This is a genomic window from Pseudomonas sp. HN8-3 (genome assembly GCF_020790195.1).
Lineage (GTDB): Bacteria > Pseudomonadota > Gammaproteobacteria > Pseudomonadales > Pseudomonadaceae > Aquipseudomonas > Aquipseudomonas synxantha_A.
Genome location: NZ_CP086206.1, coordinates 1,484,742 through 1,598,487 on the forward strand (window position 1 = coordinate 1,484,742; position 113,746 = coordinate 1,598,487).

A 113,746-nucleotide genomic window follows, 5' to 3' on the forward strand; every position below is an offset into this window, starting at 1 on the left:
TCAACCAGATCGGCACCTTGACCGAAACCCTGGAAGCCATCCAGATGGCCAAGGCTGCGGGCTACACCGCCGTGATCTCCCACCGCTCCGGCGAAACCGAAGATTCCACCATTGCCGACCTGGCCGTGGGCACTTCGGCGGGCCAGATCAAGACCGGCTCCCTGTGCCGTTCCGATCGCGTTTCCAAGTACAACCAATTGCTGCGCATCGAAGAGCAATTGGCAGGTAAAGCCAAGTACAACGGTCGCGGCGAGTTTCGCGGCTAAGCAGTAAATGGTAAAAAGTCGGCGGGTTGCGTCAGAAATTTCACGAAAGTGTGAATTTCGGCGCTAATCTGCTGACTGACAAGCGCAAGCCTGGTTTTTCCAGGCTTTGTGCTATCAGTTGCTGCAAAAGGTTTGCATGACTGTCTTTTTTCACTGGATATCCGGATTTCGATGCGCAGTCCCAATTGGTTGTTCCTCGTCTTGCTCTTGTTGCTGGCTGGCCTGCAGTACCGCCTATGGGTCGGTAATGGCAGCTTTGCGCAGGTGGAAGAGCTGACCCAGCAAATTGCCGACCAGCGTGCCGAAAACGAACGCCTGCTGGAGCGCAACCGTGTCCTGGACGCCGAAGTGCTTGAGCTGAAAAAAGGTACGGAGACCGTTGAAGAGCGGGCTCGTCATGAGTTGGGCATGGTCAAGGAGGGCGAGACCCTCTACCAGTTGGCCCAATGAATAACGATCTACCGGCCTTCTGGGCCGTGATTCCTGCCGCGGGCGTCGGTGCCCGTATGGCCGCGGACCGTCCCAAGCAATACCTGCAATTGGGCGGGCGCACTATTCTCGAACACAGCCTCGGCTGTTTTCTCGACCACCCCTCGCTCAAGGGCCTGGTGGTCAGTCTTGCTGTTGATGATCCTTATTGGCCCACCCTGGCGTGCGCCACAGACCCGCGCATCCAGCGTGCGGACGGTGGCTCGGAACGCTCGGGCTCGGTGCTTAATGCACTGCTGCACCTTAATGCCCTGGGTGCCAGTGATGATGACTGGGTGCTGGTGCATGACGCGGCGCGGCCTAACTTGAGCCGTGATGACCTCGACAAACTCTTGGCTGAACTGGCGGATGACCCGGTGGGCGGTCTGCTGGCGGTGCCGGCTCGCGACACGCTCAAGCGCGTCGACAAGCATGGCCGCGTGGTGGAAACCGTTGACCGCAGCCTGATCTGGCAGGCTTATACGCCGCAGATGTTCCGCCTGGGGGCCTTGCACCGCGCCTTGGCCGACAGCCTGGTGGCGGACGCCGTGATCACCGACGAAGCGTCGGCCATGGAATGGTCCGGCCAGGCGCCGCGGCTGGTCGAAGGGCGTGCGGACAATATCAAGGTCACCCGCCCCGAAGACCTTGAATGGCTGCGTCAGCGCCGGGCTTATCAGGCGTCCTGACCCTCAGCCGTAGACTTGCTCCAACCCGGGCAGGGTTTTCAGCTCGCTCACCAATGCCTCAATGCTGTCGAATGGCTTCTCATCAATAGGCCAGCCGACCACGTTGATGGAGTTCCGGCCTTCCTGGCTGTTGATCCTGAAACTGCGCAGGTCCCCGCGTCGGGACCGATAGTCAATGTGGGTGGCCTCGGTGAGCATGAATTGGCCTGGCCGTGTCAGCAGTGCCTGGGCCGACTTCACCACTCGACTGTGCGAAGGGCCGGGCTGTGATTCCATTGAGTGCTGCAACGCGGCAGGATCAACGCGCAAGACCAGGTTGGCTTTGACCGTGCCTTCCCCTTTGTTCAGGCCCAGGCTGGCGGTGCGCCCCGGATCGACTTCGATGCCCAACGGGTGGGTGCCCATCCTATCTTCTATCCGCAGGCCGATGCTGCCGGTGAGTTCGGCCAGCCCAGGGATGTCCTTGAACGTATTGGTATGGGTATCGCCCACCAGTGCGACCCATTTACCGGGTTGGCGCTTGGAGGTCTGGATCCACTGAATCACCTCGGTAGCGTAATAGTTCATCATCCGCTGGCGCAGGGTTCCCGCACTGTCGCGCATATCGCGAAGTATGTAGCTCACGGTGCAGTCGATCGGCTGGATCTTGATTCCGGCCTCTCGGGCTTTGGTCACGACGTTTGTGAATGAGTAATAGTGGTTTCGGGGCAATGGGTAGATCCCGTTCAGGAAGTTTGTCAGCGCCTCGGCCATAGGGGCGTTCTTCGACCGGTAAAAAGCCTTCAGCATCGGAATATGCACATCCGTCAGCAGATGTTCGAAGTAGATGCGTTTGACACCTTGGCTGGCGAGTATCTGCATGTTGTCGATCAGAAAGGCTTTGCTCGATTCGGCGCTGTGGCTTTCGCCGATCACGAGGCCGTCACTGGCACGTAGCAGTTTCTCGATAATGCTTTGCTGTGATTCGTTCAAGCTCAAGCGGGGGAGGACCGGCTGCAGGGGCGAGTAGGGCAGGTGGTGAAAGAAGATCGCCGAATCCTGGTTTAATTGGCTCCTTTTCTCAAAGAACAGTCTCCGGGCGTTGCTGATCGACTGTGCATCCATTCCGAAGGGTTCGAAATCTTCCGAAAATGAGCTGGTGTCGGTGAGCATCTGCACGACGGTCTCGCGCACGGGCGCTGGCATCTGGTAGGCGCTGAAGAAACTCAACTGCTGGGTGCTATCGAACAGTTTGTAAACCCGTTGCCAGGCATTGCGAAATGCCCCCCCTCCGGTCAATCCGGCACGTCGCCATTGCAGGTCGGAGCTCTGAATAGCGTAGAGACCCGTGGCTTGAGTCTTCTCGGGGGCTTCTGGATTATTCACGAACAGCTCAAAAGAACCCCAGTCATTCGGGCTTTTGTAGGTCAGGAAGGTCTCGCCCTGAATCTTGACGGTCTGCAAGCCGCTGGGAGATGTTGCAGCGACCAGGGGGCGAGTCTCGGTTTGGGCGGAGGCCTGAGTGATCACCTTGACGTTGATCTGGCCCTCCTCTGCCCGCGTAGCCGGGCCAAGCACGGGGCGTAACGCCTCGAGACTGCTCGCGCCTTTGCTGATGCCGTGGATAACCACCGGGAGCGCGTTCAGGGCGCCGAACACCATGCGCTCAACGGCGTGGGGTTTGTCCTTGAGCACGTCATCGGCGCCGATCGCCATGCCAGTCAAACCTGAGGTAATGAAACAAAACTCCGCCAGCAACGCGGTGCCCATGGTCAGCGCCACGGGGATCGCCAGCAGGCAGGCTTTATCCAAGGCGTCGAGGGTGTCGGCTTTGAATGTGTCCAAGGGCGAGACAACGGTTTTGGCTGCCAATTTTGCAATCCGACTGCGGATCTGTCGTGCGATAAACGCAAATGGGTTGCTTCTGAGCGCCGGATACATTGGGTTATTAATGTATTGCTCGGGGTCCCAATAACCGTTGCGCAACAAGCTATTGAAAAAACCGGCGGGGCTGGAAGATTCCGGGTACATCGCCATACCGATCAATGCTTCCTCGACACCACAGTAGATCAGGCCGGAGTCAATCGAGTCGGGTTCAAAGTGGTTGGTCAGCGCTTTGCGCTGGGTCGGGTCCTTGGCCACTTTTACCAGCGCATTGCGCATGTCCGTTGGGCTGTTGAAACCATGGATGGGGGAGGAGTTGCCGGGGACGTACAGCAGGGTGATCTGGCTCTGGGTGTCGGTAATCGTAAGAATGTCGGTGGCGTCGAACTGATGAATGCGCAGCACGCGCACGGATAAGTTTTTATCCGGTGAGTAGGGCGCCTGAAAATCTTCAAGGGTCAGGTTGCTGGCGTCCCTGTCGACGCCGATACCTGCCGCTCGTGCGGCCAGTTGCCGTTCTGCTTCGGTGAGCGTGAATTCTTCGTACTGATTGAGGTAAGCCTTGGCGAAGGCAATGCGCATCAGGGTGGTGTAATTGTCCCGATGCTCACCCCAGAATTGGGTGATGGCCTTGTCATAGGTTTGTTCAAAGTTGCTTGAGTCAATCACCTTTCTGAGAACGGCTGGCGCGATCTCCAGTTGGGTGGTCGGGTCGTAGGCCTGAGGTTCGCTTTGCCGGTAAAGCGCCTCATACCGTCTGGGCGGGATCCAGCCGGAAGTGATGAACTCTTCGTTGAACATTTGCGGTATGCGGTTATCCATCAGGCGCGGCAGTTCATCGACGATATTGAAGTACGGCGCGATAGTGGAAAAGCCCGTGTTGTTGATCATGCCGCCAGGGGCATGGGGCGCATTGCAGATCATGGCCTCGGTCAGGCTCATGGATTGGACGATCACTGCAGTGTAGGGTGCATTGGGATTGTCGAGGTTGTATTCCAGAGTGGTCAGGAACGTAGTATCCGGGTCCAGTTGTTCCTGAGTGAATGGTTGTAGATGCTCGCAAAGCAATTGGGCTGCGATTGCGCTGGGCACCGGAAAGTCGGCCAGAACCTTTCGGACAAAATGATTGATATGCTGGAGTTGCCGAGTGTTGGACGTCATGGGCTTGCCTGGTTTTCTAATGAAAGCGGTTATTAACCGGTGTCCAGGCAATGCACGAACGGTAGCTGTTTATGTTCGATAGACCGAATTGTCACCCAAGCCTTCTTTGAGAAAGTCCACCAGCTTCCTGACCTTCGGCGACAAATGCCGCTGCTGCGGGTACAGCGCCCACACCGCCGTATTCGGTGGCTGATGCGCCTCCAGCAATGACACCAGCGCACCACTGTGCAAATGCTCCAGCACGTAATAATCCGGCAGCTGACACAGCCCTACACCTTGCAGCGCCGCATCCAGCACCGCCTGCCCACTGTTACAGCGCCAGTTTCCCTGAACCCTTTGGGAAAATTCCCGCCCGTCCTGGGCCAGTTGCCAGATATCCGAGCTGCCGATCAGGCAGTTATGCCGACTCAGTTCCGACAAGCTATGTGGCCGACCATAGCGTTCCAGGTAGGAAGGGGAGGCGCACAGGTACATGCGCCGCGGTGCCAGGCGGCTGGCGACCATGCGCGAGTCTTGCAGGCGACCCAGGCGGATGGCCAAATCCAGGCCCTCGTGCACCAGATCCAATTGACGGTTGCTCAGTTCGATATCCACCCGCAGTTGCGGATAGAGCGCCATGAACCGGGTCACCAGTGGCACGATAAAGCGCTCGCCATAGGCGACTGCGCAGGTCATGCGCAACATGCCCTTGGGCTCGCTGGTGAGGTCGCCTACCGCCCGCAGGGCTTCTTCGCGACCATCCTGCAAACGCTGGCAATGCTGCAGAAACGTCTGACCCGCTTCGGTCAGCGTCACCTTGCGCGTACTGCGATACAACAGGCGCGTTTGCAAGCGCTCTTCCAGGCGGGCCACCTGGCGGCTTATATGGGACGACGATACTCCCAGGCGCTCGGCCGCCGCCGTGAATTGGCTGCACTCGGCCACTGCGACGAATTCATCAATGCCTTCCCAGCGGTTTTCCAGCATGATCATTATCCCTGTACAGCAATAAAGTTTTGCTTTTGCCTGGATTATTAATCAGGCAGCCATGTTTTACACTGCTGCAATCAATTTTTAACCCCCTGGAGAAACCCGGATGATCAAGTCCCGCGCCGCCGTAGCCTTCGAAGCCAAGAAGCCCCTTGAGATCGTGGAAGTGGACGTCGCCATGCCCAAGGCTGGCGAGGTGCTGTTGCGGGTGGTTGCCTCTGGCGTGTGCCACACCGATGCCTATACGTTGTCGGGTGCGGACCCGGAAGGCATTTTTCCGTCGATCCTGGGTCACGAAGGCGGCGCAGTGGTCGAAGCCATCGGCGAGGGCGTAACTTCAGTCGCTGTCGGCGATCATGTGATCCCGCTGTACACCCCGGAATGTGGCAAGTGCAAATTCTGCCTGTCGGGCAAGACCAACCTGTGCCAGGCCATCCGTTCTACCCAAGGCAAAGGCCTGATGCCGGATGGCACTACGCGCTTTTCCTACAAGGGCCAGCCGATTTTCCACTACATGGGCACGTCGACGTTCTCCGAGTACACCGTGTTGCCGGAAATCTCCGTGGCCAAGATTCCTAAGGAAGCTCCGCTGGAAAAAGTCTGCCTGCTTGGTTGCGGCGTCACCACAGGCATCGGCGCGGTGCTCAACACCGCCAAGGTCAAACCGGGCGACACCGTGGCTATCTTCGGGCTGGGCGGTATCGGCCTGTCGGCCGTGATCGGCGCGGTCAAGGCCAAGGCCGGTCGCATCATTGCCATCGACATCAACCCGGCCAAGTTCGAAATCGCCAAGCAACTGGGGGCTACCGACTGCATTAACCCGAAAGATTACGACCGCCCAATCCAGGACGTGATTGTCGATTTGACCGACGGCGGCGTGGACTTTTCCTTCGAGTGCATCGGCAATGTGCAACTGATGCGTGCGGCGCTTGAGTGCTGCCATAAAGGCTGGGGCGAGTCGGTGATCATCGGCGTGGCCGGTGCCGGCCAGGAAATCGCTACGCGTCCGTTCCAACTGGTCACCGGGCGCGTCTGGCGCGGTTCGGCATTCGGTGGCGTGCGTGGGCGCACAGAGCTGCCAAGCTACGTGGAAATGGCCCAGACCGGTGAGATCCCGCTGGACACCTTCATCACCCACACCATGGGCCTTGAAGATATCAACAAAGCGTTTGACCTGATGCATGAAGGCAAGAGCATTCGTACCGTCATTCACTTCTGAGGTCGGCCATGAGTCTGGAAAACCTGTCATGCCAGAAGAGCTTCGGCGGCTGGCATAAACGCTACAAGCATCATTCCGATGTGCTCGGTTGCGACATGACCTTCGCCGTCTATCTGCCGCCGCAAGCAGAGCAGGGCGGTAAGTTGCCGGTACTGTACTGGCTGTCCGGCTTGACCTGCACCGATGAGAACTTCATGCAGAAGGCTGGCGCCCAGCGCATGGCCGCCGAGCTGGGTTTGATTATCGTCGCACCGGACACCAGCCCCCGCGGCCCCGGTGTGCCGGACGATCCGGACAACGCCTGGGACTTCGGCCTCGGCGCTGGTTTCTATCTGAACGCCACGCAGGAGCCCTGGGCCCAGCACTATCGGATGCATGACTACGTAGTGCAGGAGTTGCCGGCCTTGGTGGAGGCGCATTTCCCGGCGTCGGCTAAACGCGGCATCAGCGGTCACTCCATGGGCGGACATGGCGCATTGGTATGCGCGCTGCGTAACCCGGGACGCTACCAATCGGTGTCGGCGTTTTCGCCAATCAACAATCCGATGGACTGCCCCTGGGGCCAGAAAGCTTTTTCCCGTTACCTGGGCGAAGAGCGTTCCAAGTGGCGTGAATGGGATGCCTGCGTGCTGATCAGCGAAGCCTCGGAAAAACTGCCGCTACTGGTGGACCAGGGCGATCGTGACGATTTCCTTGCGGTTCAGCTCAAGCCCGAGGCCCTGCAGCAAGCGGCCAAGGCGGCCAACCATCCGTTGGAACTGCGCCTGCAACCTGGCTACGACCACAGCTACTTTTTCATCGCCAGCTTCATCGAAGACCATTTGCGCCATCATGGTCGTGCTTTGCTCGGTTAATGTGAGGCAAAAGTAGGTAGAATCACGCCCTGAATTAAATCGGGGCGTTTTTTTATGCGTATTGGCCACGGCTACGATGTGCACCGTTTCGCTGAGGGCGATTTCATCACCTTGGGCGGCGTGCGCATCGCACACCACCATGGGTTGCTGGCTCATTCCGACGGCGACGTTGTCTTGCATGCCTTGAGCGATGCCTTGCTCGGCGCGGCGGCATTGGGCGATATCGGCAAGCACTTTCCGGACACCGATCCGACCTTCAAAGGTGCGGACAGTCGTGTGTTGCTGCGCCATGTGGTCGGGTTGATCCATGCCAAGGGCTGGAAGGTCGGCAACGTCGACAACACCATCGTGGCCCAGGCGCCCAAGATGGCCCCCCATATCGAAGCGATGCGTGCGCTGATTGCCGCAGACCTGCAAATTGAATTGGATCAAGTCAACGTGAAAGCCACCACCACCGAAAAGCTCGGATTTACCGGTCGTGAAGAGGGCATCGCCGTGCACTCCGTTGCCTTGTTGCTGCGCGCATGAACGATTTGCAACTGCTGGGCCCGCGGGCCTACGGCGAGGCCTTGGGCAGCGCGGTGCTGAAGGCGACGGCAGAAGACTTCCAGGTTGATGAGGTGCTGGACATTCCGTTGACTGGTGACGGTGAGCACCTGTGGCTGTGGGTGGAAAAGCGCGGCTTGAATACTGAAGAGGCCGCACGGCGTATCGCCAAGGCCGCCGGTGTGCCGCTGCGCACCGTCAGCTATGCCGGGCTCAAGGACCGTCAGGCCCTGACCCGCCAATGGTTCAGCGTACAGTTGCCCGGCAAGGCCGACCCGGACCTGAGCGGTGCGGAAAACGACACCCTCAAGATCCTGAAAACCACCCGCCACAAGCGCAAGTTGCAACGTGGTGCGCATTCGGCCAACGGCTTTACCTTGCGTCTGACCCAACTGGCCGGCGATACCGCCGCCATCGACGCGCGTTTGCAGTTGATTGCCCGGCATGGCATTCCCAATTATTTCGGCGCCCAGCGCTTTGGCCACAACGGTGGCAACGTGGTGGATGCCCGTGAATGGGCTGCTCGCAAGGCCCTGCCGGAGCAACGCAACGTGCGTTCGCGGTTGCTGTCCACCGCTCGTAGCTACTTGTTCAACAAAGTGCTGGCAGCGCGTGTCGCCGACGGTTCCTGGCAGCGCGCCCAGGTGGGTGACCTGCTGGCCTTTACCGACAGTCGCAGCTTTTTCCCTGCCGGGGAGGCTGAATGCAGCGACCCGCGCCTGGCGATCCTGGACTTGCACCCGACTGGCCCACAATGGGGCGAAGGCGACTCGCCGGCGAAAGGTCTTACGCATGATCTGGAACAATCTGTCGCTGCCAGCGAATCCGACCTACGTGATTGGCTGGTGAATGCAGGAATGAGCCAGGAACGTCGCATTCTGCGACTGCCCATTGGCGGGTTGACGTGGCATTATCCCGGGCCTGACATTCTGCAATTGGAATTCGTCCTGCCGGCCGGATGCTTCGCCACTGTCTTGGTGCGCGAGCTTGTTGATCTGGTGCCGGTGGGGCAGACGGACAGCCCATGCGTATTCTGATATCAAACGATGACGGTGCCACCGCACCCGGTCTTGCCGCGCTCTATGCTGCGCTGCAGGATTACGCCGAGTGCGTGGTGGTTGCCCCCGACCAGGACAAGAGCGGCGCCAGCAGTTCGCTGACGCTCGACCGTCCGCTGCACCCGCAGGTTCTGGCCAATGGCTTTATCAGCGTAAACGGCACCCCCACCGACTGCGTGCACCTGGCAATCAACAGTTTGCTGGAGCATGAGCCGGACCTGGTGGTGTCGGGAATCAACCTGGGCGCCAACCTGGGTGATGACGTGCTGTATTCCGGCACCGTGGCGGCGGCCCTTGAAGGGCGCTTCCTGGGGCGCACCGCGTTCGCCTTTTCCTTTGCTTCGCGGCAACTGGATAACCTGGCGACCGCGGCGTATTTCGCGCGCAAGCTGGTGCAGGCCCATGAGTCTCTGGACCTGCCGCCGCGTACGGTACTCAACGTGAATATTCCCAATCTGCCCCTCGACCGTATCCGCGGTATCCAGCTGACGCGCCTGGGCCATCGCGCGCGCGCGGCGGCGCCCCTGAAGGTGGTCGACCCGCGCGGCAAGGAAGGCTATTGGATCGCCGCGGCCGGTGATGCCGAGGATGGCGGGGAAGGCACGGATTTTCATGCGGTGATGCAAGGCTATGTGTCAATTACCCCGTTGCAATTGGATCGCACCTTCAGTGATGCCTTCAGTGGCCTCGATGGCTGGCTGGAGGGACTGCGTTGATGGCTCGTGAACAAGACGACTTGTTGCGCCGTGGCATCGGGATGACTTCCCAGCGCACCCGGGAGCGGTTGATCCAGCGTCTGTACGAAGAAGGCTTGTCCAACGCCCAGGTGCTGGAAGTGATTCGGCGTACGCCGCGGCACCTGTTTGTCGATGAGGCCCTGGCGCACCGCGCCTATGAAGACACGGCGTTGCCTATCGGCCACAACCAGACCATCTCCCAGCCCTACATGGTTGCGCGCATGAGCGAGCTGTTGCTGGCGGCCGGGCCCCTGGACAAGGTGCTGGAGATCGGCACCGGCTCCGGTTACCAGACAGCTGTGCTGTCACAGTTGGTAGAGCGAGTGTTTTCGGTAGAGCGCATCAAGGTGCTGCAGGACCGTGCCAAGGAGCGCCTGGTAGAACTGAACCTGCGCAACGTGGTGTTTCGCTGGGGAGATGGCTGGGAAGGCTGGCCGGCGCTGGCGCCGTACAACGGCATTATTGTCACCGCCGTGGCCACCGATGTGCCTCAAGCTCTGTTGGATCAGTTGGCGCCGGGCGGGCGGCTGGTCATCCCGGTGGGCTCCGGCGAAGTGCAACAGTTGATGCTTATTATCCGCGAGGAAGAAGGTTTTTCCCGGCACGTGCTGGGCGCGGTGCGCTTCGTGCCGCTGTTGAATGGCCCCTTGGCCTGAGCATTTATTCCCTGGCAGTGAATTCTGCTGGCGAGGATGTGTCTTACGCCGGGGTCTATTGAATCAACAGGCTTGGCAGCCGCAATTGAACAAGATGAATTTTTCGTTTCAGTCGGGTGCCAGTAAAAAGCCAATGCCCAGTTATACTTGCGTCATATTTCAAGCCTGATCCAGGCGTTAACGTTCAGCCACCACAAAGGGAGCGGCGGGTGAGTCTCACAGGTCCTGCGCAGCGAATGAGTAAAACAAGCTTTCAGCGACTGGTGCTTGGCCTTGTCTTGAGTTCCTTATTGGCCGCCTGCTCGAGCACTCCATCGGGCGGTGCGCGTGTCGTTGACCGCACCAACGCAGCACCGCAGCGGCCCACGGTGACCACGGGCCAGTATGTGGTGCGCAAAGGCGACACACTGTTCTCCATTGCCTTCCGTTATGGCTGGGACTACAAGGCGCTGGCCGCTCGTAACAACATTCCCGTGCCCTACACCATTCATCCAGGGCAGACCATTCGTTTCGATGGCCGCACAGGTTCGGCGGCTACGGCAGTTGTGACAAAGTCGGGATCTTCGCCATCGTCTTCGAGCAAAACCACCGTCATCACCCGGCCTGCAGGCAGTGCTTCGCCTAGCGTTGCAAGCAAGCCCGCACCCGCGCCGTTGCCACCTGCAGGGCCGGCGCCGACCGGCTGGGGATGGCCTTCAAATGGCGTACTGATTGGAAAATTCTCTTCAAACGGTAGTTTGAATAAAGGCATTGATATCGCCGGGGATTTGGGACAGCCTGTTTTAGCTGCGTCTGATGGGACGGTGGTGTACGCCGGGAGTGGTCTACGGGGCTACGGCGAGCTGGTCATCATCAAACACAGCGATACCTACGTCAGTGCCTACGGTCATAACCGCAGGCTGTTGGTTCGGGAGGGGCAGCAGGTCAAAGTCGGACAGACAATTGCCGAAATGGGTTCAACGGGCACAGACCGGGTGAAACTGCACTTTGAGATTCGCCGCCAAGGGAAGCCTGTAGATCCGCTGCAATTCCTGCCCCGTCGTTGATGTGTTGCACAGCCTGTTCCCTCACGTAGAAGGAACAGGCTCCAGCGTTGCCAAGGATAAAGGCGTCGCTTGAGCTTGAGGTCGAACTCACCAAAGGACTATAACAATGGCTCTCAGTAAAGAAGCGCCGGAGTTTGACATCGACGATGAGGTTCTCCTTATGGAGGCCGGCATCGATACGGATCCGATGTCAGATAATGAAGGAGCGGCACCACCTTCAGTTCGTACCAAATCCAGGAACGCCTCCGCGTTAAAGCAACACAAGTACATTGACTACACCCGGGCGCTCGATGCGACTCAGTTGTACCTCAATGAAATCGGCTTTTCCCCTCTGCTCACTCCCGAAGAAGAAGTCCATTTTGCGCGCTTGTCGCAGAAGGGCGATCCGGCTGGGCGCAAACGCATGATTGAAAGCAACCTGCGCCTGGTGGTGAAAATCGCCCGACGCTACGTCAATCGTGGGCTGTCGCTGCTGGACTTGATCGAAGAGGGCAACCTGGGCTTGATTCGGGCGGTGGAGAAGTTCGACCCCGAGCGGGGCTTCCGCTTCTCGACGTATGCCACCTGGTGGATTCGCCAGACCATCGAACGGGCGATCATGAATCAGACCCGCACGATCCGGCTGCCGATCCATGTGGTCAAGGAGCTCAACGTCTACCTGCGGGCGGCGCGTGAGCTGACGCAAAAACTCGATCATGAACCTTCGCCTGAAGAGATCGCCAACCTGCTGGAAAAACCGGTAGGGGAGGTCAAGCGCATGCTGGGCCTTAACGAGCGTGTATCGTCGGTCGATGTCTCGCTGGGGCCGGATTCGGATAAAACCCTGCTGGACACCCTGACGGATGATCGCCCGACCGATCCCTGCGAGCTGTTGCAGGACGATGATCTTTCCCAAAGTATTGACCAGTGGCTGTCAGAGCTTACGGACAAGCAGCGTGAGGTGGTGATTCGCCGCTTCGGCCTGCGTGGTCACGAGAGCAGCACTCTGGAAGATGTAGGCCTGGAGATTGGCCTGACCCGTGAGCGGGTGCGGCAGATCCAGGTGGAGGGCCTCAAGCGCTTGCGTGAGATCCTTGAGAAGAATGGCTTGTCGAGTGAGTCGTTGTTCCAGTAAGCGACGCAGCTTGAAAGCTTGGATGTGGGAGGGGGCACGCCCCCTCCCACATTTTTTATGCCCGGCTTTTGTTCAGGCCTCTCTCAAAATCCAGGCATAAAAAAACCCCGCTTTTAAGAGCGGGGTTTTTTCGACTGAGTCAGTACAAGTTAGATAACTTGAACTTCTTCAGCTTGCATACCTTTCTGACCGCGGGTAGCGATGAAAGAAACCTGTTGGCCTTCTTTCAGGCTTTTGAAGCCGTCGGATTGGATAGCTTTGAAGTGAACGAACAGGTCGTCACCGGATTGTGGAGTGATGAAGCCGAAGCCTTTTTCATCGTTGAACCACTTAACGGTACCAGTTTGGCGATTAGACATGGTGTAACTCCTTGGACAAAGTTAACTGCGACTCAGGAAAAGCCCTGGCCGAGACTGAGTGCAAAGAGCAGGAAAAATTCTTGGAGATGGTTGGATCGAAATTCAACATATCGTGTAGAGATTCTCAGTGACACAAGCAGCACAGTGGCGCCACCTTAACCCTTTTTCCGGAACGTGCCAATGGTATTTCCGAAGGTTTCTCTATTTTCGTGACTGGCGGTGGTATTTACAGCCATCCCTGACGGCAATCCCGGCCCCGGCCGCGTTGGCTGAGGCTTATAGCGGGCAGGGCTTTGATCAAGAAAACCCTTGCGGCCTTTGAACCCCAAGGCTGGCCCCGGTAAGATGGCCCACAGATTTTTCCACCTCGCTATTCAGGACACCGCCATGAGCATCAAATCGGACAAGTGGATTCGCCGCATGGCGCAGGAACACGGCATGATCGAGCCGTTCGTCGAGCGCCAGATTCGTGGCGAAGGTGACGAGCGGGTGATTTCGTACGGGGTCTCCAGCTATGGCTATGACGTGCGTTGCGCCGATGAATTCAAGGTGTTCACCAACATCAATTCGGCGATTGTCGATCCGAAGAACTTCGATGAAAAAAGCTTCGTCGACGTCAAGAGCGACGTGTGCATCATCCCGCCCAACTCCTTCGCCCTGGCGCGTACCGTGGAATTCTTCCGCATTCCCCGCGACGTATTGACCATCTGCCTGGGTAAAAGCACTTACGCTCGTTGCGGCATTATCGTCAACGTCACCCCGCTTGAGCCGGAGTGGGAAGGTCATGTGACCCTGGAGTTCTCCAACACCACCACCTTGCCGGCAAAGATCTATGCCAATGAGGGCGTGGCACAGATGCTGTTCCTGCAGTCCGACGAGGCTTGTGAAGTGTCCTACAAAGACCGCGCCGGCAAGTACCAGGGCCAACGTGGCGTCACTCTCCCACGCGCTTGATCGAAAGCTCCTACGGTTAAAGGGAATTAGTCTGCACAAAGTGACTCTATTCAGGTGTACTGCCTCGGCGCGTGCAAAACGCGTCGGGCCACGCTTGAGGAGTACCTTATGAAGATCGACCCGCGAATCAGCGCAGAACTCGCCCGGCTTGAACCCAACCAGATTGGTGTTCTGGCCTGGTCCCTGATGGCTAACCCCGCTCACGCGGGCGGCATTCCCCCCGGCCAACCAGAGCCCGATTACCCACAGCCCACCGAACCAGGTGAGCCTACCCTGCCTGACGAGCCACCACCGGCCCCCGTCGCCTGATATTCGGACGGCCGGTCAGCACTTCACTGAATCGGCCAAACGGTTTGATCGCCGATCACAAAGATTCGGCGGTCATCACCCTGCTCCACGGCATAACCTCCCGTAAATGCGCCAAACGCCGGCAGCAGGCTGACCCGCTCACCGATCTGGAAGCACGGCAGGCGCAAGCGCTGACGGCCTTTGCCGCGCAAGCGATACACCGGATGCACGTGCCCCGCCAATACGTGGTGGCTGGGGTGAACGTCGGGTTCGTGTTGCAAGGCGAAAGGGCCCATCAATAGCGGCTCCGGGACCACCTCAATTCTCAAGTCGTCCGGGGGATCGCCGGCGCGTTTATCGTGATTGCCGCGAATCAAGGTCAAGGCCAGTTCGCCATTGCGTGCACGCCAGGCCCGGATCGCGCTGAGGGTGCCGCTGGCGTGAGAACCTGGGCCATGCAGGAAGTCACCGAGAAAGATCAACTGCGCGCACGGCAGTGCCGACAACAGCCTGTCCAGGCGTTCCAGATTCGTCGTGGTGGTGCCCTGGGGCACAGGTTGTCCCAGGCTGCGATAGGCCGATGCTTTGCCAAAGTGCGCATCGGCAATAAGCAGGCACTGACGAGCGGGCCAGTACACGGCCTTGTCCGCCAATAACCACAGTTCTTCGCCTGCAAGCGTCAGTGCACAATGCATCAAGCTTTTCCTTTGTCGGCGACTTTTTCCAGGTCCTTGACCATCCGTGCGATGCGCTCCGACAACTTCTCCGAACTCATGCTTTCGCGCATCCGTTCCACCAACAGCGGGAAGGCCAGGGGCGTGGGCCGCTGAATCGTATGCACGTCCAGTTTCAGTGCCGATAGATGACTTAATGTCTCTTCCAACCGACGAATATCCAACTCATCGCGCAAGACTTCTTCCCCTGCCTGGGCCAGCAGCAGGTTCTGCGGGTCATATTGCTTGAACACTTCAAAGAATAATCCGCTGGAAGCCTGCACCTGCCGCGTGCTTTTCGGCGCACCGGGATACCCGGCGAACACCAGCCCGGCGATCCGCGCGATTTCGCGAAAGCGGCGCAGGGCCAGTTCTCCTGCGTTAAGGCTGGCGGCCACATCCTCCAGCAAGCGCTGTGGGCTCAGCAACGCCGTATTCAACAACAACGACCAGTTCACTGGCGTGGCGCTCAACAGTTCCAGGCCATAATCATTCACGGCTATGGAGAAAGTCACCGGCTGCTGCTGACTGACCCGCCACGCCAATAAGCTCGCCAAGCCCAGGTGTACCTGACGGCCGGCGAAGGGGTACAGAAACAGGTGCCAGCCTTCTCGTGATTGCAGGGTTTCGGCGAGCAGGTTGTCGCGCGTCGGCAGGCCAGACCAGCGCAGTTGGGTGTGCAACAACGGTTGTACCGCCTGCATCTCCGGGCCGTCGAAGTGCCCATGCGCCGCCGCATCAAAACGTTCGACCACCGCCTGGGCCAGTTCATTGGAAAGCGGCATACGCCCGCCATTCCAGCGTGGCACCGCGGCTTTTTTCGCGCTGCTGCGGCGCACGTAGGCGGTCATGTTTTCCACGCGCACCAATTCCAGCAAACGCCCGGCGAACAGAAACCCATCCCCCGGCTTGAGCCGCGCAATAAAGCCCTCTTCGACACTGCCCAGGTTCTTGCCGCCGCCACCCTTGCTCCAGAATTTCAACTGGATACTGGCATCACTGACGATGGTACCGACGCTCATGCGGTGACGGCGTGCCAGGCGGGCATCCGGGACACGCCAGATGCCATGCTCATCGGGCTCCACACGGCGGTAATCCGGATAGGCGGTAAGTGACAGGCCACCATGGCGTACAAACCCCAGGGCCCAGGCCCAATCCGCTTCGGTGAGATCGCGATAGGCCCAGGCGCCGCGCACTTCCGCCAGCAGCGCATCCGGGGTAAACCCACCCCCCAGGGCCATGCTGACCAAGTGTTGCACGAGCACATCCAGCGGCTTGTGTGGCGATTCCCGCGCTTCGATGCGCCGCTGCGCAATTGCATCCTGGGCGGCAGCCGCCTCCACCAGCTCCAGGCTATGGGTCGGCACCAGCGTCACCCGTGACGGCCGACCCGGTGCATGGCCGGAGCGCCCGGCGCGTTGCATCAGCCGCGCCACACCTTTCGCGGAGCCGATCTGCAACACTCGCTCCACCGGCAGGAAGTCCACACCCAAGTCGAGGCTGGAGGTGCACACCACCGCCTTGAGCTGCCCATCTTTCAATGCTCGCTCCACCCAATCCCGGGTCTCCCGCGATAACGAGCCGTGGTGCAGGGCAATCAATCCGGCCCAGTCCGGGCGGGCATCGAGAATCGCCTGATACCAGATCTCCGATTGCGCCCGGGTGTTGGTAAAGACCAGGCAACTGCTGCTGGCCTCTACCTCTGCGACCACTTGCGGCAACATCTTCAAGCCGATATGCCCGGCCCAGGGAAAGCGCTCGGTGACGGGCGGCAGCAAGGTGTCGACCTGCAGTGCCTTGGCCGTCTGCCCCTGTACATTGATCCCACCGCCCTGTGGGACCAGAACCTCCAAAGCGTGGGCCTGATTACCCAGCGTCGCGGAAATGCCCCACACCATCAACTCAGGATGCCAGCGCCGCAAGCGCGCCAGCGCCAGTTGCAACTGCACGCCGCGCTTATTGCCGATCAGCTCGTGCCATTCATCCACGATCACCATGCGCAGGTGCGCCAGGCTCGTCTCACTGTCGGCCCGTGCGAGCATCAGCGTCAGGCTTTCCGGGGTGGTGACCAGAGCGGTGGGTTGGCGGCGGGTCTGGCGTGCGCGCTCGCTGCTGCTGGTGTCGCCGGTACGCAGGCCCACGCTCCAGGGAATTTGCAGGGCGTCCAAGGGTGCCTGCAGGGCACGTGCGGAATCGGCAGCCAAGGCACGCATCGGCGTGATCCACAGCACCGTCAATGGTTCAGCGGGTGGCTTGCGCTTGCCGGTAGCGGGCGGGCGGGTGATGGCGAAATGGTTGAGGGCGGCGAACCACAAGGCATAGGTTTTACCTGCACCGGTACTGGCATGCAGCAGCCCTGACTGGCCAGCCTTGACCGCTGCCCATACATGTTTCTGAAAGGCGAACGGTTTCCAACCTTTGGCGGCAAACCATTGTTTGGCGAAATCGGGGTTTTTTGCCATGCGGCAGCGGACGCTCTGGAGGCTCTATTGCAGAGACCCTCCAGGCGTCACAAAGGTTTACTTCAAATTGCCACTTAGAAACTGCTGCAGGCGCTCGCTTTTCGGATTGCCCAGCACATCCTCGGGGGTGCCTTGCTCTTCCACCAGGCCCTTGTGCAGGAACAGCACCTGGCTTGAGACCTTGCGCGCAAAGCTCATCTCGTGAGTCACCATGATCATGGTGCGGCCTTCCTCGGCCAGGCCCTGGATCACCTTCAACACTTCACCCACCAGTTCCGGGTCGAGGGCCGAGGTGGGTTCATCGAACAGCATCACCTCAGGCTCCATCGCCAGGGCGCGGGCGATGGCTACCCGCTGTTGCTGGCCGCCAGACAGGAACGCCGGGTACTGATCGGCTACACGTGCCGGCAGCCCGACCTTGTCCAGATAGCGGCGGGCGCGGTCTTCGGCGTCTTTCTTGCTGCACCCCAGCACGCGGCGCGGGGCCATGGTGATGTTTTCCAGCACGCTCATATGGCTCCACAGGTTGAAGTGCTGGAACACCATCGCCAGCCGTGTGCGCAAGCGTTGCAGCTCGGCGTCGTCGGCCACGCGCATACCGTGGCGGTCGCTGACCATGCGGATCGCCTGGCCGTCCAGGGTCATGGCGCCATCGTTGGGGGTTTCCAGGAAGTTGATACAGCGCAGGAACGTGCTCTTGCCGGAGCCGCTGGCGCCGATCAGGCTGATCACGTCACCGGTCCTGGCCTTGAGCGAAACACCTTTGAGCACTTCATTGTCGCCATAGCTTTTATGCAGGCCTTCAACGGTCAGTTTGTACATGGGGCGTGCATCCTCAAGGCGAAAGTAGATAGCCGCTGCGGTAGGCCTGCGTGCCGGCGATATGGCCGATGACCATCCCGGCAGTGGCCATGCGTCGCAGCGAACGGGCGTACAGCAGGCCGGCGTGCTCGCAGCGCACCGGCGTTACGCGGTCGGTAATGGGATCGATGATTTCGGCGAGCAGTTGCCCGGCCTCCAGGTATTGACCCGGCAAGGCACTGAACACCAGCAAGCCGCCGACCGGGCTGGTGACGGGCTCCACACCCGCCAATGGCGTGGCCGGGTAAGCCAGGGCGGGCAGGGGCGTCACATCGCCGGTAATGGCGCCGAAGTGGATCAGGTAATCGATGATGGCCTGGCAGTCCAGCGCGGCAAGACCATGGTTTACATCGCCCTGGCCGCGCAGTTCGACGGTCACCGAAAAACTGCCCATGGGAATCGGGAAGCGCTCGCCGAAACGTTGCTGCAACTGCCACCACACCAGGGTGAAACACTCATCAAAGGACTGTCCGCCGGAGTCGGTGGCCAGCAGGTTGGCCTCGGAGCCGAGGTACCGCGCCAATGGCTCTACCTGTGGCCAGGCTTCAGGTGTGGTGTACAGGTGCGCCACGGCTTCGAAGTCGCAATGCAGGTCGAGCACCATGTCGGCATCACAGGCCAGGCGTTGCAGTACCAGGCGTTGGGATTGCAGTTGGGTCTGGGCGGTGTGCGCGGCCAGGGCGCTGGACAATGCGCTGCGGATCAAGCGGGCATTGTGCTGGGGATCATCGCCCAGCAGCTCTTCGACCTGGTTGCCGACCTCTTCGCCAAGGTCGACGAACAGGCGATTGAAGTTCTGCCCGCTTTCCAGTTCATAGCGGCCCAAGGGGATGTCCATCAACACTTGTTCGAGGCCCACCGGGTTGGCGACCGGCACCAGCACGATTTCGCTACGCAAGCGCCCGGCCGCGGCCAACTCGGCCAGGCGTACTTTCAAATGCCAGGCCACCAACATGCCCGGCAATTCATCGGCGTGCAGCGACGACTGGATGTAGACCTTGCCTGCGGCCTGCTGCGGGCCGAAGTGAAAACTGTGGATCTGCCGCGCCGTGCCGGGCACCGGCGCGATCAGGTCATGTCGCTGATGGCGCATGAAGGCTCCTTAGTGGCTCGGCCCGAGAAAGGCCAGCCAGCGGCGCTCCGCCAGGCGGAACAGGCCGACCAGGGCAAAGGTCACCGCCAGGTAGATCAACGCGGCGATGCCAAATGATTGAAAGGTCATGAAGGTGGCGGAGTTGGCGTCCCGTGCCACTTTGAGGATGTCCGGGATCGTTGCGGTAAACGCCACCGTGGTCGAGTGCAGCATCAGGATCACTTCGTTGCTGTAGTAGGGCAACGCACGGCGCAGCGCTGACGGCATGATCACGTAGGCGTACAACTTCCAGCCGCTGAGGCCGTAAGCCTTGGCTGCCTCGACTTCGCCATGCGCCATGCTGCGGATCGCCCCGGCGAAAATCTCCGTGGTGTAGGCGCAAGTGTTGAGCGCGAAGGCCAGGATGGTGCAGTTCATCGCGTCGCGAAAAAACGCATCCAGCAGCGGTTGTTCGCGTACGGCGGCAATGCTGTAGATACCGGTGTAGCAGATCAGCAACTGGATATAGAGCGGCGTACCGCGAAACAGGTAGGTGTAGAACTGCACCGGCCAACGTACCAGGCGCTTGCGCGAGACGCGGGCGATGGACAGCGGGATCGACACCAGAAAGCCGATGACCAGTGCAGCCGTCAGCAACCACATCGTCATGGCAAGGCCGGTGATGTGCTGGCCGTCGCTATAAAGGAAGGGGCGCCAGTATTCCTGCAATAGCTCGATCATCGCACTGCCTCCCGGGCGCCGGCGGAGTAGCGACGTTCCAGACGGCGCAAGACAAAGTTGGAGGCGCTGGTGATCAACAGGTAGATCAGCGCGGCGAGTACCAGGAAGTAGAACAGTTGATAGGTACTTTTGCCCGCATCCTGGGCGGCTTTCACCAGGTCTGCCAGGCCGATGATGGATACCAGCGCGGTGGCCTTGAGCATCACCATCCAGTTATTGCCTATGCCCGGCAGGGCGAAGCGCATCATCTGCGGGAAGGTCACGTAGCGAAACCGCTGCCCGCGCTTGAGCCCGTAAGCAGTGGCGGCTTCCAGTTGGCCGCGGGGCACGGCGAGGATAGCGCCGCGAAACGTTTCGGTGAAATAGGCGCCGTAGATAAAGCCCAGGGTGATCACCCCGGCGCTGAACGGGTCGATCTCGATGTATTCCCATTCCATGAAGTCGGTAAAGCTGCTGAGCCAGGTTTGCAGGCTGTAGAAAATCAGCAGCATCAGCACCAGGTCGGGCACCCCGCGAATCAGCGTGGTGTAGAGCTGGGCGGGAATGCGCAGGAACGGCAGGCTGGACAGTTTGGCGCTGGCGCCGAGCAGGCCCAGCAGTACGCTGACGGCCAGGGACAGCACCGACAACTTGATGGTCATCCAGGTGCCTTGCAGCAACAGCGGGCCGAAACCCTTCAAGCTGAGCGCGCTCAACCCGAGGGTTTGCAACAGTTCTTCGAACATAAATCAGGACCTATGGCGATAGAAAAGCGCCCCTGCAGGGAGGGGCGCTCCAGGCATTATTTGCCGCTGTACAGGTTCAAATCGCCAAAGTGTTTCTTCTGGATGGTGGCGTAGGTGCCATCATCGTGTAACGCTTTGATACCTTTATCCAAAAGCGCCTTCAGTTCAGTGTTACCTTTTTTGATACCGACAGCGGTTTTCGACGGCAGCAACGGGTCGTCGATGGCGGCGCTGACTTCATAACCGGCGCCAGCCGGCGACTTGAGAAAGCCCAGTTCGGCTTGCAGCATGTCCTGCACCGACGCGTCGAGGCGGCCGGAGGTCAGGTCGGCATACACCTGATCCTGGTTGGCGTAGGCCTTGGTGGTTACCCCGGCTTTGTCCAGCACGGCCTTGGCGTAGGCTTCCTGGATGGTGCCTTGCTCGTAGCCCACAGACTTGCCCTTGAGGGACTCAGGTGTCGAGTAGCCAGCCCCTTTCTTGAACACCAGCGACGTGGGGCCGGAGAACAGCTCGGTGGAGAAGTCGATTGCCTTTTCGCGCACCGGCGTTACGGTCATGGACGAAATCACGCCATCGAACTTGTTGGCCTTGAGGCCTGGGATCATGCCGTCGAAGTCACTTTCAACCCACTTGCACTTGACCTTCAGCTCCGCGCAGATCGCATTGCCCAGGTCGATATCGAAGCCCACCAGGCTGCCGTCGGCGGCTTTGGATTCGAACGGTGCGTAGGACGGGTCGACACCAAAACGCAATTCCTTGTATTCCTTGGCGGTAGCGACACCAGCGGCCATGCACAGAGCCAGTGCAGAAAGGGTCAGCAATGCTTTTTTCATTATGTATTCCCTGGAAACCAAGATAAGCGCTTGTGGCGCGTTTAGGACTGTTACTGAACGGTGTCAGACGCAGCACAAGTAGCAATTTCTGCACCATAGTTCCGGACGGGCTTTTTAAAAGGTGGGATAAGGCAAGGCTGAGTGTAGGAGATGCCCGAAAATGGGCATCTGAAAGTGAGTGCACCATTGCAGGTCTGTGGGGATCCCAATGTGGGAGGGAGCAAGCCCCTCCCACAGGGATTTATGTCAAGTCAGTAGGTCTTGCAGTGTGGCGAGGTTGTCAGCCTCTTCCACCGTCTTGTCCTGACGCCAGCGCAACATGCGCGGAAACCGCACCGCAATCCCGCTCTTATGCCGCTTGGACAGGGCGATACCCTCAAACCCCAATTCAAACACCATGCTTGGCGTCACGCTGCTGACCGGGCCGAACTTCTCCACGGTGGTTTTGCGCACAATCGCATCGACCTTGCGCATTTCCTCGTCGGTCAGCCCGGAATAGGCCTTGGCGAACGGCACCAACGTGCGCTCGCTGCCCGGCGGGCCGTCCCATACCGCGAAGGTGTAGTCGCTGTACAGGCTGGCGCGCCGGCCATGGCCGCGCTGGGCGTAGATCAACACGGCGTCGACGCTGAAGGGGTCGACCTTCCATTTGAACCACAGGCCCATGTCCTTGGTGCGGCCCACACCGTACAGGCCCTTGCGATCCTTGAGCATCATGCCTTCAACACCAAGGCTGCGAGAGGCTTCGCGTTGGGTCGCCAGCGCTGCCCAGGTTGGCCCCTCGATCAGCGGCGAAGGCAACAGCACCGGTTGGTTGCACACAGCGATCACCTGTTCCAATTGCGTGCGGCGCTCGGCCTGGATGTGGTTGCGCCAGTCGTCGCCCTGATACTCCAGCAGGTCGTAAGCGAGCACGGCGACGGGCGCATCCTCAAGCACCTTTTTACTCAGGGTTTTGCGACCGATCCGCTGTTGCAGCAGCGCAAAGGGTTGCACCGCGTCTTTCCACACCACGATTTCGCCATCGATCACCGTGCCGTCGGGCAGGCCACTGACCAGGCTGTGAAGCTCGGGGAAACGCTCGGTCACCAACTCTTCGCCTCGTGACCAGATCCACAGGCGCCCCTCGCGCTTGACCAACTGCGCACGGATGCCATCGAACTTCCATTCCACCTGCCAGTCGGCGGGGGGGCCGAGCAGGCTGTCGAATTGCTCGACGGGTTGCGCCAGCCCGTGGGCGAGAAAAAACGGATACGGCTGCCCGCCACGTTGTGCATGTTCGTCGGATGATTCGGCAGCGATCAGCTTGAGATAACCCTCGGCTGTAGGACGGTTGGACAGGTCGGTATAGCCCACCAACCGCTGCGCCACGCGCTTGCTATCCAGATTGGCCATGGCGGCAAGGGCGCGGGTAACCAGCAGCTTGGAGACGCCGACGCGAAAGCTGCCGGTGATCAACTTGATGCATACCATCAGGCTCGGTTGATCCAGTTGCGCCCATAGCGCCGGCAGGCGCGCGGCAAGGTCCATGGGCGATAGACCGCGCAGCGGCAGCAGTTTTTCTTCCAGCCACACGGCAAGCCCGTCTTCAGAGCTGTAGGTCGATTCGGGGAGCAGCAGGGAGATGGTTTCGGCCAGGTCGCCTACGGACTGGTAGCTCTCTTCGAACAGCCACGGCTCGATGCTCGCCGCCTCAGTCGCCATATCCCTGAGCAAGCGTGTGGGCACCAGTTGCCGTGGTCGCCCGCCGGAGAGGAAGTACACCGCCCATGCCGCATCTTCCGGCGGCGCTTGCAGGAAGTAGGCTTGCAGGGCTGCGAGCTTGGCATTGCTGGAGGTGGTGGCGTCGAGGTTGGCGTACAGCTCGGCGAAGGCTTTCATGCCGTGGCCTCTTCTTCGTCATCACCGTATTCGGTGATGAAGCCCTGGGCGTCCAGGCCCTTTTCTCGCAGGTGGCGTACCAGCACGCCGACCGAACCGTGGGTAACCATCACCCGTTCGGCGCCGGTTTGTTCGATGGCCCACAACAGCCCGGGCCAATCGGCATGGTCTGACAGTACAAAGCCGCGATCCACCCCACGCCGGCGCCGTGTACCGCGCAGGCGCATCCAGCCGCTGGCGAAGGCGTCGCTGTAGTCGCCAAAACGGCGCATCCAGGTGCTGCCGCCGGCGGAGGGCGGGGCGATGATCAAAGCTTGGCGCAGCAACGGGTCGGTCTTCTTGAAATCCCCGGCATACAGGGTTTCGGGAATGTAGATGCCGGCCTCGCGGTAGACCCGGTTCAACGGCTCGACGGCGCCATGGCTGAGGATCGGACCGATGCTGGCGTCGAGGCCATGCAGAATGCGCTGGGCCTTGCCGAAGGAATAGCAGAACAGCACGCTGGCCTTGCCCGTGGCGATATTGGCCTGCCACCAGTCATTGATCCCGGCAAAGATCTGCGCTTGGGGCTGCCATCGGTAGATCGGCAGGCCAAAAGTGGATTCGGTGATAAAGGTGTGGCAACGCACCGGCTCGAAAGGCGCGCAGGTGCCATCGGGTTCGACCTTATAGTCGCCGGACGCGACCCAGACTTCACCCTGATATTCCAGGCGCACCTGAGCCGAACCGAGCACGTGCCCGGCCGGATGGAAACTCAAGGTAACACCGTGATGCACCAACTGCTCGCCATAGGCCAGGGTTTGCAGGTTGATGTCCTGGCCCAGGCGCCAGCGCAGGATATCTTCGCCGGGGGCGGCGGCCAGGTAGTGTTGGTTGCCGGTGCGGGCGTGGTCGCCGTGGGCGTGGGTGATGACCGCACGTTCCACTGGGCGCCAGGGGTCGATATAGAAATCACCCGCAGGGCAATAGAGGCCTTCGGGGCGGGCGATGACGAGGTCCATGGGGTGACCGGGGAGATGGGCTTGTTAGTTATGAGGCGGGGCTGGGTGTAGAAGTTCTATCTGAATGCATGGGATCCAAATGTGGGAGGGGGCTTGCTCCCGATAGCAGAGTTCAGTCAACGAATGTGTTGACTGTCACACCGCTATCGGGAGCAAGCCCCCTCCCACATTTGGATTCGGTTTCTGCTGGGAAACCGGGTTACTTGCCGGGCGTCAGGGTCAACCTGGCCTTGCCGTACACCTTTTCAAAGTTCTGCGGCTGCATCGGGAAGCTCAGGTATTGCGCCTTGAGCGCCGGGTCGATGCCGTTGGCATAGTTCGAACTGGCCGGGTTGCCGGACTGGCCGATACCGCCCTGGCCCAGCATGGGTTCGGCCAGGCCGAAGTCGATGATCATGCGCAGCGCCGATACCTGGGTGGTGTTGAAATCCTCACCCCAGTTATACGGCGCCGGGTTCAAGGTGTTGTGGTCGCCACCACTGGCGAAGGGACCGCGAATCACCTGGCCACTGGTGTTTTTCCAGGTGGTGCTGTGCAGCTTGCCCCACTGCCAGGCTTTGTGATCGGCACCCAGTTGGCTGTCACCGGCAGTGATAGCGGCGGCAAGCGTGCGGGCCAGGATCGCCGGTTTGTCTTCTTTTTGCGCGGTCCGCGTGTCATCCCAGAACGGGCTGTCTTCGCGGCCCAGCAGGTGGTCGGCGATGGCTGAGTAGGACAGGCTGGCGTTGCTGACAAAGGCTTTCCAGCTGGCGCTGCCTTGCGGGCCGAGTTTGTCGAGGAAAATCTGCCTGGCGCTTTCCTGCAGGAACAGCTCGTAGATCGCCGCGTCAGCCGAGGTTGGCGCAAGGCGACCATCGAATGCCAACAGGCGCTCCAGTGCTTCGCGAGCCTTGGCGCGCTCCGCTGGCGGCAGGGCGTCGATTGCCTGTTTGAGCGGCTGGGCCATGCCCGGGGCCTGGAACATGCTCTTGAGCTTGGCGGCGAAGGTCGTGGTCTGGTCGTATTGCATGGCAATCAGGCTGCGGCTGTCATGCTTGCCGGCACCGGCCAATTGCGCCAGACGTTCGCTGCGCTCCGGTGCGTCCCAGGAGTTGGACAACTGCATCCCGTAGCCACGCGGTGCGGTGCGCTGGTTGGCCGTGCCGATCCAGCCCTGGGCCGGGTCCTGGTCGTAGGGGTGCAGCATCGCATCGGCATAACCGTCCCAGTCAAAGCGCGTGTCCCAACCCGGCGATGGCAACAGGCCCTCGCCCTCGCGGCGGTTGGGGAAGCGACCGGTGACTTGCCAGCCGATATTGCTGGCGTCGGCAAAGATCATGTTCAACGCGATGGCGCGAATCTCGCGAGTGGCGTCCGAGGCCTTGCCGGCGTTTTGCGCACGGGACAGGTCGAAGAACGCGTCCAGGCTCTTGTCTTCCTTGAAGTCGGCAGTCTGCAGGGCCAGGCCAAGACCGCTGGTGAGGGCCTGGCTGCTATTGAGCAGCGCGCCGTGACGGGTTTCGTACACCGTTTCGCGAATCGAGCGCTGGCCCTTGATAAAGAAGGTTTCGTTGCGCACGCCAGCCGGCAGCCATTTGCCGTTGTTCTCGTAGTACAACGCGTTGCCCTGGCGCTTGACCTTCTCCAGGAACAGGTCCTGGGTGTCGCCCTTGACCGCGCTCATGCTCCACGCCACCTTGCCGTTGAAACCGGATAGCAGGGTCGGCAGGCCAGCGATCGAAGCACCCACGGCCTGATATTTAGGCGCGCGAATCTGCACGTAGCTCCATGGCGACGGGGCTTGTGGCGTAGCGGCGATATCGCTGGCCAGCAGGCTTTTGCCGCTGCGGCTGCGTTGCGGGGCGATGGCCCAGTTGCTTGAGGTGGTGACCCCGAGCGTGTTGAGGCCGCTCAACTGCTGGCTTACCGTGTCCAGGGCGGCGAGGCCGCTGATCTGCCCCAGGTTCACGCCCTTGAGCTTGTCGGCTTCGGCCAGCGGCACGGCTTCGTCCGGCGCGCTTGGGATGAGCCAGGCGAGTTTGTCGACGCCGACCTTTTGCGCCAGCACCAAGGACGAAATCTCTTCCTGCAGGTTGCTCGACTCGCTGAAATTGAGCAGGCAGAACAGCAGCGCCGAGTCTTCCGGCTTCCAGTATTCGGGTGTGTAACCGCTTTGGGCCAGGTCCGCCGGCAGCTTGTCGCGATAGCGGAACAGGTAGGCATTGACGCCCCGGGCATACACTTCAAAGAAGCGCTTGAGGCGCGGCGACGAGGCGTTGTACAGCTCGCCCGCGCTTTTCTTGAGGTTGACCGCACGCATGAAACGGTCGACATCCAGCACTTGCGGCCCGGACATTTCCGCCAGGCGGCCCTGTGCCAGCAGGCGCAAGGTGACCATCTGGGTAATGCGGTCGCTGGCGTGCACATAACCAAGGCTGAACAGCGCGTCGTGGAAGGTGTTGCTTTCGATCAGCGGCATGCCTTGGGCATTGCGGCGTATCGATACATTCTGTGCCAGGCCCTTGATTGGCTGTACGCCAGCCACGGGTGGCAGGGTGTCCTGGGTGTTCTGGAGCTGGCAACCCGCCAGGCCCAAGGCACTGGCCACTGCCGCGGCAACGCCGAACCGGGGAAGAAAGTGTAAGAGGGCTGGCGAGGCCATGGCAAAGCTCCTGCGGGGGGTAGCGTCAGTAAAGGCGCTACGTTAGTGAGCGCGGCGAAACGACGCAAGCGGGAGTTGTGTAATTGCGTGAGTGCTCAAGCTATGTGCAAATCAATGTAGGAGGGAGAAAGCCCCCTCCCACATTTTGATCATCAGTGCGGCTTATGCGCCATGGCACTTCTTGAATTTCTTCTCGCTGCCGCACGGGCAAGGATCGTTGCGGCCAACATCCTTCAAGGCGTTGCGCACCGGTTCCTGGTGAGCGTGGCCGCAGTTCGGCCCGTGGACATGGCCGTGGTCGTGATCATGGTGATCGTGATCGTGGTTGCAGTCAGGACCATGGACATGGGGTTGCTGAGTCATCGATGTTGCTCCGGAATAAAATCGCCGGGGATTATCTCGCCATTGTGAGCCACCTGCACGTCATTACCGATGAATAATCCGGTTTTCAGCTCGCCCTCCAGACGATAGGGCACGGGGCGCTCGGGATTTTTCAGCATCTGCACCACATCGCGTACGCGCGGCCAGAGGTTGGTGCGTACCGAGACCCGGAAGACTTTATGACCGCGCGGCGGCACGGTCAGCCATTCATTGGATTCGCCTTCGGTCAACACCAGATCGCCAAGGGTGACCTTGTAGATCAGGCCGCGCACGGTCAGGTCGGCATCGTCGCGGTTGTCCACGCGAAAGTAGAGTTTGAATTTCTGCTCCAGCAGCTTGGCGCGCACGACTTCGACCTTCACCAGCGATACGTGAGGTGGCGGCGAGTCATCTTCGAACCACGAGGCGCAGCCGGTCAGGCCCAGGATTAACGCCAGCATCAAGCTATAAATCCGAAGCATGGCGTTATCCCTGTGAGTGAATTAAAGGTAGCTGGAACAGCACTTCTTGAACTTCTGCCCACTGCCGCACAGGCACGGGTCATTACGCCCGGCCTTCAGTTCCACCGTAGGGTCGATGAAGTACCAGCGCCCCTCATTCTGTACGAAAGAAGACTGCTCGCGGTGGCTATGTTCGCCGGTGCTGTCATGCCAGCGCGCAGTAAAGGTGACGAACGCGTGTTCCGGCTGGCCGCCGAAGACCTCGGAGCTTTCCACCTCAAGGCCCAGCCAGGTGCTCTGCGCACTCCAGGCGGCGATGGCGTTGCGGTCCAGACCGGCCTGTTGCGCGGGCAGGGTGGTGGTCACCAGGTAATCGACCAGGCCCAGCACATAGGCGCTGTAGCGTGAGCGCATCAACGCACTGGCACAGGGCGCCGGGTGGCCGGCGTGATAATGGCCGCAGCAGGCATCCAGCAGATTGCCGCTGCCGCACGGGCAAATGGATGTACTCATCGGGTTACCACCAATACTTTCCAAAATTCTCCGGGTTGGCCCAGAAGCGTGCGTTGAGCCAGTCGGGCACTTGTTTATAGTCAAGCAGATCATAGGTAAACAGCGTCAGAACTTGCTCATCGCGCTGGAATCGCTCGCCGGCTTGCAGGGCCAGGGAAAAGAAGTCGGTGTCCTTCCATTCGCAGGCGCGCAGGTCGACCAGCACCGCGATCCGGCTGGCATTGAGGTTTCGAATGCCGCCCAGAAGCGTCAGACCTTGAGGCTTGGGCAAGTGTTCAAGGCAATCGACTACCAGCGCCAAATCAAAACGCTGCGCTGCCAGTTCGGCAGGCAGTGGCCCAGGTGCGGCGACACAGACGTTCACATCCGGGTGCGCGGTTTTAAACGCCTCCAGCGCCGGAAACTGGCTGGCGCCCAATAACAGCAGGCGTTTGGGCTGGTGCAACTCAAGCAGGGCAGCCAGGGCTTGCTGGGGTGTACGGGAAGAAATTCCAGCGGTCATTGCAGATCCTCACATCAGGACGGTAGAGACTAGCGCGGCTGGGCGTGCGAGCCTAGGACATTGCGGTCAGGGCCACGGCGGCTTGTACCGTACCTGCGGAAGTTTTTTGATCCTTCACTGGCAAATCGCCGGTAGAAGTCGTTACTGTGCGCTCAAAGAAAAATTTGAAAGTACTCAGGAGCCCCATGATGCGTAAGGTTTTTCTGTTGGCCCTGTTGGTCAGCCCCATTGCCCTGGCCCAGAGCGTCAGTGTCGAAACCAACTCGTTGATGCGCCTGCCCAGCAGTACCAGCGTGTTGCAGCTTGAGCGCCTGGACGTGGCGGACTATGGCACTTTGCTGATTCCGGCCACTATCAGTCAGGTCACTGTGGATGAGTTGCACCTGGGGCGTGACGCACGCATCACCATTGTTCCCGGCGCTAGCGCGCTGCAAATGCAAGTGCGCCAGGCGCAACTGGAGCAGGGTAGCCAGATCACGTCCCGCGGCGCCCCCGGCACCCATGAAAAACCTGCCAAGGCTGGGCGTGACCTGACCTTGCGGATCAATTCCCTCACTGCTGAAGCGTTGTCGGTAGACGCCCGCGGCGGTGCCGGTGCCCAAGGGTACGCGGGCCTGGATGGCGCCAACGGCGTGGACCCAGGCTGCACCTGGGGTTCGGCCGGGCGCGGGTTTAACGGTGACAACGGCGGTGACGGCCTGCCGGGTGCGGCGGGCGCACAGGTACGCCTGGAATTGCCGCAGGACTTCCCGATTGAGCAAATCAAGGTCTGGGTGGACGGCGGTGCCGGTGGGTTGCCTGGCGTGGCGGGTAAACCTGGCAAGGGTGGGCAGTCCAAGGGCTGCCTGGTGTACCGCGCCGATGGTGGCGACAAGGGCAGGCCTGGGCTTGAAGGGCAGCCGGGGCCGGCTGGGCCTGCGGGGGCGGTGACTATTCAGCGGCTCTGAGTCGACTGTTTTGGTGCTCCCGATGGCGGCCTTAGGGCCGACCAGGATGCTGGATCAGACCGAGTACATATCCGTTATTTGGGTAACGGCTGCTATTGGTTCCGCCCTTACGGCGTGTCACTTTCGAAAAGCCGGAATGCCGGCCCAGGCGAAAGTAACCAAAGCGCTCTTGCCCCACCACTCGGCACCTCGCTCAGGCTCGGTGTGCCCGTAATCCGCCAGGTATTTGGGGGGCCGCCGCCACGCGCCATCCATGGCGCGGGGCGGCTAAACCGGCATCCCTGCCGGTTTACCCCCCCAAATCCCTGTCGAATTCCGGCCAGCGTGGTTTGACGGGGCGCTTAAGATCAAAAGCAGATCAAGATCAAGAGCGGCTCGCTTCGCATCGTGGTTACCGTTGGGTGCTGCGAACTGCAGTTGTGTAGATATCCACACCCCGATGGCGATGCAAGCCTCGCCTCAGAACATCGGCCGGGCCGAAGCAATCGCCACCACCACCAACCCTACGATCAGATTAATCCCCACCAATTTGCGAATCTGCCCCAGCGCAGCCGCGCCCGCCGGCCAGTCCTCAGCCGCCACCGCCTTGCGCAGTTCCGGGAACTTCAACGCCTGGATACGAATAAACAGCGCGGTCATCACCAGATACAACCCCATCATCACCTGCACATAGCGCGGTGCAGTTTCAAAACCGTTGAAGCGCAGTTGCAGCAAACCAACGCCGCTGATCGGCAAAATCACGACCGCGGCCCACACCCACACAAAAAAACGTTGAAACACATTTGCCCACAACTTGAGCCGGGCAGGGCCCTCAAGGGCCGCCATGGCGGCGGGTCGCAGGATCATCCAGGCGAAAAACATACCGCCGACCCAAATCAGGGCGGCCAGTACATGCAGGGTGTAAGCGAGGCTAAACGCGGTCATTGTGGTACTCCGTTCTGCGCGGGATTAATTAGCGGGGTATGATAGCGGCCGATCCGAACCACTGAAAATTTATCCAGCGTTTTTTGCGCCCGACTATCCATGATCAGCACTGAACTCAAAACCACGATCCAGGGCGCCTATTCGCGTTTTCTCGAAGCCAAGAGCTTGAAACCGCGCTACGGCCAACGCCTGATGATCGCCGAAGTGGCGAAAGTCCTCGGGGATATCGACACCGATGACGAAGGTCGCCGCGAGGGCGAACCTGCGGTCGTGGCCGTCGAGGCCGGCACCGGTACTGGCAAGACTGTGGCCTACAGCCTGGCCGCGATCCCCACCGCCAAGGCCGCCGGCAAGCGCCTGGTAATCGCCACCGCCACCGTCGCCCTGCAAGAGCAGATTGTCTACAAAGACTTGCCCGACCTGATGCGCAACAGCGGCTTGAGCTTTACCTTCGCCCTGGCCAAGGGCCGTGGCCGCTACATGTGCCTGTCCAAGCTCGACGTGTTGCTGCAGGAAGGCCATGCGCAAACCGCCACCGCGTCGCTGTTCGAAGAAGAAGGCTTCAAGATCGAGGTCGACGAGGCCAGCCAGAAGCTGTTTACCAGCATGATCGAGAAACTGGCCGGCAACAAATGGGACGGCGACCGCGACAGTTGGCCCACCGCCCTGGAAGACTCCGACTGGGCGCGCCTGACCACCGACCACAGCCAGTGCACCAATCGCCATTGCCCCAATTTCGGCCAGTGCGCCTTCTACAAGGCCCGCGAAGGCATGGGCAAGGTGGATGTCATCGTCACCAACCACGACATGGTGCTGGCCGACCTGGCACTGGGCGGCGGCGCGGTGCTGCCCGACCCACGCGACACGCTTTATGTGTTCGACGAAGGTCACCACCTGCCGGACAAAGCCATCGGCCACTTCGCCCATTACACGCGCCTGCGTTCCACTGCCGACTGGCTGGAAACCACTGCCAAGAACCTCACCAAGTTGCTGGCCCAGCATCCGCTGCCCGGCGACCTGGGCAAGCTGATCGAACAGGTGCCGGAACTGGCGCGGGAGATCAAGACCCAACAGCAATTCATGTTCAGCGCCTGCGAACAGGTTGCGGACTTCAAGCCTGGTGAAGACGTCGAGGGCCGTGAGCGCCCGCGCCACCGTTTTGTCGGCGGCATGATCCCCGAGCACATGCGCGAAATGGGCATCGAGCTGAAGAAAGGCTTTTCACGCCTGACCGACTTGTTCACCCGCCTTACGGATTTGCTCAAGGAAGGCATGGATGGCGAGGTTAATATCGGTATCGCCAGCAACCAGGCCGAGGAGTGGTACCCGCTGTTCGGCAGCCTGTTGTCCCGCTCCCAGGGCAACTGGGAGCTGTGGACCGCGTTCACCGTGGAAGATCCGGAAGACAACCCGCCCATGGCCCGTTGGCTTACCCTGTCGGAAAGCGGTGCGCTGTTTGATATCGAGGTCAACGCCAGCCCGATCCTGGCCGCTGAAATGCTGCGCCGCAACCTGTGGAACGTGGCCTACGGCTGCCTGGTAACGTCGGCCACGCTGACCGCCCTGGGCACCTTTGATCGCTTCCGTATGCGCGCCGGCCTGCCGAAAAAGGCCGTTACCGCTGTGGTACCGAGCCCGTTTCATCATGCCGATGCCGGTGTGCTGCGCGTACCGGACCTCAAGGCTGACCCTCGGGATGCGGCGGCCCACACGGCGGCGATCATTCGCGATCTGCCGTCACTGGTGGAAGGTTCGCGCGGCACCCTGGTGCTGTTCTCGTCGCGCAAACAGATGCAGGACGTGTTCGATGGCCTCGATCGCGACTGGCGCAAACAGGTGTTTATCCAGGGCAACCTGTCCAAGCAGGAAACCCTGAACAAGCACAAGGCGCGGGTCGACGGCGGTGATTCCAGCGTATTGTTCGGCCTGGCAAGTTTTGCCGAGGGCGTGGACTTGCCTGGCGCTTATTGCGAACACGTGGTGATCGCCAAGATCCCGTTCTCGGTGCCCGATGATCCGGTCGAGGCCGCACTGGCCGAATGGATCGAAGCCCGTGGCGGCAACCCGTTCATGGAAATCTCGGTGCCGGATGCCTCATTGAAGCTGGTGCAGGCCTGCGGGCGCTTGCTGCGCACCGAGCAAGACCGCGGCACCATCACCTTGCTTGACCGCCGCCTGGTCACCCAACGCTATGGCAAAGCTATCCTCAATGCGTTGCCGCCGTTCAGGCGCGAAATTTCTTAAACCCCCGTGGGCGAATTCGCCCACTTTGTGGTCTATCTCATCACTATCACCAGGCCATTCACCGGCCGTTTGGGAGAACCTTGTTCGTATGATTCGCACGCTGCCCGCTCTTTTTGCCTTGCTGTTCGCTGCGCCGTTGATGGCCGCGCCTGCCGGGCAACAAACGCTGTTCAACTTCGTCCGGCCTGCCGATGTGGTCAAGGTGGCGACTCAGGACGCCAGCCTGCCCCAATACAACGCCGAACAAACTCCCGAAGGCGAGGTGCTGCGCCGTATCACCTTCAACCCGGCGGCCGAGCCAAGCCTGGTGCTCAGCCCGCAATCCGGTGTGTGGGACTGGTCGCAATCGAGCGCCATGAGCCTGCGTATCCAGAGCGCGATGAACTGGGCACTGACCCTCTACGTCAAGGTGCAGAGCGCCGACGGCAAGACCTTGGTCAGCCGCATCGACTTGCCGGCCGGGCCTGCGCAGACCCTGCTGGTACCATTACAAGCCAACTCGCCACTGAGCCAGGGCATGAAGGCTGGTCCGCCGATGCCGATGACCGTGGATGGCCAGCGCGTATTGCTGGCCGGCAGTGCCGGCGAAATCGACCGCAGCCAGGTGGTGTCGGTGACCCTGTCGATGATCAAGCCCAATGCCGCCCAAAGCATCCTGCTGGAGCGCTTTGGCGTGCAGGACAGCGAGCCGGTAACGAAGGCCGCCTACAGCGAATTGGTCGATGCTTTTGGCCAGTCCACCCGGGCGCGCTGGCCGGAAAAGGTCAGCAGCGACGAGCAGCTCAAGGCGTCGGCTGCCAAAGAGCAGCAGCAGCTCAAAACCTGGTTGGCTGAGCGAGACAAATCCTCCCTGGACCAATACGGCGGCTGGAACAAAGGCCCGGCGTTCGATTCCAGCGGCTTTTTCCGCACAGAGAAGCGCGACGGCCGCTGGTATCTGGTGACGCCTGAAGGTCATCCGTTCTATTCACTGGGGGTCAACACCGTGGCTGCGGATAACAGCCAGACCTACGTGGCAGGGCGTGAGTGGATGTTCGCGGCGTTGCCCAAGGCCGGCGAACCCTTCGACAAGTATTACGGCAGCAGCGATAACCGCACCGGCAACGGTGCCGGCGAAGGTCGCGGCTTTGGTTCGGGGCGTTGGTATGACTTTTATGGCGCCAACCTGCAGCGCACTTACGGCGGCGAGGGTTTGGACCAGAAGCGCTGGGTGACGCACACCCTGGACCGTCTGCAAGCCTGGGGTTTCAATACCGTGGGCAACTGGAGCGACGAGGACCTGGCCACTGCCGACCGCGTGCCTTATACCCTGCCGCTGTCGATTGTGGGTGACTACGCGAGCATCAGCACCGGCACCGACTGGTGGGGCGGTATGCCCGATCCGTTCGATCCACGTTTCGCGATGGCCACCGAACGCGCCGTGGCCATCGCCGCTCGTGATCACCGCGACGATCCGTGGTTGATCGGCTTTTTTGCCGACAACGAACTGGCCTGGGCCGGTCCTGGCGACGATGCAAAATCCCGCTACGCCTTGGCTTACGGCACCCTGCGCATGACCACCGATGTTCCGGCCAAGCGCGCTTTCCTCAAGCAGCTGCGTGACAAATATCGCAACGAAGAAGGTCTGTCCAAAGCCTGGGGCATTCAACTGGCGGGTTGGGAACTGATGGAAGACCCAGGCTTCGAACCACCGATGCCCAGCCCTGAACACCCGGAAATCGAAGCTGACTTCAAGTACTTCCAGAAGACCTTCGCCGACGCTTACTTCAAGACCATTTCCGACTCGCTGAAGTGGCACGCGCCGAATCAACTGTTGCTGGGCGGCCGTTTTGCCGTGAGCACCCCGGAAGCAGTGGCGTCGTGCGCGCAGTATTGCGATGTGTTGAGCTTCAACATGTACACCCTAAAACCCCAGGACGGTTATGACTTCGCCGCCCTGCGTGCGTTGGACAAACCGGTGTTGATCACCGAATTCAACTTCGGCTCGGCCGACCGTGGCCCGTTCTGGGGCGGCGTGACGCAATTGGCCCGCGAAGAAGATCGCGGTACGGCGTACGCCACGTTCCTCAAGCAGGCCATGGCCGAGCCGTCGATTGTTGGCGTGCACTGGTTCCAGTACCTGGACCAGCCGGTCACCGGGCGTCTGCTGGATGGCGAAAATGGCCATTTCGGCCTTGTCGGCATCACCGATGTACCTTTCCAGGGCTTCGTTGACAGTGTGCGCAAGAGCAACCTTGCGGCGGTCGACCAGTTGGGCCGTGAGGCGCAAAAAGCCAAGGCGACCCGCACGGCGCGTGAAAGTGAAGGCGCCAGGCAGGGGCAGGGCGGCAAAGGCGCAGGGCAGGGCGCTGGACATGCCGGTGGGCACTCCGGCAACGGTCATTGATTCGTCGTTGACGGGTTCACAAAACCCACAATGGCTGAAAGAATGGCGGCCACTTTTCATGGTGCTTTGCGAGGGGAATCAGGTGCAGATTCAGGGTCATTACGAGCTGCAGTTCGAAGCGGTACGCGAAGCCTTTGCCGCATTGTTCGATGATCCCCAGGAGCGTGGTGCCGGGCTGTGCATCCAGATAGGCGGGCAAACCGTCGTCGATCTGTGGGCCGGTACTGCCGACAAGGACGGAGCCGAAGCCTGGCACAGTGATACCATCGTCAACCTGTTCTCCTGCACCAAGACCTTCACGGCTGTCACTGCCTTGCAACTGGTGGCCGAGGGCAAGCTCAAGCTTGATGCACCGGTGGCTGACTACTGGCCGGAATTCGCGGCGGCGGGCAAGGAGGCGATCACATTGCGCCAGTTGCTCTGCCACCAGGCCGGGCTGCCGGCCATCCGCGAAATGCTGCCTACCGAAGCCCTGTATGACTGGCAACTGATGGTCGACACCCTGGCGGCCGAGGCGCCGTGGTGGACACCAGGCGAGGGTCATGGCTACGAGGCGATTACCTACGGCTGGCTGGTCGGCGAACTGTTGCGCCGCGCCGATGGGCGCGGGCCGGGTGAGTCGATCGTGGCACGGGTCGCACGGCCGCTGGGGCTGGACTTCCACGTTGGCCTGGCGGATGCAGAGTTTTATCGGGTGGCCCATATAGCGCGCAGCAAGGGCAATATGGGGGATGAGGCCGCGCAACGGTTACTTCAAGTAATGATGCGCGAACCGGCGGCGATGACCACACGGGCATTTGCCAATCCACCGTCTATTCTGACCAGTACTAATAAGCCCGAATGGCGACGCATGCAGCAGCCCGCGGCAAATGGTCACGGTAATGCGCGCAGCCTGGCCGGGTTTTATAGCGGTTTGTTGGACGGTAGTTTGCTGGAAAGCGACATGCTCGAACAATTGACCCGTGAACACAGTATTGGGCCGGATAAAACCTTATTGACCCAAACCCGTTTCGGCCTGGGCTGCATGTTGGATCAACCGCAGCTGCCCAATGCCACGTTCGGCCTCGGGCCACGTGCTTTCGGGCATCCCGGCGCAGGGGGCTCAGTGGGTTTTGCCGACCCTGAACATGATGTAGCGTTCGGTTTTGTGACTAATACCCTGGGCCCTTACGTACTTATGGACCCGCGTGCGCAGAAGTTGGTCGGAATATTGGCCGGTTGTCTATAAACCCCTTGCTGTTTCACAATTTTTTGTTACAAAGGCAAGTATAAAAAGATGCTGAACGACATGTTGTAACTTGAATGTTCTTTAAGCGTCTGTTTAACGGGTCATCAGGCCCCCTGGTTTTTTCTCATTTTGTGGATATCTCATGTTATCGAACAAGTCCTTGGCACTGGCGCTATGCCTCACTATTACAGGTTGCGCACAAACTCCACAAAATGATGCCGAAGGTGGGCATTGGTGGTCATTTGGATCGGACAAGCCTGCGACCAAGGACGCAGTGACCCAAACCGACGCCAAGCCGGATGCCAAACCAGCTGCTGGCGCCAAGCCTGTTGAACCTGTCGCCGCTGCTGCTGCACCTGCTTCGCCCGCCAAGGCTGATACCGGCTACAGCTGGTGGCCGTTCTCCACCAAGAGTGCCGAAGAAAAAGCCGCCGATGCCAAGGCCGACCTGAAAGCCGACCTGAAGGCCGCAACCCCGACTTCCGACGCGGCACCTGTCGTCGCCAAGACCGACGCCGAACCCCGCTGGTGGTGGCCGTTCGAAAGCAAGCCAAAGCCGTTGGCCAAGGTCGACGTGACCAATGTGCCAATGCCTGACCCGAAAATCACCCAAGCCTGGCTGGACGACTACGAGCCACGCCTGCGCGAGGCCATCAAGGGCAGTTCGCTGCAACTGGAGCGTCGCGACAACGTGCTGGTCGTGATTGCCCCGGTAGACGGTTCCTACAACCCGAAGCGTCCGGCGATGCTGCTGCCGGTGACTTTGGGCCCGTTCACTCGTGTGGCCAAGGCCGTTGAGGCTGATCCCAAGACCGCCGTACTGGTTCTGGGCCACGTCGATGCCACCGGCAGCGCTCCTGCGAGCCAGGCGTTGAGCAAGGAGCGTGCGCAGTCGATTGCTTCGATCTTCAGCCTCAGTGGTTTGAAGCAGGACCGCTTGATGCTGCGTGGCATGGGCGACCTTATGCCGCGTGCCGCCAACGACAGCAACCAGGGGCGTGCGCTGAATCGTCGCATGGAAATCATGTTCACTCAGCGTACAACGATGCTTGCACTGCTGAGCCAGTACAATTCGGGCAAGACGCCACCGGTTGCTGAAATGGTTGCCGTGCAGAATGCTCCAGCCCCGGCACCAGCGGCAAAAGCACCAGCCAAGAAGGCTCCGGCCAAGAAAGCGGCCGCCAAGCCAGCGGCTAAAAAGGCCGCGGCCAAACCTGCTGCGAAGAAGCCGGCTGCAACCAAAGCCAAGGCTGCTGCACCCGCTTCGAACGACCAGGCGAAAAACTGAGCCGTTGAACCATAAGGATAAAGCCGCATGACCCAGGCACTGGCTGATATGCGCCGTGACTACACACGGGACGGTTTGAGCGAGGCCCAGGCCCCCGGCGAGCCGTTTGCGTTGTTCCACCAATGGTTTGGCGACGCGGTGAAAACCGAACAGCCGCCGGTGGAGGCCAATGCCATGACCCTGGCGACGGTCGACCAGGACGGTCGCCCGCACTGTCGCATCCTGTTGCTCAAGGGCCTGGATGCACAGGGCTTTACCTTCTTCACCAACTACCAGAGCGCCAAGGGTGAGCAACTTGCGGCGCGGCCGTTTGCGGCCATGACGTTCTTCTGGCCGACCCTGGAACGCCAGGTGCGTATTGAAGGGCGCGTGGTCAAGGTCACCCCTGAAGAGTCGGATGCCTATTACCAGATGCGCCCGTTGGGCAGCCGCCTCGGCGCCTGGGCATCCCCGCAGAGCAGGGTCATTCGTGACCGTGAAGAGCTGCACGATCTGCTCAAGGCCACCGAACAGCGTTTCAGCGATACCCAGCCCGATTGCCCCGAGCATTGGGGTGGGTACCGTTTGCTGCCCGAGCGCATCGAGTTCTGGCAGGGCCGCGCCAGCCGCCTGCATGATCGTCTCAACTATCGTGTACAAGACGCTCAATGGATCCGCGAGCGTCTGGCGCCCTGAGCGTCACCTTTCGTCATTGCGCCTGAATCATGCCCATTGCGCCGACGTCTCTATTCAGGAGACTTCGGCGCTTTTGATTGTGCGGCTACAATGATCAAGCAGCGGATGGCACCGTTGCGTCCCCCCAGCCAGGCTACCGTTCGTCGTGTTTTCTGGTGCTGGCAGTCTGTACTCAGGCTGAATGAAAGCAATTTTCTGCCCGGCTTGCCGTGACAGGCGCCAAGCCACAGCGTTTAATGAATACCTGTCCTTTGGAGTTGATGCTATGCGTAAGTCCGTTTTACTAGTTGCCTGCTTTACCACCCTGTCATTGCTGTTGGGTGGCTGCGCCTCGAGTCTGACCGGCGACTCGTACTCCCGTGATGAGGCGCGTCGCGTTCAGACCGTGCGCATGGGTACCATCGAATCCCTGCGTCCGGTGAAAATCGAAGGCACCAAGACCCCAATCGGCGGCGCTGCTGGCGCAGTCATCGGTGGTGTTGGCGGCAGCGCCATCGGTGGCGGCCGTGGCAGCATCGTCACCGCTGTAATCGGCGCGGTCGCGGGCGGCCTGCTGGGCTCGGCCACCGAAGAAGGCCTGACCCGCACCCAGGGCGTGGAAATCACCGTGCGCGAAGACGACGGCAGCATGCGCGCCTACGTACAAGCCGTGCAGGAAAATGAAATCTTCCGCATCGGTGACCGCGTACGCATCATGACCGTTGACGGTACCAGCCGCGTTACTCGCTAAGCGGTAAGTAATCGGGCAAAGAAAACCCCAACCGGGTGACCGGTTGGGGTTTTTTTATGCTGCTTTCCCAGGGGCTCAGGCTTTTTTGCGACTCGCCATCGCCGTCACCGCATACCCGATAAAGGCTGCCAGGATCGATCCGGTCAGAATCCCCATGCGGTCTTCACCGGCAAACTCGCTGGCACCCGGCACAAACGCCAGGGAGCCGACAAACAGGCTCATGGTGAAGCCGATACCGCACAGAACAGCCACGCCAAGAACCTGACCCCAGTTGGCGCCGCTGGGCAGGGACGCGATACCCGTCTTGATCGCCAGCCAAGTGAGGCCGAACACACCGATGGTCTTGCCGATCAACAGGCCGGCGGCGATGCCCATGGGCACGGAATGGGTGAAGCTCTCCAGGCTCACGCCGGTGAGGGAAACCCCGGCATTGGCGAACGCGAACAACGGCAGGATGGCGTAGGCCACCCACGGGTGCAGGGCGTGCTCCAGGGTCAGCAGCGGTGAGGTTTCGGCATTCCGGGTGCGCAGTGGAATGCAGAATGCCAGGGTCACACCGGCCAGTGTGGCATGCACACCGCTCTTGAGTACGCACACCCACAGGATCAGGCCGATGATCAGGTAAGGCCCAAGCTTGATCACGCCCAGGCGATTCATCGCAATCAAGGCAATCAAGCAAGCCCCCGCGCCCGCCAGGGACGCGCCGGACAAGTCAGCGGAATAGAACAGCGCGATGACGATGATGGCGCCGAGGTCATCAATGATTGCCAGGGTCATCAGGAACAACTTCAGCGACACCGGTACGCGCTTGCCCAGCAGTGCCAGCACGCCCAGAGCGAACGCGATATCCGTGGCCATCGGGATCGCCCAGCCGGCGAGGGCGGCCGGGTTGTCCTTGTTCAGCGCCCAGTAGATCAGCGCAGGCACCACCATGCCGCCGATGGCCGCTGCGCCGGGCAGCACAACCTGGGAAGGCTTGGAGAGGTGACCATCGAGCAGTTCGCGTTTGACCTCCAGGCCGATCAGCAGGAAAAACAGAGCCATCAGGCCGTCGTTTATCCACAGCAGTGCCGGCTTGGCGATTTTCAACGCGCCGACCTGGGCAACCACAGGTGTATCGAGAAACGCGTTGTACAGGTGCGACAACGGTGAGTTGTTGATGATCAGCGCCAAAGCGGCAGCGGCGATCAACAACAGACCACTGGCGGCTTCCAGCTGGAAGAAACGAGTAAAAGTGCTACGCAGAGGCAAGGGATGCTCTCCATTTGAGGTTCAATAGGTGGGTACCCTAACCCGTACAGTTAGTTGTTAAAACAAAAGTTATATTCTTATTTGTTATAAGAGATGAGTCGGGTTGTAGATGCGTAAAAGACTAGCAGTTGTGTGTCAAATTGAGTCGGTACTGTATCTGTGTGAGGTGTACGAAACATCTTAAGATTCAGGCTGAAAACCTTAGAGAGTCCACCATGAGCGACCACCGTACCTGGGCCCGCGAAGCCATTCGCATCATTGAAGCGGACTTCCAGCGGAGCGCCGACACCCACCTGATCCCGTTGCCGTTACCTGGGTTGCCCGGCATCGAGTTGTACTTCAAGGACGAATCCAGCCACCCCACAGGCAGCCTGAAACACCGGCTGGCTCGCTCGCTGTTTTTGTACGCGCTGTGCAATGGATGGCTCAAGCCGGGCGCCCCGGTGATCGAAGCGTCCAGCGGTTCCACAGCCATCTCTGAAGCCTACTTCGCTCGCCTGTTGGGGTTGCCGTTCATTGCCGTCATGCCGGCCACCACCTCCCAGGAAAAGATCGCCCAGATCGCCTTTTACGGTGGCAAGAGCCATCTGGTTCAGGACCCGACGCAGATCTACGCCGAATCCGAACGCCTGGCCCAGGAAAGTGGTGGTCACTTCATGGACCAGTTCACCTACGCCGAGCGTGCTACCGACTGGCGCGCAAACAACAACATTGCCGAATCGATCTTCCAGCAGATGCGCTTCGAGCAGCACCCGGAGCCCAGTTGGTTGATTTCCAGCCCCGGCACTGGCGGCACCACCGCGACACTGGGCCGCTACGTACGTTATCGCCAGCATTGCACCCGCGTGCTGTGTGCCGATGCCGAGCGCTCGGTGTTTTTCGACTTCTACCAGAGCGGCGACGCCAGCCTGCGCCTGGAGTGTGGTTCGCGAATCGAAGGGATTGGTCGCCCGCGTGTCGAGGCGTCGTTTCTGCCGGCGGTGATTGATGCGATGGTCAAGGTGCCAGACGCCTTGTCATTGGCGGCCATGCATTACCTGGCTGGGCGTTTGGGACGACGGGTCGGCGGTTCCAGCGGGACCAACCTGATCGGCGCGTTGGTAGCAGCGCACCAGATGAAAGCGGCGGGAGAATCGGGCTCGATCGTAGCGATCTTGTGTGATGGCGGCGAGCGTTATGCCACGACCTATTACGATCAGGCGTGGTTGGCGGGGCAGGGGTATGAGTTGGAGAGCTTGATCGCGGCGGTGGCTGCGAGTGTCGAGCAGGGCGAGTCGCTGCCCGAAACGATCCTGCGCGCCAATATCTGACCCGGCGCAAATCAAAATGTGGGAGGGGGCTTGCTCCCGATTGCGGTGTGTCAGTCAAAAATACTGTGACTGAACCACTGCTATCGGGAGCAAGCCCCTCCCACATTTTTCACTACAGTGTTCTCAGGCTTCGATGCCCAACATATCCCGCGCCAACGCCTCGGCAATCCGAATCCCGTCGACACCTGCCGACAGAATCCCACCGGCGTAACCCGCGCCTTCCCCGGCCGGGAACAGGCCTTTGACGTTTAGGCTCTGCATCGACTCATCGCGGGTAATGCGCAAGGGTGACGAAGTGCGAGTCTCGATGCCGGTCAACACTGCATCGTGCAGCGAATAGCCTTTGATCTGCTTTTCGAACGCCGGCAACGCTTCGCGGATGGCTTCGATGGCGAAGTCCGGCAAGGCCAGGGCCAGGTCGCCCAGGGACACGCCGGGCTTGTAGGACGGCTCCACACTGCCGATGGCAGTGGACGGTTTGCCGGCGATAAAGTCCCCCACCAGTTGCGCCGGTGCCTCGTAGTTGCTGCCGCCGAGGATATAGGCGTGGGACTCCAGGCGCTCCTGCAACTCGATACCGGCCAGCGGGCCGCCCGGGTAATCCACCTCGGGGGTGATGCCGACCACGATGCCGGAGTTGGCGTTGCGTTCATTACGCGAATACTGACTCATGCCGTTTGTCACGACGCGGTTCGGTTCTGAGGTCGCAGCCACCACGGTACCGCCAGGGCACATGCAGAAACTGTAGACCGAGCGACCATTCTTGGCGTGGTGCACCAGCTTGTAGTCCGCTGCGCCCAGTTTCGGATGGCCTGCGTATTTGCCCAGGCGTGCGGCGTCGATCAGCGACTGTGGGTGTTCGATACGGAAGCCCACCGAGAACGGCTTGGCCTCCATGTACACGCCGCGATCATGGAGCATACGGAAGGTGTCACGGGCGCTGTGGCCCAGGGCAAGAATCACGTGCCTGGAAAGGATCTGCTCGCCGCCGTCGATGACCACGCCGTTCAACTGTCCGTCTTCGATCAACACATCCGTGACCCGTTGTTCAAAGCGCACTTCACCGCCCAGGGCGATGATTTGCTCGCGCATGTTCTCTACCACGCCGGTCAGGCGGAAAGTGCCGATATGCGGCTTGCTGACATAGAGGATCTCTTCCGGTGCACCGGCCTTGACGAACTCGTGCAGCACTTTGCGGCCGTGGAATTTCGGGTCCTTGATCTGGCTGTACAGCTTGCCGTCGGAGAAGGTCCCGGCACCGCCTTCACCGAACTGCACGTTGGACTCGGGGTTGAGCACGCTTTTACGCCACAGGCCCCAGGTGTCCTTGGTGCGTTGGCGCACTTCCTTGCCGCGTTCGAGGATGATCGGCTTGAAGCCCATCTGCGCCAGCAGAAGCCCGGCGAAGATCCCGCAGGGGCCAAAACCCACCACGATCGGCCGTTCAACCAAGCCTGCCGGCGCCTGGCCCACGACCTTGTAGCTGACATCCGGCGCGGGATTGACGTTGCGGTCATCGGCAAACTTGAGCAGCAGGGCGGCTTCGCCCTTGACGTTCAGGTCGACGGTGTAGATGAAGCACAGCTCCGACGACTTTTTACGGGCGTCGTAGCTGCGTTTGAACAGGGTGAAATCGAGCAGGTCATCACTGGCGATGCCCAGGCGCTGCACGATGGCAGGCCGCAGGTCTTCTTCGGGATGGTCGATGGGCAGCTTGAGTTCGGTGATTCGTAACATGACAGGATCCGGTAGGCGGCGGGCAAGGAGGCCGGCTGTTTTGCAAACCGGCGATTATAAGCCCCAAAGGTGGTTTTCCGTCAGGTTAAAACAGCCCAAGGCACAATCAGTCGTCCCGGGAGCCGCCAAACGCCGCGCAGCCACGCTGCACCTGGCCGTTCACCCGCAACTCGGCGCTCATGTGTTGCAGGCTGCCGCTCACGCTGTCGACGCAGCGCTGGGGCGCCACCCACAGTTCGATGTGCTGGTTATTGGCTTCGGTCATCAGGTTGAAGCGCCCATCGCCCAGTTGTTCTTCGACGTAGGGCACCGCCAGCGGTGGCTGGCCTTCGCGTTCCAGCACCATGCCCTTGGCTGTGACATTCATTGCCCAGGCCGGCTTATGGCCGTTGGCGCGCAGGATCATGCGCTTGAAGTCCGGATCGTCGCAGGCTGAGGTCGAGCGCTCTACGCGATAGAGTTGTTGCAGGTCGAGCGAACCCTGGGTGCCGCTGGCAACCCCGGAAAACTTGCCGCGCAGGTCGGCAAACAACGCGCCTTGCTGGCCGGCCAGGGACGCGGCTTCCTGCAGGATGCTGGTGCCGCCGGTGTCGTTGACCACATAGTTGCGTTTGTCGCCGCACGGTTGGAACAACAATTTGCCCTCCACAGCGGTCAACTCACCCTGCATACGGGTCAGCCCGGCAGTAGACGGTTTGGCCGGCTCGCTCTCGAACATCTGGCAAGCGGTGAACAGGGGCAGCAGGGCAAACAGTGCAAGAGTACGGGCGGCGCGCATTGATCGGGTCTCCAAAACAAGTGCCGCCACGTTACGCAGCCTCGCGTCGCACCACAAGTCTGTAAACAGCTCGAAACCAATACCTGCGGCATACGTCAGCCTTTAAGCCTTTACTGATGCAAGGACGGGGGCGGTATGCAAGGGTTGATGACTTTGCCTGGGAGCGTTGCGATGACAAATAAATGGAGCGCATATGGACTGCTGTTTGCCAGCGTTTCGGTGTTTGCTGAGGACGCCGCGAGGTTGGAGTATTCGTCGGCTAATGACTTCACCGAGATCTCGCTTGAACTCAAGAGTATCCACAATCTGAATGCGGATACCGTATCGGCCAGCATTACGTTAAGCGAAGAGGCCAAGGCGCGTACCACAGCCATTACCACGCTGACCTTCGGAAAGCAGATGACGCTTTATATCGATGGTCGCCGTTTATACACCAGCCACGTTCAAGGGATTATGGGGGGCAGCTTAAGAGTAGCCGTGCCCAAAGACTTGGCTGCGGAATGGGCAACTCGGTACCTGCACTAAAGGTGGCAGGTACCGAGAACCTTCTTTGGCAGGTCAGCCCACGATAAAGGTCTGCCCTGTCTGCAAGCCCTCGACACTCTTCGAGTAGGCCAACGCCACATCTGCACCAGGCACCGGTTTGTACCCACGAAAGTATGGAGCGTAGCTGCCCATGGCTTCCAGCAGCACTGTCGGGCTCACCGAATTGACACGCAAGCCCCGTGGCAACTCGATCGCCGCGGCTTTGACAAAGGCATCCAGCGCGCCGTTGACCAGCGCGGCCGAGGCACCGGTACGGATCGGGTCGCGGTTGAGAATGCCGCTGGTGAACGTAAACGAGGCACCGTCATTGGCGTATTCGCGTCCGATCAGCAGCAGGTTGACCTGGCCCATCAGCTTGTCACGCAGGCCCAGTTCGAAATCGCTGTCGCTCATCTCTCCCAGTGCCACGAAGTTCACACTGCCTGCGGCGCAGATCAGAGCGTCGAACTTGCCGGTCTGCTCGAACAGCCTGCGTATCGAGGCGCTATCGCTGATGTCCACCTGGAAGTCGCCACTGGTACGGCCGATGCTGATCACTTCGTGGCGTTGCGCCAACTCTGCCTTGACCGCTGAACCTATGGTGCCGCTGGCACCAATCAATAGGATTTTCATCGTGCTGTTCCTCCAGGGGGTTAACTGAAGGTCCAGTCTAGTGTGGCTTTTCAGGCGAATAAACGCGCTAATAGGCAACCTTTGGTTTTCAAATGGAAACAATCCATGAGCGAAATGGATGATCTGGCAGCCTTTGCTGTGCTGATCGAAGCGGGCAGTTTCACCGTGGCGGCCGAACAGCTGGGCTGCAGCAAAGGGCAGTTGTCCAAGCGCATCAGCCAGTTGGAAGCGCAGTTTGCCGTGGTGCTGTTGCACCGCACCACCCGCAAGCTCAGCCTCACCGCGGCCGGCGCGGCGTTGCTGCCCCAGGCACAAGCGCTGGTGGTACAGGTAGAACGCGCGCGGCAGGCGTTGGCGCGGCTCAAGGATGATTTGGCCGGCCCTGTGCGTATGACCGTGCCGGTGTCGCTGGGCGAAACCTTCTTCGATGGCTTGTTGCTGGAGTTTTCCCGGCAATATCCGCAGGTGCAGATCGAGCTGGAGCTTAACAACAGCTACCGAGACTTGGCGCGCGATGGCTTTGACTTGGGCGTGCGCGCGGCTGCCATCGAAAATGAACGCCTGGTCGCCAAGCCTTTACTGGCCTGGCACGAGGTGACCTGCGCCAGCCCGGCGTATCTGGAGCAGCATGGCGAACCGCTGACCCCGGCGGACCTGTCGACGCACAGCTGCTTGCTCAACAGTCACTACAGCGGTCGTGAGGAGTGGTTGTATCACCAGCAGCATGAATTACTGCGAGTGCGGGTGAGCGGCACGTTTGCCTCCAACCATTACAACCTGCTGAAAAAAGCCGCCCTGGTGGGCGCCGGTATCGCCCGCCTGCCGTCCTACGTGTTGCCGACGGAGTTGGCCGATGGGCGATTGCGCTGGATCCTGCGCGACTATCAGACACGCCGAATGCCGATGTACCTGGTTCATCCCTACCAGGGGGGCCTGCCGAGACGCACCCAGGTGCTGGTCGATTACCTGGTGGATTGGTTCCGGCGCAGCGGCGAGGCGCTGGATCGGCTTTAACGCAAGCGACGGGCCATTAGGTGGTCGATGGACAAGCGGCCTGGCCCCTTGGCGAGCAACAGCAACAACAGCGCGAGCCAGGTGCCGTGCGTGGGGTAGGCGTCAGGGTAGACGAACAACTGAATGGTCAAGGTCATGCCGATCAGGGCCAGGGCCGAGAAGCGTGTGGCAAACCCCAGCAGGATCAATACCGGGAAAAAGTGCTCGGCAAAGGTTGCCAGGTACGCGGCCACCTCCGGCGGCACCAGGGGCAACTGATATTCGCTGCGAAACAACCAGAGTGTCGAGGCGGCGAGCTTGGGTTCACCGACTTGGAATGTGCCGCTGATCACGTCAATGGCAAAGCCTTCGACCTTGGTCTGCCCGGATTTCCAGAACACTGCGGCAATGGAGAAGCGCGCAATAAACGCGATCAGGCTGTAGGGGATTTTTTCAAACAGTGCGACGGTTCGTTTTACCAGGCACGGAGCGGGAGTGTTCATGGCGATACCTTGGGTGGCAGATGCAAATGAGTAATGGCGTCGTGGCTGATCAGCAGCGTGAGACATTGGTGCAAGTCGAATTCGGCTGAGGCTTCAAGGGCGTCAGCGATGGCCAACTCCAGCCCGGCGCCTTGGTTGAGGCGGTTGATAAACGTCACCGAGCCGCTGTCGATGGCGAACACCTTGACCGCCAACCCGTGGCGCAGGACCAGCGCGCCTTGGGCGTACCATGGGTTCAAGGTGGCGATAACCCCGTCGGTCTGGTGCGCAGCCCAAACCGACACGATCGCGTAGGGAGATTCCAATGTTTCGAGGGATGGATGCAGTCGCACCCGCAATTGCCCCAGCTGCGCGCAGCCTTGCAGTTGTTGGAGCACGCTGTGCTGATCCAGTGCCTGGCGATCCGCCGCGTGATAAGCCCGAACCCGCAGGTGCTCCAGCCGAGCGATATCTGCTAGGTATGGCACGCTTGAGGCCGGTTCGAAGCGCTGGATAAACGCTGCCAACGTGCTGCCGTATTCGCTGATCAAAGGGCTGGTGGGCGGGTGAGCCTGGACATACAGGCTGGCCATGGCGTGGAAAAACTCATCGCCAACCAGTTGCCGCGTCACCGGATAGGCGGCGACGAGCGCATTTATCAACGCGCTGTGGACATTATTGCGATACACCGCGAAGCGACTCGCCGGGTCGGCCCCGTTGCTGCTGAACACCTCCTCGGGGCAGGTTGCGTCCGGCGTCAGCAGCGCGTGGGCGAATGCCTGTTGAAGGCTCATCGGGCCACCTGCGACAAATAGCTTTCAGCCTGCCGGGCTTCGGCCTGCAATACGCTGAAGGGCGGCACCTGGTTATCCCGCTCGATCAACGTAGCTACCGGACCGGTCCGCGCCAGCACGTGCTCGTACAGTTGCCACACGGCGTTATCGATAGGCGCGCCGTGGTCATCGATCAGCAGGCGGTCGCCCAGGCTGTCTGTGTCTTCGGCAAAGCCGGCCAGATGAATCTCCCCCACTGCGTGCAAGGGCAGGGCGTCGATGTAGGCCGATGGATCGCGCTGGTGATTGATGCAGGATACGTAGACATTGTTGACGTCGAGCAGCAGGCCGCAACCGGTACGGCGGATTACCTCGCTGATGAAGTCGGTTTCATCCAGGGTAGAGCGCTGGAACTGCAGGTAGGTCGAGGGATTCTCCAGCAGCATCGGCCGCTTGAGTGTGCTCTGCACCTGGTCAACATGTGCGCACACCCGGCTCAGAGTGGTGGCGTCGTAAGCCAGCGGCAGCAAGTCGTTGAGAAACACCGGGCCGTGACTGGACCAGGCCAGGTGTTCGGAAAAAGACTGGGGTTGATAGCGCTCGATCAACGTCGCCAAGCGTGCCAGGTGTTCGCGATCCAGGGCAGCTTCGCCGCCGATGGACAGGCCCACGCCGTGCAACGACAGCGGGTACTGCTCACGGATCAATCCCAGGTAGTGATGAAACGGGCCACCGGCCACCATGTAGTTTTCGGCGTGTACTTCAAAAAAACCGATATCAGGGCCGGTCTCAAGCACTTGGGTAAAGTGCTCGGTCTTCAACCCCAGCCCGGCCCGCAAGGGCAGGCCGGGCACCTGAGTCGGTGAGACCGTGTAAGGGGATGTAGGCGTCATCATCAGTACTCAGGCTGCACAAGGTTTCAGGATTTGGCAGTGAATTCGGTTTCCTGGCCGAAGCCGGTCGGCGAGGTGGTGCTTGGGGTCTTGGTGCAGGTACCGGCGGGGACCAGCTTCCAGGCATTGGCCTGGTCCTTGGTTTTGGAGGTGCCGGCGCAAGAGGTGCCGGCGCCTGCGGCGCAATCGTTCTTGCCGGCTTCAGCCACGCCGAAGCATTTCTGCATGTCATCGGCTGCGTGGGCAGTGGTGCTCAGGGCAGACAGGCTCAGGGCCGAACCCAGGGCGAGGACGAGGGTGGCGGCGGACAGTTTGGTGGTCATGGTGTGTCTCCAGCAGTGGTCGAATGCGCAGGCTTGATTGCCTGCTTGCACCACTAGAGAGAGGGGGATTGAGTTCGTTACAAAACCAGTCGAATTTTTTTCAAGTTACGCAAAACAAAATGTGGGAGGGGGCTTGCTCCCGATGACAGTGTGTCAGGCACAGGACATGTGACTGATATACCGTTATCGGGGGGCAAGCCCCCTCCCACATTTAGATCCAGTTTACTCAGTAACCGGGTTTTAACCTCCCAGATATGCCTCTCGCACCTTCGGGTCCGTCAGCAGTTGCTCGCCAGTGCCCTGCATCACCACCCGGCCGTTTTCCAGCACATAGGCCCGGTCAGCGATTTTCAATGCCTGGTTGGCGTTTTGCTCCACCAAAAACACCGTCACCCCGTCCTTGCGCAGCTGTTCGATGATATCGAAGATCTGCTGGATGATGATCGGTGCCAGGCCCAGGGAGGGCTCGTCCAGCAGCAACAGCTTGGGCTTGCTCATCAGCGCCCGGCCGATGGCGAGCATTTGCTGCTCGCCGCCCGACATGGTGCCGCCGCGCTGGCTGAAGCGTTCCTTGAGGCGGGGGAACAGGTGCAGCACCTTGTCCATCTGTTCCTGGTAGTCGCCCTTGTCGGTAAAGAACCCGCCCATGACCAGGTTCTCTTCCACGGTCAGGCGCGAGAACACGCGGCGGCCTTCCGGTACCACGGCAATGCTCTTGCGCATGATTTCGGCGCAGTGCCTGCCCACCAGCTCTTCACCCATGTAGCGGATGCTGCCGCTGTAGGCTTGCGGCGAACCGCACAGGGTCATCAGCAAGGTGGATTTGCCGGCACCGTTGGCGCCGATCAGGGTGACGATCTCACCCTGGCGCACTTCGACATTGACGTCGTGCAGGGCCTGGATCTTGCCGTAGAACGTGGAAACGTTTTCGAACTGCAACATTTTACGCTTCCCCCAGATAGGCTTTGATCACTTCAGGATTGTCGCGGATCTGCTCCGGCGTGCCGTCGGCCAGCGGCGTGCCCTGGTTGATCACCACAATATGGTCGGAAATGCTCATGACCAGTTTCATGTCGTGTTCGATCAACAGCACCGTGGCGTTGTTTTCCTCACGCAGCACGCTGATCAGCGCCTTGAGGTCTTCGGTTTCCTTGGGGTTCAGGCCCGCGGCAGGTTCGTCGAGCATGAGGATCCGCGGGCGGGTCATCATGCAACGGGCGATTTCCAGGCGACGCTGCTGGCCGTAGGCGAGGGTGCCTGCCGGGCGGTTGGCAAACTCGGTCAGGTTGACCTTGTCCAGCCAGTACGCCGCGTATTCCATGGCCTCGCGCTCGCTCTTGCGGAACGCTGGGGTCTTGAACAGGCCCGCGAAGAAGTTGGTGTTCAAGTGACGATGCTGAGCGATCAACAGATTCTCGACTGCGGTCATGTCCTTGAACAACCGCACGTTCTGGAAGGTACGCACCACGCCCTTGCGAGCGATCTCGTGACCCGCCAGGCCCTGGATCGGTTGGCCGTCCAGCAGGATGCTGCCGCCGCTCGGCTTGTAGAAGCCGGTGAGGCAGTTGAACACCGTGGTCTTGCCGGCACCGTTGGGGCCGATCAGCGCCACGACCTGTTTCTCTTTCACGGTCAGGGCCACGCCATTGACCGCCAGCAAGCCGCCGAAGCGCATGCTCAAGTTTTCAACTTTCAGGATCTCGCGGCTCATTTGCGCAGCTCCATGTGTGGACGTTGCATGGGCAGCAGGCCTTGAGGGCGCCAGATCATCATCAGCACCATCATGGCGCCGAACATCAACATGCGGTATTCGCTGAACTCACGCATCATTTCCGGCAGCAGGATCATCACGATCGCCGCCAGGATCACGCCCAGTTGCGAGCCCATGCCACCCAATACCACGATCGCGAGAATGATCGCCGACTCGATAAAGGTGAACGACTCCGGGGTAACCAGGCCCTGGCGCGCAGCGAAGAAGCTGCCGGCGAAACCGGCGAACGCGGCGCCCAGGGTGAACGCGGAAAGCTTGATGATGGTCGGGTTCAGGCCCAGGGCACGGCAGGCGATTTCATCTTCGCGCAACGCTTCCCACGCACGGCCGATGGGCATGCGCAGCAAACGGTTGATCACGAACAGTGCCGCCAACGCCAATAGCAGCGCCACCAGGTACAGGAACACCACTTTGCTGACCGGGTTGTAGGCGATCCCGAAGTACTCGTGGAAGGTCTGCATACCTTCAGCGGCGGTGCGGTCGAACGACAGCCCGAAGAACGTTGGCTTGGGAATGCTGCTGATACCGTTGGGCCCACCGGTGATATCGGTTAGGTTACGCAGGAACAGGCGGATGATCTCACCGAAGCCCAGGGTCACGATGGCCAGGTAGTCACCGCGCAGGCGCAGCACCGGGAAGCCCAGCAGGAAGCCGAACGTAGCGGCCGCCATGCCGGCCAGCGGCAGGCAGATCCAGAAGCTCCAACCCAGGTAGTGCGAGAGCAGCGCGTAGGTGTAGGCACCCACGGCGTAAAAGCCCACGTAACCAAGGTCGAGCAGGCCGGCCAGGCCCACCACGATGTTCAGGCCCAGGCCCAGCAACACGTAGATCAGGATCAGCGTCGCAATGTCGACCGCACCGCGTGAGCCGAAGAACGGCCAGATCAGCGCGGCGATAATCAGGCCGATGATGATGTAGCGCTGGGTGCGCGGCAGGGTCAGGAATTGGCTGACCTTGGGCGACACCAACGGAGCACGGTTGCCCTTGAACAAGGCACCGACCTGCTGGGTGAACAGCACGCGCAGAAACATCAGCACCGAACACAAGGCGATGACGGTCAGGGTCACGGGCCCGGTGCCATGCACTTCCAGGTTGATGCCAACAATGCTCAGCTTGAGGCCGAGTACCGGGAAGGCCACGGCCCATACCAGCAAGGCGCTGAAAAACGCCGATTTAAGATATCTGCTCATACTTTCTCAACCTCCGGACGGCCCAGGATGCCGGTCGGACGGAACAACAGCACCAGAACCAACAGGCCGAACGCTACGACGTCCTTGTACTGGTCGCCGAAGATATCGGCGCCAAAGGCTTCGGCCACACCCAGCACCAGCCCGCCGAGCATGGCGCCCGGAATGCTGCCGATGCCGCCCAATACCGCTGCGGTAAAGGCCTTGAGGCCCACCAGGAAACCGGCGTTGGGGTTGATCACGCCGTATTGCATGCTCAGCAACACGGCCGCCACGGCCGCCAGCGCAGCACCAATGACGAAGGTCAGGGCGATGATGTTGTTGGTGTTGATGCCCAGCAGGTTGGCCATCTTGATGTCTTCGGCGCAGGCCCGGCAGGCGCGCCCCAGACGGGAGCGGGAAATGAACAGGGTCAGGCCCAGCATGGCCACCAGGGTGACCACGAAAACCAGAATCTGCATGTACGAAATCAGCACTTCTTGTGCACCACCTGGGCCGAAGGAGATGCTCCCCGGGATCAGGTTGGGAATGGACTTGTCCTTGGAGTCCTGGGACAGCAATACGGTGTTCTGCAGGAAAATCGACATGCCGATGGCGGAAATCAGCGGGATCAAACGGTTGCTGCCACGCAAGGGACGGTAGGCAACCCGCTCGATACTGTAGCCATAGGCACTGGTCACGATGATCGATGCCAGGAACGCAGCGGTCATCAACAGCGGCAGGGAGTGGATCCCCATCATGGCCAGCCCGGCAAGGGCGATGAAGGCCACATAGGAACCAATCATGTATACCTCGCCATGGGCGAAGTTGATCATTCCAATGATGCCGTAAACCATTGTGTAGCCAATGGCTATCAAGGCATAGGTGCTGCCAATGGTCAGGCCATTAACCAGCTGTTGGAAAAAATGATAGATCTCAGGCATTACAGCGCTCCTAAAAACCCGATACGCATTTCACTGGTGGAGTCATTTCCGGCTCGGTGCCCTGTTCTGTGACCAGGTTGCACGAAGCGTTTGCCAGCGAACCGCTGGTGACGGTTTTAAGATTTTCAGGTGAGCCAGCGCCCGGATCGCGGGTGACATGGCCCATAAACCTCGTAAAACAAAGCCCACTGCTTGCACAGTGGGCTTGTTGACCAGTAACGCCTGGCTTACTGAGGGGAAACTTCGGTTTTTGGTTTACCGAAGTGCCATTCGTAGACCACGAACTTGAAGTCCTTCAGGTCGCCCTTGGCGTCGAAGCTCAGGTCGCCGGTAGGGGTCTTGAAGGTGCCGGCGTGGATGGCTTCAGCCACTTTGGCGGTGTCTTCGCTCTTCGCGGCAGCGATACCGCCGGCGATGACTTCAACCGCGGAGTACGCCGGGAACACGAACGGACCGGTTGGGTCCTGCTTGTTCTTGGTGAACTCTTCAACGATGGCTTTGTTGGCAGGGTCGGTGTCGAAGGATTTCGGCAGGGTCACCAGCAGGCCTTCGGAAGCGCCTTGGGCGATTTGCGAGATGGAGTCGTTGCCGACACCTTCTGGGCCCATGAACTTGGCGTTCAGGCCTTTTTCCTTGGCCTGGCGCAGGATCAGGCCCAGCTCAGGGTGGTAGCCGCCGTAGTAGACGAAGTCGACGTTGGCTTGCTTGAGTTTCTGGATGATCGAGGAGAAGTCCTTGTCGCCGGCGTTCAAGCCTTCGAAGACGGCAACCTTGGTGCCTTTTTCTTCGAGGGTCTTTTTCACGGCGGTAGCGATGCCTTCACCGTACTGCTGTTTGTCGTGCAGTACCGCAACGATTTTCGGTTTCACGTGGTCGGCGATGTAGTTGCCGGCTGCCGGGCCTTGTGCGCTGTCCAGACCAATGGTGCGGAAAATCAGCTTGTAGCCACGGGAAGTGATTTCAGGGCTGGTGGCAGCCGGGGTAATCATGATGACGCCTTCGTCTTCATAAATATCCGACGCTGGCTGAGTGGAGCTGGAGCAGAGGTGGCCGACTACGAACTTGACACCGTCATTGACCACTTTGTTGGCTACGGCGACCGCTTGTTTTGGATCGCAAGCGTCGTCGTATTCCTTGGCTTCAAGCATTTTGCCATCCACGCCGCCCTTGGCGTTGATGTCCTTGATGGCTTGCTTGGCACCCATGAATTGCATGTCGCCGTATTGCGTTACCGGACCGGTCTTGGGACCGGCGATGCCGATCTTGATGGTGTCGGCTGCGAACGAATGGCCGGCAACCCCAGCCAGGACCATAGCGGCAAACAGTTTGGAAATCTGCTTAGTAGCCTTATTCATAGTGCTCCACTCTTACTGTTGTATTTTTTATAGTTCTAGCGGCCTTGTGAGCTGCAGAACCGGATCAGATATCGCGGATATCCCCCCGGTATTGCCCTGGCAACTGTACCGGTACAGTGTAGAGCGCCGGTTGATCAATTGAAAAGCTGGCAACGGGGGGCAAAACCTGAGCGTGTCGCTTAAATGAAAGAAAAAGACAGAATTGCGGCGGGCTTACACCCGTTTTCAAGGTGTTCCCTGTCTTTCCCGGCCCTTTCAATCGCTACCTCATTTGCTACTGGGTTTTTCTGCCTGAGTCAGAAGGCTATGATTGCGCCGATTTTTTACTCAGGTGAACTCCCATGACGCAAGAACCTAGCACCCTCTATGCCAAGCTGCTCGGTGAAACCGCTGAAATTTCCTGGAAGGAGCTAGAGCCGTTCTTTGCCAAGGGTGCCCTATTGTGGGTCGATGCCGGACTGGATTTGATCGAAGCAGCCGAGGGAATGGCTGAAGACAACCGTGATAAAGTCGCCGCCTGGCTGGCTTCAGGGAGCCTTGGCGAAGTGTCTGCAACGCGGGCATTGGACTTGGTGGAGCGTGATCCAAGCCTGTGGGCGGTGGTGGTCTCGCCTTGGATTCTGATCCAGGAAAGGGCGGCGTAAGAATGGAGTGCGCGAAAAAGGTGCGCCTTTTCTGTCCCCATAAGTGTGTAGCGGAGTAACCGCGTTGCCAGTGATGGCACCTTGCCGTAGAGAAAGGTCACAGCCTAGGGTGACGTAAACGTCACGGGAACAGTTCAGGCCGCCGGGAAACCGCTGAAGAATTGTTTCCATGTGTGCCATGGCACTGGCGATTGCAGTCGTCGCACCACCAGCATTCTGATTTGGGCTTCAGCGAATTGGCCTGACAATAGACGGCGGGCCGATTCGCACTGGCGCAGGGTCTTTGGTGGGCGTGCTGTCTTTATTGCCTTCCACGCTGAAGGGGTAGAGCGGATTGCGCATCGCAATGCCTTGCATCACACCGATGATGTCGTTGAACGGCACCGCCGGGCTGAGCAGGTAACCCTGGATGAAGTCACAGTCGTGCTTGAGCAATAGCTCAAACTGCGCCTGGGTTTCCACGCCTTCGGTCACCACCTGCAAGTGCAGGGTGTGGGCCATGCCGATAATCGCCTGGACGATTTCGCTGTCTGCGGTGGATTTGGGGATGTCCTGGATAAACGAGCGATCAATCTTCAAGGTGTTAAGCGGCAGGCGCTTGAGATAGGCCAGGGATGAGTAGCCGGTGCCGAAATCATCGATCGCCAGGGAGACCCCCAGGGCGCGGATTTGCCGCAACAGCGCCAGGGTGCTGCTGATATTGCCCATCAGCGCATTTTCGGTGACTTCCAGCTCCAGGCGGTTGGCCGCCACGCCGGCAAAGCGCAGGGCGTCTTCGATTTCATCGGCCAGTTCGTCCCGCGCCAGGTTCAGGGCCGAGCAGTTCACGGCCATGGTCAGCTCGGTGTAGCCCCGGTCAGACAACAGGCTCAGGTCGTGACAGGCCTGGCGCAATACCCAGTGGTCCAACTCGGCGATCAGCCCATTGTTCTCGGCGATCCCGATAAACCGGTCCGGGGCCAGCAACCCATGCTGGGGATGTTCCCAGCGCACCAGTGCCTCAAGACGCGTGACCTTGCCCAGTTTCATGTCGAAGATCGGTTGATAGAACAACACCAGTTCGGTGCGTGCGCGCAATGCGGCACGAAGCTCCTCTTCCAGTTGCAGTTCCAGGGAGGCGCGGGTTTTCAGGTTGGAACTGAAGAAGTTCAGGCTGTTGCGCCCGGTGTCCTTGGATTGGTACAGCGCCAGGTCGGCGGTCTTCAGCAGTTCTTCGCAGGTGTGGCCATCGTCGGGGAACAGGCTGATACCAATGCTGGTAGTCATCACCATGCGGCGGCCGGCCAGTTCGATGGGTTCTTTCATTTTCTGCATGATGCGCTGGGCCATGTGCCGCGCTTCGTCACGGTGATGGATATTGATCAGGATGCAGAACTCATCGCCGCCAAACCGTGCGACCACATCCTCACGGCTACGTATCGAGCCCTTGATATGCCCGGCCAGCACCGTGAGCAACTGGTCGCCAGCGTCATGGCCGAGGCTGTCATTGATGCGCTTGAAGTGGTCAATGTCGAGGAAAATCACCGCCATCATGCCTTGGCTTCGGGTTTTTTCTGCAACTTTCTCCGCGAAGATCTGATTGAAACCACGGCGGTTGAGCAAGTTGGTCAGTGCGTCAAAATGGGCCACTTGTTGCAGTGAGGCGCGGGCCTGGTCGAGTTCGCTGAGCAGCGCATTGACCCGGCGCAGGTCACGTTCCTTGTGCTGCAGTTTTTTGTCTGCCAGAGCTGCGCTGACACCGCTGCCGATCACCAAGAGGGTAATCACCGCCACCGACAGGCCCAGTTGAACCGGATTGTTGTCCACCGGCAATGACAGGTCCGCGCCGCTGGGTACCAACATTTGCATGGCCGCCATGCCGGTGAAGTGCATGCTCAGGATCCCCGCGCCAAGAACCAGGCTGGCGGCGTACTTGAGCAGTTGGTGAAACACCCCGGCACCGTTGCGCAGGTAACTGGACAGCAGCAACGCCGCCAGGCTGGCAACGATGGCAATCGCCACCGAGGCCATGAACAACCGCGATTCAAAGTACACCTGCGCCTGGGAGCGCATCGCCGCCATGCCCACGTAATGCATCAGCGCGATGCCCAGCCCTATCCATACCGAAGCCAGCAGGTATTGGTGCAAACGCAGATGGGCATGACTGAGGGTTTTCATGGCGAACAGCGAGGCGATCAGGGCGATCAACAGCGAGGCAAACGTCGTGAGCAATTCGTAATGAATGGCGATTGGGGCCTGGAAGGCCAGCATACTGATGAAATGGGTCGACCAGATCCCGCCCGCCAGGCAGCCCGCTCCCAGCCAGCGCCAGTGGCGGCGGGCGGTGGGGTCTTCTACATGGCCGACGCGTTCGGCCATGTCCAGGGTGCCGAACCCCGCTGCGCAGGCAACCAGGTACGCCAGTAGCACCAGAAAGGGGTTATGACTGCAATTGAGCAATAAATGCCCGCTGTCTGGAAGGTCGGTGAAAAAATACTGGCCCAGCCATTCCATAGCGTATCCCGTCATAGAGCCACGTCACTGCCAGAGGCGATGACCTACCATGTCGAGTATAGAAGCCTCATGGGATTTGCCATGGGTAATGGCATTTTGATCTCAATTAATTTGTCATGCTGTGCATAGCGTTTGGTGCTAAGCGCTGATGGGCAGGTCCAGTTCAAACGGCGGAGCTTGCAAAGGGGCCAGACCGAAGGCAGCACGGGCAGCATCGCAATCAACGTTCTGCACACCCTGGCTCCAGGAAGCATCGAACTCGCGACACGGGCTCGAACGTTGTGCATAGATCGAGCAACTGGTGCTTTTGCCCACTTCGCCCTCAAGGCTGCAACAGCGCGCAGGTTTTTGATCGGTGCCGATCATTGCCACCCGGGTCGGGTTGATCTGCACCACCAGATCATCGGGCACCGTGCCCCCGGATGAGGCGCACTCACCCCAAAAGAAAGACACGCGAAAGTGTGAACAGCAGGCACCGCAATTCAGACACGGACTGGCTTCGGACATGGGCGTCATCAATAAGAAAGTAGGTTGGGGGTGTTACAGGAAGGCTCGCCATTCTATCCGTGCCATGGCCGTTGGGAAGGGGGGCGCGCACTTATATTTTTGTGGGACAAATCCCCGTGTTACCGGGTGAAATCATGCCCTATCAGCTTTACGAATCATTACAGACAACCCCGCCTCAGCTGACTATGTTGCAGGTACCGGGCAGGATGCATCGGGCATCGTAGCGCTCATAACAATAAAAGAGACGGACCCATGCAGAACTCGACCCAAGCGGCGAATGCCTGGCGCATTCTGTTCCTGCTGTTCCTGGCCAATCTGTTCAACTTCTTCGATCGCACCATCCCCGCGATCATCATCGAGCCGATCCGCATGGAATGGCACCTGAGCGACTTTCAGCTCGGTATCATCGGCACCGCCTTTACCATCGTCTACGCCCTTGCCGGGCTGCCGCTCGGGCGACTGGCCGACATCGGCTCGCGCAGCAAATTGATGGGCTGGGGCCTGTTTGCCTGGAGCGGGCTGACGGCGGTCAATGGCATGGTCGGGAGTTTCTGGACCTTCCTGCTGGTGCGCATGGGCATCGGCATCGGGGAAGCCAGCTATGCGCCGGCCGCCAATTCACTGATCGGCGACCTGTTCCCCGCCCACCGCCGCGCGCGGGCCATGGGGATTTTCATGCTTGGTTTGCCGTTGGGGCTGCTGCTGGCGTTTTTCACCATTGGCGCGATGGTCAAGGCGTTTGATAGCTGGCGTGCCCCATTCTTTATCGCCGCCGTGCCCGGAATGATCCTGGCGGTGTTCATGTTCTATATCAAAGAGCCTAAACGCGGCGCGGCGGAAACCGTGCAAGTGTCCCAGGAGCGTGTCGACCGCCCGATCCGCCGCGTACTGGCGGTGCCGACCTTCCTGTGGCTGGTGCTGGCCGGGTTGTGCTTTAACTTTGCCACGTATGCGTGCAACTCGTTCCTGGTGCCGATGCTGCAACGCTATTTCCTCCTGCCATTGCAGGACGCGGCCGTCGCCACCGGTGTGATCGTCGGCTTGACCGGTCTGGTGGGCTTGACCCTGGGTGGCTGGATTGCCGACAAGATCCATCAGCGGGTCGCCAACGGCCGTCTGCTGTTTGCCGCGTGCAGCTTGATCATCTCCACGGTGACTACCGCCTGGGCCTTGCATGCCGGGCGTATCGAGATTGGCGTGTTTGTCGCGCTGTTCAGCGTGGGCTGGCTGTTTGCCTACAATTTCTATACCTGCGTGTATACCGCGATCCAGGACGTGGTCGAACCGCGCCTGCGCGCTACGGCCATGGCGCTATTCTTTGCAGGCCTGTATTTGCTCGGCGGTGGCATGGGGCCGGTGGTGGTCGGGGCGCTGTCCGATCACTTTGCCCATTCGGCAATGTATGCGGCCGGGGCAGAGCAAATGACTGAGGCGTATAAAGCCGTGGGGTTGCATGACGCCATGTACCTGATTCCGGTGGCGCTGTTCTTGACCATGCTGTTTCTGTTCCAGGCGTCACGTAGTTTTGTGCGCGATGCCAAGCGCATGAAGGATGGGCTGAGTGGGGTTCAAGTGCCGGCTTCTGCGGTAACGGCATGAGACCGAGGTGACCCTATCGGGGGCAAGCCCCCTCCCACATTTGACCGAGTTGTCTGAACTCTACTCGGTCAGTGTGGGAGGGGGCTTGCCCCCGATGAGGCCCTCAAGACCAATAAAAAGGCCCGCACTAAGCGGGCCTCCTAATTGGCAGCGAATGATCAGCCCGCCACCAACACGCGAATCGCTTCCAGTCGCAGCGCCGCCTTGTCGAGCATGGCCAGGCCTTGCTCGCGTTGATTGCGCAAGGCAACCAGCTCGCTGTCACGCACGGTGGGGTTGACCGCTTGCAGCGCGGTCAGGCGCGCCAGTTCTTCGTCGGTGTCTGCGGCCAGGCGGCGCTTGGCTTCGGCCACACGCTCGGCGTGACGCGGGGCGATTTTCTCTTCACCGGCATTGATGCGCGGCGTGAGCTGATCGCGCTGGGCCTGCACGAACTTGTTGGCACTGGCCCGTGGCACGCTTTCGAGCTGGTCATTCAAGGTCACGAACGACACCCGACCGGACAGGTCATTGCCATTGGCGTCCAGCAGGCAACGCAAAGCCGCTGGTGGCAGGTAACGGCCCAGTTGCAGCGAGCGCGGGGCAACCACTTCGCTGACATAGAGCAGTTCCAGCAGCACGGTGCCCGGCTTGAGCGCCTTGTTCTTGATCAGCGCCACGGCGGTGTTGCCCATGGAACCGGACAGCACCAGGTCCATGCCGCCTTGCACCATCGGGTGTTCCCAGGTGATGAACTGCATGTCTTCACGCGACAGCGCCTGGTTACGGTCGTAGGTGATGGTTACACCTTCGTCGTCACCCAGGGGGAAGCTGGCGTCGAGCATTTTTTCGCTGGGTTTCAAGATCAGCGCGTTTTCCGAATGGTCTTCGCTGTCGATACCGAAGGCGTCGAACAGGGTTTCCATATAGATCGGCAGGGCGAACTGGTCGTCTTGCTCAAGGATGTCCTCGACCAGCGCATCGCCTTCACCGGCGCCGCCGGAGTTGAGTTCCAGCAAGCGGTCACGACCGGTGTGCAGCTCCTGCTCCAGGCGTTCGCGCTCGGCACGGGCTTCGTCGATCAAGGCTTGCCACTCGCCGTCGTCGGCGGCTTCGAGCAATGGCAGCAGGCGCGGGCCGAACTGATGCTGCAAGGCGTTGCCGGTCGGGCAGGTGTTGAGGAAGGCGTTGAGCGCTTCGTGGTACCACTGGAACAGGCGCTGTTGCGGGCTGGTTTCCAGGTACGGTACGTGCAGTTCGATCACGTGTTTCTGGCCGATCCGGTCCAGACGACCGATACGCTGTTCCAGCAGGTCGGGGTGGGACGGCAGGTCGAACAGCACCAGGTGGTGGGAGAATTGGAAGTTGCGGCCTTCACTGCCGATTTCCGAACAGATCAGCACTTGGGCGCCGAACTCTTCATCGGCAAAGTAGGCGGCGGCGCGGTCACGCTCGAGGATGTTCATGCCCTCGTGGAACACCGTGGCCGGGATGCCGGAGCGCACGCGCAAGGCGTCTTCCAGGTCCATGGCGGTTTCGGCGTGGGCGCAGATCACCAGGACCTTGGTGCGCTTGAGCATTTTCAGCTGATCGATCAGCCACTCGACACGCGGGTCGAAACGCCACCAGCGGTTTTCTTCCTCGATATCCGGCTGCGCCTGGAAACTGACTTCCGGGTACAGCTCGGCGTGTTCGCCCAACGGCAGTTCGAGGTACTCATCCGGGTTCGGCAGCGGGTAGGCGTGCAGCTTGCGCTCGGGGAAGCCTTGCACGGCAGCGCGGGTGTTGCGGAACAGCACGCGACCGGTGCCGTGGCGGTCGAGCAGTTCACGCACCAGGCGCGCACTGACTTCGCTGTCGCCATCGTTGACGGCGCTGAGCAGGGCTTCGCCTTCGTTACCGAGGAAACCCTGGATGGTCTTGTGCGCGGCCGGAGACAGGCGGCCCTTGTCGAGCAGCTCCTGCACGGCTTCGGCCACCGGGCGATAGTTTTCGCTCTCGGCGCGGAAGGCTTGCAGGTCGTGGAAACGGTTCGGGTCCAGCAGGCGCAGGCGCGCAAAGTGGCTGTCCTGGCCCAGTTGTTCCGGGGTGGCGGTGAGCAGCAGCACGCCTGGGATCACTTCAGCCAGTTGTTCGACCAGCGAGTATTCGGCGCTGGCCTTGTCTTCATGCCACACCAGGTGGTGCGCTTCGTCGACCACCAGCAAATCCCAGCCAGCGGCGAACAACGCGTCCTGGGCTTTCTCGTCGTCCACCAGCCATTCCAGCGCAACGAGTGCAAGCTGGGTGTCTTCGAACGGGTTGGTGGCATCGCTTTCGATAAAGCGTTCTTCGTCGAACAGCGCGACCTGCAGGTTGAAGCGGCGGCGCATTTCCACCAGCCACTGGTGCTGCAGGTTTTCCGGGACCAGGATCAGCACACGGCTGGCGCGGCCCGAGAGCAGTTGGCGATGGATCACAAGGCCCGCTTCGATGGTCTTGCCCAGGCCCACTTCGTCAGCCAGCAAGACCCGCGGCGCGATACGGTCAGCGACTTCACGGGCGATGTGCAGTTGGTGCGCAATAGGTTGTGCACGCACGCCACCCAGGCCCCACAACGAGGACTGCAACTGGCGGCTGGTGTGTTCCAGCGTGTGGTAGCGCAGCGAGAACCACGCCAGCGGGTCGATCTGCCCGGCGAACAGACGGTCGCTGGCCAGGCGGAACTGGATGAAGTTGGACAGTTGGGTTTCCGGCAGGGTGACCTGCTCGTTCTGCCCATTGAGGCCGTGGTAGACCAGCAGGCCGTCGACGTCGTCGACTTCCTGTACGGTCATTTTCCAGCCTTCGAAATGGGTGATGGTGTCACCCGGCGAAAACCTCACGCGAGTGAGGGGCGCATTCCGTAGCGCATACTGGCGGGTGTCGCCAGTGGCCGGATAGAGCACGGTCAACAAGCGCCCGTCCTGTGCCAGAACGGTGCCTAACCCCAGCTCTGCTTCGCTGTCACTAATCCAGCGTTGCCCCGGTTGATACTGCTGCGCCATGCTGCCTGACTCCCGCCGTGAAAAAGCCGACTATCTTAACGGAACAAGCCCTTGCGCCCAAGGACTCTGACAAAAACTACTCCGTTTGGCCGGCGGGCAGAGTGCTGAATCGACGGGTGGCGGGCACTTGCGAGTGTCGACTGAGTCACAGCTTGGCGAGCCTGCGCTCAAGTCGCCCTGCAACCCGCCGACAGCCTGTTGATCAGGAGAATAACTATCATGCTGCCACCCATGCTGCCCGTCAGTGTTGTGCCGGTCACGTCGCAACTCGATCCGGCACGCCAGAAGCCGGATATTCCGCCGGTGGTGCCCGTTCAACCGGGCTCCAGCGAGAGCACGATCGACCTGAAAAAAGGCGATGCCGAGCAATCGACCTTTCTGTTGCGCGAAGAGCAGCGTCGTCAGCAGGAGCAGCACAAGCGTCGGCGCGAAGCCGACGATGACGCCGAGCAGCATTTGCCTATCCCCGGTGACTTGCTCAATGCTGACAACACGGTGCCCGTGGCGCCGCTGATCGAAGACGCGCCGCGCCAGGGCTTGTGGGTGGACATCGAGGTTTAAGCGTTCAATTCATGCAGGGCCTTGATCAACAGTTCGATATCGTCATCGGTGTTGAGTGGGTTGACGGAGAGGCGCGCAATACTGCGCAACCCACGTGCTTGCATATCCAGCGGCGTATAGGCCACGCCGTTGGCACCGATGTTGATGCGCTTTAAGCCCAAGCGCCGCTTGAGTTCAAAACTCTCCCAGCCGGCCAGGTTGAAAGCGATCAAGCCCGAATGTTTACTGCCCAGGTCATGCAGGCTAATCCCAGGTATCTGATGCAGCGCTTCGCGGATTCGGGCGCTGGTCTGCGAGATCCTTTCCCACACCCGCTCGATCCCCAGTCGATTGATCTCTTGCAATGCATTGCCCAAGCCCGCCAGCAGGGCGACGGACACTTCGCTGGTTTCGAAGCGCCGGGCGTCGTTGCGCAGGTCGAAGCCGTCGGTGGTCCAGGGCGCCGAAAACACGTCGCGTTGGGCCGGGTTCAGTTGCCCAAGAAAATCCGGCCTGACATACAGCAGTGCAGTACCGCGCGGGCCGCGCAGGTGTTTGCGGCCGGCGGATTTGAGCACGTCACACTGCAACGCTTGCACATCCACCGGTAATTGGCCGACGGCTTGGCCTGCGTCGATAAAGTAGGGGATGGCGTGACGACGAGCCACTTCGCCGATGGCCTGGGCCGGGTTGATCAGGCCGCCGTTGGCCGGCAGCCAGGCAAGGTCGATCAGCTTCACGTGGGCGTCGAGCATCGCTTCCAGTGCTACCGGGCAAACCGCGCCGGTGGCATCACAGGGGATAACTTCCACGCGCGCGCCCGCTTGCACGGCCAACTCCATGCTCGCCAGGTTGCCGCCCCATTCATGGCGCCCCACCAGGATGCGGTCGCCCGGCCGCCAAGGCCCCAGGGCCTGGAACGCCATGCTCCAGGCCGTTGAGCCACTGCTGGCGAAGGCAATCGAGGAGGGCGGTGCATTGAGCAGTTGCCCGGCGGCGCGGCGGGCGTTTTCCACCAGCACGGCGCCCTGTTCGCCGGCTTCCATCGGGCCGTTGCGGGCTTCGTGTTGCAACTGTTCGATGATGGCGTCCAGCGTCGCCTGGCTGGGCAAGGACGCCCCGGCATGGTTGAAGTGCACAAGGCCCGACTGGCAACCGGGCGTGGCCTCCCGCAGTTGTTGGACGTCCAGCGGGCTCATGGCTGCAGCTCGAAAATGGCATCCACCTCCACGGCGACGCCAGCCGGCAAGCTGCTGACGCCTACGGCGGTGCGTACGTGCCGGCCTTTGTCGCCGAGGGCGTTGACCAGCAGGTTCGAGGCGCCATTGGCGACCACGCTCTGGCGCTGGAAATCAGCGCTGCTGGCGATGAAGACGCCCAGACGCAGGGTGCGCACCACGCGCGACAGGTCATCGCCCAGCGCATCGCTCAATTGCCCCAGCAGGCCCAGCGCCGCCAGTTCCGCCGCCTGGGCGCCTTCTTCATCGCTGAGGGAATCGCCCAGCCGGCCTATGTAGGCAGGTTTGCCATCGAACATGGGAATTTGCCCGGAAATGAACAGCTGGTGTTGGCTGACGAGATGGTTGATGTAATTGGCAGCCGGTTGACTGGGTGTGGGCAGTGTCAGGCCGAGTGTGTGTACGCGTTGGCGAATGGAATCGGTCATGCTGAAAACCTCTGGGTTCAGGAGGTTTGAGCATGTTGGCTGTTGCGATGGACGACAAACGGATAGATCTCAATCGACGTATCGAAAAAACTCACCCATCCGCACACAGGTGCTTCAACCACTGGCTGAAGCATTCGGCTGGTTCGCCGAGTGGGCCCTGGGGAGCGATCAGCCAATAGCCGATTTCGCTGTGATAGGGCGGCCAGTCAAAGGCCTCCACCAGGCTGCCGTCCTGGAGCCTGCGTTCGATCAGGCGATGGCGGCCCATGGCGATACCTTGGCCGGCCACGGTAGCCTCGACCACGATGTTGTAGTCATGCAGCATCACCCTGGGGTGGTGATCGAGGTTGACCTGGTAATGGGCGGCCCAATCCGTCCACTCGAAAGGACGGTGCGAGGTCGCCATCAGTAGGGGGCCTTTGGTTACCTGGCTGGCCTTGAACGCGGGGCTGCACACGGGTGACAAGGTTTCGGCCATCAGGCGCGTGGCCTGCACGTCGGGCCAATCGCCCTTGCCGTAACGGATGGCCAGGTCAACTTCGGCCGTGGCGACATTGGCCAGTTGAATCGCGGGCAGCAACTCCACCTGGATATGCGGGTAGCGCTGCAGAAACTCGGCCAGACGCGGTGCCAGCCATAGCGTGGCGAAAGACGCCAGTACGCCGATGCGCAACACGCTGGTGCTGGGTACACCCCGTTGGCTGCGTGTCGCAGTAGCGATGGCGTCCAGGGCTGGGCGGATTTGGTCGTAGTAATGTTGCCCGGCCAAGGTCAGATCAATCGCACGGGTACGCCGGATAAACAGCGGCTTGCCCAAATGCTGTTCAAGCTTATGCACCTGGTGGCTCAGCGCACTTTGGGTCACCGACAATTCGCCCGCTGCCTTGATAAAGCTCAAGTGCCGTGCCACGGCCTCGAAGGCGCGCAGGGCCAACAGCGGTGGAAGGTCGTTGTGCAAGGCCACCGGATGGCGCCTCCTGGGTAAGGGGGAAAGTGCCGATTTTGGTCGATGACCTGCATTTTGTCGCCCGCTGATTTGCCGTCGGGCGGGGCAGGCCGCATTATTGGGCCATTCCCGCCACGACGTAAGCCAAGCCATGAGTGATGACGACAAGCTGATCGACCTGAATGCTGAACGCGCCAAGCGCGTGCACGACCTCAATGACAAACGCTTGAATGAAGTGCGTCAAGCCTTTGAACAAGCCATGCCCTTGGGCAAACCCAAGAAAAAGTCGAAGAACAAACCGAAAAAGCGTTGAAACAGCCTGCATCTGTTGATGCAGGTCAGTTATTACCCTTCTTTACGCCCCGTTACGGGCGACATTGATCCCGGTCAATTTCCCGCTGCGTCTTCTCCATTAACTTAGCCCTATCGCAACAGGGCACGTGCAGGAGGCCGGTCATGTTTTTCGATAATGTGGTTTTTGCCGGAGTGCTGACTGTCAGCCTCATGGTGCTGTTTTTTGTAGGGTTTGGATTTTTTATCTGGAAGGACGCGAACAAGCGTAAAAAACCTTAAGTCTTTCCGGGTTACATGGGCACGCAAGGCATTTTGGGCGACTTCGGTCGCCCTTTTTTTTGGCCGATTATTTTGATTGGCAGTGCAAAACCCAGCTATAAAAAAAGGTGCGACCCTCGCGGATCGCACCTTTTCTATTGCCGGCTGGCTATCAGTTACCCAATGCCTTGGACGCCAACCAGAACAAACCGGCCGACAGGCCGACGGTTGCCGGCAAGGTCAATACCCAGGCCATCAGGATGGTCTTGACGGTACCGCCTTGCAGGCCGCTCTTGTTGGCAACCATGGTACCCGCCACACCGGAAGACAGCACGTGAGTGGTGGACACCGGCAGGGCGAAGATGTTGGCAAAGCCGATCATGGTTGCGGTGGTGATCTGCGCCGACATGCCCTGGGCATAGGTCATGCCCTGCTTGCCGATCTTCTCGCCAATGGTCAGTACCACGCGCTTCCAACCCACCATGGTGCCCAGGCCCAGGGCCAGTGCAACCGCGAGGATCACCCAGAACGGGGCGTACTCGGTGGTGGCTGTCAGGTCTTTGCGCAGCTTGTCGAGGTCGGATTTCTCACGGGAATCCAGCCCAGGCAGTTTGCCGACTTTCTTCGCGGTGTCGTCCAGGCAGAGCAGGTAGCGACGCACTTCGATGCGATGATCTGCGGTCAGCGAGTGGTAGTCCGAGACGCCCTTGAGGGTGCCCAGCAGCGCGTTGATCGTCGGCTCGGTCTGCTGCGGGTTGCAGCGGAATTTGCCCGGCAGATCATCCTTCACGCTTTTGCCCAGGGCCAGGAACTCGCCGAGGGTCTCGTGGTTGCGCTGGTAGAACTGGTTCAGGTGCAGGGTTGCGTCACGGGTACGCTCGATCTGGTAGGTGGTGCTGCCCAGGTCCAATACGAACTGCGCCGGCACGATACCGATCAGCACCAGCATGATCAGGCCGATGCCTTTCTGGCCATCGTTGGAGCCGTGCACGAAGCTCACGGCCATGGCCGAGATCACCAAGACCAGGCGGTTCCAGAACGGCGGGTGCTTCTTGTCGTCGAGCTTGCGGCGCTGATCCGGGGTCTTGTGCATCTTCGACAGCGGGCGCCACCACTTCAGGCCGATCAGCACCAGGGCTGCGACCAGGAAGCCGGCCATCGGCGAGAACACCAGGGACGCACCGATATCCACGGCCTTCTGCCAGTTCACACCGTCAGCCAGGGGGATGTCGTTGATCAGGGCGTTAGCCAGGCCGACACCGAGGATCGAGCCGATCAGGGTGTGGGAGCTGGAGGCGGGAATACCGAAGTACCAGGTGCCCAGGTTCCAGGTGATCGCCGCCGCCAATAACGAGAAGACCATCGCCAGGCCATGGCCGGTGTTCACATTGATCAGCAACTCCACCGGCAGCAAATGCACGATGGCGTAGGCGACACCGACACCACCGAGCAACACGCCGAGGAAATTGAAGACCCCGGAGAAGAACACGGCCAGGTGTGGCGGCATGGCTTTGGTATAGATGACTGTGGCCACCGCGTTAGCGGTGTCATGAAAGCCATTGATGAACTCGAAGGCGAGGACAAAGGCCAGGGCGAGCAGCAGGCTCACTAGAACCCAAGCATCCAGTCCGCTGAATAAATCGATCATGAAGGTTTTCTGACCCGGTCGTAAGGGGGCGCGATTATGCCAGAAAACATCGGTAATCGATGCATTGACTGCTCATCGGTAACAATCTTCGTCGCACAAGCCCGGGCAAAACGGACGCATCCCAGGGTTTTCGGGGCTTTGGCAAGTCTTTGATTTATAAAGCGCAGGCCGCAAAAGGCCGGCATTTGTCATGAAAACGTCATGCCTGAAACATTTGTATGAAATTTCGTGCGCAGCTGTAGGTGACTGACCAACGGGCGCTGACGCAAGGGGCTCCCTGCCGGTGGTGGACCGGCAGAGACAGCAGGGCCCTGCCTACTCGCACCGAAGCGCTTATGGCTCTTCGGTTTTGAGTTCCTGTTCGATCTTCTGGATTTCCTGGGCAAATGCCTGATCCAGCAGGCTGGCGCGTTTGCGCCATGGCTTGCGTTCCGGCTCAGGTTGCGCGGCGTAGGTGGTGACTTCCCCGCCGTAGACGTCCTTGTAACGTTGCTCCTGGCGCTCAAGTTCGGCGCGCAGTTCATCTTTCGTCACAGTATTACCTAATTGTGTGAAGTTTATTGATTGCGCAGTGTCGCGCTTCAACAGTCGTCCTCGGGCGATTCCAAATAAAACAGTAGAAAACCGTTCAACTTGAAAAGCAGGCCTGAGGGCAGTTCTTTTAAGCGGCTACTTGTGGCCGGCGCGGCTTACGTCCTCCAGCGCCTGGCGAGCTCCCATCCCGATAGTGATACCGGGCCGACCTCTGCACAGGTTGCATTATAGCGGCGCATTTGAATAACACTATCATCATAAAGTTAAAAAGCGTCAACGGTGCAGGGGAGGGTGTTATGGATGGGCATCACTATTTGTGAACAGCGTCATCATATTGTCGCCACCTGTTCTAAATAAAAGCGTAAATCTGCGCACTTCTCAGGTCATCAGGCAAATCTGAAACTTGGCCGCGGCGGCGGCTGCCCTAGCCTGACAAATTGCGATAATCGCATGATCGTCCGATAATCGCCCAATGTTGCTGGCGCTGGCTTGTGCATCGCGATCGGCACGGCTTGTAATAGCGGCCAACCCTCCCGTGGTAAGAACAAGAGACAGGACCCTGGAAATGAACGATCAATTGCGCAACTCCTTCGCATCAGTGGCGCCGCCGATCGTGGCTTCACCGGCCAAGCGCATCCAGGCGTTCACCGGTGATCCGGACTTCATGACGTCCCTGGCCCGTGGCCTGGCCGTGGTGCAAGCGTTCCAGGAGCGCAAGCGTCACCTGACCATCGCCCAGATCAGCCACCGCACGGAAATCCCCCGCGCCGCTGTGCGCCGTTGCCTGCATACCTTGATCAAACTCGGCTACGCCACCACGGATGGGCGTACCTACTCGCTATTGCCTAAAGTGCTGACGCTCGGTCATGCCTATTTGTCGTCGACACCGTTGGCCGTCTCGGCCCAACCTTATCTGGACCGCATGAGCGAGCAGCTCCATGAAGCCTGCAACATGGCCACCCTTGAAGGCGACGATATTCTCTACATCGCACGTTCGGCCACGACTCAGCGCCTGATTTCCGTGGACCTTTCCGTCGGCGGTCGGCTGCCGGCCTATTGCACGTCCATGGGGCGCATCCTCCTGGCGGCCCTGGATGATGCCTCGCTGCAGGATTACCTCGACCACGCAGACCTGCAAACCAAGACCAGCCGCACGCTCACGACTCCCCAAGCCTTGTTCGAATGCTTGCAACAGGTACGTCAGCAAGGCTGGTGCATCGTCGATCAGGAATTGGAGCAGGGCCTGCGTTCCATCGCGGTGCCGGTGTATGACGCATCCGGCCAGGTGTTGGCCGCACTGAACGTCAGCACCCATGCCGGGCGCGTCAGCCGCAGCGAGCTGGAACAGCGTTTTCTGCCGAGTATGCTCACCGCCAGCCGTGAGTTGAGCGCGCAACTGTTTGCCTAAGCTGTTCGGTGACCGCACAGATCCCGGTCGGCTCGATTGACGGTGTTTCCCCTGGCTTATTAATGTGCGGCAGCGCTTCAAAGCGCCGCCTAACAATAATGATGACCTGAGGTCATCGGCCCGCCATCGGTGTGGAATAAAAATAATGAATCAGCCTTCTGTCGGTACCACCCTGGACGTGCAGTCCTTCATCAACACCCAGCCATTGTCACGCTACCAGTGGCGCGTGGTGATCCTGTGTTTCCTGATTGTCTTTCTTGACGGCCTCGATACGGCGGCGATGGGTTTTATTGCGCCGGCCCTGTCCCAGGACTGGGGCATCGACCGCGCCAGCCTTGGCCCGGTGATGAGCGCCGCGTTGATCGGCATGGTGTTCGGCGCACTCGGGTCCGGCCCGCTGGCCGACCGCTTTGGCCGCAAAGTCGTGTTGGTCGGCGCGGTACTGGTATTTGGCGCGTTCAGCCTGGCCTCGGCCTACAGCACCAATGTCGACCAGTTGCTGGTGCTGCGCTTTCTGACCGGGCTGGGTCTGGGCGCGGGTATGCCCAATGCCACGACCTTGCTCTCCGAATACACCCCCGAGCGTCATAAGTCGTTGTTGGTCACCAGCATGTTTTGCGGTTTCAACCTGGGCATGGCCGGTGGTGGGTTTATCTCGGCCAAGTTGATCCCGGCGTTTGGCTGGCACAGCTTGCTGCTGATCGGCGGCATCCTGCCATTGATCCTCGCGGGGGTGCTGTTGGTGTGGCTGCCGGAGTCGGCGCGTTACCTGGTAGTGCGTAATCGCGGTACCGACAAGGTACGCAAGGCCCTGGCACCCATTGAGCCCCGTATCGTGGCCCAGGCCGGCAGCTTCAGCGTGCCGGAGCAAGCAACCGTCAAGGCTCGCAACGTGTTCGCGGTGATTTTCTCGGGCACCTACAGTGCCGGCACCTTGCTGCTGTGGCTCACTTACTTCATGGGCCTGGTGATTGTTTACCTGCTGACCAGTTGGCTGCCCACCTTGATGCGCGACAGTGGCGCCAGCATGGAGCAGGCGGCATTTATCGGCGCGTTGTTCCAGTTCGGCGGGGTGTTGAGCGCAGTGGGCGTGGGCTGGGCAATGGATCGGTTCAACCCGCACAAAGTGATCGGGACTTTCTACCTGCTGGCCGGGGTGTTTGCCTACGCGGTAGGGCAAAGCCTTGGCAATATCACTTTATTGGCAACGTTAGTGCTGATCGCCGGGATGTGCGTCAACGGTGCGCAGTCAGCGATGCCGTCCCTGGCCGCACGTTTCTACCCCACCCAGGGGCGTGCCACCGGTGTGTCGTGGATGCTTGGCATTGGCCGCTTCGGCGCGATCCTGGGTGCGTGGATGGGGGCCACCTTGCTGGGCCTGGGCTGGAATTTCGAGCAGGTGCTCACGGCACTGGTGATTCCGGCGGCACTCGCCACTGCAGCCGTGTTGATCAAGGGCATGGTCAGCCATGCCGACGCCACTTAAGCCTTGATGGGACTCAAATGTGGGAGGGGGCTTGCTCCCGATTGCGGGGTGTCAGTCAAAAAATTTGTTGGCTGATCCACCGCTATCGGGAGCAAGCCCCCTCCCACATTTGAATTGCGTTCGCTTAGACGATTAGCTAGACAACAATCTGTTCGATAATCGAACGCTGAGTCGATTATCGGATTGTTCGGCCCATTTCCCCGGCTTAATCTTCAAGCACTTCGGCGCCACCTCAGCGCCTTTTTCGATCAACACCGGGAGCCCAACCCCATGGCTGAAATCCTCACCCTGCGTGATGCGGTCAAGCGCTTTGTGAACGACGGCGATACCGTCGCTCTCGAAGGTTTTACCCACCTGATCCCAACGGCCGCAGGTCATGAAATCATTCGTCAGGGTAAGAAAGACCTGACGCTGGTGCGTATGACGCCCGACCTGATCTACGACCAATTGATCGGTGCTGGCTGCGCGCGCAAGTTGATTTTTTCCTGGGGCGGCAACCCGGGCGTGGGCTCCCTGCATCGTTTGCGCGACGCGGTGGAGAAGCAATGGCCGCAACCGCTGGAGATCGAAGAACACAGCCACGCCGACTTGGCCAATGCCTACGTCGCCGGTGCCTCGGGCCTGCCGTTCGCGGTGCTGCGTGCCTACGCTGGTTCCGACTTGCCCAAGGTCAACCCGCTGATCAAGACCGTCACGTGCCCATTCACCGGCGAAGTGCTGGCGGCGGTGCCGTCGGTACGTCCGGATGTCACCGTGATTCACGCGCAGAAAGCCGATCGCAAGGGCAACGTGTTGCTCTGGGGCATTCTCGGGGTACAGAAGGAAGCGGCCCTGGCGGCTCAGCGTTGCATTGTCACCGTGGAAGAAATCGTCGATGACCTCAATGCGCCGATGAACAGTTGCGTGTTGCCGACCTGGGCACTGACCGCGGTGTGCCATGTGCCGGGTGGCGCACATCCTTCCTACGCTCATGGCTACAACGAGCGGGATAACCGCTTCTACCAGGCGTGGGATCCGATTGCTCGCGACCGTGGGACCTTTACCGCCTGGATTGATGAATTCATCCACGGCACTGCTGATTTCAGCGAGTTCCAGGCCAAGCTGGCCACCGCGCAGGAGGCCAAGTAATGACCTACTCCACCAATGAAATGATGACCGTAGCCGCTGCACGCCGCTTGAAGAACGGTTCAGTGTGCTTCGTCGGTATCGGCCTGCCGTCCAAGGCCGCCAACCTGGCGCGGCTGACGTCCTCACCCGATGTGGTGCTGATCTACGAGTCCGGCCCGATTGGCGCCAAGCCCAGCGTGTTGCCGCTGTCAATCGGCGATGGCGAGTTGGCCGAGACCGCCGACACTGTGGTGCCCACCGGTGAGATCTTTCGCTATTGGCTGCAGGGCGGGCGCATTGACGTGGGCTTTCTCGGTGCGGCCCAGGTCGACCGTTTCGGCAATATCAACACCACCGTGGTCGGTGATTATCACCAGCCCAAAGTGCGTTTGCCGGGTGCCGGTGGGGCGCCGGAGATCGCCGGTTCCGCCAAGAGCGTGCTGATCATCCTTAAACAGTCGTCCCGTTCGTTTGTCGACAAACTGGACTTCATCACCTCCGTCGGTCACGGCGAAGGTGGCGACTCACGCAAGCGTCTTGGCCTGCCCGGTGCCGGCCCCGTCGGCATCATTACTGACCTGTGCATCATGGAACCGGAGGAGGGCAGCCATGAGTTCGTGGTCACCGCGCTGCACCCCGGCGTGACCCGCGAGCAAGTGGTCGCTGCCACCGGTTGGGCGGTTCGCTTTGCCGAGCAGGTCAGCACCACGGCAGAACCGACCGAGACAGAACTGACCGCGCTGCGCGAGCTTGAAGCCCGCACCGCCGCCGCCCATGGCCAAGCACCGGGAGAAGCCTGATGCGCGAGGTATTTATCTGTGATGCCATTCGCACACCTATCGGTCGTTTCGGCGGTGGGCTGTCCACGGTGCGTGCCGATGATCTGGCGGCGCTGCCGATCAAGGCCCTGATCGAGCGCAACCCGTCGGTGGACTGGGACGCGGTGGACGAAGTCTTTTTGGGCTGTGCCAACCAGGCCGGCGAAGACAATCGTAACGTGGCGCGCATGGCACTGTTGCTGGCGGGGCTGCCGGACAGCATTCCGGGCGTGACCCTCAACCGTCTGTGCGCCTCGGGCATGGATGCCATCGGCACGGCCTTTCGCGCTATTGCCAGTGGCGAAATGGAGCTGGCGATTGCTGGCGGCGTCGAGTCGATGTCCCGTGCTCCGTTCGTGATGGGCAAGGCCGATGCGGCGTTTTCGCGCAGCATGAAGCTGGAAGACACCACCATCGGCTGGCGTTTCATCAATCCGTTGATGAAGGCCCAGTACGGCGTGGATGCCATGCCGCAGACCGCCGATAACGTCGCCGACGACTACCAGGTTTCCCGCGCCGACCAGGATGCTTTCGCCTTGCGCAGCCAGCAGCGGACCGCCGCTGCGCAAGCCGCCGGTTTCTTCGCCGAGGAAATAGTGCCGGTACGGGTTGCCCATAAAAAAGGCGAAACCCTGGTGGAACACGACGAACACCCGCGTGACACCAGCCTGCAAGCCCTGGCCAAACTCAAGCCGGTCAACGGCCCGGACAAGACCGTCACCGCCGGCAATGCCTCGGGGGTCAATGACGGTGCCGCCGCGCTGATTCTGGCATCCGCCGACGCCGTCAAGAAACACGGCCTCACCGCGCGCGCCCGGGTGCTGGGCATGGCCAGTGCCGGTGTCGCACCGCGCGTAATGGGTATCGGCCCGGTGCCGGCGGTGCGCAAGCTGGTGGAACGCCTGGGGTTGGCGGTCACCGACTTCGACGTGATCGAGCTTAACGAAGCCTTCGCCAGCCAGGGTCTGGCGGTGCTGCGCGAGCTGGGTATTGCCGACGACGCACCCCAGGTCAACCCGAACGGCGGTGCCATTGCGCTGGGTCATCCCCTGGGCATGAGCGGTGCGCGGCTGGTGTTGACGGCCCTGCACCAGTTGGAAAAAACCGGCGGCAGCAAAGGCCTGGCGACCATGTGCGTGGGCGTCGGCCAAGGCCTGGCCCTGGCGATTGAACGCGTCTAATAAAAGAGGATGGCTCCATGAGTGACAAGCCTGGTTACCGGCGCCCGCAAGCGGGCACTCAACCTGATTACCTGCACCCGGCGTATCAGTCGACGAACCTGCGTTCGCCGTCCCAGCCGTTGGTGTTCCTGCCCCATTCCTTGTCGGAAATCACCGGCCCGACGATCGGCGCCGAGCGCATCAATGACAAGGACAACGACCTGACCGCCCAGCATGAAGGCGAGCCTCAAGGCGAGCGCATCATCATTCATGGCCGTGTGCTGGACGAGAATGGCTTGCCGGTGCCGGGCATTCTCGTGGAGATCTGGCAGGCCAACGCGGCCGGGCGCTACAACCACAAGCGTGACCTGCACGACGCGCCGCTGGACCCGAACTTCACCGGCACCGGGCGTACCGTTACCGACGCCGAAGGCTGGTACCAGTTCCAGACCATCAAGCCCGGCGCCTACCCGTGGGGCAACCATCACAATGCATGGCGCCCGGCGCATATCCACTTTTCGCTGTTCGGCCCCAGTGTGCTGACGCGCTTGGTGACGCAGATGTATTTCCCTGGCGACCCATTGCTCGAATACGACCCGATCTACAACTGCGTGCCGGATACGCGGGCCAAGGAACGCCTGATCGCGCGCTTCGACCTGGAAAAGACCGTCCCTTCCTACGCCCTCGGTTACCGCTGGGACATCGTCCTGCGCGGCCGCGACGCCACGCCGATGGAGAAATGAGATGACACTCAACGCGACCACGTCCCACACCGTCGGGCCGTATTACCACATTGGCCTGACCTGGCTGAACCGCGAAGACATGACTGTAGCCGCCACACTCGGCGAGCGCGTGGCGATCACCGGCCAGGTAGTGGACGGCAACGGTGATGTCGTCAACGACGCCATGCTGGAAGTCTGGCAGGCCAATGCTGCCGGTAAATATGACCACCCTGAGGACGAGCAAGACAAGGCGGTCGATCCGCACTTTGAAGGTTTTGGCCGGGTGCCGGTGGATGCCGAGGGGCGCTTCCGCTTTACCACCATCAAGCCAGGCAGTGTGCCGGGATTGAAAGGCACGACCCAGGCACCGCATCTGGTGGTACTGGTGTTTGCCCGGGGATTGGTAAAGCACTTGCTCACGCGGATTTACTTTGACGGTGAGGCGCTCAACGGCGATGACCCGCTGTTGGCGTGTGTACCGGCTGAGCGTCGTAGCACCTTGATTGCCAAGCCGGATGCGCAGGGTGTGTATCAGTGGAATGTGATTTTGCAGGGGACAGACAAGGAAACGGTGTTCTTCGATTACTGAGTTGGCTGTAGGGCCTCATCGGGGGCGGTGCGACGATTCGACTTGCTCCCGATGAGGCCCTCACAGTCACTACATACCCAAAAGTCTGCTTGCGGAACATGGTTGTTGCAAAGTATGTCTAGGCTATAACCGTTCCCACTGAGTAAAAAACCATGACAACAACAACGAGTCACTACACCGGAGAAGAACGCCGCAAACGGATTTTTGCGATTGTCGGGGCTTCCTCCGGCAACCTGGTCGAATGGTTCGACTTCTACGTCTACGCCTTCTGCGCAATCTATTTTGCCCCGGCGTTTTTCCCCTCGGACGACCCCACGGTGCAACTGCTCAACACCGCCGGTGTGTTCGCCGCCGGGTTCCTGATGCGGCCGATCGGCGGCTGGCTGTTTGGCCGGGTGGCCGACAAGCACGGGCGCAAGAACTCGATGATGATCTCGGTGCTGATGATGTGCGCCGGTTCCCTGGTCATCGCCTTCCTTCCCACCTACAACGACATCGGTGCCTGGGCCCCGGCGCTTCTGCTGGTGGCGCGGCTGTTCCAGGGCTTGTCGGTGGGTGGCGAATACGGCACCACGGCGACCTACATGAGTGAAGTTGCGCTCAAGGGCCAGCGCGGTTTCTTCGCTTCGTTCCAGTACGTGACCCTGATCGGCGGCCAGTTGCTGGCGGTGCTGGTGGTGGTGATCCTGCAACAGATCCTCACCGAAGAAGAACTGCGTGCCTGGGGCTGGCGCATTCCGTTTGTAATCGGCGCCATCGCCGCGGTGATCTCCCTGCTGCTGCGTCGCACCCTGAAAGAAACAACCAGCAAGGAAATGCGTCAGGACAAGGACGCCGGCAGCATCGTCGCGCTGTTCCGTGACCACGGCAAAGCCTTCATCACTGTGCTGGGCTACACCGCTGGCGGCTCGCTGATTTTCTACACGTTCACCACTTACATGCAGAAGTACCTGGTTAACACTGTCGGTATGCACGCCAAGACGTCCAGCTACATCATGACCGGCGCGCTGTTTCTGTACATGTGCATGCAGCCGCTGTTCGGCATGTTGGCCGACAAGATCGGGCGACGTAATTCCATGCTCTGGTTCGCCGGCCTTGGCACCTTGTTCACTGTGCCGATCCTGTTGACCTTGAAAACCGTGACCAGCCCGTTCCTGGCGTTTGTACTGATCACCCTGGCCCTGGCGATTGTCAGCTTCTACACCTCCATCAGCGGCCTGGTCAAAGCCGAGATGTTCCCGCCCCAGGTGCGTGCCTTGGGTGTGGGCCTGGCATATGCCGTGGCTAACGCGGTGTTTGGCGGTTCGGCGGAAGTGGTCGCACTGAGCCTGAAATCCATCGGCATGGAAAACACCTTCTATTGGTACGTCACTGCGATGATGGCGGTGGCCTTCCTGTTCAGCTTGCGCCTGCCTAAACAGGCGGCGTACCTGCATCACGATTTGTAAGGGATGAGTTATGACGCTGCGCACGAGCAATCAACTGTTCGACGCTTACTTCACCGCCAGCAGCATGGCCGAAGTGTTCTGTGACCAGGGACGTTTGCAGGGCATGCTGGATTTCGAGGCGGCGCTGGCCCGGGCCCAGGCTCGGGTCGGGTTGATTCCCAAGGCTGCCGTCGCGCCGATTGCCCAGGCGTGCCTGGCTTCGCTGTATGACGTCGATGCGCTTGGCGCGGCCATTGCCACGGCGGGTAATTCCGCGATTCCTGTGGTGAAGGCGCTGGGCAAGTTGATCGCCAGCGAAGATGCCGACGCCGAGCGTTATGTGCATCTGGGCGCGACCAGTCAAGATGTGATGGACACCGGCCTGGTGCTGCAAGTGCGTCAGGCGCTGGTGCTGATCGAGGCGGATTTGGCGCGCCTGGGGGACGTGCTGGCTGCCCAGGCGCAGCGCCACGCCGCCGTGCCGTTGGCTGGCCGCACCTGGCTGCAGCACGCGACACCGGTCACCCTGGGCATGAAAATCGCCGGTTGGCTGGGCGCCGTGACACGCAGTCGTCAGCGCCTTGCCGAATTGAAACCGCGCCTGTTTGTCGTGCAATTTGGCGGTGCGTCCGGCACCTTGGCTGCGCTCGGCGAACACGCCATGCCTGTTGCCGAAGCCTTGGCCGCCGAGTTGCAACTGGGCTTGCCGGAACAGCCCTGGCACACCCAGCGCGATCGCCTGGTGGAATTTGCCAGCGTGCTCGGCCTGATCGCCGGCAGCCTCGGCAAGCTGGGTCGCGATATCAGCCTGTTGATGCAAACCGAGGCGGCAGAGGTGTTTGAGCCCGCCGCGCCGGGCAAGGGCGGTTCATCGACCATGCCGCACAAACGCAACCCCGTAGGCGCCGCCGTATTGATCAGCGCTGCCACCCGCGTGCCGGGCCTGGTCGCGACGATGTTCAGCGCCATGCCCCAGGAGCACGAACGCAGCCTGGGCCTGTGGCACGCCGAATGGGAAACCTTGCCAGAGATTTGCCGCCTGGTGTCCGGCGCCTTGCAACAGGCGCTGCTGGTGAGTGAAGGGCTGGAGGTCGATACCGCGCGCATGGCGCAGAATCTCGACCTGACCCAGGGCCTGGTGTTGGCTGAAGCAGTCAGCATCGTGCTTGCCCAACGCCTGGGCCGCGATACCGCACACCACCTGCTGGAGCAATGCTGCAAACGCGCCGTGGCCGAGCAACGTCACTTGCGCGCCGTGCTGGCAGATGAGCCCCGGGTGACTGCCGAGCTGTCGGCGGCTGAACTGGACCGCTTGCTCGACCCGGCTCATTACCTGGGCCAAGCCCAGACCTGGGTCACGCGTGCCGTGACTGAACACTTTGCTTTGACTGCCTGAGGAGACCGCTGTGGCTTTTGTACAACTCGCCGAGGGCGAATTGCATTACCAATTGGACGGGCCGGGGGATGCACCGGTGCTGGTACTGTCCAACTCCCTGGGCACCGACCTGCATATGTGGGACGTGCAGATTCCGGCGTTCACCGAGCATTTTCGCGTGTTGCGTTTCGATACCCGCGGTCACGGCAAATCCCTGGTTACCGAGGGGCCGTACAGCATCGAACAACTGGGGCGAGACGTGCTTGCGTTGCTGGATGCGCTGGATATCCAGCGCGCGCATTTTTGCGGCCTGTCCATGGGCGGCTTGATCGGCCAATGGCTGGGCATCCACGCCGGCGAGCGTTTGCGGCGTCTGGTGGTGTGCAATACCGCCGCCAAGATCGGCACGCCTGAGGTTTGGAACCCGCGCATCGAAATGGTCCTGCGTGACGGCGCCGCTGCGATGGTGGCGCTACGCGATGCTTCGATTGCGCGCTGGTTTACCGCGGATTTCGCTGCGGCCAACCCGCACCAGGCCAAGCAGATCACCGACATGCTCGCGGCCACATCGCCCGAGGGCTACGCCGCCAATTGCGGCGCCGTGCGCGACGCGGATTTTCGTGAGCAACTGTCGTTGATCAAGGTGCCGACCCTGGTGATTGCCGGCACTGAAGATGCGGTGACACCGCCGGCTGGCAGCCACTTTATCCAGCACCATGTGCAGCGCGCCGAATACGCCGAGTTCTATGCGGCGCACCTGTCCAACGTGCAAGCCGGCGCTGCCTTCAGCGACCGCGTGATCAACTTTCTGCTGGCTCGCTGAGGAGCGTTTTGTGGACGAGAAACAACGTTATGCCGATGGCCTGCAGGTGCGCCGCGAAGTGCTGGGCGATGCTCATGTCGACCGCAGCCTTAATGCCCTCACCGAGTTCAACAGCGAGTTCCAGGAAATGATCACGCGCCATGCCTGGGGCGATATCTGGACGCGCCCCGGGCTGCCTCGGCATACCCGCAGCCTGATCACCATCGCCATGCTGATCGGCATGAACCGCAGTGAAGAGCTGAAACTGCACCTGCGTGCGGCCGCCAGCAATGGTGTGACCCGCGCCGAGATCAAGGAAGTGCTGATGCAGAGTGCGATCTATTGCGGAATACCGGCGGCGAATGCGACGTTTCACTTGGCCGAGTCGGTGTGGGATGAGCTCGGGGTTGAATCGCGCGCGTAATTGGCGAGAAGACCCGCCCGTGATCATCGGGCGGGCAGTATTCATGAGATTACGCCAGCGTGGGGTTCAGGCACTGGTCCCGACAGGTTTGTAGTTTTGCGTGGTATAGCGCTGCCTCAAATTGGGCTCTTCTTCACCCGAAACGAACCCGCCGCCACTGTACAAAGTGCCTGCTTTACCCTCGCCCATGTTGATAAAGGCATAGTTCTTTACATTAGAGTCGATGGTGACTTTATCGTCTCCGTCTCCGGCTTGAATGAACAGCCTGGAACCACCTGCTGGATCGTTTTTAATAGGCAGGAGGAATTGTTGCCCATTCACTTCAGCTAACAATGAATTGTCTTCTGCTGCGCTGATACGAATAGTGTCATTGCCGCTGCCGGCGGTTATTTGCATGACGCCGTCGCCGAACTGTCTTGGGTTGGCGTTTGGCGAGAACTTGAAGGTGGTCTCGTCATGTTTGAACTCGGCGCCTTTTTGCAGGTGAGGTGCAATGGCGATGATTCCGGGTTGCGAGAATGTTTTCACGCCCGCTGACTCGGGGGCGGAGGTATAGCCATTGGTCCCGGAAACCGTGTGGTTGTCGTTAAGACTCACAGTGGTTTGGAACCAGATGTCGTCTGCAATCGTGACGTGGTCATCGCCACCCTTGGTTTTTATTTCCACGGTCTCGGTCATGCCGCCAGCATTCTGAACCGGTAACAGGTATCGCCTGCCGTTTATTTCTGCGACGACCCCAATGTCCGGAAGACTCTTGAGGTGAACGTTGTCTGCACTATTACCGGTTTCGATGGTGACTTTGTTGCGCAGCATGGGAACGCCGTGAAAACTGCCTTCATGAGCCGTTGCCGAGGTGATCTTGACGTTGCCGTTATCGTACGTGTGAGTGGTCGGGGTACTGGTGAGGGCGCGTGGTACTTCGGTGATGGGGCGTGATTCCATGGGCTGTTGTGCTGGAGCCGTAGCTGCGGAATTGACGGGTTTATCCATCGAGGAGTTAACACGCTGGCCGGCCAGCGAGGTAGCAACCTGATCCTTCGCGAAGCGCGCAGGTTTGGCGGTGTTCGCCGGTAGAAAGTTATTTTCTTTACGGTGCAGCGGGTGGAGGGAGTCTGAGTGTTTTTTATCGCGGTGAATGGATTTTTCGTTAGGGCTGTAAAGGCTGTGCGAATAGTTGTTCTGTAAGGGAGTTGTCAACATGACTAAGTCCTTTTAAAGGTTGGGAAGTGTGAGAAGGTTGGGCAGTGCGCGGTAAGTCTTGCGAACTACTGATCCGATAGTGGGCGGGAAGGAGTACTGAGTTCCAACGCCACTTGTTTCACTTTCCTACGTATTCAAAGGGCTTATGGTCAGTGGGTGGTTAATAAGGTGGGCGTGGTGGGGCAGGATGGGACTACCTGTCTGACTTAAATATCTTACTGTTGTAATTGTTTGTAGCTTTCAGTGTGAGTCCGCATCCCATATCCAGTTCCATACACCCGGCAAATGGACCTCTTCATTCACATCCTTCACGGTGCGTGCCAGTGCTGCGCGTTCCAGCATGGCAGTGTCGGTGTAGAACGGCTCGGCAGCGGTCTTCACTCCGTTGATTTGCGCGCTGTCCATCAGGATCTGCATGTATTCCTGCATATGCCGGGCGGTGTAGCGGTTGATGTCATGGAAGGTCACTACCACCGGTATCACGCCTTCCACCATCGGCAGTTCACCCAGCGCGATGCGCTCACGCACGACCGACAGCTGCCGATACAAATTGGCCCGCCGGCGCGGGCTGGCGTTGAAGCCCCAGATCTTGCCGTCATTGGCACTGAGGTCCGTCAGCAGTACGTGCATGCCATGCCGCTGGTAGGCGGCGAAGGTACGGCGGTCGTAGTTCCAGAACGGAGGGCGTACCAGCACGGGCGGCGTGCCGGTGATGGCGGCAATGTCTGTCGCACCTTCGGTGAGGGTGTATTCCAGCTCTGCATCGTTCAGCCAGCGGTGATTGGTATGAAACGCCGTCGCCGTGTGGAAGGCCAGTACATGGCCAGCGGCGAATTCACGTTCCATGGTCTTGCGCCCTCGAGAGCTACCGCCGGAGCGGGCCGCTTCGGTCTGCAAGAAGAACACCGCCTTGATCCCCGGCAATACCGGGTTATTCGCCAGATCCGCCACGACCGAACGGCTCGGGTTGTTGTAGCCCGAGGCGCTGGGGCCGTCATCGAAGGTCAGCAGAAAGCGGATCGGCGCCTGGGCTTGCAAGCGTTGCTGGGTTGCCGGCGTCAGGGCAATGGGCGCGCCGATGCAGCCGCTCAGGCTCAGGGCCAAGGCAAACACTACGCTCGCTGCGGCAAAGGGTTTCATCAGGTACGCAGGCTCGATAAAGGCCGCTGCTGGGGGGATCAGCAGCGGCAGGCGCGCACCATACAGCAAGTCCGGCGCCGGTTTACAGCAGACTGATGGGGTAGCTGACGATCAACCGGTTTTCGTCGAATTCGTTGTTGCTGTAGTCGCGGCGCATGCTCGAATTACGCCAGCGCACCGTGAGGTTTTTCAGGCCGCCGCTCTGCACGGTGTAGCCCACTTCACTTTCGCGGCCCCACTCCTTGCCGTCGGTGATAGTGCCGGTGTGCACGTTGCTGCCGCTGATATAGCGGTTCATCAGGGTCAGGCCAGGAATGCCCAGGGCGGCAAAGTTGTAGTCGTGGCGCACTTGCCAGGATTTTTCCTCGGCGTTGTCGTAACTGGAGTTATAGCTGTCGTTGGCCAGGGTGCCGCCACTGGTGCCGTTGACGCGCATCCAGGCGCTGTTGCCGGTGAGTTTTTGCAGGCCAACGTAGAAGGTATTGCCGCCGTACCTGGCAGAAAGCAAGCCGGACCAGGTTTTGTTGTCCAGGTTACCTGCGCGGGCGCTGCCGTCGTCCTTGCCGTAGAAGAACCCGAGGTTGGCGCCGAGGGTCCAGGCGCCGACAGGCTGGCTGTGGATCAGGTTGAGATACTGCTGGCTGTAGATGTCCTTGAGCTGGGCATTCCATACGCCGACCTGGGTGCGCTTGTCGTTGAATGCGTACTCGGCACCTTGGAAATTGAAACGGTCGGAAGTGAAGGCGGTTTTGCCGAACATCGACATGTCGCTCATGCTGCCGTCGTCACGCGGGCTGTTGGCGCGGAACTGGCCGCCATACAGGGTCAGGCCGTCGATTTCCTTCGAGGTGATCTGCCCGCCGCGCAGGGTCTGCGGCAGGGAGCGGCCGTCGTCGGAACGCAAGATCGGCAGCACCGGCATCCATTCGCCTACCTTCAGCTCTGTCTTGGAAAACCGCGCCTTGAACGCCACGCCCAGGCGCCCGAACTCATCCGCCGGACGGCCATCATGGTCCAGCGGCAGCAACTGGGTGCCGCCCGTGCCGCGCCCGCCATCAAGCTTGAGCGAGTACAGGCCCAGCACATCCACACCAAAACCCACGGTGCCTTGGGTAAAGCCGGACTTGGCGTCGAGGATGAAACTCTGCGTCCACTCCTGCGCGCCACCCTGGGCCTTGGTCGGGTTGGTGTAATTGCGGTTGAAGAAGAAGTTACGCAGGTTGAGGTTGGCGCTGGCATCTTCAAGAAAACCGTGTTCTTCGGCGATTGCAGGAACGACAAGACTGCCGACAGCGGCAGCCAGCAACAGCTGGCGCGGGTGAAAAGTGCTCATGGTGTTGGACCTGTTGTTATTGGGTTTATGCAGGTGGCGGCCATGGTGCGCGGCGGTATGGGGGCGATGAAAGTGGGGTAGGGCGGGTTGTGGGCGGTGATCGAACGCAAGTTGGCGAGGTAAAAAACCAGGCATAAAAAAACCGCTTCCGGTAAGGGAAGCGGTTTTCTTACACACGCGCTATCAGAACAACTTCAACGGCGGTGCTTGTTCTTTCAACGGCTCGTTCTTGGCGGTCTGCTCATTCCAGCCACCGCCGAGGGCCTTGTACAGGTTGACCTCGCTGGTCAGCTGCGCCAGGCGGTCGGTGATCAGCGATTGCTGGGCACTGAACAGTTGGCGCTGGGCGTCGAGGAAAGTCAGGTTGCTGTCGACACCAATGCGGTAGCGACGCTCGGCCAGGCGGTAGTAATCCTGGTTAGCCTCGACGAAGCCACGTTGGGCATCCAGTTGCTGCTTGTAGGTCTGACGCGCAGCGAGGCCGTCGGAGACTTCCTGGAAGCCGGTCTGGATGGCTTTCTCGTAGTTGGCCACGTTGATCTCTTTCTGGATCTTCGAGTAGTCCAGGCTTGCGCGCAGGCTACCGGCGTTGAAGATCGGGATGTTGATCTGCGGGGCAAACGCCCAGGTACCCGAACCGCCTTTGAACAGGCCGCCCAGTGTTGGGCTGGCGGTACCGGCACTGGCCGTCAGGCTGATGCTCGGGAAGAACGCCGCACGGGCCGCGCCGATATTGGCATTGGCAGCCTTGAGGTTGTACTCGGCCTGCACAATGTCGGGACGACGTTGCAGCAGGTCTGACGGCAAGCCGGCAGGCACTTCGCTGAGCAGGTCATCGGACAGCGGCTTGCTGGCGATATTCGCCGGCAGGCCGGTGCCCAGCAACAGGGTCAGGCTGTTTTCGTCCTGAGCCACCTGGCGCGTATAACGTGCCAGTTGCACCCGGGCGTTTTCCACCGAGGTGCGTGCCTGGCTGAGGTCCAGCGCCGACGCCACGCCGACTTCGTTGCTGCGCGAGGTGAGCTTGAAGCTCTGCTCGAACGCACCCAGGGTGTCCTGGGTCAGCTTGAGCAGTTCCTTGTCGGCCTGCCAGGTCAGGTAGGCATTGGCCACGCTGGCCACCAGGCTGATCTGGGTACTGCGCCGCGCTTCTTCAGTGGCGAAGTACTTCTGCAGCGCTTCTTCACTCAGGCTGCGCACGCGACCGAACAGGTCCAGCTCATAAGAGCTGATCCCCAGGCCCGCCGAGTACTGGCTGGCGATAGACGATTCGCCGGTCTGTGACAGCTTGGCCGGGGTGCGCGAACGGCTGCCGTTACCGGTGGCCGATACCGCCGGGAACAGGTCGGCACGCTGGATCTGGTACTGCGCTGCATAGGCGTCGATGTTCAGGGCCGCGACACGCAGGTCACGGTTGTTCACCAATGCGGTCTGGATCAGCTGTTGCAGGGCAGGGTCATGGAAAAACTGCTTCCAGCCCTGCTCGGCAGCGGCCTGGTTCGGCGCCTGGGCCGACGAATACGCCGGCCCCTGCGGGAACTGTGCGGCCACCGGCGCATCGGGGCGCTGATAGTCAGGTATCAGCGAGCAGCCACTGAGCACGAATGCCGTGACGGCTAGGGAAAGTAGCGACTTGCTCATTGGCCAGCCTCTTTAGGAGTTTCAGTAGTGTCTTTCTTTTTGCGTTCGCCGGCCGAGGACACGGTTGCGTAGAACAGTGGCACCCAGAAAATGGCAAGCACAGTGGCGGTGATCATACCGCCGATCACGCCGGTACCGATCGCGTGCTGGCTGCCTGAGCCGGCACCGCTGGAAATCGCCAGCGGCAGTACGCCGAGCACGAACGCCATGGACGTCATGATGATCGGGCGCAGACGCATACGGGACGCTTCGATAGCCGCCTCGACGATGCCTTTGCCTTGCTCGTGCAGCTCTTTGGCGAATTCCACGATCAGGATGGCGTTTTTCGCCGCCAGGCCCACCGTCACCAGCAAGCCCACCTGGAAGAACACGTCGTTGGACAAGCCCCGCATACTGGTAGCGATCAGTGCACCGATCACACCCAGTGGCACAACCAGAATCACCGCGATCGGGATCGACCAGCTTTCGTACAGTGCCGCCAGGCACAGGAACACCACCAGCAGCGACAATGCGTACAGGGCTGGCGCCTGGGAGCCGGACAGGCGTTCTTCGTACGACAGGCCGGTCCAGGCATAGCCGACACCGGCCGGCAGTTCTTTGGCAATGCGTTCGACTTCGGCCATCGCGTCACCGGTACTGTAGCCTGGTGCCGGGGTACCGAGGATTTCCATCGCCGCTACACCGTTGTATCGCGAAAGCTTGGGCGAACCGTAGATCCACTGGCCCGACGAGATGGCCGACAGCGGCACCATTTTTCCGTCGCCGCTGCGTACGTACCATTTGTCCAGGTCTTCCGGCGACATGCGGCTGGCGGCGTCACCTTGCACATACACCTTCTTCACACGACCACGGTCGATGAAGTCGTTGATGTAGCTGCCACCCAAGGCAATGGCCAGGGTCTGCTGGATATCGGCAAGGCTGATGCCCTGGGCACTGGCTTTCTCGTCGTCGACGGTCAGCTCGTACTGCGGTTCATCGTTCACGCCGTTGGGACGTACGCCCGCCAGCACCTTGCTTTGCGCCGCCGCACCGAGGAACTGGTTACGGGCAGCCATCAGCTTGTCGTGGCCCACGCCACCCTGGTCTTGCAGGAACACGTCGAAACCGGTGGCGTTACCCAATTCCAGAACCGAAGGCGGCACGATGGCAAATACCATGGCGTCCTTGAAGGCCCCGAAGAAGTAACCCTGGGCACGCTTGGCCACTTCGAATACCGATTGGGTCGAGTCACGCTCGTCCCACGGCTTGAGCATCACGAACGCAAGGCCCGAGCTCTGGCCACGGCCGGCGAAGTTGAAGCCGTTTACGGTAAACACCGAGTTCACCGACTTGCCTTCGCCAGGCTCGCCTTCCTTGTCGTTCAGCAGGAAGGCACGCATATCGTCGACGACTTTTTGCGTACGCTCAGCCGAAGCACCGACTGGTGTCTGCACCTGGGCGAAGATCACACCCTGGTCTTCCTCTGGCAGGAACGCGCTTGGAATACGGGTGAACATCCAGATCATGCCGGCCAGAATCAGCACATACACCAGAAACGCCGGGATCTTGTGCTTGATCATGTTGCCCACGCCGCGCTCGTACTTGAGTACGCCGCTGTCGAAGGTGCGGTTGAACCAGCCAAAGAAGCCGCGCTTGGGCTGGCCGTGCTTTTCCGGATCGATCGGCTTGAGCATGGTGGCGCACAAGGCCGGGGTGAAGATCAGGGCAACCAGTACCGACAACGCCATCGCCGAAACAATGGTGATGGAGAACTGGCGGTAGATCACACCGGTGGAGCCACCGAAGAACGCCATCGGCAGCAGTACCGCCGACAGTACCAGGGCAATACCCACCAGGGCGCCCTGGATCTGGCCCATGGACTTGATCGTCGCTTCTTTGGGCGACAGATGCTCCTCGGCCATTACTCGTTCGACGTTTTCCACTACCACGATGGCATCGTCCACCAGCAAGCCGATGGCCAGGATCATGCCGAACATGGTCAGGGTATTGATGGTGAAGCCGCACGCAGCCAGGATCCCGAAGGTACCCAGCAATACCACCGGTACGGTCATGGTGGTGATGATGGTGGCGCGGAAGTTCTGCAGGAACAGGAACATCACCAGGAACACCAGCACGATCGCTTCGACCAGGGTGTGAACCACGCCGGAAATCGACTCGGTCACTACCGGCGTAGTGTCATAGGGCACCACCGCCTTCATGCCTGGCGGGAAGAACGGTTCCAGAGACTTCACTGTTTCGCGGATGGCCTTGCCGGTGTCCAGTGCGTTGGCACCGGCCGCCAGCTTGATCGCCATACCCGAAGCCGGCTTGCCGTTGAACTGTGCACTGATGCTGTAGTTCTGGCCGCCCAGTTCGATACGCGCGACGTCACCCAGGCGAACCTGGGAGCCGTCGGTGTTCACCTTCATCAGGATCTTGGCGAATTCCTCTGTGCTTTGCAGGCGCGTCTTGCCGATGATGGTGGCGTTCAGTTGGGTGCCGGGCAGCGCAGGCAGGCCGCCCAGTTGGCCGGTGGCCACCTGCACGTTCTGGGCCTTGATGGCATTGCTGACGTCCACTGGCGTGAGCTGGTAATTGTTCAGTTTGGCCGGGTCGAGCCAGATACGCATGGCGTACTGCGAACCGAACACCTGGAAGTCACCCACCCCCGCGGTACGGGAGATCGGGTCCTGGATGTTGGACACGATGTAGTTGGAGAGGTCGTCCTTGGTCATGCTGCCGTCTTCCGACACCAGACCGATCACCATCAGGAAGTTCTTCACCGACTTGGTCACGCGGATACCCTGTTGCTGCACTTCTTGCGGCAGCAGCGGGGTGGCCAGGTTCAGCTTGTTCTGTACCTGAACCTGAGCGATATCCGGGTTGGTACCCTGATTGAAAGTCACGGTGATGGTCATGCTGCCGTCGGAGTTACTGTCCGAGGAGACATAACGCAGGTTGTCGATACCGTTGAGCTGTTGCTCGATGACCTGCACCACGGTGTCCTGCACGGTTTGTGCGGAAGCGCCTGGGTAGGTCACCTGGATATCAATGGCCGTTGGCGCAATGGCCGGGTATTGGTTGATGGGCAACTTCAGGATCGAGAGTGCCCCGACCAGCATGATCACCAGGGCAATTACCCAGGCGAAAATGGGGCGGTCGATAAAAAATTTCGACATGGATTACTCCCCTTGACCAGCGGCGGCAGCAGGCGCTGCAGCAGTACCGGCGGGTTTAGCGTTGGCAGCTTCCGTGACCTTCACCTCGGCGCCCGGCTTGACGTATTGCAAGCCTTCGGTGATGACGCGGTCACCGGCATTGAGGCCTTTTTCCACCAGCCAGTAGGCACCCGCGGTACGGTTGGCAACCAGTTCGCGTTGCTCGACCTTGTTGTCCTTGTTCACGATCAGCGCCGTCGGAATGCCGCGCAGGTCACGGGTCACGCCTTGCTGCGGAGCCAGGATGGCCTTGCTGTTCACGCCGGCCAGCAACTGGGCGTGCACGAACATGCCCGGCAGCAGCACGTGGTCAGGGTTGGGGAACACGGCACGCAGGGTCACGGAACCGGTGGTCTGGTCGACCGACACTTCGGAGAATTCCAGCTTGCCGTCCTGGGCGTAAGGCGTGCCGTCTTCCAGGGTCAGCTTGACCTTGGCGGCGTTTTCGCCGGCCTTCTCCAGCTGGCCGCTTTCCAGGTCGCGGCGCAGTTTCAGCATTTCAGCCGAGGACTGCGTGACGTCGACGTAGATCGGGTCCAGTTGCTGAATCACGGCCATGGCATCGGCCTGGCCATTGCTGACCAGTGCGCCTTCGGTCACCGAAGAACGACCAATGCGCCCGGAGATCGGTGCAAACACTTTGGTGTAGCGCACGTTGATCTGGGCGGTTTGAACGTTTGCTTCGGCGGTCATGCGGTTGGCGACGGCGGTGTCGTATTCCTGACGGCTGACGGCCTGTTCATCGACCAACTGCTTGTAGCGGTCGCTGATGGACTTGGTCTGGGACAGGCTGGCTTGTGCGCTTTTCAGGGTGGCGTCATACACCGACGGGTCGATCTGGTAGAGCTGTTGCCCTTCCTTCACGTCGGCGCCTTCCTTGAACAGGCGCTTGAGAATGATGCCGTTGACCTGAGGCCGCACTTCCGCGATGCGAAAGGCCGTGGTGCGGCCTGGCAGCTCGGTGGTCAGGGTATAGGCTTGCGGTTGAATGGTGACCACGCCGACCTGAGGGGTTTGAGCGGGCGGTGCCGCTTCTTCCTTTTTACATCCGCTGAGCAGCGATGCCAGGGCGACGGCAGTGACCAGAGCGGTAACAGCTGGCTTAAGTTGCATGAAGATCCTCGGGTCAGGCGCGCAGAGTGCGCACAAGAAGTGTGGAAGGGTAAAAAACAAGCCGTGAGTGGATAAGTAGCTTGCTACGCAATATACTTACGTTCATGGTTGTTTGTAAACTCTTGACAGGCTTGGCGCATTGTTGACAAAGCACTGCCGCAAGCCTCGATTCTAGTACGTTCGGTGCCCATGACGGCGTCGTCCCATAATTATTCAGATGATGGTCAAGTACCATCCACAGTGTCCCGATTGAGGTTTTACTGCCATGGTTCGTCGCACCAAAGAGGAAGCTCAGGAAACGCGCAGCCAGATTCTCCAAGCCGCCGAGCAAGCCTTTTATGAACGCGGCGTCGCGCGGACCACCCTGGCGGACATCGCCACGCTGGCAGGGGTGACGCGCGGGGCTATCTACTGGCACTTCAGCAACAAGTCCGACTTGCTTCAGGCACTGCTCGACACGTTGCACGAGCCCCTGGACGAACTGGCGCGGGCCAGTGAAAGCGAGGACGAAGCCGACCCGCTGGGCTGTATGCGCAAGCTGCTGATTCATCTCTACCATGAAGTGGCCCTGGACCCGAAAACCCGGCGCATCAACGAGATTCTGTTTCATAAGTGCGAGTTCACCGATGAAATGTGTGACATGCGCCGCCAACGCCAGACCCACACCCTTGAGTGCAACCTGCGCATCGGCTTGACGTTGCGTAACGCGGTCCATCGCGGGCAACTTCCAGCCACGCTGGATACCACCCGCGGCGCCGTGTGTATTCATGCCTTTATCCACGGCTTGATCGGCCAGTGGCTGCTGGTGCCTGACAGTTTTCAATTGCATCAGGACGCCGAGCGCTGGGCTGATATAGGGCTGGACATGCTGCGCCTGAGCCCCAGCCTGCGCAATTGAGACAAAATGCGTAATTGCGACCAGTTGTGTCAACAGTAAAGCCTAAGGATCGTCAATCGTCCTTCTGCCTGATTTGTGGGGTGACGTTATATACGGGCTGGCGGGCCGTTGATAGGTAGCCGACTAAGTATTTTGTAGCGATATTGTTGCCGTTCTGTGAAGCAATGTTTCCGCAGGCGCTACAAACAGGCAAATGTGGGAGGGGGCTTGCCCCCGATTGCGGTGTATCAGTCACTGATGTGTTGACTGAAGCACTGCTATCGGGGGCAAGCCCCCTCCCACATTGGTTTTGCGGATCAGGTTAGATCGGCAGCGTCGGATAGTCGATATAACCCACCGGGCCTTTGCCATAGAAGGTTTCCGGGTGCGGCTCATTCAGCGCTGCATCCGCCTTCAAGCGCGCCGGCAGGTCCGGGTTGGCGATGAAAGGAATACCGAAGGCCACCGCATCCGCTTTGCCCGCCGCCAGCCAGGCGTTGGCGCTGTCTTTGGTGAAACGTTCGTTGGCGATGTAGACGCCGCCGAAGGCTTTTTTCAGTTGTGGGCCGAGGCTGTCCGCGCCTTCTTTTTCACGGGAGCAGATGAAGGCGATGCCACGCTTGCCCAGTTCGCTGGCGACGTAGGTAAAGGTTTCGGCCAGATTGGCGTCGCCCATGTCGTGCGCATCGCCACGCGGTGCCAGATGCACGCCCACGCGGCCGGCGCCCCACACTTCAATGGCGGCGTCGGTGACTTCCAGCAGCAGGCGCGCACGGTTTTCCAGGGAGCCGCCGTATTGGTCGGTGCGCTGGTTGGTGCTGCTTTGCAGGAACTGGTCGAGCAGGTAGCCGTTGGCGCCGTGGATTTCCACGCCGTCAAAGCCTGCGGCCTTGGCGTTTTCGGCGCCCACGCGGTAAGCGTCGACGATGTCGGCGATTTCAGCGGTTTCCAGGGCGCGCGGGGTAGGGTAGTCGGCCAGTGGGCGCACCAGGCTGACGTGGCCTTTGGCCTGGATCGCGCTGGGGGCCACCGGGGTTTCGCCGTCCAGGTACGACTCGTGGGAAATGCGGCCCACATGCCACAGTTGCAGGAAGATCTTGCCGCCCGCGCCATGCACGGCCTTGGTGATGTTGGCCCAGCCGCGCACCTGGTCGTTGGACCAGATGCCCGGCGTGTCCGGGTAGCCCACGCCCATGGGCGTCACGGAGGTGGCTTCGCTGAGGATCAGCCCGGCGGATGCGCGCTGCACGTAATACTCGGCCATCAGCGCGTTGGGCACGCGGCCGGCATCGGCACGGCAGCGGGTCAGTGGCGCCATGATGATGCGGTTCGACAGTTCCAGGTCGCCCAGTGTGATCGGATCGAAAATAGTCGTCATGGGAAAACACCTTTGTCTTTAAGTTGATCAGTTGGTCGCGGGGGCCAAGTCGGCATCGCCGCTCTGGCGGAAGGTAATCAGGGTCACCAGCAGCGCGAGAATCGCCAGTGCTGCTGCGGCCAGGGGCACGCTGGTCAGGCCGAAGCCGTGGGCAATCACGCTGCCACCGACCCAGGCGCCGAGGGCGTTACCGATGTTGAAGGCACCGATGTTCAGGGTGGACACCAGGTTGGGGGCGGCCTTGCCGAAGGTCACCACGTTGATCTGCAGCGCTGGTACGGCGGCAAACGAGGCGGTGGCCCACAGGAACAGGGTGATTTCGGTCGGTATCAGTGCAACGCTGGTCCAGCTCAATACCGTGGAAACCACCGCCATGCTGATGAACACGCCGATCAGGGTGGCCGCCAGGCGTTTGTCGGCCAGCTTGCCGCCGATGATGTTGCCCACCGTGAGGCCCAGGCCGATCAACAGCAGGGTCCAGGTCACGCCTTTGGGCGACACGCCGGTCACATCGCCCAGCAGCGGGGCTACGTAGGTAAAGAGGGTGAACATGGAGGCGGCGAACAGCGCCGTCATGCTCAGCGACAACCAGATACCCGCGCCTTTGAGGGCAGCGAGTTCGGCGCGCATGTCGAGTTTTTCTTCGTCACGCTTGGCCGGCAGGAAGCGGATCAGGCCGATCAAGGCGATCACGCCAATCACGGTCACTGCCCAAAAGGTCGAGCGCCAGCCAGCTTCCTGACCCAGTGCAGTGCCCAACGGCACGCCGAGCACGTTGGCCAGGGTCAAACCGGTGAACATCAAGGCCACCGCAGAAGCGCGTTTATTGGCCGGCACCAGGTTGGCCGCCACCACGGAACCGATCCCGAAGAAGGCACCGTGGCACAGCGCCGTGACGACGCGGGCAAACATCAGCACGTTGTAGTCACTGGCCAAGGCGCAGAGGAGGTTGCCGACAATAAAGATGCCCATCAACGCTACCAGAGCGGCCTTGCGTGGCAGCCTGGCGGTGGCCAGTGCCATGAAGGGCGCGCCGATGGCCACGCCCAAGGCGTAGCCGGTGACCAGCCAGCCGGCGCCGGGAATCGACACACCCAGGTCCGCCGCGACATCGGGCAGCAGCCCCATGATGACGAACTCGGTGGTGCCGATGGCGAAGGCGCTCAGGGCCAGTATGAGGAGCGAGAGGGGCATTTGCGTTTCCTTGGTTATTGCGGTGCGCTGAGTTCGGTTATGAGCGCCGTGAGAAAGGCTTGGATCGTCTCCTCATTGCGTTTGAAAAAGTGCCATTGCCCGGCCTTCTGGCTGCTGATCAATCCCGCCCGTTGCAAGGTTGCCAGGTGCGCCGACACGGTCGACTGGGACAGGCCGCAGCGCTGGTCGATCTGCCCGGCGCAGATGCCGTATTCGTGGTTGTGCAGTTGCTCGGGGAATTGCACTTTCGGGTCTTTGAGCCAGGTGAGGATGTCTCGTCGTACTGGGTGCGCCAGGGCTTTTATTATTTCGTCGAGGTCGATGGACATGGCAGGGTGCTCGGTGTCGTAAAGCGTTATATCGCGATGAGGCGAACTTTAAATCGTCATATCCCGATATACCAATATGATTTTGATCTGAGGCCAAAGCGAATCGGTATATCGGGTTATAACGATATGGGTGCGGCAGTGATAGACTGCGCGCCATGAATTATCTCGCACATCTGCACCTGGGCGGCCAACTTCCTGCGCAACTGCTGGGCAGCCTGTATGGCGACTTCGTCAAAGGCCGCCTGCAGGGCCAGTTCAGCCCGCAAATCGAAGCAGCGATCCAGTTGCACCGTTCGATTGACCGGTTTACCGATAGCCACCCGTTGGTGGGCGAGGCGTTGTCGCGCTTCAGCCTGACCCGCAGGCGCTATGCCGGGATCGTGCTCGATGTGTTTTTCGATCATTGCCTGGCGCGGGATTGGGCGCTGTATGCCGATCAGCCTCTGGAGCGCTTCACCGCGCAGGTGTACCGCGTGCTGGCCGCAGAACCCGCGTTGCCGGGGCGGCTGGCGCAGATTGCGCCATATATGGCGGCGGATGACTGGCTGGGTTCGTATCGCGAGTTCGCGGTGATGGAGCAGGTGCTGCGTGGAATTTCGCGGCGGCTGACTGACCCGCAGGCACTCGGATTTGCGATGCACGAGTTGCGCGAGCTTTATAAGCCGTTAAGTGAAGATTTCCGGGTGTTCTATCCCCAATTGCAGAGATTTGCGCAGATCCAACTGACCACCGATGTCTAAATGTGGGAGGGGGCTTGCTCCCGATTGCGGTGTGTCAGTCACTGTCTATGTTGACTGAACAACTGCTATCGGGAGCAAGCCCCCTCCCACATATGACTGTGCCCGCTTTATGCCGCGAACGCAGGTCGAGCAGCCACTTGCTCAGCTTCCGGCACCGGGCCAAACAACGCCTTTTGCACCGCCTGCTGCGCCTGATACGCCAGTGCCGCGCGTTCCTGCCCGGCGCAGGCAATCGGCTTGAGCAGATGAATCTGCACATCGCCCTGGTCGTTGGAAAACAAGCGCATCAAGTGCGAGAGCAAATCGTCATCGCCAATGAACGGCGCCAGCGGATCAACCCCACCGTCACGCAGATAACGAATCGCCACCGGTTGCAGCGACACATCCGCATCGATTGCACTGGCCAGCAAACGCCCGTGAAAAGTACGCAAGCTGCGCCCGTCGGTAGTGGTGCCCTCGGGGAACATCAGCAGCGGGTTCTGTTGCTCCAGATGGCGGGTCATCTGTTTGCGGATCAACTGGCTGTCACCCGCGCCACGACGAATGAACAGACTGCCGGCCTTGGCCGCCAGCCAGCCGGCTACCGGCCAGGTGCGGACTTCGGCCTTGGACAAAAACGACAGCGGCGTGACCATGCCCAGCAGTGGAATGTCGGTCCAGGACACGTGATTGCTCACCCACAGCATCGGCGCTTGCGGCAACTCGCCGTGCACCGTTACGCGAAAGGGCAGGGCGTTGCTCAACCGCGCCATAAAGAACCGCGACCAACGCTGGCGCCGCACCATCGAATTGGCCACGCCCAGACGTTCGAACAGGCCAAACACACTGGCCATGCTCAAGCCCAGCGCCACCACCAACAGCACGCGGGCGATGCGCCCGTAGATGCGCAGGCGGTTCATCACATCGCCGCCTTGAAGTGGCGCGCGTAGCGCGGGCACAACTCATCGCGCTTGAGCAGGATGAACACATCGGCCACCTGGAAGTCTTCATCCCAGCACGGCTCGCCGCAGATCTTCGCGCCCAGGCGCATATAAGCTTTGAGCAGCGGTGGCATTTCGGCGATGACGTTGGACGGCAAGTCCAGGGCCGGCAGTGGCTTTTTCGGCTCGGCGCGCAGGTGTTCGTTGCACAGGTAGCGCTCGCGCAAGCGCTGCATGATTGCGTGGGCCTGAATGCCGCCATCGTGCATCGGGATGCTCGCGCAACCCATCAGGTAGCTGTAGCCGCCTTGATTGAGCACTTCGGCCAGCTCGCCCCAGAGCACCGCGATGGTGCCGCCGTTGCGATAGGCGGGGTCGACGCAGGTGCGGCCGATTTCCAGGATCGGGCCCTGCAAGTGCAGCAAGCCGTGCAGGCTGAATTCTTCTTCGCTGTAGAACCGGCCCAAAGTGCTGGCGGCCTGGTGGTCGAGCAGACGGGTGGTGGCGACGAGTCGACCGCTGTTCAAATCCCGCACGCCGATGTGGCTGCAGTGAACATCATAGTCATCCATGTCCAGGCCCAGTTCCGCGCCTTTCAGCTTGGCGTTGAACTCGCCGCTGAACACGTTGAACCGCAGGGCCTGGGCTTCCTGCAAGGCCTTGGCGCCCACCAGGCGTTCGGCTTGCAGACGGCGTTCATTGCCTTTGTCGCTGATGCGGGCGATCTGAGTCATAGCGAGTCTCCGGGTGCCGGCCAGGTTGCGGCCAGTCGACTTTGTTGTCCAAAGTCAGGCTATGTAGCCTCGGTGTCATCTCCATGAACTTACGGTGACGGTTGGGTGACAGCCCCCGTGTAGCAAATCTGTCATTGGCCTGCGCTAGGCTCGCGGGCTTGAATGCCCCCTTGAGTTCGTGCCCATGGTCCGAGGCCTGCTGTGCGTTATTGTGCTTTTAGTCACCGCTACCGTCCGCGCTGAAACCTGGCCCGAAAAAGAATGGGCCACGGGCACGTCACTTGAAGGTCCTGCTGTCGATGCCCTGAACGCCTATGCTTTCCCAACCCGTGACGACACCACCCGCAAAGGCATTCGTACCGACGCGCTGCTGGTCATTCGTGACGGCGAAATCATCTACGAACGCTACGCCGCGCCAACCACCGCCAGCACGCCGCACCTGACCTGGTCGGTGAGCAAAAGCCTGATGGCCACTGTGCTCGGCGTGGCCTACGGCGAAAACCGTTTCAAGCTCACCGACCCGGCCGCACGTTTTTACCCGCCAATGAAGCAACACCCCAAGGTGAGCATGGCCGACTTGCTCCATTGGGCTTCGGGGCTGGATTGGCAGGAGGACTATGAATACGCCCCGTTGAAGTCTTCTGTTGTGGCGATGCTCTATACCCGTGGGCGTGACGATATGGCGCAATTTGCCGCCGATACCGAAGCCGCCGCCGAGCCCGGCCAGGCGTTCCGTTATTCCAGTGGCGACAGCAATATTCTGTCCGCTGCGCTTAAAGGGATGCTCGGCCACCAGGCGTACATGAGCTATCCGTGGGATGCGCTGTTCAAGCCATTGGGCATTCGCAACGCGACGTGGGAAACCGATGCCGACGAAACCTTTGTTGCCTCGTCCTACGCCTACCTCACTGCTCGCGATCTGGCGCGGGTCGGGCTGCTGATGGCACGGGATGGGCGCTGGGGTGAGCAACAGTTGCTGCCCAAAGAGTGGGTGGCTTTCAATCGGCGGCCTTTCGACAAATACAAAGCCGGCCAGGATGAAGCGGTACCGGGCGGCCACTGGTGGCTCAACAAGGGTACGCCCCAACCCTGGCCCGACGCGCCGACCGACACCTTCGCTGCGCTGGGGCACTGGGGCCAGGCACTGTTTGTACTGCCCGACGAGCACTTGGTGATCGTGCGCTACGGCGATGACCGCGATGGCAGCTACCGCCACAACGAACTGCTCAAGCGCGTGCTGGCGGCGGTGCGGTCATGATTCGTCGTCGGCCATTTACCAGCCTGCTGCTACTGCTGTTGCTGGCCCTATTGGGTTGGGTATGGCACGAGCGCGTCAACCTGCAAGCCTTCCCCGACATCATCGCGGCGTACACGGCCAAGGAGTATTGCTCGTGTCGGTATGTGGAGAACAACCCGGCGCAGTATTGCCGTGGGTATGTGAAGCAGTACGTGCCGACCAGTGCGTTGATCGACACGCCGGAGCGCAGTGAAGTGACGGCGAGTGGGTTGGGGCGTACGCATACGGCGCGGTGGTTGGGCGACCGTCAAGGCTGCCGCCTCAACCCCTGACACACCCAAATTCCCCTGTGGGAGCTGGCTTGCCTGCGATAGCGTCAGGTCAGCCAACATCACTGGTGCCTGTGCCGCCGTCATCGCAGGCAAGCCAGCTCCCACATTTAGATTATCTGCGTGGGTTCTCGGAAAAAGAACCGGCCCTGAGGTTCCACAGGGTGGAACCACCTTTGATTGTCCTCACGCCCACATCGCGCTTAGCTGTCGATGTGTCGCCAACAAGAACGGGACCACCCGCCTGTGAGGAGAATCACCATGCGCCCACACCAGCACATTCTGGATTGGCTCAGCGATGTCGCCAGCGACTTGCACGCTGTGCGCCACGATATCCACGCCCATCCCGAACTCGGCTTTGAAGAGAACCGCACCTCAGCGCTGGTCGCGCAGTCCCTGCGGGATTGGGGGTATGAGGTGCATACCGGCATCGGCAAGACCGGTGTGGTCGGGGTGCTGCGCAATGGCAGCAGTTCGCGCACGCTGGGTATTCGTGCCGATATGGACGCCTTGCCCATCATCGAAAACACCGGTGCGGCCTACACCAGCCAGCACGCCGGTTGCATGCACGCCTGCGGGCATGACGGCCACACCACCATGCTGCTCGGCGCTGCCCGCTACCTGGCGGCGACCCGGCAATTCGACGGCACCCTGAATCTGATTTTCCAACCCGCCGAAGAAGGCCAGGGCGGTGCCGAGGCGATGTTGGCGGATGGTTTGCTGGAGCGCTTCCCGTGTGACGGCCTGTTCGGCATGCACAATATGCCGGGCTTGCCGGCGGGGCATTTGGGATTAAGAGTTGGCCCGATGATGGCGTCCCAGGACTTGCTCACTGTCACCCTTGAAGGCGTCGGCGGCCATGGTTCCATGCCGCACCTCACGGTCGATCCACTGGTGGCTGCAGCGAGTATGGTCATGGCCTTGCAGACGGTAGTAGCGCGCAATATCGATACCCAGGAAGCCGCCGTGGTTACGGTCGGTGCGCTGCAAGCCGGCCAGGCCGCCAACGTGATTCCCCAGCAAGCCTTGCTGCGCCTGAGCCTGCGTGCACTCAACCCCAAGGTGCGCGAACAGATGCTGGAGCGGGTCAACGCGATCATCAACACCCAGGCCGCCAGCTTCGGCTGCACCGTGCAGATCGAGCACCGCCCGGCCTACCCGGTGCTGGTCAACCATGGCGAAGAAACCGAATTCGCTCGCCAGGTCGGTGTGGCCTTGCTCGGCGCCGATGCGGTGGACGGCAACACTCGCACGCTGATGGGCAGTGAAGACTTCGCCTGGATGCTGCAACGCTGCCCCGGCAGTTACCTGTTTATCGGCAACGGCGTGTCGCGGCCGATGGTGCATAACCCCGCCTATGACTTCAACGACGACATCCTGCTGACCGGCGCCGCCTATTGGGGCGCGTTGGCCGAGAGCTGGCTCAAGCCTGCCTGACGACCGCACTTTTTTCTGCCGCTGGACCCTTTCCCTTATCGGTTGAATGGAGTGCTCCTCATGCAGACTTTAAAACCAGGCGTCTCGCGCACCCGCCAAGTGGTGGCCGCCGTGATCGGCAATGCACTGGAATGGTATGACTTCATCGTCTACGGCTTTCTCGCCAGCATCATCGCCCGGCAGTTTTTCCCGTCGGAGGATGAATACGCTTCGCTGCTGATGGCCCTGGCCACCTTTGGCGTGGGCTTTTTCATGCGGCCGGTGGGCGGGATCCTGTTGGGTATCTACGCCGACCGCAAAGGCCGCAAAGCCGCGATGCAATTGATTATTCGGCTGATGACCGTGTCTATCGCGCTGATCGCCTTCGCCCCCAACTACGCCGCCATCGGTATGGGCGCGCCGTTGCTGATTGTGGTGGCGCGGATGCTTCAGGGGTTTGCCACGGGCGGTGAATATGCCAGCGCCACGGCGTTTCTGGTGGAGAGCGCACCGGCCCATCGCAAGGGGTTGTATGGTTCCTGGCAATTGGTGGGGCAGTGCCTGGCGGTGTTTGGTGGTGCGGCGATGGTGGCGCTGGTCACGCACTTCTTCTCCCCCGAAACCCTCGACCTGTGGGGCTGGCGCCTGCCGTTTGTGCTGGGCTTGCTGATCGGCCCGGTGGGGTTGTGGATCCGGCGGCACATGGAGGACCCGGAAGAGTTTATCCAGGCGCGTAAAAACGCCACCGGCCCGGCACCGAGCCTGATGCAGGTGCTGCGTGAGCATCGGCGCAGCATCCTGGTGTCCATGGGCCTGGCGTGCGGGGCGACGGTGTCGTTCTATGTGGTGTTGGTGAACATGCCGACCTTCGCCCACAAGAATCTCGGCCTGCCGTTGGACCAGGTGCTGATGGTGCAGATGTTTGCGGTGGCGCTGATGACTGTGGTGATTCCGTTGTCCGGCCTGCTCTCGGATCGTTTGGGGCGGCGACCGGTGTTGATGGCCTTCACCCTGGCGTTCTTCGTGATGGTCTACCCGTTGTATGTATGGGTGGCTGCCGCGCCGTCCATCGAGCGTTTGCTGGTGATGCAGGTGATGCTGTGCACGGCCATTGGCGGGTTCTTCGGCCCGGCGCCGACGGCGTTGGCTGAACAGTTTCCCATCGAGGTGCGCTCGACCGGCGTGTCGGTGGCCTATAACGTGGCGGTGATGGTGTTCGGCGGTTTTGCGCCGTTGATCGTTACTTGGCTGAGCAAGGTGCTGGGCACGCCGGTGGCGCCGTCGTTCTACGTATTGTTCGCGTGCGTGCTGACGCTGCTCGGCACTTATTGCATGCGCGAGGCACCACGAGCGAGCAAACCGCTGCCGTTTTCCAGAGAGGTGAAGCCTTGAGTATTGTCGATTGGGATGCCACGCAACTGTCGCAGGCGATCCATGGGCGGCAGGTATCGTGCGAAGAGGTGATGCAGACGTACCTGGCGCAGATCCAGCGTTTCAACCCCCGTGTGAATGCGCTGGTGTCGTTGCGCGACAGCGAGGTTGTGCTGGCCGAGGCTAGGGCCTGCGACCGTGAGCTGTACCAGGGTCAATCCCGCGGTTGGATGCATGGCATGCCCCAGGCCATCAAAGATCTGGCGGCGACCCAAGGTTTGCGTACCACCTTGGGCTCACCGTTGTTTGCCGAGCACGTGCCCAGCGAAGACGCCATCAGCGTGGCGCGGGTGCGCGCCAGTGGCGCGATCATCATCGGCAAGACCAACGTGCCGGAGTTTGGCCTGGGGTCCCACACCTACAACACGCTGTTCGGCACCACCGGCAATGCCTATGACCCACGCCTGACGGCCGGCGGCAGCAGCGGCGGGGCAGCGGTGGCCCTCGCGTTGCGGATGTTGCCGGTGGCCGATGGCAGCGACATGATGGGCTCGCTGCGCAACCCGGCGGCGTTCAATAACGTGTTCGGCTTGCGCCCGTCCCAGGGCCGCGTGCCCCACGGGCCGATGCCGGAGCTGTTTGTGCAGCAACTGGGCACCGAAGGCCCGATGGGGCGCAGTGTCACGGATGTAGCGCGGCTGCTGAGCATCCAGGCCGGTTACGACCCCCGTGTGCCCTTGTCATCCCAGGACGATCCCGCGATGCTGGGCCAGTCGTTACAGCGCGACTTCAAAGGCACGCGCCTGGGTTGGCTGGGTGACTACAACGGTTATCTGCCGATGCAAGACGGCGTGCTGAGCCTGTGCGAGGCGGCACTCGATGATTTCACCCAGCTGGGCTGCGAGGTGCAAAGCTGCCAGCCGGACTTTTCCCTGGCGCGCCTGTGGCGTTGCTGGCTGGTACACCGCCATTGGCTGGTGCACGGCAACCTCGGCGCGGCCTACGCCAACCCGCGAAAACGCGCATTGCTCAAGCCCGAAGCGCAATGGGAAGTGGAGGGCGGCCAGGGCCTGAGTGCCCAGCAGGTGTACCAGGCGTCGGTGGATCGCAGCGAGTGGTATCGGGCCCTGGCCAAGTTGTTTGAACGTTACGATTTTCTGCTGTTGCCCACCGCCCAAGTGTTCCCTTTCGATGCACAACAGCCTTGGCCACGCCTCGTTGGCGGGCGCGAAATGGACACCTATCACCGCTGGATGGAAGTGGTGATCGGCCCGACACTCGCCGGTTTGCCGAGCATGAGCATCCCGGTGGGCTTCAACCCCCAAGGGCTGCCCATGGGCCTGCAAGTCATCGGCCCGGCCCAGGCCGACCGAGCCGTGCTGCAACTGGCATTTGCCCATGAACAGCTGACTCAATGGGTGCAACGCCGGCCGCCGGCGTGCATTGCCACCACCACCTGACCTGCGACCGGGCCTGTATCTTGCTGTGTAAAACAGATCATCCACCAGCAACAGGGAGATCGAACATGGAGACAGGCACGGTACGCTCGGTTGAGCGCGCACTGGCAATCGTCGAGTTGCTGGGCGAGCACCAGGCCCTTGGGCTGGAAGAACTGCACTACCTTACGCGGCTGCCCAAGGCCACGGTGTCGCGCATGTTACTGACCTTGCAGGATCAGGGCTGGGTCTACCGCGGCCTGAGCGATCGGCGTTACCGCCTGCGCGCTCGGCGTTTGTTCGGTGATACCCAGCAACGCTTCAAGCGCCAGGTGGTGGAAAGCGCGGCGCCCTGGTTATTGGAGCTCAGCGAGCGCACGGGGTTGGTGGTGGACTTGTCGTGTTTCGACGGCGAGCGCCTGGAAGTCATGGAAAGCGCGATTCCCAGCGTGTTGCGCAAGCTCTACCCGAACAACTGCCAGATCGTCGGTCAGTACGCCAGCCTGTTTCACTCGGCGATGGGCAAGGCATGCCTGACGCAGTTGCCCCTTGATGAAGTGCAGCGGCTGGCGTGTCGCGATCGTGTGGCCGCCGATGAGCAAAGCCATGCTTGCGAGCAAACCCAGCACCAGGGGTTCGGCCAGCGTACCGAGGGCTATTGGGAATACCCGGTGCGTTTGCCCTTCCTGATTCGGGCGGTGGCGTTGCCGGTGCACGCCAATGGCCGGTTGGTGGGGAGCATGGCGTTGCATTGGCCCATGCATCAGGCGCCGGTGGAGCGGGTGTTGAATTTGCATATGGCCAGCCTTGAACAGGCGGTGTGCGAAGTTCAGCGAACGCTGGATTAAAAACACCGCAAAACCCTGTGGGAGCTGGCTTGCCTGCGATGGCGATGTATCAGTCAACCATTTCTCGCCTGGCACACCGCCATCGCAGGCAAGCCAGCTCCCACAATGGATTTGCGCCGTTCGTGAGATTGCGCTTAATGTTCGCCCAGGTTTTTTGCCCCATGAGTCTTTATGTTCAATGTCAAACCTCTGGTCTTCGCCCTGCTGACCTGCGCCACCGTGCCTGCCCACGCCGATTGGTACCTGGATAACGAATCCTCGCGCCTGTCTTTCGTCACCACCAAAAACACAGAGGTTGCTGAAGTCCACCGCTTCCTGGTGCTGCACGGCAAAGTCGATGCCAAAGGCGCGGCGCAGTTGCAAGTGGAGATGGAGTCGATCAACAGCGGCATCCCGCTGCGCGATGAGCGCATGCGCAAAGAGCTGTTCCAGATCAAGGCCTTTCCCGACGCATTGATCAGCGCACAGATCAATCTGCAACCGATCAACGACCTGGCGTCCGGCGCGCAACTGGAGTTGCGCCTGCCGCTGAGCGTCACCCTGCACGGCAAGACCCAGACCTACAGCGCCGAATTGCTTGCCACGCGCCTGGATGAGCGACGTTTCCAGGTGGTGACCCTGGAGCCTGTGGTGTTGCACGCCGAGGACTTCGATCTGGCGCCGGGTGTGGCGGCGTTGCGCAAGGCGGCGGGGCTCAAGTCGATCAGTTTGTCGGTGCCGGTGGGTGCGGTACTGATCTTCACGGCGCGCTGACATGAGTGGCGCAGTGTTCCCGTGGCGCAGCGCCAATCAATTCGAACTGCTGATCGACGGGCCGAGTTTCTTCCCGCAGATGCTGGTGGGCATCGCCCGGGCCGAGCAGCAGGTGGATCTTGAGCTGTATCTGGTCGAAGCCGGCGCCTGTGCCGACGCGATGGTGCAGGCGCTGGTGCTGGCCGCCGAACGTGGGGTGCAGGTGCGCTGCTTGTTCGATGACTACGGCAGCCTGGCGTTTACCCTTGGGCTGCGCAAGCGCTTGACCGACGCCGGCGTGGAGCTGCGTTTTTACAACCGCCTGAATTGGCGGCGCTGGATGCGCAACCTGTATCGCGACCACCGCAAGCTGCTGCTGATCGACCAGCGCGTTGCCGTGGTCGGTGGTACGGGCGTCACCGATGAGTTCTGGACGCCGGGGCAAGACAGCGCCGATTGGCATGAAGTGATGGTGCAGATCAGCGGCCCGCTGGTACTGGACTGGCAGGCCCTGTTCGACCGGCAATGGCACGCTAACGCCGCGCGCCGTGAATGGAAACCGGCGACCCATTTCGGTTTGCCGCGCTTGCCGAAAGTGCCAGCGACGGGCCCTGGGCTTGGTCGCGTGGCGTACGCCGACGCTCGTCAGCACCGCGATATCCTGCAGTCGTTGATTCGCGCGTTGAACAGCAGCAAAGGGCGTATCTGGCTGGCGACTCCCTATTTTCTGCCGACCTGGAGCGTGCGTCGTGCCTTGCGCCGGGCGGCAGGGCGCGGGGTGGATGTGCGTTTGCTGCTCACCGGGCCCCGTACCGATCACCCGTCAGTACGCTACGCCGGCCATCGTTATTACCCGCGTCTGCTGCGTGCAGGCGTGCAGATTTTTGAATACCAGCCGTGCTTTTTGCACCTGAAGATGGTGCTGGTGGACGATTGGGTCAGCATTGGCTCGTGCAATTTCGACCACTGGAATTTGCGCTTCAACCTGGAAGCCAACCTCGAAGCGTTGGACCCGGGATTGACGGCGGCGGTGGTGGGCAGTTTCGAAGCGGATTTTGCCCAAAGCCAGGTGGTGAGCCTGGAGGCCTGGAAGGCGCGGCCGTTGTGGAAGCGGGTGAAGCAGCGGGTGTGGGGGTGGATTGATCGGTTGGTGGTCAATCTGCTCGACCGGCGCGGCTAACAAGAACAATGAGGTCAAATGTGGGAGGGGGCTTGCTCCCGATGGCGGTGTTTCAGTTAACAGATTCATTGACTGACCCACTGCTATCGGGAGCAAGCCCCCTCCCACATTTTTGACCGCGTCAGGCGTTAGAGCAGTTCAAAGGTCTGCTGCTGCACATCCTGGGAATCCAGCCCGATCTGCACATTGAACTCACCCGGTTCCGCCGCGAACTTGAGCTGGGCGTTGTAGAACTTCAAGTCGTCCTCGGTGATGGTGAAATGCAGCGTGCGCGCTTCGCCGGCCTTGAGCATGACCTTCTGGAAGTTCTTCAGCTCCTTGATCGGGCGGATCATCGAGCCGGCCACATCCTGGATATACAACTGCACCACGGTTTCGCCATCGACCTTGCCGGTGTTCTTCACGGTGACGCTGGCGTCGAGCTTGCCGGTCTTGTTCAGGGTGGTGGACGACAGTGCCATGTCCGACAGGCTGAACTGGGTGTAGCTCAGGCCATAGCCAAATGGAAACAGGGGACCTGTGGTGTCATCGAAGTACTGCGAGGTGTAGTTGCCCGGCTTGCCTGGGGTGAACGGCCGGCCAATGGTCAGGTGGTTGTAGTAGGTGGGAATCTGCCCTACCGAACGCGGGAAGGTGATCGGCAGCTTGCCCGACGGGTTGTAGTCCCCGAACAGCACGTCGGCGATGGCGTTGCCGCCTTCGGTACCTGCGAACCAGGTTTCCAGGATCGCGTCAGCCTGTTGGTTCTCTTCGAGAATCGACAGCGGGCGGCCGTTCATCAGCACCAGCACCAACGGCTTGCCGGTCGCCTTGAGGGCCTTGATCAGGTCGCGCTGGCTTTGCGGGATGTTCAGGTCGGTACGGCTCGACGACTCGTGGGACATGCCACGGGATTCGCCCACGGCCGCGACGATGACGTCGGCGTTCTTCGCCGCTTTCACCGCTTCGTCGATCAATACTTGGGCAGGGCGTGGGTCATCCACCACTTCCGGAGCATCGAAGTTGAGGAAGTTGAGGTAGTCGAGCACCGCCTTGTCGCCGGTGATGTTGGCACCGCGGGCATAGATCACTTTGCCCTTTTCGCCGATCACGGCGTTCATGCCGTCGAGCAGGGTCACTGATTGCGCAGGTCGGCCGGCAGCCGCCCAACTGCCCATCATGTCGATCGGCGCCTTGGCCAGCGGGCCGACCAGGGCGATGGTCGCGGATTTTTTCAGCGGCAGGGTGTCGTTGTGGTTTTTCAGCAACACCAGGCTACGGCGCGCAATGTCGCGGGCCTCGGCGCGGTGCAGGCGGCTGTCGGCGTAGGTGTCGACCGGGTCATCCTCGGCCTTGCCGATGCGCAGGTACGGGTCCTTGAACAGGCCCATGTCGTACTTGGCGCCGAGCACTTCGCGCACGGCATTGTCGATGTCGCTCTGTTCGATCTCGCCGGACTTGAGCAGGCCGGGCAATTCCTTGCCGTACAGCGAGTCGTTCATGCTCATGTCGATGCCGGCCTTGATCGCCAGCTTGGCGGCTTCGCGCCCGTCCTTGGCCACGCCGTGCTTGATCAACTCGAAGATCGCGCCGTGGTCGCTGACGGTCAGGCCCTTGAAGCCCCAGTCCTTGCGCAGCAGGTCGTTCATCAGCCAGGTGTTGGCGGTGGCGGGCACGCCGTTGATCGAGTTCAACGCGACCATCACGCCGCCGGAACCGGCCTTGATCGCCGCGTGGTAGGGCGGCAGGTAGTCCTGGTACATCTTGACCGGGCTCATGTCGACCACGTTGTAGTCGCGCCCGCCTTCCACCGCGCCATACAGGGCGAAGTGCTTGACGCTGGCCATCAGGCTGTCGGCATTCGCCGGGCTTGCGCCCTGGAACGCCTTGACCATGACTTCGGCAATCCGCGAGACCAGGTAGGTGTCTTCGCCGAAACCTTCGGAGGTACGGCCCCAGCGCGGGTCGCGGGAGATATCGACCATCGGCGCGAAGGTGATGTCGAGGCTGTCGGCAGCGGCTTCCTGGGCGGCGATGCGCCCGGAGCGGCCGATGGCGTCCATGTCCCAGCTGGAGGCCAGGGCCAGGCTGATCGGGAAAATGGTGCGGTGGCCGTGGATCACGTCATAGGCGAAGAACATCGGGATCTTCAAGCGACTGCGCATGGCCGCGTCCTGCATCGGACGGTTTTCCGGGCGAGTGATGGAGTTGAAGGTGCCACCGATGCGGCCAGCGGCGATTTCCTTGCGGATCATCTCGCGGGGCATTTCCGGGCCGATGCTGATCAGGCGCAATTGGCCGATCTTTTCGTCCAGGGTCATTTGCTTGAGCAGGTCGCTGACGAAGGCGTCCTTGTCTTTAAGCGCAGCAGGCTTTGTTTCTGCCCAGACGGGGTGGGTGGCCAGCGTGGCAACAAGGCCGAGCAAACACAGCTTTTTCATGAATATCCTTTTTCGGCTACTGCGCAGCATTAAACGCATGCTGTCGGCCAAAATGTGGGGAACGTCTATTGTTGTTCGGGTGTTGTTCAGATAAATGCAGCACACTCTGAACTCTTTTTCGCGCTGGGCATCTTTGTAGCTGATTGGCTCGATGCATTCCAGTGGTGGCGGATTATGCCCCAAGCGCGTGGTTTATAGGGTTAGTCGTCAAATTCCATCAAGATTGGGCAGGAGAAACACCATGCAAGCAGCACAGACTTACCGTTGGGGCTTCAAGGCCGCGGCTTTGCTATTGATCAGCACCGTACTGAGCGGTTGCGGCATCAATAACATCCCGACCCTGGACGAACAGGCCAAGGCGGCCTGGGGCCAGGTGCAGAACCAGTATCAACGCCGCGCCGACCTGATCCCCAACCTGGTGGAAACGGTGAAGGCCTATGCCGCCCACGAACAGGAGACCCTCACCGCCGTGATCGAAGCGCGGGCCAAGGCCACCTCGATCCAGGTGGACGCCAGCACCCTCGACAACCCGGAAAAACTCAAGCAGTTCCAGCAAGCCCAGGATGGCTTGAGCGGCGCACTCAGCCGTTTGATGGTAGTGTCCGAGCGTTACCCGGACCTCAAGGCCAACCAGAACTTCCTGGCCTTGCAATCCCAGCTTGAAGGCACCGAGAACCGTATCGCCGTGGCCCGTCGTGATTTCATCCAGACCGTGCAGGCGTACAACACCGAAATCCGTACTTTCCCGGGCCGTCTGTGGCATAGCGTGATGTACAGCGACTTGCCGATCCGCGCCACGTTTGAAGCCACCAGCGCCGATGCCGACAAGGCGCCGCAGGTGAAATTCAAATAACGCTGCCTTGAGGTGTCGATGCGTTTATTACGGATAGGCCTGGCATTCTGGCTACTGGCCTGCATGGGCATGGCCCAGGCGGCCCTGACCTTCCCGGCACTGACCGGGCGGGTGGTGGACAACGCCCAGATGATCGACCCGGCAACGCGCCAGCAGCTCACTCAACAGCTGCAGGCGCTGGAGCAGACCTCCGGTGACCAGCTTGTGGTGGTCACCGTGCCCGACCTGCAGGGCGTTCCGATTGAAGACTACGGTTATCAATTGGGGCGCGCATGGGGCATCGGTCAGAAGGGCAAGGACAACGGCGCGCTGTTGATCGTTGCCCGTGATGAGCGCCAATTGCGCATCGAAGTCGGTTACGGCCTGGAAGGCGTGCTGACGGATGCGCAGTCCTGGGTGATCATCAACCAGGTGATCCTGCCCAAGTTCAAGACCGGCAATTTCAGCCAGGGCATCAGCGACGGCGTGGCGGCGATGATCCAGGTGGTGGGCGGTGAACCCCTGGCGGTGCCCGCCCATGTGGCGGATGCGAATTTCGCCAAGGATAATCCCGGGTTTTCCATCGGCCTGTTTATCCTGCTGATCGGCGTGTTGTGGCTGTGCAATCGCATGGGCTTGCCGGTAGGCGCTATCCTGCTGGCCATTCTCAGCAGCAGCGGCCGCGGTGGTAGTGGGGGCGGCGGTGGCGGTGGTTTCCGTGGCGGCGGTGGTGGCTTCGGCGGTGGCGGGGCTTCGGGCGGCTGGTAATGACAATAACGAGAAAAGAGCATCTACAACCATGGCATTACTGACTGAACATGAGCAGCGCCAAGTCGCCGAAGCAATTGCCCGGGTCGAAAAAAACACCGACGCAGAGCTGGTGACCGTGCTGGCGGCGCGTGCCGACGACTACGCCTACATCCCGTTGCTGTGGGCCAGCCTGATCGCGTTGGTGGTACCGGGCGTGGTGCATTATTTGTCGGGCTACCTGACCATGTACACCTTGCTGTTGGCGCAATGGGCGACGTTTATTGTGTTGTGCCTGGTGTTTCGCTTGCCCAAGGTCACCACCCGCCTGATTCCTCGCTCCGTACGCCACTGGCGCGCCTCTAACCTGGCGCGTCGGCAGTTTCTGGAGCAGAACCTGCATCACACGTTGGGCAGCACTGGCGTGCTGATATTTGTCAGCGAGGCGGAACGCTACGTGGAGATCCTCGTCGATGACGGCATTTCCAAACGCCTGGATGACAGCAGTTGGGACGCCATCGTTAAGACGTTCACCCAGCAGGTGAAACAGGGGCAGACGCTGGCCGGGTTTATTGCGTGCATCGAGGCGTGCGGCGAGTTGCTCAAGGTGCATGTGCCAGTGACGCAAACGCGCAATGAGCTACCCAATCGCCTGGTGGTACTCGAATAACCCGGCCAACTCAGTTGCAAATGTGGGAGGGGGCTTGCTCCCGATGGCGGTGCACCAGTCAATGAATCTGTTGGCTGATCCACCTATATCGGGGGCAAGCCCCCTCCCACATTTGGATCTACTGTGGCTGCTGGAACTGACCGTTGATCAAATAACCCCGTGCCCTGAACCCCTATCCCCCCTAAAATGCCCGGCATTCTTTGCCCGAGGCGTTTTTGTTCATGTCCGTCACCGCTCAACCCGCCAACCCTGCGCCGGATCATCACGCCCAGTTCATCCAATTGCTGAGCGCAAGCCTTGCGCAAAACGCCTTTATCAAGCTGGTGCTGGCCAAGTACGTCGGTGAGGAAGCCGAGCTGCAACGGCTGATCATCAAGCCGGTCACCGTCAAAGACCAGCCGTGCCTGTCCTTCGTGTACCGCTACAAGACCCGCGACATCACCAAGAATTTCCCCTCGGCCGACGGCGTGGCGGTGATTGCCGAGCTGTTGCCTGCGTCATTCAAGAACGCGCACTTGCTGTCGCTGACTGACGAAGCCCAGCTGGAATACAGCAAGAAGAACAAAAGCTCGCTGTTCAAAAGCAAACCGCAACAACTGCGCGAAGCACCGTCGGCCGAGCATAACCGTGAGAAGAACCGCTACCTCGACCTGAGCCGGCCGTTTCTCGCCGATCTTGGGGTGACCGATGCCAGGCAGGCACTGATTCCATCGATGTCGCGCAAGTGGAAGCAGATCAACAAGTTCATCGAAGTGTTCAGCCATGCGCTGACGTCGTCGCCGTTGAAACTCGACCAACCGGTGCGCGTTGCCGATTTTGGCTCGGGCAAGGGCTACCTGACCTTCGCCATCCATGATTACCTGCGCAATACCCTCAAGGCCGAGGGCGAGGTTACCGGTGTTGAATTGCGCCAAGACATGGTCACCCTGTGCAACAGTGCTGCCGCGCGCCTGGAGCACCCGGGGCTGGTGTTCAAGTGCGGGGACGTACGCAGTGTGGCGCCGAGCGAGCTGGACGTGATGATCGCCCTGCATGCCTGCGACATCGCCACCGATTACGCGATCCATACCGGCATCCGCTCCGGCGCGTCGATCATCATGTGCTCGCCATGCTGCCACAAGCAGATCCGCCTGCAGATCCAGAGCCCGGCGCTGCTCAAGCCGATGCTGCAATACGGCCTGCACCTGGGCCAGCAGGCAGAAATGGTCACCGACAGCTTGCGTGCGTTGTTCCTGGAAGCCTGTGGCTACGAGACCAAGGTGTTCGAGTTCATCTCGTTGGAACATACCAACAAGAACAAGATGATTCTTGCGGTCAAGCGTGCGCAGCCTTTGGACAACGCGCAGTTGCTGGTGAAAATCCAGGAGCTCAAGGCGTTCTACCACATCACTGAGCACTGCCTGGAAACCCTGTTGCGCGGGGATGGCTACCTGGCCTGAAGTGAGCGCGTTCCCTGTGGGCGCTGGCTTGCCTGCGATGACGATGGTGGCTGTACCACGGCTATCGCAGGCAAGCCAGCTCCTACATTTGGAATGCGTGTGTGGTCAGAAGAATCGCGTCACGCTGATCTTCGCATCGCGCCCCTTGGTATAGGCGCGGTCGCCGCTCAACGCCGGGCGGAAGTTTTCGTTGAACAGGTTGTCCACCGTGAAGTTCACCTCGGTGCCTTTGAGGTAAGCCTGCTGCGGTTTCCATTTGGCGAACAGGCCCTGGGTGTTGTAACGCTTGTTGCCGTACTGGTCGAAGAACCGGTCGCCCACGCCGGAGCCCGGGCCACCGGAGTATTTGTCGCTGGGCAAGCGGTCGGTAGCGCCGATGAATTGACCCATCCAGCCCACCTGGGCATCCCAGGCCGGGATGTTGGTGCCCAGTACCAGCACCCATTTGGTCGGCGGGATATCCCGCGCCGCCACATCCGGGCCCCAGGGGTTGGTGTAGGCGCCCTGGTGCTGGCCCTTGGCATAGGCAAACGATACCGAACCAAACAGGTAGGTGGAGTTATAGATCGATTCGAGTTCGACACCCTTGATGGTCATGCCACCGATATTGCGATAGTTGGACATCGGTCCCGGCGGGCACGCTGAGGAGATGCTGCCGCCGTTGATGGCCTGGTTCTGGCAGCCCACGCCGGTGGCCTTGAAGATTTCGTCTTCGATCTTGTTGTGGAACAGGGTAGTGCGCAGTTGCAGGTTATCGTCCTGGACCAACAGGTTGTCGAAGTTGGTGATGTTGCCCAGGGTGATCGAGGTGATGCGCTCCGGGTCCAGGTCCACGCTGGTCGCGGTGCGGCTGCCCAGGCCCTGTACTTCATATTGTTCGTCGATCACCGGGGCGCGCCAGGTCTGGCTCCAGTTGGCGAACAACCCCACATTCGGCGTCACGGTCCAGAACAGCGCCAGGCGTGGCGACCAGCCGGTGTAGGTGCGGTCGCTGTAATCGTGGCCAACCGCGGGGTCGGGGTTGTTGTAGTAGGGCGCATCGTTGCCCTCGCCGCGATTGCGCACGTGGTCATAGCGCAGCGACGGCGTGATCGTCACATCGCCGAGGGTTACCGCGTCCTGGATAAAGAAGCTGTTGGTATCGACCTTGCCTTGGGGCATGAAGCCCGGCTGGAAGTGCCCATAGTTGTAGCGCGGCGTGTTGTAGGTGGTGCCGGGCATCCACATTTCGGTTTCGCGGATGTGCTTGCGGATCTGCCCGCCGACGGTCACCGCATGCTGCAAGGGCCCGGTGTCGAACAAGCTGACGTTGCGGATGTCGAGGTTTTTGTCGGTGTAGGCGGTGTCCATCTTGCGCCCGCCGGTAGCCAGTTGGAAAAACGCGGTGGCGTCACGCTCGTCGGTCTGTTCGGTATTGGAATGGGAATATTTGACGGTGAGGTCCACCAGCGGGTTATCCAGCGGCTGGTAGTGATACTTGCCCGACCACGTGGTATCGACCGTATCGCGGTGCGCGAGGAAGCGCTTCAAGGCCCCTTCGTAGCCGTAGCGGTCGATGTTGAACTGGGTAGGCGGCGTCGGGTAGCTCGCGGCGGAAAACGGTGTCCAGCGGTTGCTGTGAGAACGCGAGTACGACAGGCCGACACTCTGCTCATCGGTGAAGTACGCGTTGACCTTGAACAACTTGCCGTCCACATCCTGCGCGCTGTTGGGCAAGCGCTGGGGGTTGATCGGGTACTCGTTGTTGTCGTTGGGCAACTTGGCGGCCACCTTCATATCGCCGCCGTCGCGTTGGGTCAGGTAGGCCAGGGCGTCGAAACGGCCATCGTCGGTGCGGCCATACACGGCACCGCTGTAGACCTGTTCATGATCATTGCTGGAGTAGCCGTATTTGAGCATCGCGCCGCTGTTGCGACCGTCCTGGAGCAGGTCCGGGGCGTCCTTGGTGATCATGTTGACGGTGCCGCCGAAGCCGCCATTGCCGGTGAACGGCGAGTTGGGGCCTTTTTCCACTTCGATGCGCTTGATCAGCTCGGGTTCGATAAACACTGTGCCTTGCTGGTAGCGCTCAAAGCCGGTCTTGGTGGCGCCGTCCACGGTCAACGGCACGTCTTCGGCATCGCCGAAACCACGGATGTTGATGGTCTGCCCGCCAGGTTTGAGCGAGCCGCCCTGGCTGACGCCGGGCAGGGTCTGCAACAGGCTGGGAATGTTATTGGACTGGTAGCGGTCGATATCGGCCTGGGTCAGGGTGGAGCGGCTGACGGTGCTGGCGTTCACTTCGTTGCCGGTGCCGATCACGCTCAGCGTGTCCAGCTGGATCGCGGCGCTGCTGGTGGCCTTGCCCTCATCGGGGCGCACTACGTAGGTGCTGCCGACCTTGATCAGGGTGAACTCGCCGTTTTTCAGCAGGGAGCGAATCGCTACTTCCGCGGTGTAGTCACCGTCGAGCGCCGGCGCTTTCAGGTTTTTGAGCAGGCTTTCATCGAACAGCAGCTGGATTTTCGCCTGCTGTGCCACCTGGCTCAGGGACGTGGCCAGTGACTGGGCCGGCAGGTGCAGGGTGAACGACTCGGCCTGGGCGTTGAGGCTGAAGGCCAGGCACGTGGCCAGGAGCGTGGGTCGAAGAAACAGGTGCGAAGCGTGGCAAGGCGCGCGAAACATGAAATCCCCCGGAGCGGCTAAATAGCCAAAAAGGTGTGCGTATCAAACACGGACAGGAGGAAGACGGGGCAGACCAAAAAAACCACACATGCGAATGCAAAATATTCTCATGTGGGCAGTATGCAGGCTATTTGCTCGGCTCGATTTTCACACTGCCATCGGCCAAGACCACGGTTTTTACCGGCAACAGGGCGGGCAAGGCGTTGAGCAGGGCATCGGGGTCATTCACATCCAGGTTGCCCGACACCTTGAGTTGCGCCACGGCCTTGCTGACCTGCAACGGCGCCTGGGGACGGTACAGGCTCAGCTCGTCGAGCAGGCTGGCCAGTTCGCGATTGCGAAACGATAAATGCCCGCTGCGCCAATCGGCCACTTCTTCAGCGCTGAGGGTTTGTTGTTGCAGGGTGCCTTTGGCGTAGCTGTAAGCGGCACGTTGCCGGGCGCCGAGCAGGGTGGTGGGGCTTTTGCTGTCCGGCTCGAACGCCACCTGGCCATGGGCAACGCTCACCACCAGTTGCTGCTGGCCGCGGCGCACGTCAAAACCAGTGCCCACCACCCGTATGATCGACTCGCCGGCTTGCACGTAGAGTGGCCGCTCCTTGTCGGCCGCCACTTCGATATACAGCTGGCCTTTGTCCAGATGCAGGACACGTTGATGGGCGCTGAAGTCCACGCGGATGCGGGTGTTGGCATTCACGTACAGGGTGCTGCCATCGGGCAGGTTCAAGGTACGCATACCTTTGGCATGAGCGGCGACCTGGGTGTGATACAGCTCGCGGGGCGCGCCGATGTGGGTCGCCAACAC

Annotated in this window: 106 protein-coding genes (2 of these 106 only partly in view); 53 read left to right on the forward strand and 53 right to left on the reverse strand. The window is 60.6% G+C overall.

Annotated features, from left to right (window positions below; all coding sequences use genetic code 11):
• The 3 genes from eno to ispD form a co-directional block, all read left to right on the forward strand.
• Positions 1-266, forward strand: the end of a protein-coding gene (gene eno, locus LJX92_RS06645) for a phosphopyruvate hydratase (RefSeq protein ID WP_032877366.1). Its footprint begins 1,024 nt before the window's first position; the window shows 266 of its 1,290 coding nt (coding positions 1,025-1,290); its start codon lies beyond the left edge, outside the window; its stop codon occupies positions 264-266.
• 171 nt (positions 267-437) lie between these two features.
• A complete protein-coding gene (gene ftsB, locus LJX92_RS06650) occupies positions 438-716 on the forward strand; it encodes a cell division protein FtsB (RefSeq protein WP_003189195.1) in 279 nt (92 codons plus the stop codon).
• Entirely contained in the window at positions 713-1,423 is a 711-nt protein-coding gene (gene ispD, locus LJX92_RS06655) for a 2-C-methyl-D-erythritol 4-phosphate cytidylyltransferase (protein ID WP_005785745.1), read from the forward strand. Before ftsB ends, ispD begins: the two co-directional genes overlap by 4 nt.
• 3 nt (positions 1,424-1,426) lie before the next feature.
• Here ispD and LJX92_RS06660 read toward each other — a convergent pair whose 3' ends face one another.
• Both LJX92_RS06660 and LJX92_RS06665 read right to left on the reverse strand, forming a co-directional pair.
• Positions 1,427-4,447 carry a membrane-targeted effector domain-containing toxin gene (locus LJX92_RS06660; RefSeq protein ID WP_228309473.1) on the reverse strand — a complete coding sequence of 1,007 codons (3,021 nt, stop codon included), beginning with the start codon at positions 4,445-4,447 and terminating at the stop codon, positions 1,427-1,429.
• 69 nt (positions 4,448-4,516) lie between these two features.
• The gene (locus LJX92_RS06665) at positions 4,517-5,413 is read right to left on the reverse strand and encodes a LysR substrate-binding domain-containing protein (protein WP_005785749.1); all 897 of its coding nucleotides are present in this window, start codon (positions 5,411-5,413) and stop codon (positions 4,517-4,519) included.
• A gap of 109 nt (positions 5,414-5,522) precedes the next feature.
• Between LJX92_RS06665 and LJX92_RS06670 the strand changes: the two genes are divergently transcribed.
• From LJX92_RS06670 to rpoS, 8 genes are all read left to right on the forward strand, one after another.
• Complete coding sequence (locus tag LJX92_RS06670) at positions 5,523-6,635, forward strand: S-(hydroxymethyl)glutathione dehydrogenase/class III alcohol dehydrogenase (protein ID WP_005785751.1); 1,113 nt, start codon at positions 5,523-5,525, stop codon at positions 6,633-6,635.
• Positions 6,636-6,643: 8 nt separating this feature from the next.
• Complete coding sequence (gene fghA, locus LJX92_RS06675; protein WP_032877364.1) at positions 6,644-7,489, forward strand: S-formylglutathione hydrolase; 846 nt, start codon at positions 6,644-6,646, stop codon at positions 7,487-7,489.
• 54 nt (positions 7,490-7,543) lie between these two features.
• A complete protein-coding gene (gene ispF, locus LJX92_RS06680) occupies positions 7,544-8,017 on the forward strand; it encodes a 2-C-methyl-D-erythritol 2,4-cyclodiphosphate synthase (RefSeq protein WP_032877363.1) in 474 nt (157 codons plus the stop codon).
• Positions 8,014-9,072, forward strand: a complete 1,059-nt coding sequence (gene truD, locus LJX92_RS06685; RefSeq protein WP_032877362.1) for a tRNA pseudouridine(13) synthase TruD — start codon at positions 8,014-8,016, stop codon at positions 9,070-9,072. Before ispF ends, truD begins: the two co-directional genes overlap by 4 nt.
• Positions 9,060-9,809 carry a 5'/3'-nucleotidase SurE gene (surE, locus tag LJX92_RS06690; RefSeq protein WP_005785760.1) on the forward strand — a complete coding sequence of 250 codons (750 nt, stop codon included), beginning with the start codon at positions 9,060-9,062 and terminating at the stop codon, positions 9,807-9,809. The genes truD and surE overlap by 13 nt, the downstream gene beginning before the upstream one ends.
• A 41-nt stretch (positions 9,810-9,850) precedes the next feature.
• Positions 9,851-10,486: a protein-L-isoaspartate(D-aspartate) O-methyltransferase gene (locus LJX92_RS06695; RefSeq protein WP_010176736.1), complete on the forward strand. Its 636-nt coding sequence runs from the start codon at positions 9,851-9,853 to the stop codon at positions 10,484-10,486.
• A 209-nt stretch (positions 10,487-10,695) separates the two neighbouring features.
• Positions 10,696-11,532: a peptidoglycan DD-metalloendopeptidase family protein gene (locus LJX92_RS06700; RefSeq protein ID WP_032877360.1), complete on the forward strand. Its 837-nt coding sequence runs from the start codon at positions 10,696-10,698 to the stop codon at positions 11,530-11,532.
• A gap of 106 nt (positions 11,533-11,638) precedes the next feature.
• Positions 11,639-12,646, forward strand: a complete 1,008-nt coding sequence (rpoS, locus tag LJX92_RS06705; RefSeq protein ID WP_032877359.1) for an RNA polymerase sigma factor RpoS — start codon at positions 11,639-11,641, stop codon at positions 12,644-12,646.
• A gap of 149 nt (positions 12,647-12,795) precedes the next feature.
• Here rpoS and LJX92_RS06710 read toward each other — a convergent pair whose 3' ends face one another.
• A complete protein-coding gene (locus LJX92_RS06710; protein WP_002554837.1) occupies positions 12,796-13,005 on the reverse strand; it encodes a cold-shock protein in 210 nt (69 codons plus the stop codon).
• Between the two features lie 387 nt (positions 13,006-13,392).
• On the opposite strand from LJX92_RS06710, the gene dcd reads away from it, so the two are divergent.
• Entirely contained in the window at positions 13,393-13,959 is a 567-nt protein-coding gene (dcd, locus tag LJX92_RS06715; RefSeq protein ID WP_003189215.1) for a dCTP deaminase, read from the forward strand.
• A gap of 108 nt (positions 13,960-14,067) precedes the next feature.
• A complete protein-coding gene (locus LJX92_RS06720) occupies positions 14,068-14,268 on the forward strand; it encodes a hypothetical protein (RefSeq protein ID WP_032877358.1) in 201 nt (66 codons plus the stop codon).
• Positions 14,269-14,291: 23 nt separating this feature from the next.
• On the opposite strand, the gene pdeM is transcribed toward LJX92_RS06720, so the two are convergent.
• From pdeM to LJX92_RS06790, 14 genes are all read right to left on the reverse strand, one after another.
• The gene (gene pdeM / locus LJX92_RS06725) at positions 14,292-14,942 is read right to left on the reverse strand and encodes a ligase-associated DNA damage response endonuclease PdeM (protein WP_078820477.1); all 651 of its coding nucleotides are present in this window, start codon (positions 14,940-14,942) and stop codon (positions 14,292-14,294) included.
• Positions 14,942-17,422, reverse strand: a complete 2,481-nt coding sequence (locus LJX92_RS06730) for a ligase-associated DNA damage response DEXH box helicase (protein WP_228309474.1) — start codon at positions 17,420-17,422, stop codon at positions 14,942-14,944. Before LJX92_RS06730 ends, pdeM begins: the two co-directional genes overlap by 1 nt.
• 57 nt (positions 17,423-17,479) lie before the next feature.
• A complete protein-coding gene (locus LJX92_RS06735; protein WP_005785775.1) occupies positions 17,480-18,244 on the reverse strand; it encodes an ABC transporter ATP-binding protein in 765 nt (254 codons plus the stop codon).
• A gap of 13 nt (positions 18,245-18,257) precedes the next feature.
• Positions 18,258-19,376 carry a succinylglutamate desuccinylase/aspartoacylase family protein gene (locus tag LJX92_RS06740; protein ID WP_032877355.1) on the reverse strand — a complete coding sequence of 373 codons (1,119 nt, stop codon included), beginning with the start codon at positions 19,374-19,376 and terminating at the stop codon, positions 18,258-18,260.
• A gap of 9 nt (positions 19,377-19,385) precedes the next feature.
• Entirely contained in the window at positions 19,386-20,096 is a 711-nt protein-coding gene (locus LJX92_RS06745) for an ABC transporter permease (protein WP_032877354.1), read from the reverse strand.
• Positions 20,093-20,821, reverse strand: coding sequence for an ABC transporter permease (locus LJX92_RS06750; protein ID WP_005785781.1), 729 nt, complete (start codon positions 20,819-20,821; stop codon positions 20,093-20,095). The genes LJX92_RS06745 and LJX92_RS06750 overlap by 4 nt, the downstream gene beginning before the upstream one ends.
• Before the next feature lie 56 nt (positions 20,822-20,877).
• On the reverse strand, positions 20,878-21,657 hold the full coding sequence (locus LJX92_RS06755; protein ID WP_005785784.1) for a transporter substrate-binding domain-containing protein: 780 nt from the start codon (positions 21,655-21,657) through the stop codon (positions 20,878-20,880).
• A 246-nt stretch (positions 21,658-21,903) separates the two neighbouring features.
• Positions 21,904-23,538 (reverse strand): ATP-dependent DNA ligase, encoded by a 1,635-nt coding sequence (locus LJX92_RS06760; protein ID WP_032877353.1) that lies wholly within the window; start codon positions 23,536-23,538, stop codon positions 21,904-21,906.
• Positions 23,535-24,539 (reverse strand): ligase-associated DNA damage response exonuclease, encoded by a 1,005-nt coding sequence (locus tag LJX92_RS06765; RefSeq protein ID WP_228309475.1) that lies wholly within the window; start codon positions 24,537-24,539, stop codon positions 23,535-23,537. The genes LJX92_RS06760 and LJX92_RS06765 overlap by 4 nt, the downstream gene beginning before the upstream one ends.
• Positions 24,540-24,738: 199 nt before the next feature.
• A complete protein-coding gene (locus LJX92_RS06770) occupies positions 24,739-27,180 on the reverse strand; it encodes a penicillin acylase family protein (RefSeq protein WP_228309476.1) in 2,442 nt (813 codons plus the stop codon).
• A gap of 162 nt (positions 27,181-27,342) precedes the next feature.
• The gene (locus LJX92_RS06775; RefSeq protein WP_003189235.1) at positions 27,343-27,543 is read right to left on the reverse strand and encodes an SEC-C metal-binding domain-containing protein; all 201 of its coding nucleotides are present in this window, start codon (positions 27,541-27,543) and stop codon (positions 27,343-27,345) included.
• On the reverse strand, positions 27,540-28,022 hold the full coding sequence (locus LJX92_RS06780) for an LEA type 2 family protein (RefSeq protein WP_228309477.1): 483 nt from the start codon (positions 28,020-28,022) through the stop codon (positions 27,540-27,542). The genes LJX92_RS06775 and LJX92_RS06780 overlap by 4 nt, the downstream gene beginning before the upstream one ends.
• A gap of 21 nt (positions 28,023-28,043) precedes the next feature.
• Positions 28,044-28,514, reverse strand: coding sequence for a YchJ family protein (locus tag LJX92_RS06785; protein WP_228309478.1), 471 nt, complete (start codon positions 28,512-28,514; stop codon positions 28,044-28,046).
• A 4-nt stretch (positions 28,515-28,518) separates the two neighbouring features.
• Positions 28,519-29,016, reverse strand: coding sequence for a DUF6231 family protein (locus LJX92_RS06790; RefSeq protein ID WP_032877349.1), 498 nt, complete (start codon positions 29,014-29,016; stop codon positions 28,519-28,521).
• Positions 29,017-29,204: 188 nt separating this feature from the next.
• Between LJX92_RS06790 and LJX92_RS06795 the strand changes: the two genes are divergently transcribed.
• Positions 29,205-29,963 (forward strand): collagen-like triple helix repeat-containing protein, encoded by a 759-nt coding sequence (locus tag LJX92_RS06795; protein ID WP_078820485.1) that lies wholly within the window; start codon positions 29,205-29,207, stop codon positions 29,961-29,963.
• 459 nt (positions 29,964-30,422) lie between these two features.
• Here the strand turns inward: LJX92_RS06795 and LJX92_RS06800 are convergent, their stop codons facing one another.
• A complete protein-coding gene (locus LJX92_RS06800) occupies positions 30,423-30,887 on the reverse strand; it encodes a CopD family protein (protein WP_228309479.1) in 465 nt (154 codons plus the stop codon).
• A 99-nt stretch (positions 30,888-30,986) separates the two neighbouring features.
• Between LJX92_RS06800 and dinG the strand changes: the two genes are divergently transcribed.
• From dinG to LJX92_RS06830, 6 genes are all read left to right on the forward strand, one after another.
• On the forward strand, positions 30,987-33,131 hold the full coding sequence (gene dinG, locus LJX92_RS06805) for an ATP-dependent DNA helicase DinG (RefSeq protein WP_005785803.1): 2,145 nt from the start codon (positions 30,987-30,989) through the stop codon (positions 33,129-33,131).
• 88 nt (positions 33,132-33,219) lie between these two features.
• Positions 33,220-35,517 (forward strand): beta-galactosidase, encoded by a 2,298-nt coding sequence (locus LJX92_RS06810; protein WP_103733461.1) that lies wholly within the window; start codon positions 33,220-33,222, stop codon positions 35,515-35,517.
• 82 nt (positions 35,518-35,599) lie between these two features.
• The gene (locus LJX92_RS06815) at positions 35,600-36,745 is read left to right on the forward strand and encodes a serine hydrolase domain-containing protein (protein WP_228309480.1); all 1,146 of its coding nucleotides are present in this window, start codon (positions 35,600-35,602) and stop codon (positions 36,743-36,745) included.
• Between the two features lie 142 nt (positions 36,746-36,887).
• The gene (locus LJX92_RS06820; RefSeq protein ID WP_228309481.1) at positions 36,888-38,033 is read left to right on the forward strand and encodes an OmpA family protein; all 1,146 of its coding nucleotides are present in this window, start codon (positions 36,888-36,890) and stop codon (positions 38,031-38,033) included.
• Between the two features lie 27 nt (positions 38,034-38,060).
• Complete coding sequence (gene pdxH, locus LJX92_RS06825; RefSeq protein WP_148852411.1) at positions 38,061-38,708, forward strand: pyridoxamine 5'-phosphate oxidase; 648 nt, start codon at positions 38,061-38,063, stop codon at positions 38,706-38,708.
• Positions 38,709-38,973: 265 nt separating this feature from the next.
• The gene (locus LJX92_RS06830; RefSeq protein WP_003189251.1) at positions 38,974-39,438 is read left to right on the forward strand and encodes a glycine zipper 2TM domain-containing protein; all 465 of its coding nucleotides are present in this window, start codon (positions 38,974-38,976) and stop codon (positions 39,436-39,438) included.
• Between the two features lie 75 nt (positions 39,439-39,513).
• On the opposite strand, the gene nhaA is transcribed toward LJX92_RS06830, so the two are convergent.
• Positions 39,514-40,689 carry a Na+/H+ antiporter NhaA gene (gene nhaA, locus LJX92_RS06835; protein ID WP_005785813.1) on the reverse strand — a complete coding sequence of 392 codons (1,176 nt, stop codon included), beginning with the start codon at positions 40,687-40,689 and terminating at the stop codon, positions 39,514-39,516.
• Positions 40,690-40,904: 215 nt separating this feature from the next.
• Here nhaA and LJX92_RS06840 point away from each other — a divergent pair, with 215 nt between their 5' ends.
• Positions 40,905-41,999, forward strand: coding sequence for a PLP-dependent cysteine synthase family protein (locus LJX92_RS06840; protein ID WP_032877343.1), 1,095 nt, complete (start codon positions 40,905-40,907; stop codon positions 41,997-41,999).
• Positions 42,000-42,122: 123 nt separating this feature from the next.
• On the opposite strand, the gene LJX92_RS06845 is transcribed toward LJX92_RS06840, so the two are convergent.
• Positions 42,123-43,736: an NAD(P)/FAD-dependent oxidoreductase gene (locus tag LJX92_RS06845; protein WP_032877342.1), complete on the reverse strand. Its 1,614-nt coding sequence runs from the start codon at positions 43,734-43,736 to the stop codon at positions 42,123-42,125.
• Between the two features lie 106 nt (positions 43,737-43,842).
• The gene (locus LJX92_RS06850) at positions 43,843-44,514 is read right to left on the reverse strand and encodes a COG3650 family protein (RefSeq protein WP_032877341.1); all 672 of its coding nucleotides are present in this window, start codon (positions 44,512-44,514) and stop codon (positions 43,843-43,845) included.
• Between the two features lie 135 nt (positions 44,515-44,649).
• On the opposite strand from LJX92_RS06850, the gene LJX92_RS06855 reads away from it, so the two are divergent.
• Positions 44,650-45,039 carry a hypothetical protein gene (locus LJX92_RS06855; RefSeq protein ID WP_228309482.1) on the forward strand — a complete coding sequence of 130 codons (390 nt, stop codon included), beginning with the start codon at positions 44,650-44,652 and terminating at the stop codon, positions 45,037-45,039.
• A 33-nt stretch (positions 45,040-45,072) separates the two neighbouring features.
• On the opposite strand, the gene LJX92_RS06860 is transcribed toward LJX92_RS06855, so the two are convergent.
• Positions 45,073-45,672 (reverse strand): short chain dehydrogenase, encoded by a 600-nt coding sequence (locus tag LJX92_RS06860; protein WP_078820490.1) that lies wholly within the window; start codon positions 45,670-45,672, stop codon positions 45,073-45,075.
• 105 nt (positions 45,673-45,777) lie between these two features.
• Here LJX92_RS06860 and LJX92_RS06865 point away from each other — a divergent pair, with 105 nt between their 5' ends.
• Positions 45,778-46,686 carry a LysR family transcriptional regulator gene (locus tag LJX92_RS06865; RefSeq protein WP_148852408.1) on the forward strand — a complete coding sequence of 303 codons (909 nt, stop codon included), beginning with the start codon at positions 45,778-45,780 and terminating at the stop codon, positions 46,684-46,686.
• Here the strand turns inward: LJX92_RS06865 and LJX92_RS06870 are convergent.
• The 9 genes from LJX92_RS06870 to LJX92_RS06910 form a co-directional block, all read right to left on the reverse strand.
• On the reverse strand, positions 46,683-47,168 hold the full coding sequence (locus tag LJX92_RS06870) for a DoxX family protein (protein ID WP_032877338.1): 486 nt from the start codon (positions 47,166-47,168) through the stop codon (positions 46,683-46,685). The genes LJX92_RS06865 and LJX92_RS06870 overlap by 4 nt on opposite strands.
• Positions 47,165-47,941: a DNA-binding domain-containing protein gene (locus LJX92_RS06875; RefSeq protein WP_228309483.1), complete on the reverse strand. Its 777-nt coding sequence runs from the start codon at positions 47,939-47,941 to the stop codon at positions 47,165-47,167. The genes LJX92_RS06870 and LJX92_RS06875 overlap by 4 nt, the downstream gene beginning before the upstream one ends.
• Complete coding sequence (locus tag LJX92_RS06880; RefSeq protein WP_228309484.1) at positions 47,938-48,816, reverse strand: DUF692 domain-containing protein; 879 nt, start codon at positions 48,814-48,816, stop codon at positions 47,938-47,940. The genes LJX92_RS06875 and LJX92_RS06880 overlap by 4 nt, the downstream gene beginning before the upstream one ends.
• Positions 48,817-48,839: 23 nt before the next feature.
• On the reverse strand, positions 48,840-49,136 hold the full coding sequence (locus LJX92_RS06885; protein ID WP_032877335.1) for a DUF2282 domain-containing protein: 297 nt from the start codon (positions 49,134-49,136) through the stop codon (positions 48,840-48,842).
• A gap of 240 nt (positions 49,137-49,376) precedes the next feature.
• Positions 49,377-50,078 carry an ABC transporter ATP-binding protein gene (locus LJX92_RS06890; protein ID WP_228309485.1) on the reverse strand — a complete coding sequence of 234 codons (702 nt, stop codon included), beginning with the start codon at positions 50,076-50,078 and terminating at the stop codon, positions 49,377-49,379.
• 1 nt (position 50,079) lies between these two features.
• Complete coding sequence (livG, locus tag LJX92_RS06895) at positions 50,080-50,847, reverse strand: high-affinity branched-chain amino acid ABC transporter ATP-binding protein LivG (protein ID WP_005785832.1); 768 nt, start codon at positions 50,845-50,847, stop codon at positions 50,080-50,082.
• Entirely contained in the window at positions 50,844-52,097 is a 1,254-nt protein-coding gene (locus LJX92_RS06900; RefSeq protein WP_032877334.1) for a high-affinity branched-chain amino acid ABC transporter permease LivM, read from the reverse strand. The genes livG and LJX92_RS06900 overlap by 4 nt, the downstream gene beginning before the upstream one ends.
• On the reverse strand, positions 52,094-53,017 hold the full coding sequence (gene livH, locus LJX92_RS06905) for a high-affinity branched-chain amino acid ABC transporter permease LivH (protein WP_003193535.1): 924 nt from the start codon (positions 53,015-53,017) through the stop codon (positions 52,094-52,096). The genes LJX92_RS06900 and livH overlap by 4 nt, the downstream gene beginning before the upstream one ends.
• Positions 53,018-53,244: 227 nt before the next feature.
• Complete coding sequence (locus LJX92_RS06910) at positions 53,245-54,372, reverse strand: branched-chain amino acid ABC transporter substrate-binding protein (RefSeq protein ID WP_032877333.1); 1,128 nt, start codon at positions 54,370-54,372, stop codon at positions 53,245-53,247.
• 341 nt (positions 54,373-54,713) lie between these two features.
• Between LJX92_RS06910 and LJX92_RS06915 the strand changes: the two genes are divergently transcribed.
• Positions 54,714-55,016: a DUF2288 domain-containing protein gene (locus LJX92_RS06915; RefSeq protein WP_017735930.1), complete on the forward strand. Its 303-nt coding sequence runs from the start codon at positions 54,714-54,716 to the stop codon at positions 55,014-55,016.
• A gap of 228 nt (positions 55,017-55,244) precedes the next feature.
• On the opposite strand, the gene LJX92_RS06920 is transcribed toward LJX92_RS06915, so the two are convergent.
• Together LJX92_RS06920 and LJX92_RS06925 are read right to left on the reverse strand one after the other, a co-directional pair.
• Entirely contained in the window at positions 55,245-57,509 is a 2,265-nt protein-coding gene (locus LJX92_RS06920) for a putative bifunctional diguanylate cyclase/phosphodiesterase (RefSeq protein ID WP_148852571.1), read from the reverse strand.
• Positions 57,510-57,647: 138 nt separating this feature from the next.
• On the reverse strand, positions 57,648-58,016 hold the full coding sequence (locus LJX92_RS06925; RefSeq protein WP_032803342.1) for a YkgJ family cysteine cluster protein: 369 nt from the start codon (positions 58,014-58,016) through the stop codon (positions 57,648-57,650).
• A 252-nt stretch (positions 58,017-58,268) separates the two neighbouring features.
• Here LJX92_RS06925 and LJX92_RS06930 point away from each other — a divergent pair, with 252 nt between their 5' ends.
• A complete protein-coding gene (locus LJX92_RS06930; protein ID WP_228309486.1) occupies positions 58,269-59,615 on the forward strand; it encodes a spinster family MFS transporter in 1,347 nt (448 codons plus the stop codon).
• Between the two features lie 158 nt (positions 59,616-59,773).
• Here the strand turns inward: LJX92_RS06930 and rapA are convergent, their stop codons facing one another.
• Entirely contained in the window at positions 59,774-62,620 is a 2,847-nt protein-coding gene (rapA, locus tag LJX92_RS06935; protein ID WP_228309487.1) for an RNA polymerase-associated protein RapA, read from the reverse strand.
• 219 nt (positions 62,621-62,839) lie between these two features.
• Here rapA and LJX92_RS06940 point away from each other — a divergent pair, with 219 nt between their 5' ends.
• Entirely contained in the window at positions 62,840-63,181 is a 342-nt protein-coding gene (locus LJX92_RS06940; RefSeq protein WP_032877329.1) for a hypothetical protein, read from the forward strand.
• On the opposite strand, the gene LJX92_RS06945 is transcribed toward LJX92_RS06940, so the two are convergent.
• The 3 genes from LJX92_RS06945 to LJX92_RS06955 all read right to left on the reverse strand — a co-directional run bounded on the left by LJX92_RS06945 (position 63,178) and on the right by LJX92_RS06955 (position 65,790).
• A complete protein-coding gene (locus LJX92_RS06945; RefSeq protein WP_228309488.1) occupies positions 63,178-64,359 on the reverse strand; it encodes an aminotransferase class V-fold PLP-dependent enzyme in 1,182 nt (393 codons plus the stop codon). The genes LJX92_RS06940 and LJX92_RS06945 overlap by 4 nt on opposite strands.
• Positions 64,356-64,826 (reverse strand): RidA family protein, encoded by a 471-nt coding sequence (locus LJX92_RS06950; protein ID WP_228309489.1) that lies wholly within the window; start codon positions 64,824-64,826, stop codon positions 64,356-64,358. The genes LJX92_RS06945 and LJX92_RS06950 overlap by 4 nt, the downstream gene beginning before the upstream one ends.
• 91 nt (positions 64,827-64,917) lie before the next feature.
• The gene (locus LJX92_RS06955) at positions 64,918-65,790 is read right to left on the reverse strand and encodes a LysR substrate-binding domain-containing protein (RefSeq protein WP_228309490.1); all 873 of its coding nucleotides are present in this window, start codon (positions 65,788-65,790) and stop codon (positions 64,918-64,920) included.
• Positions 65,791-65,923: 133 nt separating this feature from the next.
• On the opposite strand from LJX92_RS06955, the gene LJX92_RS06960 reads away from it, so the two are divergent.
• Positions 65,924-66,085: a hypothetical protein gene (locus tag LJX92_RS06960; RefSeq protein WP_005785860.1), complete on the forward strand. Its 162-nt coding sequence runs from the start codon at positions 65,924-65,926 to the stop codon at positions 66,083-66,085.
• A 143-nt stretch (positions 66,086-66,228) separates the two neighbouring features.
• Positions 66,229-66,345 (forward strand): cytochrome c oxidase subunit CcoM, encoded by a 117-nt coding sequence (gene ccoM, locus LJX92_RS27010; protein WP_019817835.1) that lies wholly within the window; start codon positions 66,229-66,231, stop codon positions 66,343-66,345.
• Between the two features lie 151 nt (positions 66,346-66,496).
• On the opposite strand, the gene LJX92_RS06965 is transcribed toward ccoM, so the two are convergent.
• Positions 66,497-67,972 (reverse strand): inorganic phosphate transporter, encoded by a 1,476-nt coding sequence (locus LJX92_RS06965; RefSeq protein WP_003189291.1) that lies wholly within the window; start codon positions 67,970-67,972, stop codon positions 66,497-66,499.
• 333 nt (positions 67,973-68,305) lie between these two features.
• Complete coding sequence (locus LJX92_RS06970) at positions 68,306-68,506, reverse strand: hypothetical protein (RefSeq protein WP_003189295.1); 201 nt, start codon at positions 68,504-68,506, stop codon at positions 68,306-68,308.
• A gap of 565 nt (positions 68,507-69,071) precedes the next feature.
• Here LJX92_RS06970 and pcaR point away from each other — a divergent pair.
• From pcaR to pcaC, 11 genes are all read left to right on the forward strand, one after another.
• The gene (pcaR, locus tag LJX92_RS06975) at positions 69,072-69,914 is read left to right on the forward strand and encodes a pca regulon transcriptional regulator PcaR (RefSeq protein ID WP_032877325.1); all 843 of its coding nucleotides are present in this window, start codon (positions 69,072-69,074) and stop codon (positions 69,912-69,914) included.
• Positions 69,915-70,059: 145 nt separating this feature from the next.
• Positions 70,060-71,400: an MFS transporter gene (locus tag LJX92_RS06980; protein ID WP_228309491.1), complete on the forward strand. Its 1,341-nt coding sequence runs from the start codon at positions 70,060-70,062 to the stop codon at positions 71,398-71,400.
• 270 nt (positions 71,401-71,670) lie between these two features.
• Entirely contained in the window at positions 71,671-72,528 is an 858-nt protein-coding gene (locus tag LJX92_RS06985) for a CoA transferase subunit A (RefSeq protein WP_005785868.1), read from the forward strand.
• Positions 72,528-73,307: a CoA-transferase subunit beta gene (locus tag LJX92_RS06990; RefSeq protein WP_228309492.1), complete on the forward strand. Its 780-nt coding sequence runs from the start codon at positions 72,528-72,530 to the stop codon at positions 73,305-73,307. Before LJX92_RS06985 ends, LJX92_RS06990 begins: the two co-directional genes overlap by 1 nt.
• Positions 73,304-74,506 carry a 3-oxoadipyl-CoA thiolase gene (pcaF, locus tag LJX92_RS06995; protein ID WP_179119797.1) on the forward strand — a complete coding sequence of 401 codons (1,203 nt, stop codon included), beginning with the start codon at positions 73,304-73,306 and terminating at the stop codon, positions 74,504-74,506. Before LJX92_RS06990 ends, pcaF begins: the two co-directional genes overlap by 4 nt.
• Before the next feature lie 17 nt (positions 74,507-74,523).
• Positions 74,524-75,228 carry a protocatechuate 3,4-dioxygenase subunit beta gene (pcaH, locus tag LJX92_RS07000; protein ID WP_228309493.1) on the forward strand — a complete coding sequence of 235 codons (705 nt, stop codon included), beginning with the start codon at positions 74,524-74,526 and terminating at the stop codon, positions 75,226-75,228.
• Position 75,229: 1 nt separating this feature from the next.
• Positions 75,230-75,796, forward strand: a complete 567-nt coding sequence (pcaG, locus tag LJX92_RS07005; RefSeq protein WP_228309494.1) for a protocatechuate 3,4-dioxygenase subunit alpha — start codon at positions 75,230-75,232, stop codon at positions 75,794-75,796.
• 152 nt (positions 75,797-75,948) lie between these two features.
• Positions 75,949-77,244, forward strand: a complete 1,296-nt coding sequence (locus LJX92_RS07010) for an MFS family transporter (protein WP_032877321.1) — start codon at positions 75,949-75,951, stop codon at positions 77,242-77,244.
• Between the two features lie 10 nt (positions 77,245-77,254).
• Positions 77,255-78,619: a 3-carboxy-cis,cis-muconate cycloisomerase gene (locus LJX92_RS07015; RefSeq protein ID WP_228309495.1), complete on the forward strand. Its 1,365-nt coding sequence runs from the start codon at positions 77,255-77,257 to the stop codon at positions 78,617-78,619.
• A gap of 10 nt (positions 78,620-78,629) precedes the next feature.
• Positions 78,630-79,421: a 3-oxoadipate enol-lactonase gene (pcaD, locus tag LJX92_RS07020; protein WP_228309496.1), complete on the forward strand. Its 792-nt coding sequence runs from the start codon at positions 78,630-78,632 to the stop codon at positions 79,419-79,421.
• A 10-nt stretch (positions 79,422-79,431) separates the two neighbouring features.
• Complete coding sequence (pcaC, locus tag LJX92_RS07025; RefSeq protein ID WP_005785883.1) at positions 79,432-79,824, forward strand: 4-carboxymuconolactone decarboxylase; 393 nt, start codon at positions 79,432-79,434, stop codon at positions 79,822-79,824.
• 66 nt (positions 79,825-79,890) lie between these two features.
• Here the strand turns inward: pcaC and LJX92_RS07030 are convergent, their stop codons facing one another.
• The 6 genes from LJX92_RS07030 to LJX92_RS07055 form a co-directional block, all read right to left on the reverse strand.
• Positions 79,891-81,024, reverse strand: a complete 1,134-nt coding sequence (locus LJX92_RS07030; RefSeq protein ID WP_148852401.1) for a hypothetical protein — start codon at positions 81,022-81,024, stop codon at positions 79,891-79,893.
• Between the two features lie 240 nt (positions 81,025-81,264).
• Positions 81,265-82,164 carry a polysaccharide deacetylase family protein gene (locus LJX92_RS07035; RefSeq protein WP_228309898.1) on the reverse strand — a complete coding sequence of 300 codons (900 nt, stop codon included), beginning with the start codon at positions 82,162-82,164 and terminating at the stop codon, positions 81,265-81,267.
• An 82-nt stretch (positions 82,165-82,246) separates the two neighbouring features.
• On the reverse strand, positions 82,247-83,497 hold the full coding sequence (locus LJX92_RS07040) for an OprD family porin (RefSeq protein WP_228309497.1): 1,251 nt from the start codon (positions 83,495-83,497) through the stop codon (positions 82,247-82,249).
• 183 nt (positions 83,498-83,680) lie between these two features.
• Entirely contained in the window at positions 83,681-85,138 is a 1,458-nt protein-coding gene (gene adeC, locus LJX92_RS07045) for an AdeC/AdeK/OprM family multidrug efflux complex outer membrane factor (RefSeq protein WP_032877316.1), read from the reverse strand.
• Positions 85,135-88,296: an efflux RND transporter permease subunit gene (locus LJX92_RS07050; protein WP_032877315.1), complete on the reverse strand. Its 3,162-nt coding sequence runs from the start codon at positions 88,294-88,296 to the stop codon at positions 85,135-85,137. Before LJX92_RS07050 ends, adeC begins: the two co-directional genes overlap by 4 nt.
• Positions 88,297-88,299: 3 nt before the next feature.
• Positions 88,300-89,448 (reverse strand): efflux RND transporter periplasmic adaptor subunit, encoded by a 1,149-nt coding sequence (locus tag LJX92_RS07055; RefSeq protein ID WP_005785901.1) that lies wholly within the window; start codon positions 89,446-89,448, stop codon positions 88,300-88,302.
• 265 nt (positions 89,449-89,713) lie between these two features.
• On the opposite strand from LJX92_RS07055, the gene LJX92_RS07060 reads away from it, so the two are divergent.
• Positions 89,714-90,346, forward strand: a complete 633-nt coding sequence (locus LJX92_RS07060; protein ID WP_005785903.1) for a TetR family transcriptional regulator — start codon at positions 89,714-89,716, stop codon at positions 90,344-90,346.
• Positions 90,347-90,647: 301 nt separating this feature from the next.
• Here the strand turns inward: LJX92_RS07060 and LJX92_RS07065 are convergent, their stop codons facing one another.
• From LJX92_RS07065 to LJX92_RS07075, 3 genes are read right to left on the reverse strand one after another with little or no spacing between them, the layout of a single operon-like run.
• Positions 90,648-91,703: an alkene reductase gene (locus LJX92_RS07065; RefSeq protein WP_228309498.1), complete on the reverse strand. Its 1,056-nt coding sequence runs from the start codon at positions 91,701-91,703 to the stop codon at positions 90,648-90,650.
• 27 nt (positions 91,704-91,730) lie between these two features.
• Entirely contained in the window at positions 91,731-92,897 is a 1,167-nt protein-coding gene (locus LJX92_RS07070) for an MFS transporter (protein ID WP_005785906.1), read from the reverse strand.
• A gap of 14 nt (positions 92,898-92,911) precedes the next feature.
• Positions 92,912-93,226 carry an ArsR/SmtB family transcription factor gene (locus LJX92_RS07075; RefSeq protein ID WP_032877312.1) on the reverse strand — a complete coding sequence of 105 codons (315 nt, stop codon included), beginning with the start codon at positions 93,224-93,226 and terminating at the stop codon, positions 92,912-92,914.
• A 155-nt stretch (positions 93,227-93,381) separates the two neighbouring features.
• Here LJX92_RS07075 and LJX92_RS07080 point away from each other — a divergent pair, with 155 nt between their 5' ends.
• Positions 93,382-93,966 (forward strand): ACP phosphodiesterase, encoded by a 585-nt coding sequence (locus tag LJX92_RS07080; protein WP_005785909.1) that lies wholly within the window; start codon positions 93,382-93,384, stop codon positions 93,964-93,966.
• Positions 93,967-94,073: 107 nt separating this feature from the next.
• On the opposite strand, the gene LJX92_RS07085 is transcribed toward LJX92_RS07080, so the two are convergent.
• Both LJX92_RS07085 and olsB read right to left on the reverse strand, forming a co-directional pair.
• Positions 94,074-94,865 (reverse strand): lysophospholipid acyltransferase family protein, encoded by a 792-nt coding sequence (locus LJX92_RS07085; RefSeq protein WP_228309499.1) that lies wholly within the window; start codon positions 94,863-94,865, stop codon positions 94,074-94,076.
• The gene (gene olsB, locus LJX92_RS07090) at positions 94,865-95,620 is read right to left on the reverse strand and encodes an L-ornithine N(alpha)-acyltransferase (protein WP_044272710.1); all 756 of its coding nucleotides are present in this window, start codon (positions 95,618-95,620) and stop codon (positions 94,865-94,867) included. Before olsB ends, LJX92_RS07085 begins: the two co-directional genes overlap by 1 nt.
• A 184-nt stretch (positions 95,621-95,804) precedes the next feature.
• Between olsB and LJX92_RS07095 the strand changes: the two genes are divergently transcribed.
• From LJX92_RS07095 to LJX92_RS07130, 8 genes are all read left to right on the forward strand, one after another.
• Positions 95,805-96,878, forward strand: a complete 1,074-nt coding sequence (locus tag LJX92_RS07095) for a serine hydrolase domain-containing protein (protein WP_032877309.1) — start codon at positions 95,805-95,807, stop codon at positions 96,876-96,878.
• The gene (locus tag LJX92_RS07100; protein ID WP_032877308.1) at positions 96,875-97,189 is read left to right on the forward strand and encodes a hypothetical protein; all 315 of its coding nucleotides are present in this window, start codon (positions 96,875-96,877) and stop codon (positions 97,187-97,189) included. The genes LJX92_RS07095 and LJX92_RS07100 overlap by 4 nt, the downstream gene beginning before the upstream one ends.
• Before the next feature lie 258 nt (positions 97,190-97,447).
• Complete coding sequence (locus LJX92_RS07105; protein ID WP_005785919.1) at positions 97,448-98,623, forward strand: M20 aminoacylase family protein; 1,176 nt, start codon at positions 97,448-97,450, stop codon at positions 98,621-98,623.
• Between the two features lie 60 nt (positions 98,624-98,683).
• Positions 98,684-99,994 carry a citrate-proton symporter gene (locus LJX92_RS07110; RefSeq protein ID WP_032877307.1) on the forward strand — a complete coding sequence of 437 codons (1,311 nt, stop codon included), beginning with the start codon at positions 98,684-98,686 and terminating at the stop codon, positions 99,992-99,994.
• Complete coding sequence (locus LJX92_RS07115) at positions 99,991-101,433, forward strand: amidase (RefSeq protein WP_228309500.1); 1,443 nt, start codon at positions 99,991-99,993, stop codon at positions 101,431-101,433. The genes LJX92_RS07110 and LJX92_RS07115 overlap by 4 nt, the downstream gene beginning before the upstream one ends.
• 65 nt (positions 101,434-101,498) lie before the next feature.
• On the forward strand, positions 101,499-102,257 hold the full coding sequence (locus tag LJX92_RS07120) for a helix-turn-helix domain-containing protein (RefSeq protein WP_078820513.1): 759 nt from the start codon (positions 101,499-101,501) through the stop codon (positions 102,255-102,257).
• Positions 102,258-102,428: 171 nt separating this feature from the next.
• Positions 102,429-103,010: a YceI family protein gene (locus tag LJX92_RS07125; protein WP_032877305.1), complete on the forward strand. Its 582-nt coding sequence runs from the start codon at positions 102,429-102,431 to the stop codon at positions 103,008-103,010.
• Between the two features lies 1 nt (position 103,011).
• Positions 103,012-104,169 (forward strand): phospholipase D-like domain-containing protein, encoded by a 1,158-nt coding sequence (locus tag LJX92_RS07130; protein ID WP_005785930.1) that lies wholly within the window; start codon positions 103,012-103,014, stop codon positions 104,167-104,169.
• A gap of 128 nt (positions 104,170-104,297) precedes the next feature.
• Here LJX92_RS07130 and bglX read toward each other — a convergent pair whose 3' ends face one another.
• Positions 104,298-106,589 (reverse strand): beta-glucosidase BglX, encoded by a 2,292-nt coding sequence (bglX, locus tag LJX92_RS07135; protein WP_032877304.1) that lies wholly within the window; start codon positions 106,587-106,589, stop codon positions 104,298-104,300.
• Positions 106,590-106,830: 241 nt separating this feature from the next.
• On the opposite strand from bglX, the gene LJX92_RS07140 reads away from it, so the two are divergent.
• The 4 genes from LJX92_RS07140 (at position 106,831) to LJX92_RS07155 (ending at position 110,277) form a co-directional block, all read left to right on the forward strand.
• On the forward strand, positions 106,831-107,442 hold the full coding sequence (locus tag LJX92_RS07140) for a LemA family protein (RefSeq protein ID WP_032877303.1): 612 nt from the start codon (positions 106,831-106,833) through the stop codon (positions 107,440-107,442).
• Between the two features lie 18 nt (positions 107,443-107,460).
• Positions 107,461-108,189 (forward strand): TPM domain-containing protein, encoded by a 729-nt coding sequence (locus LJX92_RS07145; RefSeq protein ID WP_148852390.1) that lies wholly within the window; start codon positions 107,461-107,463, stop codon positions 108,187-108,189.
• A gap of 31 nt (positions 108,190-108,220) precedes the next feature.
• A complete protein-coding gene (locus tag LJX92_RS07150) occupies positions 108,221-108,838 on the forward strand; it encodes a TPM domain-containing protein (RefSeq protein WP_005785935.1) in 618 nt (205 codons plus the stop codon).
• A gap of 221 nt (positions 108,839-109,059) precedes the next feature.
• Positions 109,060-110,277, forward strand: coding sequence for a class I SAM-dependent methyltransferase (locus LJX92_RS07155; RefSeq protein WP_032877301.1), 1,218 nt, complete (start codon positions 109,060-109,062; stop codon positions 110,275-110,277).
• A 105-nt stretch (positions 110,278-110,382) separates the two neighbouring features.
• On the opposite strand, the gene LJX92_RS07160 is transcribed toward LJX92_RS07155, so the two are convergent.
• Together LJX92_RS07160 and LJX92_RS07165 are read right to left on the reverse strand one after the other, a co-directional pair.
• Positions 110,383-112,941, reverse strand: a complete 2,559-nt coding sequence (locus LJX92_RS07160) for a TonB-dependent receptor (RefSeq protein ID WP_228309501.1) — start codon at positions 112,939-112,941, stop codon at positions 110,383-110,385.
• A 127-nt stretch (positions 112,942-113,068) separates the two neighbouring features.
• Positions 113,069-113,746, reverse strand: partial view of a FecR family protein gene (locus tag LJX92_RS07165; protein ID WP_228309502.1) — the 3' portion only. It continues 291 nt past the right edge of the window; 678 of the gene's 969 nt are visible here — the last part of the coding sequence; its start codon lies off the right edge, out of view — the gene reads right to left on this strand; its stop codon occupies positions 113,069-113,071.

Bases quoted from the DNA above. Each gene is read 5' to 3' on its own strand.
- ftsB (WP_003189195.1), top strand. From the start codon at position 438: ATGCGCAGTCCCAATTGGTTGTTCCTCGTCTTGCTCTTGTTGCTGGCT.
- ispD (WP_005785745.1), top strand. From the start codon at position 713: ATGAATAACGATCTACCGGCCTTCTGGGCCGTGATTCCTGCCGCGGGC.
- LJX92_RS06660 (WP_228309473.1), bottom strand. From the start codon at position 4,447: ATGACGTCCAACACTCGGCAACTCCAGCATATCAATCATTTTGTCCGA.
- LJX92_RS06665 (WP_005785749.1), bottom strand. From the start codon at position 5,413: ATGCTGGAAAACCGCTGGGAAGGCATTGATGAATTCGTCGCAGTGGCC.
- LJX92_RS06670 (WP_005785751.1), top strand. From the start codon at position 5,523: ATGATCAAGTCCCGCGCCGCCGTAGCCTTCGAAGCCAAGAAGCCCCTT.
- fghA (WP_032877364.1), top strand. From the start codon at position 6,644: ATGAGTCTGGAAAACCTGTCATGCCAGAAGAGCTTCGGCGGCTGGCAT.
- ispF (WP_032877363.1), top strand. From the start codon at position 7,544: ATGCGTATTGGCCACGGCTACGATGTGCACCGTTTCGCTGAGGGCGAT.
- truD (WP_032877362.1), top strand. From the start codon at position 8,014: ATGAACGATTTGCAACTGCTGGGCCCGCGGGCCTACGGCGAGGCCTTG.
- surE (WP_005785760.1), top strand. From the start codon at position 9,060: ATGCGTATTCTGATATCAAACGATGACGGTGCCACCGCACCCGGTCTT.
- LJX92_RS06695 (WP_010176736.1), top strand. From the start codon at position 9,851: ATGACTTCCCAGCGCACCCGGGAGCGGTTGATCCAGCGTCTGTACGAA.
- rpoS (WP_032877359.1), top strand. From the start codon at position 11,639: ATGGCTCTCAGTAAAGAAGCGCCGGAGTTTGACATCGACGATGAGGTT.
- LJX92_RS06710 (WP_002554837.1), bottom strand. From the start codon at position 13,005: ATGTCTAATCGCCAAACTGGTACCGTTAAGTGGTTCAACGATGAAAAA.
- dcd (WP_003189215.1), top strand. From the start codon at position 13,393: ATGAGCATCAAATCGGACAAGTGGATTCGCCGCATGGCGCAGGAACAC.
- LJX92_RS06720 (WP_032877358.1), top strand. From the start codon at position 14,068: ATGAAGATCGACCCGCGAATCAGCGCAGAACTCGCCCGGCTTGAACCC.
- pdeM (WP_078820477.1), bottom strand. From the start codon at position 14,942: ATGCATTGTGCACTGACGCTTGCAGGCGAAGAACTGTGGTTATTGGCG.
- LJX92_RS06730 (WP_228309474.1), bottom strand. From the start codon at position 17,422: ATGGCAAAAAACCCCGATTTCGCCAAACAATGGTTTGCCGCCAAAGGT.
- LJX92_RS06735 (WP_005785775.1), bottom strand. From the start codon at position 18,244: ATGTACAAACTGACCGTTGAAGGCCTGCATAAAAGCTATGGCGACAAT.
- LJX92_RS06740 (WP_032877355.1), bottom strand. From the start codon at position 19,376: ATGCGCCATCAGCGACATGACCTGATCGCGCCGGTGCCCGGCACGGCG.
- LJX92_RS06745 (WP_032877354.1), bottom strand. From the start codon at position 20,096: ATGATCGAGCTATTGCAGGAATACTGGCGCCCCTTCCTTTATAGCGAC.
- LJX92_RS06750 (WP_005785781.1), bottom strand. From the start codon at position 20,821: ATGTTCGAAGAACTGTTGCAAACCCTCGGGTTGAGCGCGCTCAGCTTG.
- LJX92_RS06755 (WP_005785784.1), bottom strand. From the start codon at position 21,657: ATGAAAAAAGCATTGCTGACCCTTTCTGCACTGGCTCTGTGCATGGCC.
- LJX92_RS06760 (WP_032877353.1), bottom strand. From the start codon at position 23,538: ATGAAAGCCTTCGCCGAGCTGTACGCCAACCTCGACGCCACCACCTCC.
- LJX92_RS06765 (WP_228309475.1), bottom strand. From the start codon at position 24,539: ATGGACCTCGTCATCGCCCGCCCCGAAGGCCTCTATTGCCCTGCGGGT.
- LJX92_RS06770 (WP_228309476.1), bottom strand. From the start codon at position 27,180: ATGGCCTCGCCAGCCCTCTTACACTTTCTTCCCCGGTTCGGCGTTGCC.
- LJX92_RS06775 (WP_003189235.1), bottom strand. From the start codon at position 27,543: ATGACTCAGCAACCCCATGTCCATGGTCCTGACTGCAACCACGATCAC.
- LJX92_RS06780 (WP_228309477.1), bottom strand. From the start codon at position 28,022: ATGCTTCGGATTTATAGCTTGATGCTGGCGTTAATCCTGGGCCTGACC.
- LJX92_RS06785 (WP_228309478.1), bottom strand. From the start codon at position 28,514: ATGAGTACATCCATTTGCCCGTGCGGCAGCGGCAATCTGCTGGATGCC.
- LJX92_RS06790 (WP_032877349.1), bottom strand. From the start codon at position 29,016: ATGACCGCTGGAATTTCTTCCCGTACACCCCAGCAAGCCCTGGCTGCC.
- LJX92_RS06795 (WP_078820485.1), top strand. From the start codon at position 29,205: ATGCGTAAGGTTTTTCTGTTGGCCCTGTTGGTCAGCCCCATTGCCCTG.
- LJX92_RS06800 (WP_228309479.1), bottom strand. From the start codon at position 30,887: ATGACCGCGTTTAGCCTCGCTTACACCCTGCATGTACTGGCCGCCCTG.
- dinG (WP_005785803.1), top strand. From the start codon at position 30,987: ATGATCAGCACTGAACTCAAAACCACGATCCAGGGCGCCTATTCGCGT.
- LJX92_RS06810 (WP_103733461.1), top strand. From the start codon at position 33,220: ATGATTCGCACGCTGCCCGCTCTTTTTGCCTTGCTGTTCGCTGCGCCG.
- LJX92_RS06820 (WP_228309481.1), top strand. From the start codon at position 36,888: ATGTTATCGAACAAGTCCTTGGCACTGGCGCTATGCCTCACTATTACA.
- pdxH (WP_148852411.1), top strand. From the start codon at position 38,061: ATGACCCAGGCACTGGCTGATATGCGCCGTGACTACACACGGGACGGT.
- LJX92_RS06830 (WP_003189251.1), top strand. From the start codon at position 38,974: ATGCGTAAGTCCGTTTTACTAGTTGCCTGCTTTACCACCCTGTCATTG.
- LJX92_RS06840 (WP_032877343.1), top strand. From the start codon at position 40,905: ATGAGCGACCACCGTACCTGGGCCCGCGAAGCCATTCGCATCATTGAA.
- LJX92_RS06845 (WP_032877342.1), bottom strand. From the start codon at position 43,736: ATGTTACGAATCACCGAACTCAAGCTGCCCATCGACCATCCCGAAGAA.
- LJX92_RS06850 (WP_032877341.1), bottom strand. From the start codon at position 44,514: ATGCGCGCCGCCCGTACTCTTGCACTGTTTGCCCTGCTGCCCCTGTTC.
- LJX92_RS06855 (WP_228309482.1), top strand. From the start codon at position 44,650: ATGCAAGGGTTGATGACTTTGCCTGGGAGCGTTGCGATGACAAATAAA.
- LJX92_RS06860 (WP_078820490.1), bottom strand. From the start codon at position 45,672: ATGAAAATCCTATTGATTGGTGCCAGCGGCACCATAGGTTCAGCGGTC.
- LJX92_RS06865 (WP_148852408.1), top strand. From the start codon at position 45,778: ATGAGCGAAATGGATGATCTGGCAGCCTTTGCTGTGCTGATCGAAGCG.
- LJX92_RS06870 (WP_032877338.1), bottom strand. From the start codon at position 47,168: ATGAACACTCCCGCTCCGTGCCTGGTAAAACGAACCGTCGCACTGTTT.
- LJX92_RS06875 (WP_228309483.1), bottom strand. From the start codon at position 47,941: ATGAGCCTTCAACAGGCATTCGCCCACGCGCTGCTGACGCCGGACGCA.
- LJX92_RS06880 (WP_228309484.1), bottom strand. From the start codon at position 48,816: ATGATGACGCCTACATCCCCTTACACGGTCTCACCGACTCAGGTGCCC.
- LJX92_RS06885 (WP_032877335.1), bottom strand. From the start codon at position 49,136: ATGACCACCAAACTGTCCGCCGCCACCCTCGTCCTCGCCCTGGGTTCG.
- LJX92_RS06890 (WP_228309485.1), bottom strand. From the start codon at position 50,078: ATGTTGCAGTTCGAAAACGTTTCCACGTTCTACGGCAAGATCCAGGCC.
- livG (WP_005785832.1), bottom strand. From the start codon at position 50,847: ATGAGCCGCGAGATCCTGAAAGTTGAAAACTTGAGCATGCGCTTCGGC.
- LJX92_RS06900 (WP_032877334.1), bottom strand. From the start codon at position 52,097: ATGAGCAGATATCTTAAATCGGCGTTTTTCAGCGCCTTGCTGGTATGG.
- livH (WP_003193535.1), bottom strand. From the start codon at position 53,017: ATGCCTGAGATCTATCATTTTTTCCAACAGCTGGTTAATGGCCTGACC.
- LJX92_RS06910 (WP_032877333.1), bottom strand. From the start codon at position 54,372: ATGAATAAGGCTACTAAGCAGATTTCCAAACTGTTTGCCGCTATGGTC.
- LJX92_RS06915 (WP_017735930.1), top strand. From the start codon at position 54,714: ATGACGCAAGAACCTAGCACCCTCTATGCCAAGCTGCTCGGTGAAACC.
- LJX92_RS06920 (WP_148852571.1), bottom strand. From the start codon at position 57,509: ATGGAATGGCTGGGCCAGTATTTTTTCACCGACCTTCCAGACAGCGGG.
- LJX92_RS06925 (WP_032803342.1), bottom strand. From the start codon at position 58,016: ATGTCCGAAGCCAGTCCGTGTCTGAATTGCGGTGCCTGCTGTTCACAC.
- LJX92_RS06930 (WP_228309486.1), top strand. From the start codon at position 58,269: ATGCAGAACTCGACCCAAGCGGCGAATGCCTGGCGCATTCTGTTCCTG.
- rapA (WP_228309487.1), bottom strand. From the start codon at position 62,620: ATGGCGCAGCAGTATCAACCGGGGCAACGCTGGATTAGTGACAGCGAA.
- LJX92_RS06940 (WP_032877329.1), top strand. From the start codon at position 62,840: ATGCTGCCACCCATGCTGCCCGTCAGTGTTGTGCCGGTCACGTCGCAA.
- LJX92_RS06945 (WP_228309488.1), bottom strand. From the start codon at position 64,359: ATGAGCCCGCTGGACGTCCAACAACTGCGGGAGGCCACGCCCGGTTGC.
- LJX92_RS06950 (WP_228309489.1), bottom strand. From the start codon at position 64,826: ATGACCGATTCCATTCGCCAACGCGTACACACACTCGGCCTGACACTG.
- LJX92_RS06960 (WP_005785860.1), top strand. From the start codon at position 65,924: ATGAGTGATGACGACAAGCTGATCGACCTGAATGCTGAACGCGCCAAG.
- ccoM (WP_019817835.1), top strand. From the start codon at position 66,229: ATGTTTTTCGATAATGTGGTTTTTGCCGGAGTGCTGACTGTCAGCCTC.
- LJX92_RS06965 (WP_003189291.1), bottom strand. From the start codon at position 67,972: ATGATCGATTTATTCAGCGGACTGGATGCTTGGGTTCTAGTGAGCCTG.
- pcaR (WP_032877325.1), top strand. From the start codon at position 69,072: ATGAACGATCAATTGCGCAACTCCTTCGCATCAGTGGCGCCGCCGATC.
- LJX92_RS06980 (WP_228309491.1), top strand. From the start codon at position 70,060: ATGAATCAGCCTTCTGTCGGTACCACCCTGGACGTGCAGTCCTTCATC.
- LJX92_RS06985 (WP_005785868.1), top strand. From the start codon at position 71,671: ATGGCTGAAATCCTCACCCTGCGTGATGCGGTCAAGCGCTTTGTGAAC.
- LJX92_RS06990 (WP_228309492.1), top strand. From the start codon at position 72,528: ATGACCTACTCCACCAATGAAATGATGACCGTAGCCGCTGCACGCCGC.
- pcaH (WP_228309493.1), top strand. From the start codon at position 74,524: ATGAGTGACAAGCCTGGTTACCGGCGCCCGCAAGCGGGCACTCAACCT.
- pcaG (WP_228309494.1), top strand. From the start codon at position 75,230: ATGACACTCAACGCGACCACGTCCCACACCGTCGGGCCGTATTACCAC.
- LJX92_RS07010 (WP_032877321.1), top strand. From the start codon at position 75,949: ATGACAACAACAACGAGTCACTACACCGGAGAAGAACGCCGCAAACGG.
- LJX92_RS07015 (WP_228309495.1), top strand. From the start codon at position 77,255: ATGACGCTGCGCACGAGCAATCAACTGTTCGACGCTTACTTCACCGCC.
- LJX92_RS07030 (WP_148852401.1), bottom strand. From the start codon at position 81,024: ATGTTGACAACTCCCTTACAGAACAACTATTCGCACAGCCTTTACAGC.
- LJX92_RS07035 (WP_228309898.1), bottom strand. From the start codon at position 82,164: ATGAAACCCTTTGCCGCAGCGAGCGTAGTGTTTGCCTTGGCCCTGAGC.
- LJX92_RS07040 (WP_228309497.1), bottom strand. From the start codon at position 83,497: ATGAGCACTTTTCACCCGCGCCAGCTGTTGCTGGCTGCCGCTGTCGGC.
- adeC (WP_032877316.1), bottom strand. From the start codon at position 85,138: ATGAGCAAGTCGCTACTTTCCCTAGCCGTCACGGCATTCGTGCTCAGT.
- LJX92_RS07050 (WP_032877315.1), bottom strand. From the start codon at position 88,296: ATGTCGAAATTTTTTATCGACCGCCCCATTTTCGCCTGGGTAATTGCC.
- LJX92_RS07055 (WP_005785901.1), bottom strand. From the start codon at position 89,448: ATGCAACTTAAGCCAGCTGTTACCGCTCTGGTCACTGCCGTCGCCCTG.
- LJX92_RS07060 (WP_005785903.1), top strand. From the start codon at position 89,714: ATGGTTCGTCGCACCAAAGAGGAAGCTCAGGAAACGCGCAGCCAGATT.
- LJX92_RS07065 (WP_228309498.1), bottom strand. From the start codon at position 91,703: ATGACGACTATTTTCGATCCGATCACACTGGGCGACCTGGAACTGTCG.
- LJX92_RS07070 (WP_005785906.1), bottom strand. From the start codon at position 92,897: ATGCCCCTCTCGCTCCTCATACTGGCCCTGAGCGCCTTCGCCATCGGC.
- LJX92_RS07075 (WP_032877312.1), bottom strand. From the start codon at position 93,226: ATGTCCATCGACCTCGACGAAATAATAAAAGCCCTGGCGCACCCAGTA.
- LJX92_RS07080 (WP_005785909.1), top strand. From the start codon at position 93,382: ATGAATTATCTCGCACATCTGCACCTGGGCGGCCAACTTCCTGCGCAA.
- LJX92_RS07085 (WP_228309499.1), bottom strand. From the start codon at position 94,865: ATGAACCGCCTGCGCATCTACGGGCGCATCGCCCGCGTGCTGTTGGTG.
- olsB (WP_044272710.1), bottom strand. From the start codon at position 95,620: ATGACTCAGATCGCCCGCATCAGCGACAAAGGCAATGAACGCCGTCTG.
- LJX92_RS07095 (WP_032877309.1), top strand. From the start codon at position 95,805: ATGGTCCGAGGCCTGCTGTGCGTTATTGTGCTTTTAGTCACCGCTACC.
- LJX92_RS07100 (WP_032877308.1), top strand. From the start codon at position 96,875: ATGATTCGTCGTCGGCCATTTACCAGCCTGCTGCTACTGCTGTTGCTG.
- LJX92_RS07105 (WP_005785919.1), top strand. From the start codon at position 97,448: ATGCGCCCACACCAGCACATTCTGGATTGGCTCAGCGATGTCGCCAGC.
- LJX92_RS07110 (WP_032877307.1), top strand. From the start codon at position 98,684: ATGCAGACTTTAAAACCAGGCGTCTCGCGCACCCGCCAAGTGGTGGCC.
- LJX92_RS07120 (WP_078820513.1), top strand. From the start codon at position 101,499: ATGGAGACAGGCACGGTACGCTCGGTTGAGCGCGCACTGGCAATCGTC.
- LJX92_RS07125 (WP_032877305.1), top strand. From the start codon at position 102,429: ATGTTCAATGTCAAACCTCTGGTCTTCGCCCTGCTGACCTGCGCCACC.
- LJX92_RS07130 (WP_005785930.1), top strand. From the start codon at position 103,012: ATGAGTGGCGCAGTGTTCCCGTGGCGCAGCGCCAATCAATTCGAACTG.
- bglX (WP_032877304.1), bottom strand. From the start codon at position 106,589: ATGAAAAAGCTGTGTTTGCTCGGCCTTGTTGCCACGCTGGCCACCCAC.
- LJX92_RS07140 (WP_032877303.1), top strand. From the start codon at position 106,831: ATGCAAGCAGCACAGACTTACCGTTGGGGCTTCAAGGCCGCGGCTTTG.
- LJX92_RS07145 (WP_148852390.1), top strand. From the start codon at position 107,461: ATGCGTTTATTACGGATAGGCCTGGCATTCTGGCTACTGGCCTGCATG.
- LJX92_RS07150 (WP_005785935.1), top strand. From the start codon at position 108,221: ATGGCATTACTGACTGAACATGAGCAGCGCCAAGTCGCCGAAGCAATT.
- LJX92_RS07155 (WP_032877301.1), top strand. From the start codon at position 109,060: ATGTCCGTCACCGCTCAACCCGCCAACCCTGCGCCGGATCATCACGCC.
- LJX92_RS07160 (WP_228309501.1), bottom strand. From the start codon at position 112,941: ATGTTTCGCGCGCCTTGCCACGCTTCGCACCTGTTTCTTCGACCCACG.